The organism is Bacillus sp. FSL R5-0443 (assembly GCF_038608285.1).
Classification (GTDB): domain Bacteria; phylum Bacillota; class Bacilli; order Bacillales; family Bacillaceae; genus Bacillus; species Bacillus velezensis.
In genome coordinates, this window is record NZ_CP152013.1 from 3,116,393 (window position 1) to 3,207,500 (window position 91,108).

Sequence of the window (91,108 nt, forward strand, 5' to 3'; positions counted from 1 at the left end):
GCCTCAATCGTGACTTTGATTTCAGTCGGATGGTGGGCGTAGTCGTCGATCAGTACCTGGCTGCCGATCACTTTTTCATTGAATCTGCGTTTGACGCCGCCGAATGATTCAAGCCCGAGCTTAATCATGTTCACGTCTATCTCTTCATAGTGGCAGAGCGCAATGACCGCTAAGGAATTGAGGACATTGTGATGCCCGTATGCCGGGATGTAGAACGTATCGTAAAACGTATTGCGGACAAAGACGTCAAATGTCGTGCCTTCCGTATTTTTTACGATGTTTCTCGCTTGAAAATCATTTTCTTCTCCCGTGCCGTAATACACGACAGGCACATTGGCGTGAATTTTCGGCAGGTACTCGTCATCACCGCAGGCAATGATGCCTTTGTTGACTTGAAGCGCCATGTTTTGGAAAGCATCAAACACATCGTCAATGTTGGCGAAATAATCAGGGTGGTCAAAATCAATATTCGTCATAATCGCATAATCAGGCTGATAGCTTAAGAAATGACGGCGGTACTCGCAGGCTTCAAATACAAAGTATTCGCTGCTTTCATTTCCTCTGCCCGTTCCGTCCCCGATAAGAAACGAAGTCGGCTTCGCCTGCTGCATCACGTGTGCCAAGAGGCCCGTTGTGGACGTCTTGCCGTGTGCGCCCGTTACCGCGACACTTGTGTATTTTTTCATATATTCAGCTAAAAATTTATGATATCTGATGACAGGAATCCCTTCAGCGAGCGCCTTTGCGATTTCCGGATGAGAATCAGGGAATGCGTTTCCGGCGATTACCGTTAAACCGGGTTTGATGTTATCGGCGCTGAACGGATAGATCGGGATATTTCTTTTTTCAAGGGCAGCCTGAGTGAAAATCTGCTTCTCGATATCCGATCCCTGCACCTGATACCCTGTATCATGCAGGATTTGAGCAAGCGGGCTCATACCTGTCCCTTTTATTCCAACAAAATGATAAACAGTCATAATCGTACCTCCAACAAACGTCTATCTGTTCCCCAGTATATGACGCTCATTTCATTTTGCGACCGCCGCGGGCAAAAAGCCCGCACAGCGGCGCTTCCATTTATTTTTACGTTATCGTCAGTATCTGTAACTTTCTTTTTGATTAAACCTGCCGCATGATATTTCAGCGCGTGACAGTGATGCAGTTTTGATGGTCCATCCACTATCATACCATGTTTGTGAGAAAAATGAACGATATTCTTATTCTTGAGCAATGTCAGCGGCCGTAATCAGCACTTCACGGGGTTTGCTGCCCTTCGCTTCTGAGATCATGCCTTCGGCTTCCATCATGTCAATCAGCCTCGCGGCGCGGTTATAACCGATTCTGAACCTTCTTTGAAGGCTTGAGGTGCTGGCGCTGTTTTGCTCCACGACGAATTGGCACGCCTCAGGAAACAGTTCGTCTTCTTCCTTGAGGGCGGTTCCCTGCCTGATCAGTTCTTCCTGTTCAAACAAATAAGAAGGCGGCAGCTGCTTTCTGACATGAGAGACGACGCGGTCAATTTCTCTGTCGGATACAAAGTTGCCTTGCAGGCGCACCGGTTTTCCGGTACCGTTTTCCCAGTACAGCATGTCGCCTTTTCCGAGCAGCTTTTCCGCTCCCGCCATGTCGATGATTGTTCTGGAATCTACCTGGCTTGAGACGGAGAATGCAATCCTCGTCGGTATGTTTGCCTTGATCATTCCGGTAATGACATCGACAGACGGACGCTGTGTCGCGACAAGCAGATGAATGCCGCAGGCTCTCGCTTTCTGCGCGATTCTGGCAATGCTTTCTTCCACATCGTTCGGCGCGACCATCATTAAATCGGCAAGCTCATCAATGACCACTACGAGGTATGGAAGCTTTTCGCCTGTCTTATGATCGGCGGTTAATTCATTAAAGCGGCCGATATCTCTCACACCCGAATGGGCAAACAGTTCATATCGCCGTTCCATCTCTTCCACAACCCATTTTAACGCGGCGGTCGCGGCTTTGGCGTCCGTGATGACGGGGCTGACCAAATGCGGAATTTGGTTATAAGGCGCAAGCTCGACCATTTTCGGATCAATCAGAAGCATTTTGACATCACTCGGATCCGCCTTATAAAGCAGACTGACCAAAATGGTATTGATGCAGACGCTTTTTCCCGATCCTGTCGCACCCGCTATCAACCCGTGCGGCATCTTTTTCAAATCAATGACGACCGGGTTTCCGGAAATATCGACACCGAGCGCGGCTGTAAGCGGAGACGGATTCGTCCTGAAAGCGGCGCTTCTGATCATCTGCCTTAAATCAACGACTTTGCTTACGCGGTTCGGAACTTCAATGCCGATCGTGTTTTTACCGGGGATCGGCGCCTCAATCCGAATATCCTTGGCAGACAGGCTCAGTTTAATATCATCTGCTAAGTTTGTAATTTTGTTTACTTTCACCCCGGGCTCAGGATGCACTTCAAAACGTGTGACGGACGGGCCTTGTGTGACATGAACGACTTGGGCGCGCACATTAAAGTTTTTCAGTGTAACGTTTAAAAGCTCGCGCTGTTCTTCAATCCACGATTGGTCGTCATGTCTTTGCGCCGGCGGTACGTCCAGAAGCGACAGATTCGGAAAGACATAGCTCGCTCCGCCCTCTGGCGTCTTCGCCTGCTTGTGTTTATCGCTTTTAAGCATCATGACGTTAAACGGTACATTGCGCTCTTTCGGCCGCTCCGCTTTTTTCACAGTCTGAGGCTGTCCGTGATGCTCTGTTTTTTCTTCGGCAGGCCGGGACGGGGCATCGGCCGTCTCGATGCTTGCAGGTTCAGGCTCGGGGTCTGAATGCCGCGTGACTTCATTGTACTCAGGCTGAGAGTCTGCTTCCTGTTCCGCGTCGGTTTCAGCTGATTCGGGCTTGTCTTCAGACTGCGGCTGAACTTCCTCATCGTATCCGGGTTCTGTGTATGTATACGCCGTTTCTTCTGCGGTTTCATAAGGCGGTGCTTTTTCCGGCTCAGGCTCCTGATGTTCCTCCTGCGGCGCCGCTTGTTCCTCTGTGTTTTCAGCCGTTCGGGATACTTCATCCTCAGGCTCTTTAATAGGCTGCGGGCGGGTTTGTTCATGCTCTTGTTCTTCTGTAAAGCCGGCTGACTCCGCGCTTTCCGTGTGCTCCCGCTCTTCAGTCTGCTGCGGTTCTGCTGCTGCAAACACTTGCTCTTTTGCATTCTCAGCCTCGGTGTGAAGCTCCTCTTTTTTAACGGCCGGGATTTCTTCCGTTTCTTGTTTCGTAAACTGTTCTGGCCGGTCATTCGTCTGTTTTGTTATGCCGGATGTTGTGAAGACGGGCTCTTTTTCCGTTTCCTGACCGGCTTTTGGCGGAACAAATTCCTCCTCTGACAGCAATGTTACGTTCTCTTCACGCCGCTTTTCGGATATAGGCGCTTTTTTTATGCTGTGCTGAGATTGAAAGCCGTAAACCGGTGAAGGAATGGATGACGGTTTAAACGGCTTTTTCACCGTATCAGGCTCTTTATGTGTATGCTGTTTCCGCTCGGTTTGCTCCTTCCCGGCGGCATAATCCCGGGACGGCTGGCGGCGTTCGTGCCTTTCCCGCTGTCTTTGGTTTTGCTCCGTTCGCTTATAGCCGTCCGGAACGACAGGGAAGCGGAAATTCCCTTTCGGATATTCGTAATATATTTTAGGATCTTCCATGCGCGTGAATTTGCCTTCTGGCTGATCCGGTATCTGCTGTTTCGGGATTTGGGCATGCGTGTTTGGTTCACGTTCATGCTCTTCTTCTTTTTCACCTAAAAATAAGTCAAAAAATTTATTCAGCCAACTCATGTTTAATCACTCTCTAACTCCCTTTTTAGTAGTCTGGGACGATATTTAGTATACCATTGCCGGGCGGCTCAGAAAAGATTAAGCTCCCAACTGAAGAAAGCCGTTAAGCAGGCCTGCTTAACGGCTTTCTCTCACATCATTCGATTCTGTGCGCTTATTTATGGGAGTTAGAATTGAAATGCTTCGCCGGCCTCGCGGCTGTCTTCAAGAACAAGAATCCCTTTTTCCGCCGGCGCATCCGGCAAAGCGAGTTCTTTCGCGGAGCAGATCATGCCGCTTGACGGAACGCCTCTTAATTCAGCGTCTTTAATCACAAGTCCGCTCGGCATCACCGCGCCGACTTTAGCGACGACGACTTTTTGCCCTTTGTCCACGTTCGGCGCGCCGCAAACGATTTGGAGGGTTTCCTCTCCCACATTCACTTGGCAGATATTCAGTTTATCCGCATTCGGATGTTTTTCTTTCGATTCAACGTGACCGACAACAAATTTCGGAGAAAGGTCAACTGTCAGCGTTTCTGAAACGCCGTTTCTGTTCAGTATTTCATTCACATCCTGAACGAATGTCTCAGACAAAGCGACGGGGCCGTTGTCCTCAATCTGTAGATAAGAAGACACGTTAAAAATATTAAAGCCCGTCGTTTCTTTTGTTTCTTTGTTAAAGATTCTGACGACATCGCCTTCTCTTACATAGCCGATTTCTTCGCGTGCCGCATCTTTAAGAGAGATCAGAAGCGTATCTCCCACACCTTCTTTATTGTAAAAAGCGTTCATAAGAAAAATCCTTTCTAATCCTTTTTCGGCCGGCTTTTCGCCATGATAAACACAGGTTCCAGTCTGCCTTCATTATACAGAAATGAAAGGGCCGTAATCGGCACCGTGCCGCTTGCAAAGAAGCTCATGGACATTTGCCCTAAAATATCATAACCCGATTCATTTCGAATGTCAGCAAGTATTAATACATCCTGATGCGGGACGGAAATCGCCAATTCGCCTTCAGCGGCCTGCTTGTATTCATGAAGAATCGAGTCATTGAGAATCCGGCTGGCGTCATAGCCGTCATTCGCCCTGAAAAAATAAAAATAATTGTCCGCAACCGTATCCTGTTTCACAACTGAAGGAAGAGAGCGGAGATTGAATGACGCCGTCTCCCTGATCCGTTCTTTTGTCCAGTTTTCTTTCTCGAGCATACGGCTGTCAATTAAGCGGTACGTCTTGCCGAGGTCAAGCGCGTAGTAGATTCTCGTTTCGGCCGTATGGTCATCATACACGAGCGGAATGCCGTCGCTCGTTTGATCGGGAAATGATGTGGAGCGGATGACCGGATAGATTCCGGCTTCCTTTCCGGACATCTCCTGTCCGCTGCCTTCCATCGCCTCCATTGCTTCTGACACATAGTAGACGATTTCGTCGATCGCTTCTTCTTTTTTCGTCTCCCACTTCGCAATGATAGGCGGGAGCTCCAATGTGATGCCTTTTTTGGTCGTTTGATCCTCAACACGGAGGGTGTCTTTTTCTCTGTCAAAAAAGAAGGATCGGTTCTCGTGCTGCAGGCGCTGTTTTAATAAATCCGCCAGCTTCCTTGACGTCATTTTCAAAGCCCGTGGCCTCCTTTATGCTTTAGCAAGGGAATCGGTTAAAAATTGCTCAATTTCTTCTTTTGTTTTACGGTCTTTGCTGACGAAGCGGTTCACTTCTTTTCCTCCGTTAAACACAACAAAGCTCGGAATGCCGTAAATTTCCCATTCCGCGCATGTATCAATAAATTGATCGCGGTCTACGTAGTAATAAGTGAATTCAGGAAAGTCCGCTTCCAGCTCAGGGAGAAACGGCTCCACAAAGCGGCAGTCCGGGCACCAATCCGCTGAAAACATAAATACCGCCCAATCGTCTTGTACCGCTTTTTGCAATTCTTCCGTGCTTTCAATCTTTTTCATTGTCATTCCTCCATCTGGATTATGAGTTTTTTATATGCTGATGTTTGTCCAATTGGATCATACCAGACTGTTTACAGCAAGACCAACTATATGCAATATCATTATCATATTTCATTTGCATTATCAAGCAAGTTTCGTTTACCATTTTGCTTGTAGCCGTACGAAAATCTGAATATGTACATAAGGAGGGACAAAAGATGCAGTTTGTCGTGTATTTAGCGGGTGAAATCCACAGTAATTGGCGGGACGAGATCAAACAAAAAGCAACATCGCTGGACCTGCCGATTACGTTTGTCGGCCCGATGGAAAACCATGAACGCTCAGACAATATCGGAGAAGAGATTATGGGCGTGCAGCCCGATTCTGTTTTAAAAGACGCCAGAGCTTCTGATATCAACAATTTCCGTACAGAGGTGCTGATGGAAAAAGCCGATTTTGTGATCGCCCTGTTTGGCGAGAAATATAAGCAGTGGAATACCGCGATGGATGCTTCTTATGCCATCGCAAAAGGAAAGCCGCTCATTCTCATCCGTCCGAAAGAACTTCATCATCCGCTGAAAGAGCTTTCCGGAAAAGCGAATATCACGGTCGAAACCGTCAATCAAGCGATGAAAGCACTCTCTTATTTATTTGAAACAGAATAAGCAGGCCGCCTTTATGCGGTCCTGCTTATTTTTTTACACATTTTCTCTGATCGTTTCGACCGTCTGTTTGTCACTCGCCATGACCAGCTTAATGAGCATTTCTTTCGCCGCGGCATAATCATCGACATGGATGATAGCGGCATTTGTATGAATGTATCTTGAACAAATGCCGATGACGGCAGACGGAACCCCGCTGTTTGATATGTGGACCCGTCCGGCATCCGTTCCCCCGCCTGAAGCGAAATATTGATAAGGGATATTGTGCGTTTCCGCCATATCAAGGACGAACTCTCTCATCCCGCGGTGCATGACCGTCGTTCTGTCGAGAATGCGGAGCAGCACCCCCTCGCCGAGACGGCCGAACAGCTCCTTATCGCCGCTCATATCATTTGCCGGGCTGGCATCAAGCGCGAAAAAGAGATCAGGCTGAATCATGTTGGCCGCTGTCTGCGCCCCTCTCAAGCCGACTTCCTCCTGAACGGTGGCCCCGGCGTACAGATTGTTCGGCAGGTCTTTTCCGTGCAGCTCTTTTAATAGTTCAATGCTTAACCCGCAGCCGTAGCGGTTATCCCACGCTTTGGACAATATTTTCTTCTCGTTGGCCATCGGGGTGAACGGGCAGACAGGCACGACCTGCTGTCCCGGTCTGATCCCCATTTTGACCGCGTCCTCTCTGTCATCGGCACCAATATCAATCATCATATTTTTGATCTCCATCGGCTTTGCGCGCTGGGCATCCGTTAAAATGTGGGGAGGGATGCTTGAGATGACGCCGATAATCGGTCCGTTATCCGTCTGCACCTCGACGCGCTGGGCAAGCAGCACCTGACTCCACCAGCCACCGAGCGTCTGAAATCTCAGCATGCCGTTATCCGTAATCTGCGTTACCATAAACCCGACTTCGTCCATATGGCCGGCTACCATAACGGTCGGCGCATCTTCAGCGCCGCGCCTTACTCCGAAAACACTTCCGAGTCTGTCCTGCACGATGTCATCCGCATATTTCGCAAGCTCCCGTTTCATAAAGGAGCGGACCTGATGTTCATTTCCCGGTGCGCCGGGAAGCTGCGTCAGCGTCCGGAAAAGCGTTTTCGTTTCCTCATTCATATTTTCCCCTCATTTCTATGTAATGCTTTTATTTTATTAGAAAAACAACCGTTTTCCAAGCGCTCAGATTGAATGGGCTGGAAAACCGCCGCTTTACTTAACACCGTCTGGCATCTTCTGTATAATAAAAACTACGACATAATTGGAGGTGCTTCATATTGAAATTACGTCATTTTCTCTTAGGTGCAGGAGTCGGATTATGCGCTGCCATCGCAGTGAAAAAGTATGCGATGAAACCTTATATCTCTTCAGAAAAAGCGCTCCGTATCGTGAAAGCGGCTTTTAAACAGCGCGGGCCGATAGACGGATCATGGATTTACACAGAGCCCGAGCCCTACCAGGTAAACGGAGAAACCATCCAGGTATACAAAACCGGCGTGACACGTTCGGCATTCGGCGAACTGGAGCAATATGAAGTTATGGTCAATGCAAAAACAGGCCAGATTGTCGATGTCATTGATTCTGTCGCCTCATAATTCGGACAAGCAAAAAATAAAGCCCAAAACCATCAGCGTTTTGGGCTTTATTCGGTTACATCGGCCGAATTCGTTTATATACGGGGTGCCACATCGCATCCTGCACCGCTTGGATCAGATCCTCGGGTTCCGTTTCCGCTACACCGTCCTGAATGGCCGCTTTAGCTACAGCTACCGCCACAGTTGCCGATACCGTCCTGAGATCCTCCACTTTCGGAAGCATCGGCGCCCCCGGCTTGCCGACATCCACCATACCGGCGATGGCATTCGCGCAGGCAACGAACATATTGTCCGTAATGATCCTTGCTTTTGTCACAATCGTGCCGAGTCCGAGTCCCGGGAATACGAGCGCGTTGTTCGCCTGTCCGATATGGTAGGTAACGCCGTTATACGCAACAGGCGGAAACGGACTACCCGTAGTGACAAGCGCGCGGCCTTCCGTCCATTTAATCAAATCTTCAGGTTTTGCTTCTGATAATGTCGTCGGGTTTGACATCGGCAAAATAGCCGGCCGTTTGACATGCGAGGCCATTTCTTTGACGATTTCTTCCGTAAATGCGCCTGATACGGTGGATGTGCCGATCAGAATCGTCGGCTTGGCCTGACGCACAGTCTCCGCCAGATCAATTGATCCGCCTTCACCGCTGCGGCCGTACTCTTTCACTTCATCAGCAGGGCGCGCGTACGGAACCTGAAAATCACGCAAGTCCTTCATATCATCCGTTAACAATCCGTTTCTGTCGATACACCAAAAATGGCTGTAGGATTCTTCTTCGCTTAATCCGTCATGCACCATGGCTTCGCGCAGCTGCTCAGCAATTCCGATACCGGCCGTTCCCGCGCCGAAGACGACGACTTTATGCTCTTTTAAAGGCACTTTTGATGCTTTTGCACACGCTAAAACAGCTGCAAGCGATACCGCGCCCGTTCCTTGAATGTCATCGTTAAACGTACAGACTTTATCTTTATACCGTTTTAATATGCCGCGGGCGTTAGCCGTACCGAAATCCTCCCAATGAAGCAGCGCATTCGGGAATGTTTCCCGGGCAAGCGAGACATACTCATCAATAAAGCGGTCATATTTCTCGCCGCGCACTCTTGAATGCTGGTTTCCGACATACAGCGGGTCATTTAAGAGGCTTTCCTGATTTGTCCCCGCGTCCAATACGACCGCAAGCACTCGTGACGGATCAATTCCGGCCGCCGCCGTATACACCGCGAGTTTTCCGACAGAAATGGCGATGCCGCCGACGCCCCAGTCACCGATTCCCAGAATGCCCTCCGCATCTGTGGCAACGATTAAGTCAATGTTTTCATTTTTTCCGAACTGCTGAAATGCGGCGCGCATTCCCTCAGGATCATCTATTGACAAATACAGACCGCGGGGTTTTCTGTACTCATGGCTGTAACGCTGGATCGCGGTGCCGACGGTCGGCGTATATACGATCGGCAGCATTTCGCCTAAATGATCATTTAACAGCCTGTAAAATAACGTTTCATTCCGATCATGGAGAGCGGTCAAGTAGACATTTTTGCTCAGCTCATCAGGCTGCGAACTGAATTGTTCGTAGGCCCGCCTCGCCTGCTCTTCGATTGTCAATACTTTCGGCGGCAGAAACCCCTCGAGCCCGAGTTCCTTTCTTTCCTCCTGTGTAAAGGCCACCCCTTTATTTAAAAAAGGCGTAGAAAGCACTTCTAATCCGCGCAGAGTTGTTTTGATTTCTCCATCTTTCGTCACTTGAAATTGATTCACCTGTCTCTTCCTTTCAAAGCAATTTGTCTTAGGTTTGCTTTTATTCCCGAAATTCATACAGGCAAATCATCGATCCGCTTATTTTTTCTCCCGTTTGACAGACGCGGCCACTTCGCCATCTTCTCCCCATTTTACCGCTCTGTAAATCGCGTCGTGATAGAAAATCAGCCAGGCGTCTTTTTCTGCCGCGAACGTCTGCCATTTCTGCTTTTCTGGAATAGAGGTCATCGGATAATCATCATAGGCCAGCACCCATAACGGATTTTTATGCGCATTCGTCGGCATCAGGTCGGCAAAATGCACAGCCGCCTCCCCACCGTCTTCTAAGACGATGACGCTGTGGCCGTCGCTGTGGCCGCCGGTGTGGTGCATCGTAATGCCTTCTGTCAGCTGATACTCGTTTTCAAAGGTTTCGACCTGATCTTGTACCGCCTCCCAATTTTCTCTCCAATATGTATTTTTCGATCTGATATTAGGGTTTCTCATTTCGCGCCACTCTGTTGCAGAAGTGATAATGCGGGCATTCGGGAAAACAGAGACAAGCTCCTCTCCGCTGTACTCCGTCAGGCCGCATGCATGGTCAAAATGAAGATGGGTCATCGCGGCAATATGAATGTCCTCACAGGAAAGCCCGAGGTCACGAAGAGATTGTTTCAGATTGGATTCCTGTGTTACGCCGTAATTCCTTTTTTGTTTATCAGAGAACTTCCCTCGGCCGATACCCGCGTCAACCAATATATTCAGGCCGTTTTTTCTGATCAGAATCGGGTCTGTTCTTAATTCAATCTGGTTTTTGTCATTTACGGGGTATTTTCTCGACCATAAAGGTTTCGGAACAACGCCGAACATCGCTCCGCCGTCCATATGTGTTACACCGCCGTCCAGCCATGTTAATGAAATATTCCCAATATTCAATGTCTCCATCTTGATCCCTCCTGATGTAATGGTAGCAAATGGCGGCATAAAAAAACAGACTCCCGCATCAGAGTCTGTCTTTTGTTCTCCATTCAACTTCGGCCCGGTAAATCGGCTGGCCGAGCGCGGAGAATTTTTCTTCGTATTCTGTCATAATATTGCCCTTCGGATCGCTGTTGTGCAGATCAAGGCTGACTTCCGTCAGAAGCAGGCCGTATTCGGAAAAGCTTTTCAGAGAGTATTCGAATAAACCGCGGTTATCGGTTTTAAAATGAATCTCACCTGTTTCGCCCATCACTTCTTCGTATTTTTTCAAGAACGTTTTAAATGTTAAACGGCGCTTTTCGTGGCGGTTTTTCGGCCACGGGTCAGAAAAGTTTAGATATACGCGCTTGATTTCTCCCCGTTCAAATACGTCATTCAGTGTTTCCGCGTCTATATTTAACAAACGGACATTGTGAGCCCCGCTGTCCTTAACTTTTTGGACGGCAGTGACGATGACGCTTTTAAACAGCTCAATCCCGATATAGTTGATATCCGGATTCTGCTTGGCCATTCCTGAAATGAACTGCCCTTTTCCCGTACCGACTTCAATATGGATCGGGTTGTCATTGCCAAAGACCGTGTTCCACCGCCCTTTATACTGGGCCGGATCACTGATGGCGATGTCAGCGTTTTCTGCCAGAAAATCATTCGCCCAAGGTTTATGGCGCATTCTCATATGATTGACACCTCTATCTATAATTTCGAGTAACAACATACCATGAAACATAAAGAGCCGCAAGCGCCTTTTAAAGGCGCCGGCTGCATAAAAAAAGAGGCTCCCCGGTCCGGAACACTCATGTGATGCATAAAACCGCACCGCTTTGCACAATGTATGACACAGAAAGGATGTGTATATGAATCATGGGCTTAACAAGCGAACATCAGGTCCGGTTATTAAAGGACATACTGGCCGACCATCAATTGGATTGCTGCGGCACGGTTGCCGAGTATGAACAGCTGGAGCGCGTCATCAAATCACTGATGGCCAACACCGGGCTTGATTCAAATATAAAAAACGTGCTCGAGGATGTCTACCGCTACAGCCAGTCCGGCATCACGGCCGATTCCATCGACACGCATATTCAGGAGCACCAAAACCATTTGTCCCAATGGGTGGAGCAGATGGATTCGTACTCCTGACTACTTGACAATCCGCTTCATCAGGGCATGAAGCTCTTCCATGGCATCATGATACGCTTTGTCGTTTCCTTTTGATTTGTGCCAGGCGATGAAGGTGATGGTCTCCGATAACATGTACCACGCCATCCTCAGCCGAAGCCCTTCCGTGAGCTTCATGCCGTACATCCCAAGCCAGCTGTCCCACGCTGGCTCTTCGACGTAATGATACAATAAAGGGCCGAGATCCATGGCCGGATCAGCTATCATGGCGCCGTCCCAATCTATTAAATACAGCTGGTTGTCTTCAGACAGAAGCCAGTTATTATGATTCACATCACAATGGCAAACGACTTTTTCACCGAATTGCACCTGATCCACATGAGCTTCCAAATAAGCAAGGCCTTCCTGAATAAGCGGCGAAAATTGCCGCACGGCAAAGACGGCCTGCTTCAGCTGCGACAAAAGGGCGCCCGGATCAAGCGGTTCTTTTCCCAATCTTTTCAGCATGTCGAGCAAAGCTTTTGATGTGTGGATTTTGCGGAGCAGCTCAGCCACCGGGCGTCCGCTCATATCCTTTGCCTTCAGCTCCCTGCCCGCCATCCAATGCTGAGCCGTAATGACGTCTCCGTTTTCCATCCGTTTCGTCCAAACCAGCTTCGGAACAATGCCTTCGGCGGATAACACGGCTAAAAAGGGCGAGCTATTACGTTTTAAAAAAAGCTGTTGGCCGTTATGTTTCGCATAATATGCATCTCCTGTAGCTCCTCCGGCGGGGAAGATCTCCCAATCGCTACCTAGTAATTGTCCCAACCAGTTCATATCAATGTTCAACCCATCATTTCTTAAAATATTTTAGAATAGGCCTCCAGCCTTTCTCTATTGGCGGAGCGGCCTGTCATAAACAATTTCATGAGAATAAAAAAGACAGCTATTGAGAGTCTCATATGCTAATCAATAGCCGTCCTATAAATTTTAGCGCTACAGCACAAACTTCGTCAAGCAAAACTAGCAAGAACACCTGTGAATTCTGAAGATTTATGCCGCGAACCGCTCTTTGCCGTGAAACATTTGACGGGTTTCATTTGTTTATTATGTTTTTATTTTCAACGGCGCACCGCCCGGCATAAGCCGAAACGGCGTCGTTCCGATCAGCTCGCCGTCAGCGTGAAACGGAATTTTCCCATCTGTTTCAAAAACGAATTCCTTCCCCTTTATCATCGTCACTCCGTCCATTTTGATATGCCGGCCGAAGCTCATCGCCCATAAAAAACGATACAGCGAGAAAAAGGACAGGTTTTCTGCGATGACAATATCAAAATGGTTTTGACGGGGATTTGCTGAAGGCGCCGCTTTCATGCCGCCTCCGTAATAAGGGTGATTAGCCGCAATGACAAACCAGACATTGCGGAATTCACGCCTCTGGCCGTCTGCCGTGCAAACAAATCTGAACGGCTGAAACCTCGAGGCCTTATGTAAATGCGCGAGCGGGTAAATCACAAAGCCGAGACGCAAAAACCGAAGAACGCGCGATAACGGAAAATTCGCGGCTGCCTTCAAAACTGAGGCATCGAAGCCGACAGACAGGTGGTTAATAAAATAAAGTGATTGCGCTTTGTCATGAAAAAAGTTGATGTTTCCCGCAAAAAATTTCCGTGTGAGCGGGCGGTGCAGACTTTTGATTTCTTGGAGAAGCGCCGACTTCTTAATACCGAGCCCTTTGGAAAAGTCATTGTACGAACCGGCAGGCACAAAGGTCAGCTCAATCTGATCCGTTCCTTTCAGTCCGTTAATGACTTCATGCATCGTCCCGTCACCGCCGATGACGAACAGCCGCTTAAGCTTATGATCCTGCATCATTGAAATCTGCCTCGCCAGCACCTCCGCATGTCCGGGATGCCCGGTCAAAAAAGAGCGGTGGCTGACCCCGCGCCTGGTCAGCTCTTTTTGAACTGATTTCCAGACACGCCGGCCCCGCCCGCCTCCTGAGACCGGATTAATAATAAAAAACCATTGACTCATCGTTTGTTTTCACCTGCTTCATAGATGAAGAGACAGCCGGCAAACGTCCGTTTTAATCTAGCCATTCCTGTCTCCGGCTTGAATCGCTCAAGCCGTAAGACAAAAGAGCCTTCGCCGCCTTCAGCTGGTGGTGCTTGATCGGCGCCGTATTTTTCTGCTGCTTTTCCAGCCACTCTGCGGCAGTCCGTTTATCAGCTATTTCCAGCCCGTACGGCGGCTCCGGATAATCAATATAAGACGTTCTGCTGAGCAAAAGCTTCCGCACGGGAATGTCGGCCTGCTTTTCTTTTACGATTTGCGAAACGACCGAGCCCGTCCGGTGCAGGCTGAGAGACGGATTCAATACTTGGCGCGTGCTGCCGGAGCCTCTTTCTTCCCAAAAACGGTGTTTTGATCCGATATATACGCTGTCCTCTTCCGCTTCCATAAAAACAGCGCAGAAAATCTCCAGCGGCGAGATGATGATCATGCTCAGTTCGACGGACGCCTGCTGAATTTGCAGAACCGGATGATACATCACAAAATAGGAATCGGGCAGCTTTTGAGCCAGCATTTTTAACATCCCGTCCCTTTTGACCGCCTGTGAAAGCTCAGACTTTTGAGAAAGCGTGGAGCTCGCCCATTTTAATTGAAAGTCATACAGCTGATCTTTGAAAAAAGACGCGAGCTCAGACTTTCGAGACGGGAGATTCCCGAACAGCGCCTCTTCTCCCTCCGGCTCATCAAACCATTGGTGCCTCTTTTCATTTATATCGGCCATATTTTCTTCTTTTCTCTTTTTTAAGGAAAATTTTTTCCTGGCCGGCGCTTGATCGGTTTCCCCGCCGGCAGCCGTTTTCGTTTCTAGTTCTTCCGTCTTCCGGTCAAACGCTTCAAGAAGCGTCTCCCAGCGTTCTTTCTTCAGCCGGATAAACTGGTTCATATAATGATATGGATCAAGTTCATATCTGGATATGCAGTCGTGAATTTTGATGATCTGTGCCATGTGATTTCTCCACTCCGAATATTTGTTTATGTCAATTGAAACTGTGCGATTTCTTCGTATTTAGGCGACCGGTCAAGATGGGTCTGAAACAAGGAAAACCGGCTGATGGCACTTTGCACCCTGCCGCTTTCAAACGGCACATCGTCAGGAAACGGCCGGTCTCCCGCCCACTTCCGCGCCATCGTCATATGAGGGTGATACGGGCGTTTTTCCACTTGAAAACCGGCTTTCAAAACAGCCTGCTTTGTTTTTTCCCGCAAATCAAAGAGCTGTTCATTCCGTTCGGGCTCAAGGTGAAGCACTCTCGGCTGTCTGCGGTCGCCGAAAATATCCAGATGCTGAAACTGTACGGTAAACGGCTGCGCTGCCGACGCAGCATCTGCGAGCAGAGACGATAATTTCGCAAGCCGTTCTTCATCCGCGGCTCCGAGAAAAATGAGTGTAATATGATAGTCATGCGGGTGCACCCATTTTTTGAATGATAACGCCGGCTCCTTTTTGGCTGCTTCCCAAATCGGTTCAGCAATGTCAGCCGGAATCGGAATGCCGATAAAATAATGCGGCAATGAAGCTTTCATACGAGGATCTCCCCCTCTTTGGTTATGGTGTTATTATAAAACGGATAAGCGGAGAGGAGAACCCTGTCCGCTCATTATGATAGGATATTATGTACCGAACGTTTTATACAGAAAGGAATGAGCCGGCCTTGAAAATCGTAAACAGCACGGCGGAGCTGATCGGCGGCACACCGATCGTAAAGCTCAATCGTCTTCAGCCAGAACATGCAGCACAGGTCTATTTAAAATTAGAATCGTTTAACCCGAGCGGCAGTGTCAAAGACAGAGCGGCTTACAATATGATCATTGAAGCGGAAAACAGCGGGCATTTAAAACCCGGCTCTGTCATCATCGAACCGACAAGCGGCAACACAGGCATCGGCCTGGCGATGAACGCGGCGGCGCGCGGCTACAAGGCAATCCTCGTCATGCCTGACACGATGACGAAAGAACGCATCAACCTCCTGAAAGCGTACGGCGCGGAGGTTGTGTTAACACCGGGGGCGGAAAGAATGCCCGGCAGCATCAAAAAAGCGAAAGAACTCGCCGAACAGATTCCGGGAAGTTTTATCCCGATGCAATTCGATAACGGCGCAAATCCAGATGCCCACCGAAAAACGACCGCCATTGAAATCTATCAGGCCGTTCAGCAGCTCAACAGACCGCTCGGTGCTTTTGTGGCAACGGCGGGAACGGGCGGAACCATTACCGGAACCGGAGAAACGCTGAAGGAGCTTTTCCCGGATATGATTGTTCATGTCGCCGAGCCTGCGGGATCTCCCGTCCTGTCTGGCGGAAAACCCGGCGCTCATAAGCTTGTCGGGACAAGCCCCGGATTTATTCCCGGCATACTGAATCAGGACGTTTACGATGAAATCATGAAAATATCTGATGAAGATGCGTATACGACAACACGCCGTCTGGCCCGGGAAGAAGGTATACTCGTCGGCCCGTCTTCAGGCGCCGCCTGCTTCGCCGCCATTGAAACCGCAAAACGCCTCCCTTCCGAACAGATCGTCATCTGTATGACGGCCGATACGGGAGAACGTTATTTATCAACGGATTTATGGTCATTTGAATGATAAAAAGGGATGCCGCTTTCGGCGTCCCTTTTTATTATCACTTGGCAAGCTCATAAATGGCTTCGGCGTATAAAGCGGTTGACCGGAGAAGGTCATCGATTTCAATGTACTCATCCTTTTGATGCGCGCTGTCAGGCCGGCCGGGGAACAGCGGCCCGAATGCGACGCCCGCCGAAAGGGATCTCGCATACGTTCCTCCGCCGATTGAAATCAGATCCGCTTTCTTTCCCGTCTGTCCTTCGTAAACCTTTTGAAGCGTCTTTACGAGCGGATGATCGGCAGAAACGTGGTGCGGTTTGCTGTCTTTAAATTCTTCAAGCCGGAATTCTTCAGCAGACATAAAAGCATCACGGATGACATTGCTGTCTGAAGTGACGGGATAACGGATGTTGATGCCGAGTTCTCCTTCCTCACCCTTTCTGTATGTAAAGGTGCCGACATTCAATGTAAGCTCTCCGCTGATGTCATCCCTGCAATCAATTTTCAGCTTTTTGCCTCGTGTATCATTTAAAAAATAGTCACTGACGGTTTTGACAAAGTGCTTTCCGGCTCCATCCAGCTCCGTTCCGTTAAGGCATTCAGCAAGCTTTAAGCCGGCATTGACACCATTATCCGGTTCCATCGCGTGGCATGATTTTCCGTATACCCGAAGCGTCAGTTTTCCATTTTCCGAAATTGCTTCACCTTGTGTTTTTGACTGCTCAAGCCATTTGCTGAAATATGCGTGCACGGCATCAAGACCGTCCCCTTCAATAACCGCTTCAGCCGCATCCGGCACCATGTTCAAGCGCAGTCCTGAACGGAATGACAGAAGCCCGTTTTTTTCGTCTTTGTCAGAAGCGCTTTTTGCAATGCGCAGTGACGCATCTATAATTCCTTTTTCCGCGTTAATGATCGGAAAATCTGCGTCAGGAGCAAAGCCGATGTCAGGCATTTTTTCGTGTTTGAAGTAATGATCCACGCATCTCCAATCACTTTCTTCATCCGTTCCGATGATGATTCTCACGCGTTTGGATAAAGGGAGCTGCATGTCTTTGACGATTTTCAGCGCATAAAACGCCGCCATTGTCGGCCCTTTATCATCAATGGCGCCTCTGGCATATATCCGGCCGTCCCTGATATCGGCTGAAAACGGATCGCTCGTCCAGCCGTCTCCGGGCGGAACGACATCGACGTGGCACAGAACGCCGACGATTTCGTCACCCGTTCCCCATTCAATATGGCCCGCATAGCCATCAAGATTCTTTACGGTGAAGCCTTCTTTTTCACCGAATTCCAGCAGTGACGTCAGGCTGGCATTGACGCCTTCTCCAAACGGCCGGCCGGGACCGGCTGTTGATTCGTCCATTACGCTGTTGATCTGCAAAAACTTCTGCGTGTCACGGATCAGATCTTCTTTGTTTCTGATGACTTCAACTTCCCAGTTCATCACAAATCCCCTTTCTTGATAAAGACTTGCAAAATGTCGATAAAACGAATAATATAGATGATGTTTTGAAAAAATGTTCGTCATTGGAGGTACTTATGTTTCATCTCGACAAGCATCAAACGACAATAAAAAGAGAAATTACCGCGGGATTGACCACCTTTTTCACAATGGTGTATATCATTGTCGTCAATCCGGTGATCCTTTCCAATGCGGGAATTCCGTTTGACCAGGTGTTCACCGCGACGATTATCGCTTCCATTGTCGGAACTTTATGGATGGCTCTCGCTGCGAATTTTCCGATCGCCATTGCCCCCGGCATGGGCTTAAACGCGTATCTCGCCTTTCACGTTGTCGGCACAGGCAGCGGCATTACGTATCAGACGGCTTTCAGCGCCGTTTTTATCGCGGGAGTCATCTTTATTATTTTATCGTTAACGCCTTTAAGAAAACAACTTATAGAAGCGATTCCGGACAATTTAAAATACGGAATTACGACCGGCATCGGCTTATTTATCGCTTTTATCGGCTTACGCCAATCCGGAATCATCACGGCTGATAAATCTAATCTGGTCGCACTCGGCGATCTTCATTCGCCCGCCGTCATTTTAACGCTTATCGGGCTTATCATCAGTATTGTACTGATGGTGCTGAATGTTAACGGGGCTCTGTTCATCGGAATGGCGCTGACCGCTATCATTGCCTTTTTGACCGGTCAGATTCATTTCGCGAAAGGATTCATGTCCTTCCCGCACCTGCCGGAGGGGCTTTTAATCACAAATCCGTTCGGAGCCCTCGGGGATGTCGTGCATCACGGTCTGTACGCTGTTGTGTTTTCTTTTCTTCTCGTTACGATTTTTGACACGACCGGCACCATGATCGGTGTCGCCGAACAAGCGGGACTGATCAAAAACAATCAGCTGCCGAATGCCAGAAGAGCGCTTTTGGCTGATTCGACCGCTACAACGGTGGGAAGCATCTTCGGCACCAGCCCGACGACCGCGTTCGTTGAATCTTCAGCAGGTGTGGCGGCCGGCGGAAGAACGGGTCTGACGGCGCTGACGATTGCCGTTATGTTTGCCGTTTCCATGTTTTTCAGCCCGCTTGTCAGCGTCTTATCGGAAGTGTCCGCGATTACGTCACCGGCTCTGATTATTGTCGGCAGCCTGATGATGGGTGCGGTATCGAATATCCGCTGGAATGAGCTTGATGAAGCGTTCCCGGCCTTTCTCGTCATTTTGGCGATGCCTCTAACGTCCAGTATTTCAACCGGAATCGCACTCGGCTTCATTTCATATCCGCTTGTTAAAGCAGCTAAGAAAAAATGGCGCGAAATCCATCCTTTAGTCATCATCTTCGCCGTGCTGTTTTTTATTCAGCTTTTTATTTTGAACGGACATTAAGAAAAATCCCTTTCCTTTTTCGGAAAGGGATTTTCACATATAAAGAACGGAAAGAATCGCGGCAATGAGACACCAGGCGGAACAGATGATTTGAATGACGGTTAATGCGCTGTTTCGCGCCCTGAAATAGTCATCACTGTCTCTCTTGATACCGCTTAAAACCGGTTTATCCGTGATCCGGTCAAATAAAAGTGACGCGGCATAGCGGCTGACGATCGCAAACAAAATGAGGACTGCCGGCTTCACTAAGAGCGGAAGAACGAGAATAAGAGCCGTAAAAGCCGCGGTTAAAAGGTAAAGCTGCCGGAGATACCCGCCGTTTCGAATCAGCACTTTAAAGAACAATTCTTTCCACGCCGTATACGCCGACCGTTTTGTAAAGATGTGCTTTGAGCCGGGATATAAAAACGGCTTGCTCCGCCCTTTATGTTTACCATTCGGGAGCTGCACATCATGGCTGAGCATCAAAACAGAGGCCGCGAATGAAAGCTTGCGCCTGTTCTCCTCAAGCACTTCTTCCTCAAAGGCCGATAATGTCTCCGTCCCTTTCCAAGTCAAAAAAGCGGAACAGATGAACAATATACATCCCGCCGGCCAAAGCCAATACCATTCGGCGGCAAAGACGATCATAAAAAACGCACCCGCCATCAGAACCATCACTTTCAGCCAGCCCGCCGCCTGATTCCCGAATGTCCGCCTGCTGTTTTTTCTGTGCCGGTGCACCGCTAATATTGCGGTATGGAAGCCGAACAGACAGCAAAACATACCCGAATATGCCGGTAAGGTACAGTCACCGTATTGGTGCCATAAGGGAAATAACAATACGGCAAGCGCACCCCATTTGATAAGGGAAAGGAACATCGAATACAAAAGCGCGTACCGTTTCAGCTTTTGCATCAGATGTTTTGCATGCACCAAAAATACGTGATCCGCTTCCAGCAAAAAGGTATGAATAAAACCCGTGCACAACAGCAAGGCACTGAATACATACAGCCAGCCCCATCCTAATACTCCTGCCGCTCCATTAAGAAGCCCCCTGCCGTTCAGCCATTCAGCATATTGATAAACGGCAAATGCGGCAGCGGGAAGAACGATATACAGCGCGACCGTCCAATCAATGACCGTCTGAAACACCTTCCATTGATACCGCCAATAATGAAACAGCCTTTGAAAAAACAAAGCCCGCCCGGTCATCGCTGACTGCTCCGAACCGCTGAATAAAAGCAATCCAGCAGTGAACGGCTCCCCGTTTTTTCCTGAAGCTCCTCTAACGTGCCTTGAAGAAGCAGAGCGCCCTGATCCAGCAAATAAAACCGGTCGCAGATTTTTTCCGCCGTATCCAGAACATGAGTGCACATCAAAATCCCCGCGCCCCTTTCTTTCTCAGCAATCAGCATGTCGGTAAACAGCTTCGTTGAGATCGGATCAAGTCCGATAAAAGGCTCATCAATGATGTAAATATCCGGCTTCGCCAAAAATGCCTGTATGAGCATCAATTTTTGCTGCATCCCTTTTGAAAAACCGGAAGGCAAATCATGTTTTACAGACGTCAGCGAAAACTCTTCAAGCAGCCGCCCTGCCCGCTCACGGCACTCTTCCCCTTCCATGCCCCGCAATGACCCGGTCAGCTCGAGATGCTCCCAAAGCGTCAGTTCATCATAAAAACTCGGACGCTCCGGTATGTAAGCATAAGATGAATCATTCCACTCAATACCGCCTTCTATATCCCGGGAAAGCCCGAGAACCGCCTTTATCACTGTACTTTTCCCCGCGCCGTTCGCTCCGATTAAACCGGCAATTTCACCCGCATTGACTGACAGAGATACATCAGAAATCACCTTCGGCCTGTCAGCATAACCGGCGCAGACAATGTTTGCATTCAATAATTCTCCCAAACTTCTCACTCCCCCGTTTTCATACGGACATGTATAAAAAAAGTTTCAGTTTCCATAATAATAAAAGCGGACCGGGCATAGTAATGCACCAAGGCGGCACCCATTTGGAAAAAATTATCTGCGCTTATTCCTAGATTCATGTTGTCCATATCGTGTATAATGGAGGCAGTTAAAAGAGAAAAAACAGAATGTCATCCTTTGTTGCTTATTCGTACGAAGTTTTAGAGTCGAAAGTTGTGGTATATCAAGTCCATCCGATCTTATGATAGGGAGTGGTTTTTTGAAACCTTCAACAAATCGTATGCTGACTCGGATTAAATCAGTTTACATGTTCATCCAGGAAAAAGGCCTTGTGACAACACAGGAACTGGTTGATGAATTCGGCATTACACCTAGAACCATTCAGCGAGACTTAAATGTGTTAGCATACAATGATCTTGTTCATAGTCCTAGCCGAGGCAAGTGGGAGACAACACGAAAAAAAGTGAAAATTACATCTTAAGCGAACAATTACATAAGGCCATTTTCGGCCTGACATGCTGCAAGGCAAAGCAGCGTCTTTGCCTTGTTTTTTGTTCCTCTATATAAAAAGCCCAAAACAAATCTGTTTTGGGCTTTTCTGATATCGATTACACTTCAGCGCCTCTCAGCGTTTCGAGCTCTTCTTCAGTCAGCTCGCGGAATTCTCCCGGTTTAAGATCCGGGTCAAGAGAAACAGCCCCCATCGAAAGCCGCTTCAAATAAGCCACTTCATTTCCGACAGCCTTTGCCATCAGCTTCACCTGATGATATTTGCCTTCTGTAATGGTCAAATGAATCACCGTTTCATCCGGGCTTTCTGTAATGATTTCAACGGCTGCTGGCTTCGTTTTATAGCCTCCTTCAATGACGACGCCTCTTTCCAGATGAACGATGTCTTCCGGTGACAGAGGCGAGGTTAACCGGACTTCATATGTTTTAGGCACATGCTTTTTCGGAGAAAGCAGGCGATGAGCGAGCTGCCCGTCATTAGTCAGAAGCAAAAAGCCTTCCGTATCCTTATCAAGACGTCCTGCCGGAAACGGTTCAAATCGCTGTTCTTCAGGTGTCAGCAGATCAACCACCGTCTGCTGGCGGCTGTCTTCGGTAGCGGACAGCACTCCTTGCGGCTTATTCATCATGACATAAATAAATTCACGATAGTCTGCCGGCTCTCCGTATACCGTGATGTCCTGTTTTTCCGGATCGACATGGGTTTTCACATCTTTCGCCGGCTCTCCGTCAATCATGACAGCCCCAGCCTTGACGATTTTTTTCACATCTTTTCTTGAGCCGAATCCGCTGTTGGCAAGCAGCTTATCAAGTCTCATCCTGATCCTCTCCTTTAAAAAGAAAAGCCCGCGATAAGCGGACTATTCATTATTTCTCAATGGGCGGAATGCCTGCCTCTCCTCAAAACACGGGGCAGACGATTTCCAAACATTTTCTGTAAAAATCCGATTCGGTACGCGGCAAACATGTACACCGCACCGCCGACAGCGGCGCAGACAAAGACGACAATCGCCGCATGCACCTGGCCGCTTTGGTATGTTACAAAGAAACTGAGCAGCCATTGAGTCAGCTTGACCGCGACTCCCATCACGACGGACAGGACTGCGATTAAAATGACCCGTTTTATAAGTACCGTATACGAATAGCCCGCATGGCGCTTAATCATGATAAAACCGTACAGAAGAGAAGCGATATAACCGAGCGCCGTTGCCAAGATGGCCCCGTCTCCCTGAAACAGCTTGATCAGCGGCACGTTCAGCACCACTTTTATAATGACGCCGATGAAAAGGCTCACGACAGCAAATTTCTGCTTATTAATCCCTTGCAGGATCGCGGCGTTTACGGTAAACAGAGAAAACAGAATCGCGACAGGCGCGTACCAGAACAATATATCCTGTCCGATATCCGGGCGAAGACTTTCAGAGCCGTAGAAGAACGTATAGGCCGGACCCGATAACACGGACATCCCGACAACGGCGGGAATAACCAAAAACAGAATAATTTGCATCGTCTGGTTAATCTGCTGGTTCAAAAGCTTATAATTCCTGCTCGTAAACGATTCAGTAATCGTCGGAATCAGCGTCAGACCGAAAGCGGTCGCCAGAGAAACCGGGATCATAACAAGCTTCGGCACATAAAGGGTGACAATTGCAAGCATGTCCTGGCTGATATCCTTATGGCCCGCCGCAATCATCGCTTTATTAAACGTATTCGTATCGATATACGAATACAAAGGAATCGCCAGTCCGACAAATACGTAAGGAGCGGCATAACTGAAAAGCTCAATGAACATTTTTTTATAACTTAAGTTCGCAGACGGGACGAGATTCGGCTTCATCGCCAGAAGATCGCCCTTCCGCTTATTCCAGTAAATATAAAGGACGACAAGCCCTCCGAATGATCCGATCAGCGCCGCGAAAGTCGCGTATCCGACTGCGATGACAAGGCCGCCGTTGATCACTCTTAAAATCAAATACGTTGCGCCCAATAAAAAGATGATCCGGGCAAGCTGCTCCACAACCTGTGAAACGGCTGTCGGCCCCATCATCTGATGACCTTGGAAAAAACCGCGCACAAGACTCATAATCGGCACGACCAAAAGTGCCAGACTGACCATCCGGATGACATAAACGACGTGGTCAATCGTAAGTCCGTTGTTACTCGTGCCGCCGAGAGATGTTTCCGCAAAAAACGGCGCCGAAATATAAAGAATTGAAAAAGCGATCATCCCGGTTACGAGCATAACCGACATTCCCGCTCTCAGCATCCGCCTGCTCGTCTCATAGTCTCCTTTGGAGTTATATTTCGAGACAAATTTTGAAACCGCGGCGGGAAATCCCATCGTGGCAATGTTTAAAAACAGTGTATATTGATTATATCCGTATTGAAACAAAGCTCCGCCCGTCGCTCCGACCATCGCTCCGAACGGGATCAGATAAATCATCCCTAAAATCCGCGATATATAGGTGCCGAGCGTCAGCACGAACGTGCCCCTTAACAATTTGCTTGACATGTTTCCTCATCACCATTTTCTACGAAGATTCAACTTTTCTATTTTAACACAACTGGGCAATTAGACGGTAATAATTACAGCGGGAAACTTTTTGGGAAAACTCTTTAAAAAACAAAATACGTTTAAGGATTCCCTTTCTTTCGCTATAATAGCAGAAAGCGGACATTTCCGCCTATTATACGTGAAAAAGAAAGTTGTTGATGAAAGATGAAACATTATGACGTGATTGTGATCGGCGGCGGCCCGTCCGGTTTAATGGCTGCGATTGCGGCAGGCGAAGAAGGCGCGGACGTATTATTAATCGATAAAGGAAACAAGCTGGGACGGAAGCTGGCGATTTCCGGCGGCGGGCGCTGCAACGTGACCAACCGCCTCCCCGTTGAAGAAATCATCAAACACATCCCCGGCAACGGCCGCTTTTTATACAGCGCGTTTTCCGAATTTAATAATGAAGATATCATCGCCTTTTTTGAAAAACTCGGCATTCAGCTGAAAGAAGAAGACCACGGACGCATGTTCCCGGTGACGGACAAAGCGCAAAGCGTTGTCGATGCGCTTTTGAACCGATTAAAACAACTGAATGTCACCATCCGCACAAATGAAAAAATCAAAGAAGTGCGGTACGAGAACGGCAGGACAGCGGGCATTACGACAAACAATGACGAACACATTAACGCAGACGCCGTCATTATCGCGGTCGGCGGAAAATCAGTCCCGCATACCGGCAGCACCGGAGACGGCTATGCATGGGCGGAAGCGGCCGGTCATACCGTGACCGAACTCTTTCCGACGGAAGTTCCGGTTACGTCGTCAGAACCGTTTATTAAACAAAAAATACTTCAGGGGCTGTCTCTTAGAAACGCGGCCGTCAGCGTCCTGAATAAAAAAGGCAAACCAATCGTCACACACGTGATGGACATGCTGTTTACCCATTTCGGCTTGTCAGGCCCCGCCATTCTCCGCTGCAGCCAGTTTGTCGTCAAAGAACTGAAAAAGCAGCCAGAGGTCAAACTCCGCATCGATCTGTTTCCCGGCATCAACGAGGAAGAGTTATTTCAAAAGATGCACAAGGAACTGAAAGACGCACCGAAAAAAGCGCTCAAAAACGCGCTGAAGCCGTGGATGCAGGAACGGTACCTGCTTTTTCTTCTGGAACGGAACGGTCTTGATCCGCAGACAAGCTTTACGGAACTGCCGAAGGATCAATTCAGGGCTTTTGTCAAAGACTGCAAACAATTTACGGTTGCCGCTGACGGAACGCTTTCTTTGGACAAAGCGTTTGTCACAGGCGGAGGTGTTTCCGTAAAAGAGATTGAGCCGAAACAAATGGCGTCTAAAAAAATGGAAGGCTTATATTTTTGCGGAGAAATACTCGATATTCACGGCTATACCGGGGGCTACAATATCACTTCAGCCTTTGTCACGGGGCGTCTCGCCGGTTTGAATGCAGGACGTTTCTCACGCTCGCTCTAAATGGTTTAAAGCGCACTTACCTGAGCGTCCCCGTTGATAATTGACCAAAAACATGATAGAGTTTTCTGCGTTTTGTTTCACCTGATTGAGGGAATAGGAAGAAAGGATTGATCTGCAATCGTACGACCATACTAAAACAAAATGGCGTATTGAAAAAAATAGTCAGAGGGTGAGAACGTTTGAAGAAGAACATCTCCAGTGTTTTTTGGATTGTGATTGTCATCACAGCCGCTGCGGTTTTATGGGGGGCCATTTCTCCTGACAGCCTGCAGCAAGTCACTGATACGGCACAAAAATTTATTACGGATTCTTTCGGCTGGTATTATCTGCTGGTCGTTTCTATATTTGTCGGTTTCTGTCTCTTTCTCATTGTGAGTCCGATCGGCACAATAAAACTCGGAAAACCCGGGGAAAAACCGGAATTCGGCTTATTATCATGGTTTGCCATGCTTTTCAGCGCGGGCATGGGAATCGGTTTGGTATTTTACGGGGCTGCGGAACCGATCAGCCATTACGCCATCAGCTCTCCCTCAGGTGAAACAGAAACGCCCCAAGCATTTCGTGATGCGCTCCGGTACACATTTTTCCACTGGGGGCTGCACGCTTGGGCCATCTATGCGGTCGTCGCTTTATGTATCGCATATTTTCAATTCAGAAAAGACGCGCCCGGTTTGATCAGCAGCACACTGACACCGCTTTTGGGCGATAAAGTAAACGGGCCGATCGGCAAAGCGATTGACTGTATCGCCGTGTTTGCGACCGTTGTCGGTGTGGCGACAAGCTTAGGGCTCGGAGCGACTCAGATCAACGGCGGTCTGCATTATTTATTCGGCATTCCGAAAACATTTTCCATTCAGCTGATCCTGATCGCTGTCGTGACCGTGTTATTTTTGATTTCTGCGTGGAGCGGAATCGGCAAAGGGATTAAATACTTAAGCAATACCAACATGGCGCTCGCGGCTATTTTAATGATCTTTATGCTCATTGCAGGCCCGACGGTGCTGATTATGAACTCATTTACCGATTCTATCGGCCAATACATACAAAATATCGTGCAGATGAGCTTTCGCTTGTCTCCGAATGATCCCCAAAAGCGCGAATGGATTAACAGCTGGACCATTTTCTATTGGGCCTGGTGGATATCCTGGTCGCCGTTTGTCGGCATTTTTATCGCCCGTGTATCAAGGGGCCGGACGATCCGGGAATTTTTAATCGGGGTATTGGTGACACCTTGTATATTGGCTTTCTTATGGTTTGCGATCTTCGGTGTATCTGCGATGGATCTTCAGCAGAAAGGCGTATTCAATGTCGCGGGAATGTCAACGGATACGATGCTGTTCGGCGCACTCAGCCACTATCCGCTGACAATGGTGACATCCGTATTAACGCTTGTTCTGATCGCTGTATTCTTTATTACATCAGCGGATTCAGCGACATTTGTGCTTGGAATGCAAACGTCTTACGGCTCTTTAGACCCGTCAAACCGGGTGAAAATCATCTGGGGCATCATCCAGTCCGCCGTGGCAGCGGTATTATTATATTCCGGCGGTCTGGCCGCACTGCAAAACACGGCCATTCTCGCCGCGGTTCCGTTTTCAGTCGTGATCCTTCTGATGATCGTGTCTCTGTACAAGTCATTAGCGAGCGAGAGAAAAGGAATCAAACAAGCGGAGAAATACCAAAAACCAAGAAGTCCCCGCGTCAAAAAAGCATAATGAACAACGAAGCCCGGCATTTCGTCCGGGCTTCTTTATTTTCGGTATAAAATGAGAGCGGAAAAACAATAAAGCTGCTCACCTTCAGGATCACAGGCCGCCGCTACCGTATATTTAATATCAACGAGCTGTTCATCAGAAATCCCCTTTAAAAATGTATTGACTTCAGTCTGCAGATCCTTTTCATGCTCCTCATCAAAAACAGCTATCTTCAGCACATCACCCTCTCCTTTCTCTATCAATTTATTCCGGTTCAATTGAAATATGATAGAGAAAACAGATTTTCTTTTTTACTGATTTTTACTAAAAGTATCCAAAAATAGTTGTTGAAAACGCTTACTCTCGTATGATAATATCATTTTAACAATAACCAGGTCATTTATGTTTAGTAAATATTTAGTAAAAAGGAGATGCGAAATGGTCCGTCTCAAAGATATTGCCTTACAGGCATCTGTATCCAGCGCGACAGTATCGAGAATTTTGAATAAGGATGACTCTTTGGCTGTGACTGATGAAACAAGAGAAAAAGTTCTGAGGATCGCCGATGAGCTGGGCTATCAGCCGTCGGCAAAAAGACGGAAGAACCGCAGCCGCAGCGATTCAGCGCCCCTGATCGGCGTTGTCAGCTGCCTGTCACCGGAAGAAGAACGGCAGGATCCTTATTTTTCGGCGATCCGAAAAGGCATTGAGGAAGAATGCTTTCGGCAAAAAATTTTTATCACATCTTCTATCCATCTCGGTTCTTTTCAAGAGCATATGTTTCACGAACTGGACGGCGTCATCGTCATCGGCAGCCTGCAAGACGAGGCGCTTACGAATATCAGCGCCGCTTTCAGGCACGCGGTATTTGTTAACGGCACCCCCGATCCCGCCCGCTACGATTCCGTCAGCGTGGATTTTTATGCCGCAGCGCAAAAGGCGATAGAACATCTTCTGTCGCTCGGTTACCAGCGGCTCGGTTATATCGGCGGCCGGGAGCGGGAGCATACCGTCATAGACGGTGTAAACAGCAATAAAACGATTGAGGATAAGCGTCTGACCGCTTTCTTACAAATGGCCGGCGCCGAGCCGGAGCATGTACTGATCGGCGAATACAGCATGCACGAAGGGTTCCGGCTGATGAATGAAGCCATCAAAGGCCGAAGTCTCCCCGATGCCTTTTTTATCGCAAGTGATTCGATGGCTGTCGGCGCTTTAAAAGCCTTGCAGGAAGCCGGTCTTCAAGTCCCGCGCGATACGGCGGTTGTCAGCTTTAACGGAATTGATGAGGCAGAATACGCCAGCACGCCGTTATCAACGGTAAAAGTATACACGGAAGAGATGGGTCGGACGGGTGTCAAATTGCTTCTCGACCGTTTAAACGGCAGAACCGTCCCGCTGGCCGTGACGCTCCCCACTTCATTGATTGTCAGACAAAGCTGCGGCTCACAAGAAAGGAGGTGACGTGTCCCGCAGCGTTTATATCATATTTAAAGGAGGAAAAGATGAAACGCTTACTGGCTTTGTTTCTTTCTTTTACCTGCATGATACTTCCCGGCTGCTCAGCAGAACAGAGCGGCGCCGGAGAAAAGCAGAAAACATTGACAGTCTATTCCACCATATCCTCAGACAGCGAACGCGCCGTATTCAGAAAGTTGGCTGATTCATTCCAAAAAGAACATCCGGACATTCAAGTAAACGTTCATTTCCCAGGCAATGACTACGAAAATATGATGAGGGTCCGAATGGCAGCCGGTGACATGCCCGACCTTTTCGACACACACGGCTGGGCCAAAATCCGCTACGGAGAATATACCGCCGACCTCAGCGGCATGTCTTGGACGAAGCGGCTCGATCCGAATTTAAACAGCATGCTTAAAGACGCCAAAGGCAGAATATACGCCTTCCCTCTGAATCAGGCAAAGGACGGACTGGCCTACAACCGCACGTTGTTGGAAAAATACAGAATCAAACCGCCGGAAACAATGGATGATTTTATGAAGGCATTGAGACAGATTAAAGAAAAAAGCGGCGGAACAGTCACCCCCTTCTGGTTTGCCGGCTATGAGAAAAGCTCATTTGCCCAATATTACGATCAATTCGCCGCACCGCTTCTCATCACAGATCCCGCACACCGTTACAAAAAACAACTGTTAAACGGAACCTTCCGCTGGACACACTTCACCTATTTATCTGACAAACTGAAAGAGATGCAAAAGGAAAACCTGCTCAATATAGATGCCGTGACGGCAAAACGGTCCCAGCTCATTGAACTGATGGCGCAAAACAAAATCGCCTTTACGCTGCAGGGCGGCACCCTCGGCCAAGACGTCGCTCAAATCAATCCGAAGGTAAAAGTCGGCATCATACCGACCCCGGCCGTCCACAAGGGAGACGCGCCGGTTTGGATCGGAGGCGAACGTTACACGCTGGCGGCATTCAAGGATTCCCCGCGGCTTGAAGAAGCGAAACAGTTTATCGCATTTATGGCCCGACCCGAGCATGCAAAATCAATTGCCGAAGCGACCTCGCTTCCGGCCGGATTAGTGAATGTGCAAACGGACATTTTCTACGCAAATGACTATAAGCGCTATCAGCATATTAAGGTGCAGCCTTATTTTGACCGCCTTTATTTGCCGAACGGAATGTGGGATGTGATGGGAACAGCCGGGCAGGAGCTGATGGCCGATATCTTAACCCCCGCTGAAATTTCAGCGAAACTCGGCAGGGAATATAAGCGGCTTCGGCTTCAATCTGATTCACGGGGAGCTGAAAAAGAATGAGTGATCTTGCAAAAGAAACCCAAGGATTTCAACATCAAAAGCCGGTAAAATCCGCGTCACTGTGGTGGATGTACGTTCCCGCTCTTGCCACGGTTTTTATTTTCATGATTTTTCCGTTTGTCAAAGGCGCTTTTATCACATTTACAAACTGGAACGGCTTCTCACAGACGTATCAATGGGTGGGGGTTACTCAATATAAAAGGCTTTTTACAGATCCGGACACGTGGCTTGTTGTGAAAAACACTTTGCTTTACGGCATCGGAAGCACTTTTTTTCAGAATATGCTCGGACTTTTATATGCGCTGCTTTTGAATCAGAGCTTAAAAATGAAGGCGCTCACAAGAACGATCGTCTACTTGCCCGTCATTATCAGTCCGCTGATTATGGGATACATTTGGTATTTTATTTTCTCATATGACGGGGGTGCGCTGAATGATGTGCTTGGCGCACTGGGAATCGGTCCTGTCAACGCCTTGGCAAGCCCTGCGGCAAACCCGTGGATTATCGTCATGATTAACACGTATCAATACGCAGGCATTGCGATGATTGTATATTTGGCGGGGCTGCAAAGCATTCCGAAAGATTATTACGAAGCCGCAAAAATGGATGGCGCGGGAGGTCTTCAGCCGTTTTTCACCATCACCCTGCCTTTATTGATGCCGGCTGTCACCATCAACATGGTCATCAATATCATCGGCGGGCTGAAGCTGTTTGATGTCATTTTCGCGCTGACCGCAGGCGGGCCGGGCAATTCCTCTCAATCGATGTCAACGTTTATGTATGATTTATATTTTAAACGGCAGGATGCGGGATATGCAGCCGCCCAAGGCGTGTTTATGTCCGTCATTATTCTTGTCATCAGCTTTTCGGCTCTCGTGTATTTCAAGCGAAAGGAGACGGAAATGTCATGAAAACAGCCCGAATGCGGATTTTTACGCTGTTGGCAGCCGTTATCTCGTGCGTTCATATTGTCCCCTTTTATATTTTGGTGACCACGTCATTAAAAGCAAAAGGTGACTACAGTTCAAAATGGTCGCTGCCATCCGCCTTTTCATTTCAGAATTTTCGTGAAGCATGGGAACGTGCCTCTCTCGGGCAATCCTTTCTGAACACGATCATCATTACAGCCGTTTCCGCCGCTTTATTAATTTTCATGGGTTCGCTTGCCGCATACCCGCTCGCAAGAAGAAATACAAAGCTGAACAAAATCGTCTTCGGCCTTTTGATTTCAATCATGATCATCCCGCCTTTGACTTCCATGGTTCCTTTATACAAGATGGTCGCTGATGCGGGGCTGATCAATACGCATGCCGCAGCCATTCTCATTAATACGGCTGCATATATGCCGCTGACCGTTTTCTTATATTCAGGGTTTATCCGCTCTTCCATTCCGAAAGAGCTTGAGGAAGCCGCCAGGATGGACGGCGCGGGATTGATCAGGACTTTTTATACAATCGTGTTTCCTTTGTTGAAACCGATTACCGCAACGGTCTGCATTATTTCCTGTGTGTTTATCTGGAACGATTACCAATTTGCGATTTTCTTTTTACAAGATCAAAAGGTGCAGACATTGACCGTGGCCATGGCGGGATTTTTCGGCGAAAACGCGAACAATCTTCACTTAGTCGCCGCAGCCGCGATCATGGCGATGCTGCCGATGGTCGTATTGTTTTTGGCGCTTCAAAAATATTTTATCTCAGGGCTGTCCTCCGGGGCGGTCAAAGGCTGAGAAGAAAGGGAGGAATTTCTGTTGAAGAAAATTACATTTATCGGAGCGGGAAGCACGATTTTCGCAAAAAATGTATTGGGGGACTGCTTACTGACTGAAGCATTAAACGGATTTGAATTCGCACTTTATGATATTGACGCTGTACGGCTGAAAGAATCCCAGCTCATGCTGGAAAACATGAGAGACCGCTACAATACGAGTATATCCATCATCTCCTACGATGACCGAAAACAGGCGCTGAAACACGCCGGCTACGTGATAAACGCCATTCAGGTCGGCGGTTATAAACCCGCGACGGTCATTGACTTTGACATCCCGAAGCGGTACGGTCTCCGCCAGACGATTGCCGATACCGTCGGAATAGGCGGCATTTTCCGTTCCCTTCGCACCATCCCCGTTTTATTTGACATCGCAAAAGATATGGAAGAGGTCTGCCCGGATGCGTGGCTGTTAAACTATACAAATCCGATGGCCTCTCTGACCGGAGCGATGCTCAGACATACAAATGTCAAAACGGTCGGCCTGTGCCACAGCGTCCAGGTATGTACCAAAGATCTGTTTGACTCACTCGGCATGGATCACGAAGGGACGGAAGAACGCATTGCCGGCATTAACCATATGGCTTGGCTTTTGGAGATTAAAAAAGACGGAATTGATTTATATCCGGAAATTAAAAGACGGGCACGCGAAAAACAAAAGACGAAACATAAGGACATGGTGCGGTTTGAGCTGATGGATAAATTCGGCTGCTACGTAACGGAATCATCTGAGCATAATGCCGAATATCACCCGTATTTTATAAAAAGCCGGTATCCTGAGCTGATAGATGAACTCCAAATTCCGCTTGATGAATATCCGAGGAGATGCGCGGAACAAATCAACAATTGGGAAACGATGAGAGACGGCATCATCAACAACCAAAACCTGACGCATGAACGCTCAAAAGAATACGGTTCGAGAATTATTGAAGCGATGGAGACGGGCAAACCGTTCACATTCGGCGGCAATGTGCTGAATACCGGGCTGATACCGAATCTGCCGGCGAAAGCGGTCGTTGAAGTGCCTTGCACAGCCGTCAAAAACCACATTATGCCGTGCTATTCCGGCGAACTTCCGGAGCAGCTCGCGGCGCTCAACAGAACAAACATTAACACACAGCTTTTAACCATCGAAGCGGCCGTTACATTAAAAAAGGAAGCCGTATATCAGGCGGCCATGCTTGACCCGCATACGAGCGCCGAGCTCTCCATGAATGACATCATATCTTTGTGCGATGACTTATTTGAAGCGCACAAAGACCGGCTTCCGGCTTATCACTGATCATTCGCGTTCCGGTCCTGGGCGGGCCGGACGCTTTTATATGTTCAGTACCAGTTTGACCGTCTGTAAAGTGTGTCCTTTAAAATCTTCTTCAAATTCACATACCCATTGAAACCCTTTCGCTTGATAAAAGGATAAGGCAATGCGGTTCTCTTTTTCTGCATGGACATAAAGCTTTTTTACCCCGCCGGACTGCCTGATGCATTCTTTAAGGAGTGCCGTGCCTATCCCGTTTCCCTGGCAATCCGGGTCAATATAGATGGCGGTCAGCTCCGCATTTCCGTCTTTTTGAACCGGGGTGGCATTTGCAAAACCGAGCACTCGCCCCTCTTCTTCTGCCACAAAGAACAGAGAATGCAAGAGCCGGCGTTCCATCATCTCATCCTGATAGGCGGATTCGAGAAACTGATCCTGAATGTGTCTGGGAATAATCCCTTCATACGTATGATGCCAGCTTCGTTCTGCGACTTGCCGGACCTGTTTGATATCGTTTGTTTTCATCGCGCGGATCATCGGTTTCACCTGATTCGCCTCCCGTTTTTTTATAAAAAAAGAAGAAAAAGACGCACGTCCCTTTTCTTCTTTCACTTCAAAGCGTTATTTCTTCGGCTTTGTTTCACCTTCCCACTCCAGCATGCCGCCTTCAACATTAACCGTACGGAAGCCCTGCTCATGTAAATACATACAAACGTTCATGCTTCTTTTTCCGGAACGGCAGATAAATACATATTCCTTGTCCTTGTCTAACGCATCCATCTTCTCAGGGATGTCCCCCATGCGGATGTGAACGGCCTCCGGAATCATTCCTTCGGCAACTTCTTCGTCTTCTCTGACATCAATCAGATACAGCTCTTCTCCCGCTTTTAATTTTTCTTCCAGTGCGGCTGTGCTGATTTCATTTATTTTCAATGTGTGACACTCCCATTCATCTTTATGGTGTTAAGTATACCAAAGCCCGCGGTGCAATTTCTATGATAGAGGCCTGATAAAAAAGCCCCTCTCTGTAGGAGAGGGGCTTCGCCCGGTCAGTTTGCCACGATATTGACAAGCTTGCCCGGTACGGCAATGATTTTTCGGATCGTTTTTCCTTCAAGCTGCTCTTTTACCTTTTCGTCAGCTTGTGCGAGCTGTTCTAACGCTGCTTTATCAGCATCAGCCGGAACCATTAATTTCGCTTTTACTTTTCCGTTCAGCTGGACGACGATTTCCACTTCATCATCCACCAGTTTTGATTCGTCATATGCAGGCCAAGCCTCGTATGCAATCGAACCTTCGTGGCCAAGTTTTTCCCACAGTTCTTCAGCCAAATGCGGCGCAATAGGAGAAAGCAGCTTCACAAAACCTTCAATATATTCTTTCGGCAGTTCATTCGCTTTGTAAGCTTCATTAATGAAGACCATCAGCTGAGAAATGCCCGTGTTAAAACGAAGGGCTTCGAAGTTTTCTGTCACTTTCATGACCGTTTCATGATAGACGCGCTCAAGAGTTTCGCCTGCGCCTTCTGTCACTTTGCCCGTCAGCTCGCCGTTTTCCTCGATAAACAAACGCCATACGCGGTCAAGGAAGCGGCGCGCTCCGTCAAGGCCTGATTCAGACCAGGCGATAGATGCATCAAGCGGCCCCATAAACATTTCGTACAGGCGGAGCGTATCTGCTCCGTGAGACGCCACAATTTCATCCGGATTGACGACGTTTCCGCGGGATTTACTCATTTTTTCATTATTTTCCCCGAGAATCATTCCTTGGTTATACAGCTTTTGGAACGGTTCTTTCGTCGGCACGACACCGATATCATAGAGGAATTTATGCCAGAAACGCGCGTACAGAAGGTGAAGCACGGCATGCTCCGCTCCTCCGATGTAAATATCAACGGGCAGCCATTTATCCAGTTTCTCAGGTGAAGCGAGCTGATCCGGATTTTTCGGGTCGATAAAGCGGAGGAAATACCAGCAGCTTCCCGCCCATTGCGGCATCGTGTTCGTTTCTCTTCTGCCTTTTTTGCCCGTTTCAGGATCAGTGACTTCCACCCACTCTTTAATGTTGGCAAGCGGTGATTCACCTGTTCCGCTCGGTTTGATTTCATCGGTTTTCGGCAGAATCAGCGGCAGCTCTTCCGCCGGAACGGCTGTTGACGTGCCGTCTTCCCAATGAATAACCGGAATCGGCTCGCCCCAATAGCGCTGGCGGCTGAACAGCCAATCACGCAGACGATATGTCACTTTTTTCTCACCGTTTTTCGTTTCTTCAAGCCAGGCGATCATTTTTTCAATCGCTTCCGCTTTATTCAGTCCGTTCAGAAAGCCGGAATTGACATGCTCTCCGTCTCCCGTGTACGCTTCTTCTTCCGTGTTTCCGCCTTTTACGACTTCTTTGACAGGCAGGCTGAACACTTTTGCGAATTCAAAATCACGTTCATCATGCGCCGGCACGGCCATTACAGCGCCTGTTCCGTAAGAGGCGAGGACATAATCCGCTATCCAGATCGGCAGCTTTTCCCCATTTGCAGGGTTTACGGCATATGCGCCCGTGAAGACGCCCGTTTTTGTTTTCGCAAGATCCGTCCGTTCCAGGTCACTTTTCGCCTGAACTTCTTTAACATAAGCGTCTACCGCTTCTTTTTGTTCAGGCGTCGTGATGGCCTCCACAAGCTCATGCTCAGGAGCCAGTACGGCATAAGCCGCGCCGAACAGCGTGTCCGGTCTTGTCGTAAACACGGTAAACGTGTCATCAGTGCCGTCGATCGCGAAATGCACGTTTGCGCCTTCTGAGCGTCCGATCCAGTTGCGCTGCATGTCTTTAATGCTTTCCGGCCAGTCAAGGTCTTCTAAATCTTCAAGAAGCCTGTCCGCATAAGCGGTGATTTTCAGCATCCATTGTCTCATCGGGCGGCGTTCAACCGGATGGCCGCCCCGCTCGCTTTTGCCGTCAATGACTTCTTCGTTCGCAAGCACCGTTCCGAGCGCCGGGCACCAGTTGACCGGCACTTCGTCTACGTAAGCGAGCCCTTTTTCGTACAGCTTGGTGAAGATCCACTGCGTCCACTTGTAATAGTCCGGATCAGTCGTATTGATTTCACGATCCCAATCATATGAAAATCCGAGCGATTGAATCTGGCGGCGGAAATTATCTATATTTTGTTTTGTGAACTCAGCCGGATCATTCCCCGTGTCAAGCGCGTATTGCTCGGCAGGAAGCCCGAACGCGTCCCATCCCATCGGATGAAGCACATTGTATCCTTGCATGCGTCTCATGCGCGAAAGGATATCGGTTGCCGTATAGCCTTCCGGATGTCCGACATGAAGGCCGGCTCCTGAAGGATACGGGAACATGTCAAGCGCGTAAAACTTCGGCTTGTCATTCTCTTCACTGACGGCGAACGTTTTATGATCCAACCAGTAATTCTGCCATTTCTTTTCTATTTTTTCATGCTGAAAACTCAACGTAAAAACCTCCTTCTGATTGAATACGGCGTATGTAGTCCAAGTATTGACGGGATGAGAAAGATTATATTCAGATTATTCTAAAACTAAAAAAACTCCCTCATCCCAAAAAGGGACGAGAGATTTTTATTTCCCGCGGTACCACCCTCGTTAGCGCGGTTTTGAGCCGCACTCACTTGATACTTTTAACGCAGTTATGCGTCAGCGGTTTTGCCGCTGCAACTCTGAGGCGAGTTCGGAAACAGACTTGATTGACTTGCACCGGCCGTCAACTCTCTGATTGCAAAATCTGCTTCTTACTGCTCCTCTTCACTGTTCTTATCGCTACCGTAATCTTACCTGTATTTTATAGAATTCTGTTCATAAGTGCAAGCAGGTTTGTATACAATGGGAATGTACCCGGAACGGGTCATGAGCGGGGATATTATTTTGATGGAGGATTTTTTTGCTGGTGTGGTTTTGCTTCGGCCGAATCACTGTTTTGTTCTCTGACAAAATCAAAGCTCCTGAGAACAGCTTCTCCGCCGTAGCCTGCGATTATGGATAAGATGACGAGTTGAATTCCTGAATCGGGGTCAGCGGATAAGACAAGTAAGATGGAAGCAGCCATTCCGATAAAACCATCTTCCAAAAAACCGAGATAGATAAACCGCTTTGTCATTCTGGGTTTCTCCAGCCTGCCTCTCTTTTTCACATGACCGAGAACCCCCATGATTCCTCCAATTACACAAGCAATTATTACCTGATGCAGCATCTTCATCACCTTCCTAAAGCCCTTATTTAGTAAAGCGACTTCAGGCCATCCAGCCCCCTTACGAATACGATGATTTTCGATATCTACATACCGGCGATTGAGCAGGAAAGTAAAAAGCTTGTTTCTTCCATTATATGTGAACACATGATCGGTAAGCTTGATGCATTAGATTCATTTTTCACCCAGTGACAATGACCTAGTCACTTACTTAGCGATGATGTGCCTTCCCTTTATATATTCAGTGTATATGAGGACAAGCCCGAATGACAAATTGCAAACTTCGGCTGCTTGAATCAGAACATATGTTATGCTACGGTTACTGTAGATTCATTTAAAAAGGGGAGAAACACGGCTGAAAAAGCGCGCAGCTTTACGGCCAAAAGGGGGTTTTACATGGCTGACTCAAATGTATCCGGAAAACTGGAGCAGCTGGAGCTTATCAAAAAGGCGCTTGATCACGCACGCATCGGCGTGGTGATTACAGACCCCTCTCTTGAGGACAATCCCATCATATATACAAATCAGGGATTTATGGATATGACAGGCTACTCTTCCGAAGAAATATTAGGTAAGAACTGCAGATTTCTGCAAAGCAAAGAAACCGACCGTCAACAAGTCGCGAAAATCAGAAAGAGCTTAACCCAGAAAGAAAAGATCACGGTGCGGCTGAAAAACGTCAAAAAAGACGGCACCCCGTTTTGGAATGAACTCAACATTGATCCTCTTTATGTTGAAGACAAGCTCTATTTTGTCGGTTTTCAAAAAGACATTACAGAGCAGAAAGAATACGAAAAGCTCCTTGAGGATTCCCTCACAGAAATCACGACGCTGTCAACACCGATTGTTCCGATCCGAAACGGCATCTCCGCTTTGCCGTTAGTGGGAAACTTAACGGAAGAACGATTTGATTCAATTGTGACAACTTTGACAGACATATTAACCGCATCTAAAGATGATTACTTAATTATAGACTTATCAGGTCTGGCCGAGGTAAACGAACAGACCGCAGACCGGATTTTCAAATTGCACCACCTGCTTAAATTAATCGGCACAGAATTGATTATCACCGGTATCAAGCCTACCCTCGCCATGAGAATGAATCAGCTTGATGCCAGCTTTTCTTCATTAAAGACATATTTAAACGTTAAGGACGCCGTCAACGTGCTTCCGGTCGTATAAACAAAAAAATCCCGCCGAAACAGCGGGATTTTTTTTATGTCGTCATCTCACTTGGACGTTTTGTTTATTAACGGTTTTCAGGCGTTTGTCGTACAGCACCGTCGCTGCGATGCTGACAACAAGAAGCACCATCAGGATCAACAGCAGCACGCTCATTCCGTACTGATCAACCAGCACGCCGCCAAGGAGCGGCCCGATCATTCTGCCGCCCGTCGCCGCACTGTTGACGAATCCTTGGTAAAATCCTTCTTTCCCCTTAGGCGCAAGCTGATTGGCAATGGTAGGCACGGCAGGCCAGACAAGCATTTCTCCGACGGTTAAAATCACCATTGCGGTGAGGTACATCGGAAATTGCTTGGCGCTGAGAAGCACGCCAAACGAGACGATAAAAATACAAAAGCCGATGACCATCTGCGTTTTTAACGCACCGGACCATTTTTTCAGAACAGCTCCCATGAGAGGCTGTCCGGCGACAATTAATATTCCGTTTACGGTCCAGAGCACACTGTATAATGAAAGCGGCATACCGATGCTTTGAGTATGTGACGCAACGGTTGTGGACCACTGCGAATAGGCGATCCACCCGAGAACATACCCGCCGCTCAATATGAGAAGCGCCGTAAATTTCGTTCTGCTGCTGACAGGCTCGTAGTCCAGAACAGAAACCTGGCTCGCATTTTGGGTTTTGATATTTCGAAACCCGAAAAATACGATAAGGAAAAACAGCCCATACAGCATAGCATTGGCTAAAAACACGTACGTAAACGAGTACGCCGCAACCATCCCGCCGAGTGCCGAGCCCACGGCGACACCTGCGTTCTGAGCTACATAAATCGCATTAAAAGCTCTCCGCCCGCCTTCTTTCCATACCGCTCCCGCCATGGCGTAACTGGCCGGAAACACGATACCGGAACCGAAGCCGACAATGATGAGCAGCCAAATATAAACGGGCCATTGATGAAACAGAACAAGTCCGAGAAGACTTGCCAATGTGATCATAATGCCCAGCATAATGGATTTGAATCCGCCGATTTTATCAAACAAAAATCCGCCGCATAAATTCCCCGCCACACTGGCCCCGGAATTCAGCATCAGAACAACCCCCGCAACAGTCAGTGATTTCCCTAAATGATTATGAATATAGATGGTATTCAGCGGCCACAAAAAAGATGCGCCCGTCACATTGATAAACATTCCGATGATTAATATCTTCAAAACGCGCGGCATACCGATCCCCCTCTCTCTATAAAAAACCCCATGAAAAAACGGAAACCGCAAGCCGCGGCTCCGTATCGAACACGTTATCATAGCACATTCATTCTATCGCCGCGGACGTCTTTTTTCAACATCAGAATCTGAAAAAAATAATGCCGGAATGTTGAAAAAATTACAAATGATTGGATTCACAAAAACAGGCCGGCCTCATGCTCTTTTCCTCAGCAGCCAAAACGGAATATACAGAATGAAAAAGCTCAATATCACCGCCGCTTCCATTGATAGAAGATACCACGGCCAAGGTCCGAAAACATTCAGAAGCGAAGCGGTCTTCGGTTTTTTCATTAAATATAAGTAATTTGCATTCAGCACACGATCAATAAAAAAGACACACGCCCCGTACAGATTTACGATCAGCACAGACACCCACAGTCCGCGCGCCGACGGTCTGTACCTTTCTGAAGCGGCCATGAATAGGCAGGTAAGAAAAACACAGCCGTGGGAGACGAAAAACACGATGTACCGAAAATGAGGGAAAGAATACGCCCCTAAATCAGGTGTTGCCATCGCCTGTACGGCGCTGCCCAAACCGGCAAAATAGAGGAAGGCGAACAGTTTTTTGCTTTTTGTCATGACCATCAGCATTGCCAAATAGACGGAAAGGTCGCTCAGCTGCAGCGGCAGAGCTGTTTTCAGCGACCAGGCATGATGACAAAGCAGCCATATATGATAGCTGATCTGCGACACGGCAAGGAGAATGAACAGTACATAGCGGAAAACGCGATTCGACCGGCCGTAGTTGAGCTTTTTCCGGAATACGATCACGCCCGCCCCCAGCAATCCGATGATCAACAGCGTGAAAATGTGTTCCTTGGAAAAAAGATGAAAGGCTCCTGTTTCAGATTTCAATTGAAAATACTTCTGCATAAGGCTCCCCCGCGCGAGAAAATGACGTATGTCTATTCTTTTAAAAATCGCTTTCTTCTATTCATACAAAAAAAGCCTCCGCTTATGCGGAGGCTCCTCAACTTGTTTTACAATGCGGATTGAATGACCTTTTTATAGTATAGCACCGACAGCATGCCGAAGATGGAGTACAGCAGCGTATACAGCGCCATGACGATGATCATCGGCGTCCACACTTCCGTTCCGAATAAAAACCATCCTGACTGAACGGCAAAATAGCTGTGGAACAGCCCGAGAACGAGCGGAATCCCGAAATGATACGCCTGCTTCCGGCGGATGCCTTTCAGCAGATCCCCCGTTGTGAAGCCGAGCTTCCGCAATATCGTGTAATCAGCCTTCTCATCCTCACACTCGCCCATTTGTTTAAAATAAAGGATACAGCCTGAGGTGATCAGAAAGGTTAACCCCAAAAAGCCGACAATAAACATGATCAGCCCCATGTTTTTCTTTTGGGTGTCAGCCGTTTCAAATTGTGAAAGCGCGCCGTCAGAATAGTGCTGCGCCTGAAACAGACCATCAGCTTTTTGGATGTCCTCTTCACGTTTGAGTGTAATGCCGAAAAACCGATTTGATTTTCCCTGAATGGACGGGTCGATATCTTTCTCGATCCGGTCAAATACCTGCTGCGTGACGATAACGGTCGGCAGCCCTCCGCTTGTAAATGTATATGACAGGAGGAAGTCGTTCTTCAAGCCCTTATACGCCAGCGGTATTTTATCCGTTTTGCCGTTTATATCAATGGATCCTGACGTTTTCAGGTCGAGAAATCTTTTCATCATATCATTATATCCGGTAAACACGGCTTCTCCGTCAGAAAGCTCCGTCCCTTCTGCGTCTTTCTCGCTTATAATCGGCAGCGCCAAGCTGGACGGGTCTTGTTGAAAGCTTTTCATGTCGCCGTTTATGATGTTCTTCATATTGACACCGGCTTGAATGGTCTTGATTGTTTTCACTTTGTGTTCAATTCCGTTTTTCTTCAATAAAGCGGTAAATGAGTCAGTCTCCTTTTGGTTATCAAACGCAAAGTCTGCGGCTGTATTTTGCTCAGCCGATTTTTCCGCGGAATAGTACGAGATATAGCTTAAAGACAGCAAACCGATTGCCAGCGCCGAAAGAGTCGTAATAATCGTCAGCAGGACGGCGTTTGACTTCATCCGGAACATGATGGATGACAAAGACAGCACTTCACTGACATTCAGATACCCGCCTTTTGATTTCCGGATGAGATTTGCCAGAAAGCTGACCGAACCTTTATAAAACAGATAGGTTCCGATAATGACCGAGCCGAGAATAAACACCATGGCCGAAAACAGTTCATTCATGCTCGTAAAACTGCCTCCGAATAAATCCGCGGACACGGCATAGCCGGCGATAATGGCCGCAATACCGACAACGCCGATCGACATCTGCACCCAAGAAAGCCGTCTTATGCCGCTTTCTGACGATGACGCGGTTTTAAATAAAGACAAAATGCTTTGCCGTTTAATAAATAAGTAATTCATCATCATAATCAGCACGTAAATCGCCCCGAACACAATTAACGTCTGAACGAGCGCCTTGCTTGAAAAAAACAGTGAGACAGAGGCTTTCACACCGACTGTATGAAACAGCATCATCATACATAATTTCGAGAGAGAAAAGCCGGCAAAAATACCGATCCAAATCGATCCGAAATACAAAATGAAATTTTCTGTGCTGAGTATGCGGAAAATGTGCATTTTCGTCATGCCGATTAATCGGAATAAGCCGATTTCCCGGCCGCGCCGTTTAATAAAAATGGTGTTGGCGTATAAAAGAAATACCGACACGATCGCCACAAGCAGTACAGAGGCGGCCCGGATTGCCGCCGCTCCTTTTATGGAGCTTTTCATTTCATCAAGCGCCGGATCGTATTGCATCGTGACAAACGCGAAATAAAGGGCGGCGCTGAACACCAGCGCAAAAACGTAAAGGTAATAGTTTTTCATATTCTTTTTCAGGTTCTGGAAGATCAAATGATGAATACTCATGCCTGAATCCCGCCCAATACACTTTGCGTTTTCATAATATCCTGAAAAAAGTCCGGTCTGTCCTGGCCGCCTTTATTCAGCTGTGTATACACACGGCCGTCTTTAATGAAAACCACACGTCCGGAATAGCTGGCGGCAACCGGATCATGCGTCACCATCACAATGGTGGCGCGGCGTTTTTGATTCAGACGGCTGAGTTTATTCAGTAAATCCATGGCAGCCTTTGAATCGAGCGCTCCGGTCGGCTCATCAGCAAAAATAATGCCCGGCTCGTGAATAACAGCTCTTGCGGCAGACGTCCGCTGTTTTTGCCCGCCGGAAATTTCACTCGGATACTTATGTCGCAAATCATAGATCCCAAGCTCCTCTGCCGTCTCGGCAAATCGCAGGTCCGCCTCTTTCTTAGACATTTTCGTAATGGATAACGGCAGGAGTATGTTTTCCTTCACGGTCAGGGTGTCCAATAAATTATAATCCTGAAAAATAAAGCCGAGATGCCGTTTTCTGAATTCGGCAAGCTGCTTTTCTTTCATGGATGTAATCTCCGTCTCATTCAGTTTAATGGTGCCCGCGCTCACTTTATCAATGGAGGAAAGCACATTCAAAAGGGTCGTTTTCCCTGATCCCGACGGGCCCATAATGCTGACGAATTCCCCTTTGTGAATCTGAAGATCAATTCCTTTCAGCACCTCTTGTTTATTCAGCTTGTTTCCGTAGCTTTTTTGGATATTGCCTGCTTCTAAAATCATCACGTTCTGATTCTCCTTTTACATTGGTTATCTTTATTTTAAAAACAGAAGCCGTTTTTTTCGTTTGATTAAGCGAACAAAAGAGAAAAGCATGTGACACTTTTGTCACACGCTGAACATGCTGACGGCATCGTTCTGTTTCGGAAACACCAAGGTAAAAACCGTGCCGCTTTCCGGCTCAGAGCGCACGCTGATCTGGATGAGAAGCGGAGCCGCGGCTTTTTGAGCCAAATACAGGCCCATCCCCGTTGACGCGTGATCACGCCTCATTCGCGTCGAGGTAAATCCCTTATCAAAAATGCGCGGAAGATCTTTGGGCTCGATGCCGATGCCGCGGTCTTCGATATCCACATGCACCCGGCCGTTTTGTTCATAGCTTTTTACGGTAATGTCATCCGCTTCACTGTATTTGACGGCATTGCTTAACAGCTGCCTGATGATGAAGGAAAGCCATTTTCCGTCACTGTGAACGTCTGGTGAATCAAGCTGAATGTCAAACCCGATCCCTTTTTGTATACACCATGATTGCAGATTTTTAATTTCTTTGAAAACGAGCGGTCTGAGCTGAATGCGCTGGAATGATAAATCATTTTCAATAAAGGACAATCGTTTCTGATGAAGCTGCTGGTCCAGGAGATGGTGAATCCGCAGCCATTCATACAGCAAAGGGGCTTTCAGCGGCTGTTCATCAAGGCGCTCGATCATGAGATGCATCGCTGTCAGCGGTGTTTTGACCTCGTGAATCCATGACATCAGATCGTCCTTTTCATGCTCTGACGCCGCCTGAAGATGGAGGGAGCTTTTTCTTAACTGCTCTGTCTGCCCTTCAATGCTTTCTTCAACGATAGACTCAAACGGACTGTCAGGCGCTTTAAGGTAAGACATATCTAAATTGGCGTCCCACTCTCTTAAGCTTTTATAATAGGCGGTCTCTTTACGATAGCGGAACAAGAGAAATACAAGAAACACAAGAAGCGATAGGTAAACGAAATACAGCACCGAAAAAAACGGAATAGACGGATCAATATATGCCGCAAAAAGGAGCACAGCCTGCTGCAAAAGAAACATCGCGATCCAGCTCTTTCTTTCGAGCAGAAATGATTTAATCATAAAGACCGTCTTCTTCCTTTGCGATGTATCCCTGCCCCACCTTGGTTTCAATCATTTTCCCGATGCCTAATTGATCGAGTTTTTTCCGCAGCCGGTTGACATTCACCGTCAGCGTATTATCACTGACGAAACGCTCATCATTCCATAGGCTTCTGATGAGTTCTTCCCGGCTGACGATTTTATTTTTCTGCTCAGCCAGCAGTTTTAAGATCAGCATTTCGTTTTTGGTCAGCTCGACCGAACCGTTTTTACGGCTGACCGTGTTGGTTTCTGTGTCAATGACCGCTCCGCACCATCTTTTCATCAGCGCCGGTTCTGTGCCGTATTGATGCACACGGCGGAACACCGCCTGTATTTTCGCGATTAACACATCAAAGTGAAAAGGCTTCTGAATAAAATCATCTGCCCCGAGCTGCATCGACATGACCATATCCGCGGGATGATCGCGCGAGGACAAAAAGAGAATCGGCACGTTTGATTGGGAGCGTATCATTCTGCACCAATGAAAGCCGTCAAATTTCGGCAGCTGTACATCAATGATCACCAAATCAGGCTTGATTTCGGTAAACTCCCGGATGACCCGGCTGAAATCTTTTATTCCGTGCACCGCAAATGACCAGCCCGTTAATCTCTCTTTCATCTCGTGAAATAAAGTGTTATCATCTTCTATTAACAAAATGTGAAACATGGTATCCGCCCTTTTCTGATAGATAGAGGAAAAACCGGCTGATGTCCAGCCGGCTTTTTTCCTTTACAGTTCTCTTCTTAATGCAGTCAGAACGTTGGTTTTTGTCGCTTTGCGGGCCGGATTCATACCGGAAATCACCGCGACCCCCGCACAAATGACAACTGCGATCACAACGAGGCTGAGCGGGATATAGGAGAAGGTATAATGAAGATCTTCAGCTCCGGTATTTCCCCCTACCGCTTTCAAGATAACCGGCACAGCCAGATTGACGGCAAAACTCACTCCGTAAGAAATGATAATGCCGATGACAGAACCTAATATCCCGATATAGGCGCTTTCCATCAGGAACATTCTGCGGATGATGGACGGGCTTGCGCCGATCGCTTTCATAATCCCGATTTCCTGCGTTCGTTCCGTCACCGCCATCGTCATCGTATTGAAAATACCGATGGCAGAAATCACGACGGCGATAAAGCCGACAAAGATCAGGCCGATTTTAAAGACAAGGAAAAAGGTGTTGACGCCCTTCAGCTCGGTAGTGACAGATCTGACATAAAAGCCGTCATCCGTGAGGTCATGGGTAAGCTGATCGACATGATCGAATTTGTCCGCATACACATTAATGCTTTTTTCCGCATTTCCATTCTTCAGATCCAAGAATGTTGAGAAGTCTTTCTTGAATTGATCACTCACAAAAATATTTGTATCCTCCATCCAATCTTGGGACGGTTTTTTTGTAATTCCGACTACTTTAAAGTCGTACGTTTTCGTTTTCTCAACGTCTCCGTCTTTGTTTGTTTTGGAGATGCTCAGCTGTATCGTTTTATTAAGCAGGTCTTTCGTATAGCCTTTTGGTTTTTTCACCTCCGACATGTCGCCTTGGTGATCATTTAACTCTTTGTCGTAAGCGTCAGCCTCTTTTTTCGTCAATAGGTTCTTCGCAAAATCATAGCCGACCACGATTTCATTCTCTGTGCGTGCGACTCTTCCCTGATCAAGCTCCATATTGGCTTTGACTTCATCGTTCATGTTTGTCAGCACAATGGCTGAATCTTCATTTGTTCGGTTTCCCAATGACGCTTTGTTCGGTTCATACACTTGTGTTCTTTCAACGACAGACTTGACATTTTTATACTTTTCCAAGTCTGATTTCTTCACGGCTTTTCCGTTCTCTTGGCCGAGCACGTTGATTTCCGTAACAATCTGCTGGCTCATCGTAATGTCTGTAATCGTTTTTTGGATGCCGAATCCGACGGAAGCCAGCACCACTAAAAACGCGCACGCCATTGTCGTCGCCAGCACCGTCATGAAAACACGCAGCCGGTTTTTCTTCATATTTCTTCTGATAAAGTGAATCTGATCCTTAAATCTCAACAGTAACGCCCCCTTTTAATACACCGTCATGCAGCTGGAATTTTGAATGCGCGATCGAAGCGACTTCATCGTCATGCGTAATGATGACAAATGTAATCCCGCGCTCCCGGTTCAGCTGCTGAATTAATGCAAGCACCTCAAGTTCCGTTTCTGAATCAAGGCTTCCCGTCGGCTCATCAGCTAAAATAATTGACGGATTTAAAATCAGGGCTCTTGCGATACTGACACGCTGCTGCTGGCCGCCTGACAGCTCATTCGGATAATGATTCGCATGATTCTCAAGTCCGACCCGTTTCAGCATGTCCGCGACTTTCTGCTTGCGTTCAGACGGTTTGACGCCTTTTAAGGCAAGCGGCATTTCAACATTTTCATAGGTTGTCAGACTCGGAATGAGCTGAAAGCTTTGAAAAATAAAGCCGAAATGCCCGAGGCGGAACTGCGCCCACTCTTTTTCACTGAAGCCCGTCACATCAGTGCCGTTAATGACGATACGGCCCTTCGTCGGCGCTATGTATCCGGATATTAAATTCAGAAGCGTTGATTTTCCGGAACCGCTCCGACCGACGATACAGGCAATTTCCCCTTTTTCAACGGTCAAAGAGACATCCTTCAATACCGGAACCTCACTCTCTCTGCCTTTCCTGCCGATTTTAAATGAATGATCAATATGCTGTACTTCTATCACGTACACCACTCCCCCTTATATCTGTTTCGTTTTTTTATAGATGAAGTAATAACTGATGAAAAACCCGATAACCGCGCCGATAAGCATGCCGAATATGTAACCGGTATACGAACCGTTATAAGCATATCCGCATACCCCCGCACTTCCCAGCATACTGAGCACCATGACGAGCACTTGAATGGTGCGTTCAATGTGTTTGCTTAGGATAAAATGTCCGCTTCGTTCACTCGGCATTTTCAGGAAATTCACATAACCGAATAGATAGAAACAACATCCCATTAATGCGGAAATTAACAATGCGTGTTTCATGTAATACATCCATGATGTATGGATGTAAGCGGCAGGCATGAAATAGATCAGAAATCCGCTCCAAGGGAAATCAATATCCGGCACAGCCTGCCTGCCAAAAAGGAACTCAGCGTTTAACAGGTAAATCGTCATAACCACGATCGGAAAGACGGAAACCGTGAACGCTGTGATCAGCTGCGCCGCTAAATTGCCCGTTATCGTGCCGGCAGCTGTCACTAATGCATAAATCATCAAGCTGATGACCAGCATCCCTGCGCTGAACGATTGAAAATGATGGACAGCGTCAGGATTAAGCGCTAGAAACAATATGTCAGATACTCCGTAAGAAACAAACTGCGAGCCGGCTAACACGGCTGCTCCCAAGAAAAACTTCGTATGAAATATCCGGCTTCTCGAATACGGAAGACTCAGTGTAAACATCCTTTCAGCCCGGCCTCCTCTTATCAGAAAAAGCCCCATCATAACCGGAGGAATGAAATGCAGCCCGATCAAATTCCGATTGCTGTAATCAATACTGAACGTACAAACTGAACCTGAATATTGATGAAGCGCACTCAAACAATCCTTATAGTGAAAATACTCATTTATAATTGCCAAAGGGCCTAAAATAGCTAAGAACCCCGCTGTAAGAAGCAGCAGCATCTGCCGCTGCTTCCATTCTTTATAAAGCAAACCGCTAATCGGCACCTTGCCTTCCTCCAAACTGTTCATTCTCAAACAGATCTACATATGCTTTGACTTCCTGTAAACCGTAAAATAACTGATGAAAAACCCGATAACCGCGCCGAAGATAATGCCGGCTAAATAGCCGAACATCGTGTCTGTGACCCCATATCCGAAAACGCCGAAACCCATAACAGCAAAGGCAATCACCAAGATCTGCACCGGACGGTCCAACTTACTCCAAAGAAAGAATCTGCCGTTCCGTTCATTCGGGTGTTTCAGAAAGCTGACATAACCGATCAGATAAAAGACAAGGCTCATCACAATCGGAATGATTAAAACCAAATCCCTTTCTCTGATCCAGTCGTTAAACACATATCCAATAGGGGTTACAAATATAAAAAGACGGGATTCGATATAACTGCTGATAAAAGAAAATTGATCTCCCACACTAATATCGAAAACGACCTCCAAATTCGCAGCCGGCAGACCGATGAGTAAAAAGGGCAGAACCGTTACTGTAAACGCCGTTAACAGCTGGGCGAATATCTGTCCCGTTAATGCGCCGGATGCCATTAACAAGGCGTAAGCCATAAAACTGATGACAATCATTCCGATTGAAAAATGATCAAAATCGTACGTATGGCTCGGTTTCAGCAAAGATATCAGCAATGACGCCGCTCCATAGCCTATCGCCTGAGGAACAACAATGACTGCTGCGCCGAGCCAGAATTTCGTCTGAAAGATTTGGCCTCTGCTGTAAGGCATGCTTAACAAAGCATCCATCGTTCCCTTTGTCCGCTCCAAGCCTAATAAGAAGACGGCAATGATGACACTCACAATCCAGCTGAAGGAAAGAGGCGACCCATTCGTATAATTGACAACGAATTCACAATCTTGAAGAGCTTGGTTATTCAAACATTCTTGATATGTTGAGTAGTTGTTATAAACCAAAAAAGGGTTTGCCGCCATTAAAAGAATGCCGCTGCATAAAAACAACCACTGATTTTTCTTCCATTCTGTGTACAACAATCCCCGCGGTATCATTCCGGTCCTCCTCTCTTACACATGCTTCGTTTTTTTATATATGGCAAAATAACTGACCAAAAATCCGACCGCTCCTCCGACCAGCATCCCGGCCACATACCCTGTCATCGTCTGTCCCGTCGAGTACCCCGCCAGGCCAAAACCGAGAACGGCGATTATAATCACCACAATCTGAATGGGCCGGTCAAGCTGTCTCCAGAGAAAAAAACGGCCGTTCCGTTCCACCGGCTGCCTGACATAGCAAAAGTACCCAATGGCATAAAATAGAATGCTCATCACTGCCGGGATGAGTAATATATACTTGCTGGCAGATACCCAATCTGTATCAATGTACATGATCGGATTCAAGTATTGAAAAAGATTGTTTACTTTGAGATAAGCCTCGACTGACGGCATCAGCTCATACATGCTGACTCCGAAGATGACTTCTACATTGGACAGGGGCAGCGTAATAATCAGGTAAGGCGCTATCGACACGGCAAACGCCGTTAACAGCTGGGCGAACGTATTCCCCGTTAAGCAGCCTGCGCTCGCGACCAATGTAAAAGCCAAAACACTCACAATAATCTCTCCGACGCTGTAATGGTGGAAGAAATATACGCGCTCAGGCTTTAACAGAAGAATGAGCAGTTCAGCCAGCCCGTAGCCGATGATTTGGAATCCGGCAATGACCGCCGCCCCGAGCCAAAATTTAGTGTGAAACACCTGAGCGCGGGAATAAGGCAGACTGAAAAGCGTATCAATCGTACCTTTCGTACGCTCCAGTCCGAATAAGCAAACCGCCAAAATGACAGCGGGCGCCCAGTTCAAGTTCAGCATTCCGCTATCCAAAGAATTCACATAAAAGTTACAATATGCTTCCGGGGTGTCCAGACAGCCTTGATAAACCAGATAGGTATTTAACACTTCAAATGGATTGACCGCGGCTAAAAAAAGGCCGACCATCACAAGAACAGTTCGATTCTGCACCCATTCCCTGTACAGCAATCCCCTGTCTACCATCTTCGGTTCCCTCCAAACTTCGCGATGAAGACTTCTTCTAAGTTCACAGGAAGCTCGTTCCATACTTTCGGCTGCAGCTCTTGCAGAAAGTTCTTTTTCTTCTCATCGTTCTTTTGAATCAGCACCGTATAAAACACACCGGCATGGTCGAGAATCGGTATGTTTTGTTCTCTGATCTTCAAGGCGACGTTTTCTTCAAATGCCATTTGGATTTTCATGTACTCTTCCTTCATATCATCCAAGTCCATCACATTCGTCAGCTGATTTCCTTCCAAAAACCCGATCCGGTTGCACATTCGCTCAATATCTTCTAAACGGTGTGAGGTAATCAGAATGCTCGTTTCCCGTTCAGCCACTTCATCCACCATAAGCTGAAGCACATCATGACGCGTTACGGCGTCAATTCCGTCCGTCGGTTCATCCAAAAGAATAAGTGCCGGGCGTGAAGCAAAGGCAAGGACGAGCGCAAGCTGTTTTTTCAGGCCTGTCGATAATTCACGGTATTTCTTCGTTTCCGGAATGCCGTACCTGTTCATCAGCTCATTGGCGTAAGTCACATCAAAATTCGGATAGATTCTGCTTACAATCGCAACAAGCTGTTTATATGTATACTTGTCATAAAAAGGATTTTCAACAGGCATATAAATGATGTTCTGTTTTACTTTCGGATGCCGCTTTATTTCCACCTGATTAAATAAAACCGTCCCTTGATCCGGCAGCAGAATCTGTTGAATGAGCCGGAGCAGTGTTGTTTTCCCTGATCCGTTTCGCCCGAGCAGCCCGAAAATTTCCCCTTTTCCGATGGTGAGCGAAATATCCTTGAGCACTTCTTTACCGTCTATCGTTTTTGAGAGATTCCGCAATTCAATCATGATCCTTGCCTCCTTTCACATCAGCGCTGATTTCCTTTATCCATTCCTGCAGCTTCTCCAGCTCAACTCCCGCGTAATGGGCATCGATGATGAGCTGTTTCAATTGCTCTTTTATCATCGTCATCTTCCCTTCAACCAATGTCGTTTTTGCATTCTCCGATATATACGTTCCTCTTCCCCTCAGCGTTTCAATGACACCATCGCGTTCGAGCTCCTTGTACGCTTTGCTGACTGTGTTCGGATTGGCGATAATGATCGTTGCCAATTCCCTGACAGAAGGAAGTTTATCCCCCGGCTTCATGATCCCTTTTAAACAAAGCTCTTTCAGTTGCTGTATGATCTGCTCATAAATCGGAGTTGAGCTTCTCGGATCGATTTGAATCATTTACTTCCCTTCTTTCTTTTACGAGCTGCTCTCTTTCTTTAAATGTTCTGCCATTGAAAACCGATGACGACAAGAACGACAAACAGACTGCTTGCCAAAACCGAGGCGGCGATAATAAGAGGCACATCTTGTTTTACGGATCTTTTGTTTTTCATGAAAGTTCCCCTTCCCTATGCTTAACATTTATATGTCGATTTCATTTTTTGAGTGTTTTATGTGTATTACATCAAGTAGTACACGTAATACAATAAACACACTCCGCCCTATTGTCAATTCTTTTTTAAAAAAAATACAAAAAAACCCGCCGGGATTCCGGCAGGTTTGCTGAACCATTTGAAACGGCGCGGTCAGTAATCAAAATTACGCTGCAAAATCATATTGTTTTGCAAGGTCTGCAGCTGCAATCTCATTCGATAAAGCTGCTCTCTTTGCTGATCATTCGCAGATAATGACAGCTTGTTTAATTCATTCACCGCGTTTTCAAGCATCATTTGCGCTTCACTGTACTCATTATCATTATAATGCTCTTGTTTCGAAGCGGTCATAAATTGCTCATTCGCAAATTCATACGCCTGTTCGCTTCTTTGGAGATGTTCATCTACTGATTGTCTTGTTGCCATTAAACAGTCCTCCTATTGATAATGTCATATCAATAGTATTTCTTATTCCAAATAAATTCTCACAAGAAATATCAGGTAATTCATACACAAGACAGAGATGGTATAAAATACGATTAAATGTAAAACTTAATCAAGACAGAATTAACTCTTTATAAAAATCCTTCATTTTAGAACGATAACTTAATTCTTCTTTTATTAAAAACATTAAAATTTTCCCACATCACTCACAAGATCTTCGGTTCGCTTTAAATTGTTCACCATCAAATTATCTTTTTTGTGTAAAACACCCAGGATTCATCATATTTTTTGGGTATCCAATTCATTAGACGATCTGTTTTTATTAGCTTTAATTATCATCCCGAAACTAACACCAACTATAAGACCAAAACCTTTTTTACTCATCCCCATCTAAGCCTGGAACAGCTTTAAATTTTTTCAACAAACCGTTCAAAAGAGAATCGAATTTTGAAGAATTAAGATAATAGTATGTTTTATTTTGATTTCTCGTACTCTCAACTAAACCTTGCAATGTCAAAATTCTCATATGGTGTGAAATCGTTGCGTTGGTTAAATTTAGCTGTTCAGCAATCTCATTAGCATACATTTTTTTATGACTAAGTAAGATTAATATCTTGAACTTACTTTTATCCGATAAAAGCTTCAAAAAATCAATGATATGATTAATCTCAGCTTTCCCTAATGTATTTTCGAAAATTTTATCAACTTTATAACCAAGTCCAACATAAATGTTATCTTCACTTTTCGTAATAGTTGCAGTGTAAGGTAAAAGCGTTGGATATATATTAATATAATCACAAGATAAGTATTCCTTACCTTTTAACGTACTGATTATCTTTTTTGGAAAATCCATATTTATGTTTTTTACTTGATTCATCCACTCATCTCTAAATTTAATTAAATTATACATCGCCTCGTTAAGATAACCATTCACCGACATTAATTTGCTGCAAAATTGATCTACATAAGTTTTAGGAGATTTCATTACCTTAAATATGATCCACTTGTATTCGGGCTTTATATTTAAATTATTAAGTAGCTCAAATAAACTTTCCCTATCATTTAAATACTGTTGGGTAGATGTTTCAGTTTTAAGATCTCCTTGTAAATAAATTAGAGACTCTAAAATATTTTTTCTTATCTCTTTTTCTGTAACTACAGACAAATAATCAATAATTTCAAAAAAATCTTTCGTATAAATTTGTGGGATTTTAAAAAAGGTTGTGGCTAAACAAAAAATATTTGCATTCCTAACATCTTTGTAGTCGCAAAAGCTGCCAAAATAAAAATTTAAAAACTCACTATCTAACTCTTTTATTCTTTTAAGGTCATCTAGTAATACAAAATATTCATTATCTAAATTTAACCCCAATTTGGTTGTATAATCTTTGAAGAATTCCTCGTGTTTCAAGAATAGAATAGAGGATATCTTGTCAAAGAATTCTGAAACAATGTCATTAATTATTAACCGCACTTTTTCACACCCCATAAAGTCTTTTTCCACAAGGAAAACGTTGTACTATCTTCATGCCAGACATTTTACATTTTTAATATTATCAATCAAAAGGGAACTTTCAAAGAATATTCATTTCTAATTTTAAAGAATTTTCCTTTAAGCACATACCTGACTGAGCATTATCAAGAGCAGTCCTAGATTTACTAGACTTGCCTCACCTCTTGCTGAGTGTTCTCCTCATGTCACACTCTTCAGAAATCCTTAATCATCTCAGCTAGTTTACAGGTCAATTTTAGCTCTTATTGAGTTATTTCAAGTTACAAAATTGTTGAATTATAAAAATATGATTTCGAGAAAAGTGGATGAAAAAACAATTTATGAATAATATTGACGCCTCTTAAGATTACATTTATCATGTTTTTAGATATATATCGAATTTAAATTTAGATTAATATCTAATGGAGGTTGTAGGTTTGAATTTTCAAAAATTAATTATGCTATCTGCATTATTATTAGGTACATTCATTTCAGTAATGGACACCACTATAGTAAATATCGCCTTACCTAAGATGCTGGATTATTTTTCGAGTAACCTTTCTCTAGTAGCATGGGTGGCTACAGGTTATACTTTAGCTTTTGCGGTTTTATTAGTAGGTGCATCAAAGCTGGCAGACCATTTTGGAAGAAAAAAAGCTTTTATGTTTGGATTAGCACTTTTTATTTTGACATCAGTTATTGCATGTTTGAGCACTTCAATTGAAATGCTTGTCACAATTAGAGTGATTCAGGGATTATCTGCTGCTTTCATTGTACCTGTTACAATGCCTATAGCTTTAGCTATCGTACCTCAAAATAAAAAAGGAATGATCATTGGAATCTGGGGTGCTTTCTCAGGATTAGCAGCTACATTAGGACCTGTACTTGGAGGATTATTAACTGAAAATTTTAATTGGCAAGCTATCTTCTTCATAAATATTCCTTTAGGTCTGATTTCTCTTTTTTTAGCAGCATTTTTTATTACTGAGAGTTATGATGAAACAGTGAGTAAAAAAATTGATTACATGGGGATTCTTATTTTATCCGGAGCTCTCTTCTGTTTAACCTTTGGTTTTGCAAAAGTATCTGACTTAGGCTGGTCATCACCATTAATTATCTCTCTTTTTGTAATCTCTGTATTATTATTCTGTTTGTTTTTCTTTATTGAATCTAAAATTAAAAACCCGATGATTCCCTTATCCATGCTGCAGATACGTACGTTTAGTTTCAGTTCTTTCACCCTCTTTATGCAGGGCCTTGGATTAACAAGCGGTACCCTTATTATTACTTTACTCCTCACGAATTTAATGGGAAAAACTGAATTAGAAGCGGGGTTAATTGTTTCTACATTAGCTCTATCATCTATGTTTACCTCTGTACTTTCTGGAAAGCTATCTGATAAACTCGGGGGCATTTGGCTTTCGGGTCTAGGTATGCTCGGTTTAACAATCACAACATATTTATATGGATACATACGATACGACAGTTCTATAACGTCAGTAATTATTCTGTTATGTTTGACCGGCTTAGCTTTAGGGCTTGTAATAGGACCAGCAATGAGTTCAGGGATACGGCTTATTCCTCCTGAGAAAGTAGGAATTGCCTCAGGTATTCTTAATATGATGCGGACAGTTGGACAAGCGCTAGGCATTGCCATACTTACATCTGTGCTTACAATGAATATAAATGATCACACAGCTACTGCGAAAAAAGAAGCCATTAAAATTGTGGAAAGCAATCAGGTTTTTGATAAAAATGCAAAGAACGAGATAATAACTCACTTAAAGCATTCAGACAGTAAAGGTTTCGATCGAAGCAAAAGTATTGCTGAATTAAACAAAAAAGAGGAAGAAATTCTCTCTATAACCCCGGATCCGTATAAAGAAAAAGTACAAAAAAGCTTCAATATTCAAAAGAAGGAAGTTATGGCTATCCAGAAAAAAATTTCAAATTTATATAATGAAAAAATAAGTGACAGTTTTAATAATACATTCAAAGTAGGCAGTGTAATTCTTATTTTAGGAATTATTTTTGCATTGTTCAGTGATATTTCTCCAAAACGTTTAAAACAACAACAGAAAAACCAGGTAGATATTACGTCTTGACCGTTCCATAATTGTTTCATTGTTCCGCCCCATCATTCATGCTACAATTTTAGGATGCATCTGATGTGAGGGAGGCTTTTTGAACATTGAACGAGAATAACCCTTTTCCTTATTCAAATACGGAAAAACGGTACCATACATTAAATTATCATCTGCGGGAGCATTTCGGGCATAAAGTGTTTAAAGTCGCGCTTGACGGCGGTTTTGACTGCCCGAATCGGGACGGCACGGTTGCACACGGAGGCTGCACATTCTGCAGCGCGGCGGGCTCCGGCGATTTTGCCGGCAATCGGGCTGATGACTTACTCACGCAATTTCACGATATCAAAAACCGCATGCACGAAAAGTGGAAAGACGGCAAATATATCGCATATTTCCAAGCGTTCACGAATACGCATGCCCCGGTAGAGGAGCTGCGTGAAAAATTCGAATCCGTCCTCAAGCTTGACGGCGTTGTCGGCATGTCGATCGCGACCCGTCCGGACTGCCTTCCGGACGATGTCGTGGAATATTTGGCCGAACTGAATGAGCGGACGTATTTGTGGGTTGAACTCGGGCTGCAGACCGTGCATGAGCGGACCGCCCTTCTGATCAACCGCGCCCATGATTTTGACTGCTATGTTGAGGGCGTCAATAAACTGAGAAAACACGGCATCCGCGTTTGTTCCCATATCATTAACGGGCTTCCGCTTGAAAACAGGGACATGATGATGGAGACGGCCAAAGCCGTCGCTGATTTGGATGTGCAAGGCATTAAAATTCACCTGCTTCACTTATTAAAAGGCACACCGATGGTGAAGCAATATGAAAAAGGAAAGCTGGAGTTCCTTTCTCAAGAAGAATATGTAAGTCTTGTATGTGATCAGCTCGAAATCATTCCCCCGGAAATGATCGTTCACCGCATTACGGGAGACGGGCCGATCGAATTAATGGTCGGACCGATGTGGAGCGTCAATAAGTGGGAAGTACTGGGCGCCATTCAAAAAGAGCTGGAAACACGGGGAAGCTATCAAGGAAAGCTCTTCAGAAAGATCGGGGAGGAGACCGCCCTATGACCTTGATGCACATCCTCCCTTTCAGTAAAGAATTGCTGAAGTCCGCCGCACAGGAAGGTGATATCACGGTTGACGCGACGATGGGCAACGGACATGATACATATTTCCTGGCCGGCCTTGTCGGTGAGACAGGACATGTCCATGCCTTTGATATTCAAGCGGACGCACTCGCTAAAACGAAGGAGCGGCTCGGTGCCGACTTCAGTCCGCGCGTCACGCTTCACCATAAGAGCCATGATCAAATAAAGGCATCGCTGCCTGAGGATGCGCACGGTCGTGTGGCTTGCGCCGTGTTTAATCTCGGCTATCTGCCCGGCGGCGATAAAAGCATTACGACAAACGGCCACTCAACCATTTCCGCGATCGAACAGCTCCTTGAACTGCTGAAGGAGAACGGGCTGATCGTTCTCGTTGTGTACCACGGGCATCCTGAAGGCAAGACGGAAAAAAGTGCATTACTGGAGTACTGCAGCAATCTTGATCAGGAAAAAGCGCGCGTGCTGAGCTACGGCTTTCTCAACCAGCGAAACGACCCTCCGTTTATTATAGCGATTGAAAAGAAATCTGCCGGCAAATAAAGAATCGGCCTGTCATAAGCGGGCCGATTCTTTTTGTGTTTACTTTTCAAGAAAAATCAATTACTATGAAATAATGGAAAAAAGCACATCTTTTAAGTGTAACATCTGGGAGGAGCGGCAGTTTGAATATTCTTCGCATCATATTTTCAAGTGTTCCCTATGTGATGTTCGTCATCATTTTATCAAGACATTTAGGATTTGAGTTCGCAAAAACCTATTACTGGTGGTTTGCTGCATTTTTTGTCATCGGGCTGATCGGCAAATTCGCAATGCACCTTGCGGCAAAAAAGAAACCGTTAAAAAAAGAGACAGCGTAAAATGCGCATGTCTCTTTTTATTTACTGTTTTGCAGCACGCTGCGTGTATAAGCGGGATTGTTCGTAAAGACACCATCTGCTTTTTGTTTCAGCATAATAGGCGTCAGCGTATGCTCGTCTTCCTTATCAAAAAACACGTGCACTTTCATCTTATTGTGATGAATACGCTTCACGACTGCTTCATTTGCCAATTTGGCGTTGAGCCCGACTGTATCAGCATACGTTCTGATGGTTTGCAGCTGCTTATCATTTATCTCCTCAGCCTCGTTATCTTTTAATAATCGAACAAGAGGAACTTTTTTATCCATAGATCGAACTTTCTTTAAGCTCTTCCCGCTAAAAGACTCAATGACTGCTTTATGGCTGGAAATCAGCTTATGTTTTTGTAATATGTCAATCAGTTTCTTTTCCATCACCAGGCTGCCGTTGCTTTCTCTTGTCTCAATATAGTAATTGGCAGTTTGTCCGAATTTCTGTATGATTTCTTCTAATGTTAAAATCTTTTCTCCTTTTCCCGCATTCAGTTTCTTAATCTGAGCCAAAGACAGATCATCTGTCATCCCTTTACCATCTGTTGTCCGATCTACCGTTTTATCGTGAATTGTAATCAGATGGCCGTCCTTTGTCTCCCGTAAGTCTATCTCAATATAATCTGCTTTGTCTTTAATGGCACGCGCATAAGACAAAGCTGTATGTTCCGGCTCAATCGCAGAAGAGCCCCTGTGCGCTATCAAGACAGGATGATAGCCGGCGGAAGCGTGGATGACGGAGCAGCCTCCGGAAATGGAAAGTAATGCTATGGCCGCTAAATACTTTAATTTTTTCATAAAATTAAAGTATCATATTCTGCAGGCGCAAACAATGTTTCATTTCATACTTCACGTCATAAATAAAACTGCGCCGTCATGATTTACACGAGAGGCGCAGTTCACCCATTACGAACTTTTCGTCCAAGCCATCTTCTGAAATTTGCGGTAGGCTCTTCCGTTGATATAAAAGAAAAATGACGTTTTCCCGCTTGCCCTGATCAGCTTTCGCGCGAGGCGGCCCATTTCTTTTTGGCCGGCGACTTTGTCATCGGATAAATAGACGCCGAGCAGCCCCCTGTTGATCAGCCGGTGAAAATTTTCATGCGGAATGCCTTGCAAATGTTCATCCGCTTTTTCAATAAAATGCTGCAGTCTCTGCATCATTTCTTCATGAGACTGATAATACGTACAGAAATTCAGATCGCCTTCAAGCAGATCCTCTTCCTGGTCAATTAAATAATCGAGCAGTATGTGCAGCCCTTGTATGTACGGAAAATAACTGCTGCGGATTTTCTCAGCGGTATGTTCGTTAAAATCAGGCTGGAATGAGTAAGCAACGAGACAGAAAATACCTAACGTCGATCCGGCGCAGGCCGAGAACTCAAACCACTCCATTTCCGGAAGCTGTGACCGGTACTGCTCAAACCAGCCTTTAAGCCTCGGAACGCGTTCATGCTCAACGACATGCTTATGAACCTGAAGATCGCAATAATAATCACACAGCTCAAGCAAATAAGGTTTAATGATACCGTAATGTTCTATTGAGCCGAGCACCCGCTGGCATGTTCTGACCAGCTCATGAAGATAACCGCCGTCATCCCGCTCGTCTCTGTACTGATAGTACGGCCGCACCTCGGCACCGACCGTCAGCGCGTCACGCATGGAGAGATGAAGCATGCGGAAGTCCTCGGGATCAAGCGAGGTGCTGCGGTCGCACAGATTGTCCAGATAATCACTGATTGTCTGATACGCGATGATAAATTGCACGCATTTCTGTTTCTGCTCTCCCGAAAGCAGGGCTAAAATGCCGCCGCCTTCACAATGAAACGACTTATCGCGGATACTTGCGGCCGCCTGCTGCCGCAGTTCGGTATTTTTAATGGAATCTGATTTTTCCCGCCACATGTTCAATTCCTGATGAACGAGCGGAAAAATTTCCCGATACACTTTTGCCATAAGGTTAAAAGGATGTTCCGGTACTGTCAACATATGCACCCCCAGCGAATTCAAATATACTGATCTGTAAAGGCTTTTGCCGCCTTAAACACAGTTTCTCTTTCCGGTTCATTAAAAATTTCATGATAAAGCCCTTCCCATTCCCGGTACGATTTATTATGGGAAGCCACACCGGAAAACCATTTGCGGACCTTCATTTTATCGACGATTTTGTCATCTCCGCCCTGCATAAGCAAAAGCGGCACCTTTAAAAACGCATCAGTCGGCACCATAGCGGCATCAATGGTTTTTAAAAGCTCTCTGTACCATCTTACGGATACCTTCGTGACATATAAAGAATCGTTTTGATCCGCTTCAATCATATCCGCATTCCTCGTTGCCATATCAGGTGATAAGCCGGAATCCACTCTGAGGGACGGAGCGAGGACGTTCAGTCCTTTAGACGCAAAATCAAGGACTTTATTGACTTTTATTTGCAGACCCAGACAAGGTGATGATAAAATGAGTGCCGTAATGCGGGGATTTCTCTGCTGCTTAAACCATTCTATCGAAATCAGTCCGCCCATGCTGTGGCCCAAAAGGAAAACGGGCGCTTCAAGCGTTCTCGCTTTATCAATCCATATATCTACTTCATCAATGTATTCTTGGAAAGAGCGAATATGCCCTCTGGCGCGGGTCGACGTTCCCTGACCGGGCAAATCGCCCATCACCACGTTATATCCGGAAGATCTCCACATTTCAACGAGCCATTTATAACGTCCGTGGTATTCGCTTGCCCCGTGGATAATGACAATGGTACCGACGGGCCTGTCTGCTTTCCAAGTCCACATGCAGTTCACCTCTTACATAAATTTAGAGAAAGAAGGATGAGACATGATAATCTACCCTTATAAACAATTTACGCCTGACATACATCCTGAAGCGTTCATTGCGGATAACGCCGTCATTACGGGCGACGTCGTGATCGGAGAACAATCAAGCATTTGGTTCTCAGCCGTCATCCGGGGGGATGTTGCGCCGACAAGGATCGGAAAAAGAGTCAGCATACAAGACTTGAGCTGTCTGCATCAAAGTCCGAACCGCCCGCTTCTTATTGAAGATGACGTCACGATCGGCCATCAGGTTACACTGCACAGCGCAATCATCAAAAAGAATGCTTTAATCGGTATGGGCTCCGTCATTCTTGACGGGGCGGAAATCGGAGAAGGCGCGTTTATCGGCGCCGGAAGTCTCGTTCCTCCGGGCAAAACCATTCCTCCCGGCTGTCTTGCGTTCGGCCGGCCCGCAAAGGTTATCCGCCGGCTGACAGAAGAAGACATACGGGACATGGAAAGAATCAGAACGGAATATGTTGAAAAAGGCCGATACTATAAAACACTGCAAGAGAAATAAAAATAGATCAGCTTTGTTTTACTACTGTACCATTTTTCAAAATATTATTTAAGTAAAAACCATTTGCATTCTCCCGATTGTCAGGAAACAGAAGCAAAATGTTCAGGAATTTGTTTTATTCTTCCCCCGCCGGCCCGATCCTATGAAAAAAAGAGCCCATGTCCCGGGCTCTTTTTTTACGCTTTTTCGGCGAATGTCTGTCCGTTTTCCAGACCTATGTCTTTTCTTTTATGGAAACCTTTCCCGTAATAGGCGGCTAATAATATGCCGAACCAGACAGGCCCGATGATGACGGCCACCCGGGTCTCTGCATTAAAAGCCATCAGCACAACGACAAAAGCGAGAAATGCCAGCGAGATATATGAGGAAAAGGGGTATAAAGGCATTTTATATTTGAGTTTTTTCCGTTGTTCCGGCTGTAAGCTTTTACGGTATTTCATTTGGGAAAGCAAAATAATCGACCATGTCCAAATCGCCCCGAACGTCGCAATGCTCGTCACCCACGTAAACACTTTTGCCGGCACCACGTAGTTCAGCAAAACGCCGATGCATAACGCGCCCGCTGAAACCAATACCGCTTTTCCCGGCACACCGCCTTTTGTGACCGTACCGTATGCTTTAGGCGCTTCATTTTGTTCCGCCAGATTGAACAGCATGCGCCCCGTGCTGAAGATCCCGCTGTTGCAGGAAGAAAGGGCCGCCGTCAATACGACAAAATTAATGATTCCGGCTGCAGCCGGTATTCCGATTTTTTCAAATGTCAAAACAAACGGGCTTCCGCCTGAACCGATTTCCTGCCACGGATAAATTGACATAATGACAAACAAAGCTCCGACGTAAAAAATGAGAATGCGCCAAAAAACAGTATCTATGGCCCGCGCCAGTGATTTTTCCGGATTTTTGACCTCACCGGCTGTGACACCGATCAGCTCAATCCCGAGATAGGCAAACATGACCATTTGAAGCGACAGCAGCACCCCTTTAATCCCATTCGGGAAAAAGCCGCCGTGGCTCCATAAATTGCTGATTCCGAGCGCAACGCCTCCGTTTCCGAGACCGAATACGATCATCACCAGACCGATCGCGATCATTGACAGAATCGCCAAGACTTTAATGAGCGCAAACCAGAATTCAAGCTCACCGTACGCTTTGACCGCCAGAAAGTTGACAGCCGTCATAATGATGAGTGCACAAAGCGCCCATATCCATGACGGCACGTCAGGGAACCAGTAGCCCATATAAATGCCGACCGCGGTGATTTCCGCCATGCAGGTAACAACCCATAAAAACCAATAATTCCAGCCTGTTAAAAACCCTGCAAGCGGACCGAGATAATCTCTGGCATACCGGCTGAATGAGCCGGCTACAGGCTTTTGAATCGCCATTTCCCCTAATGCCCGCATAATAAAAAACATAATCAGCCCGCTGCAGGCGTAAGCGGCTAAAATCCCCGGCCCGGCAAGCTTTATGGCAGAAGCCGACCCGAGAAACAGCCCGACTCCTATCGCGGCGCCCAACGACATAAGCGAGATATGCCGCTCTTCCAAGCCGCGGTGAAGCGTTTTTTCTTTGTTTTGCATAACTCTCCCTCCCCCTGATTTTGACAAAGAAACACAAACCGAGACGAAATAGCCAGAAAACACTTTCCGGAATCTACCCGATTAGTCCTATTATAACCTTTTTCTGAATATTGCGTAATACTTTGTCGAAAACAGAGCGGAATAGACGGTTTACAAAAAAAACAATAGAAAAAAGGCTTTCGATAACATCGAAAGCCTTTTGGATTAAACGAAAATGACTTCTTTCGGCTGATGATTCAGCTCTTCCGGCACCAGTCTTTTTTCAACATTGATGCTGTGCCAGATCATGAAGATCAGCACGGTCCAGATTTTGCGGCTGTTGTCCGCTCTGTCGGCACAATGATCTTCCAGAAGCTGAAGGACATAATCCTTTTCAATATAAGCATCTGTTTCACTTTCACGAATGATGTTGCGAACCCATTCGTTCATCTCATTTTTCAGCCAGTGGCGGATCGGCACAGGGAAGCCGAGTTTTTTGCGGTTAAGCACATGATCAGGCACTACCCCTTCAGCAGCTTTGCGCAGAAGGTATTTCGTCGTGCCGTTTTTCGTTTTCAGTTCATCCGGAATTTTAGAAGCCACGTCAAACACGACTTTATCAAGGAACGGCACGCGCAGTTCCAATGAGTTGGCCATCGTCATTTTGTCAGCCTTTAACAGGATGTCGCCGCGCATCCACGTATGGATGTCAACATACTGCATTTTATTAATGTCGCTGTATGAACGGCTTTCCGTAAAGTACGGCCTCGTGACATCACGGTATGAAAGCTCTGGATTGTAATGTTTGAGCAGCTGTTTTTTCACGGGCTCTTCAAAAATCTTCGCATTACCGATATAGCGCTCCTCAAGCGGTGTGCAGCCGCGGACTAAGAGGCTTTTCCCTCTCATTCCTTCAGGCATGACGGACGCCACATGAAGAAGCATTTTTTTCAGACCGGACGGAATGCGTTCAAACGGTTTAAGCGAAAGCGGTTCGCGGTAAATATTGTACCCGCCGAACAGCTCGTCCGCGCCTTCCCCGGATAACGCGACCGTTACATGTTTTTTCGCTTCTTTCGCGACAAAGTACAAAGGAATCGCCGCCGGATCTGCAAGCGGGTCATCAAAGTGCCAGACGATTTTCGGAAGCTCGTTCATATACTCCTCAGGAGAAATGACTTTGCTGATGTTTTCAATCCCGAGCGCGGCAGCCGTTTCCTTCGCTACGTCAACCTCACTGAAGCCCTGCTGCTCAAAACCGACGGAAAATGTTTTGAGGCTCGGGTGAAATTCTTTCGCAACTGAGACGATAAAAGAAGAGTCGATACCGCCGGATAGAAACGAACCGACAGGAACGTCACTTCTCATGTGAACTTTGACAGAGTCAAAGATTGCGTCTCTGACTTCTTTCACCAATTTATCTTCATCAGACTGAACAGGCTTAAAGTTCGCTTTGAAATATGTTTTAAACGCGATGTCGCCTTCCGGGCGGATCGTAAACTGGCTGCCCGGCTCAACTTTTTTCACTTCAGCGTCAAGCGTGCTCGGTTCAGGAACGAATTGGAAAGACATATATTGCTGTAAAGAAGCTGTATCAAGATCAATGCCGTTTTGAGCGGCCATTAAACTTTTTCTTTCAGATGCAAAATATACTTTGTCCCCGATGGTTGTGTAATACAGCGGTTTAATTCCGAACGGGTCTCTCGCGCCGTACATGACGCGGTCAGCTTTGTTCCAGATTAAAAACGCAAACATTCCGCGAAGCTTTGAAGCAGCTTCTTCTTTATAATGACGGTATGTCGCAAGGAGCACTTCGGTATCGGAATCTGTATTGAAAGTGTAGCCTTTCGCTTCAAGCTCTTCTCTCAATTCAATGTAGTTATAGATTTCGCCGTTAAAAATGATCCAATATTTTTCGTCTTCATATGATAAAGGCTGTCCGCCGTTTTCTACGTCAATAATACTGAGCCGTCTGAAGCCGAATCCGACGTGCTCGTCATGATAATACCCATCGCTGTCAGGACCGCGGTGAACGATCATTTGGTTCATTTGTTTGATTAGCTCTTCTTGATCTGCGGTTTGAGTTAATGGATGCTTATTAAAAACACCGACAAATCCACACATAGTATAGCCTCCATAAGTGTAATTTTCTAATTGGACCCCCTTTTTATAGACGCTTTGTTACGCCATTGGTTTCACGCTATGTAAAAAATAAGCATGGCAGCATCTACAAAAAGGGAAAGCCGCTTAAGTAAGCGGCTATAAAATTATTCTCCTAGTGCTTCTTTGCGAAGCGCATCCGCCTTGTCAGTACGCTCCCAAGGAAGATCCACATCATGACGTCCGAAGTGGCCGTAAGCAGCTGTCTGCTTATAGATCGGGCGGCGCAGATCAAGCATTTTAATAATGCCGGCAGGTCTCAGGTCGAAGTTATTCCGTACGACTTCGATCAGTTTTTCTTCAGAAGCTTTTCCTGTATCAAATGTATTGATGGAAATAGAAACAGGCTGTGCCACGCCGATTGCGTATGCAAGCTGCACTTCACAAGAATCAGCAAGACCTGCTGCCACGATGTTTTTCGCTACGTATCTCGCAGCGTATGCCGCAGAACGGTCTACCTTCGTCGCATCCTTACCGGAGAATGCGCCGCCGCCGTGGCGTGCATATCCGCCGTATGTGTCAACGATGATTTTACGGCCGGTCAGACCCGCATCACCTTGAGGTCCGCCGATTACGAAACGTCCCGTAGGATTGATGAAGTATTTTGTCTCTTCATCGATCAGTTCCTCAGGCACGACAGGGTTAATGACATGCTCTTTCAGATTGCGCTGAATCTGCTCAAGCGTAATTTCCGGGTGGTGCTGAGTTGAAATGACGATCGCGTCGATGCGGACCGGCTTGTTGTTTTCATCATATTCAACGGTAACTTGCGTTTTGCCGTCAGGGCGAAGGTACGGAAGAATGTCTTCTTTGCGGACTTCGCTCAAACGGCGGGCTAATTTATGCGCTAAAGAGATCGGAAGCGGCATAAGCTCTTTCGTTTCGTTACACGCATAACCGAACATCAGGCCTTGGTCTCCCGCTCCGATTGCTTCGATTTCAGCATCGCTCATTGTGCCTTCACGCGCTTCAAGAGCCTGATCGACACCCATGGCGATATCCGCAGACTGTTCATCAATTGATGTTAAAACAGCGCAAGTCTCCGCATCAAATCCATATTTGGCGCGTGTGTAGCCGATTTCTTTAATCGTTTCACGGACTGTTTTCGGAATGTCAACGTATGTTGATGTAGTAATCTCTCCGCTTACCAGCACAAGTCCTGTCGTTACAGATGTTTCGCAGGCCACGCGCGCGTTCGGGTCATTTTTTAAAATCTCATCTAAGATACTGTCAGAAATTTGGTCACAGATTTTGTCCGGATGACCCTCAGTAACAGATTCAGATGTAAATAGTCGACGGTTTTTACTCATTCACTTTTCCTCCTGAAAAAAGATCTTTTCAAGACCTTTTCATATGATACGGAACTCGCTCCCTCTTAATACAATGTCATACTATATCAGAGAATGTTAATTGGCATATTTTATGAAATAAAAAAACCTTTTCCACTCGAGGAAAGGGTTTGGTCTGTGTGCCTTTCACTCTTATCGCTCAAGGAAAATATTAAACCTTGCATCAGGTTAGCACCTTGGTTTCCCACAGTGTTTTCACCTGCTTTTTTACAGAGAAACCGGTTGCTGGGCTTCATCGGGCCTGTCCCTCCGCCAGCTCGGGATAAGAGTATCCGCTCAATGAAATATCTTATCGTAAAAGGGCGGAAAGTGTCAATATGAATTAAAGCGATTACGCGCCTTTATTTCGGGAAGCAATGGAAAAACACAAACAAAAAACCGCAAATAGTATAGACTATTTTCAGATATATGTTATACTAATTCCACATTCAGCGAAATACAAATAAACCGGCAAAGGAAGGTTTTTATGAAATTAGTTGATTTAACCGCAGATCTTCAAGCATTACTTGCAAGTCCGAATGTGCATCATAATTTATCGGCTCCAAAACTTACCGAAAAAGTGATCAGCCGAAATGAAGGAACGCTGACATCAACGGGCGCCGTACGCGCCACCACCGGCGCATATACAGGCCGGTCACCTAAAGATAAATTTATCGTCCGTGAACAAAGCACAGAAAATCAAATTGATTGGGGCGCGGTGAATCAGCCCATTTCTGAAGAGGCATTTGAAAAGCTGTACGCCAAAGTCGTCAGCTACTTAAAACAGCGGGATGAACTGTTTGTGTTTGAAGGATTCGCGGGAGCGGATGAAAAATACAGACTCCCGATTACGGTCGTAAATGAATTTGCGTGGCACAATTTATTCGCGCGCCAGCTGTTTATCAGACCGGAGACGGATGAAAGAGACACGCAAGCGCAGCCTTTCACCATTCTCTCAGCTCCGCATTTTAAAGCAGATCCGGAGACGGACGGCACGCATTCGGAAACATTTATCATTGTCTCTTTCGAAAAGCGCGTCATTTTAATCGGCGGCACCGAATACGCCGGAGAAATGAAAAAATCAATATTCTCCATTATGAACTTCCTGCTTCCGCAGCAGGATATACTGCCGATGCACTGCTCAGCCAATGTCGGTGAAAAAGGCGATGTCGCCCTGTTTTTCGGCCTTTCCGGCACAGGGAAAACGACGCTTTCAGCCGATGCGGACCGCAAACTGATCGGCGATGACGAGCACGGCTGGTCAGATTCCGGCGTTTTCAACATTGAAGGCGGATGTTACGCTAAATGTATCAATCTGAGCGAGGAAAAAGAACCGCAGATTTTTCGCGCGATCCGCTTCGGGTCTGTTCTTGAGAATGTCGTGCTTGATGAAAAAACGGGTGAAGCGGATTACGACAATTCCTTCTACACGGAAAACACAAGAGCCGCATATCCGATTGAGATGATCGGCAATATCGTGCAGCCGAGCATTGCCGGCCATCCGCAGGCGATCGTCTTTTTAACGGCGGACGCATTCGGTGTGCTTCCTCCGATCAGCAAACTGACGAAGGAACAGGCGATGTATCACTTCTTAAGCGGGTACACCAGTAAACTCGCGGGAACCGAGCGCGGCGTGACATCTCCGCAAACGACTTTCTCGACGTGCTTCGGTTCACCGTTCCTTCCGCTTCCGGCGCATGTATATGCCGAAATGCTCGGGCATAAAATCGACGAACACGGCGTTCAAGTCTTCCTGGTCAACACAGGCTGGACCGGCGGAGGGTACGGAGTCGGAGAACGGATGAAACTTTCGTATACAAGAGCGATGGTCAAGGCCGCTATTGAAGGCAGACTGAACCAGACTGACATGACGGCAGACAGCATTTTCGGCCTGCGCAGTCCCGTTCATGTTCCGGGCGTGCCGGATGAAGTTCTTCAGCCTGAAAACACGTGGAGCGATAAACAGGCATACAACGAAAAAGCGCTGTTTTTAGCCAATGAGTTTAAAGAAAACTTTAAAAAGTTTTCCCATGCGGACTCGATTGCCAAAGCCGGCGGACCTCTCGTGTAATCAAAAAAGCCAAGGGCGTTTATGCCCTCGGCTTTTGTTTTTTCAGTTTGTCGAATGGAGCGACGTGAGTCTGTATGTAATGCTTGTCCGGCCGTTCGCCCATTCGAGCTTTTGGACCTCGCCGGTGCCGGATTTCTCGCCGGTTTTCGTTTTGCGCACGTCCATCGGAATATCAAGAGGATAGACGCGGTAGCCTTCTTTCTCCAATAAAAAGATATTTTCCTCTATCCGTTTTTCATTGCCTTTTGTCACAATCATGGTATTAAATTCAACAGGCATTCCCAAAATGAAAATCCCCTTTCATTCTCTTATTCTTTATTATCATATCATAAATCAGGCATCTTACCGTGTCTTCATCCATTCCGCCAGCCGCCGGACAATGCGTCTGTTTTCCTGCGGCGGAAAATAATGCGTAAAACCGCTGTAATACCAAGTTTCCACCGGTTTCCCCGCCTCTTTCAGCTTGTCCTCGATCATTCGGGCGTGTTCGATCGAAACATTCTCATCATTCTCTCCATGGATGAGCAGCACAGGGGCCTGAATGCGGTCTGCTTTTTCAAACGGCGAACGCCATCTGTATTCATCCGGCACCTTTTTCGGCGTGCCGCCGATCACCCGCTTCATCATCCGCCGCATATCCTTCCGCTCTTCATAAGTAAGCACCATATCGCTCACACCGCCCCATGATACGAGCGAAGCCGCTTGATGCCCCATTTCAATCGCGGTCAAAAGCCCCATGATTCCGCCCCGGGAAAAACCGAAAATATGCACCCGCCCTTCCCTGACGTTCGGATGCTCCCGAAGCAGGCGGAAAGCGGAAAACGCGTCCTCTCTGTCCTCTCCCGCAAAATCTTCATTTCCCTCGCCGCCCTGGTTGCCTCTGTAATAGGGCGCAAACACGACAAAGCCTTGGGAAGCGAATTGAACGATTCTTCCGGGGCGTACCATGCCGACATTTTTTATGCCGCCGCGCAAATATAAAAAACCGTCATATGTTCCCGGTGCCGCAGGCTCGGCAAGGAGCCCCTTTACCTTCAGCCCTTCTGACTTATAGCATACCTCAAAGAGGTGGATATGCGGACTCGGAGACGGGAACCTTTTCTTTTCTACCAGCAAAACAATGGCCTCCTTATATCATCAGTTTTTTTATTCTTTCCCAACGTGAATATGGGCACTCACACATTTTTTATACCCATCATACGATATGTAAAGCAGAAAAGGTTATTTAACGCTTAAAACAAGGGGGTTACACCGTGAACAAATGGCTCAAAACGGGCTGCGTTTTTGTCATATGCGCCTTTTTCCTGCTCATTCTTCCGGCCTGCAGACAGGAAGAAAGTCTGACAAAGGTAAAGGTGGCGGAAGTCACACACTCCATCTTCTATACGCCTCTGTATGTCGCTGAAGCAAAAGGTTTCTTTAAAAAAGAAGGGCTCCAAGTGTCACTTCAAACAACATGGGGCGGAGACAAAACAATGACATCGCTTTTGTCAAACGGGTCAGACATCGCGCTGATCGGTTCTGAAACATCCATTTACGTGGAGGCGCAGGGAGCAAAAGATCCGGTCATCAACTTCGCACAGCTGACACAGACGGACGGCACATTTCTCGTGTCACGGAAGGATGAGAAATCATTCAAATGGAGCGATTTAAAAGGAAAAACATTTCTCGGCCAGCGAAAAGGCGGCATGCCCCAAATGGCCGGTGAGTACGTCCTGAAAAAGAATCACATAGAGCCGAAAAAAGACATTAACCTCGTTCAAAACATTGATTTCGCCAATATTTCCAACGCATTCGCATCCGGAACGGGTGATTATGTGCAGCTGTTTGAACCGACGGCATCCCAATTTGAAAAAGAAGGCATCGGCCATATCGTCGCATCCTTCGGAGAAGCTTCCGGCCAAATGCCATACACAACCTTTATGGCAAAAGAAAGTTATTTGAAAAGCAATGAAAAGACGGCGGAAAAATTCACCCGCGCCATCTATCGCGCCCAGCAATGGGTGGAAAGCCATCCGGCCAAAGACATCGCAAAAACGATTCAGAAGGAATTTGCCGATACCGATCCGGCCATTATCGAAACATCAATAGAGCGCTATAAAAAACAAAAGTCATTCTCTGCAGACCCAGTTCTGCAAAAGGATGAATGGGAACAGCTTCAATCTATTATGGATGAAGCCGGAGAGCTCCCGAAACACATTCCGTACAGCAAACTCGTCAACACAAAAATCGCCAAAAAAGTCACCTCAGAACAATAGGAGGAACATGAATGTCTTTTTTACATGTCGATCATGTAACACATACTTATTTCTCGCTGAAAGAAAAGACAACCGCCGTGAAAGATATACATTTTCAGATTGAAAAAGGGGATTTCATCTCCTTTCTCGGACCGAGCGGATGCGGAAAGACAACACTCCTGTCCATTCTGGCCGGTCTTATCACCCCTGCGCAAGGCCGGGTGCTGATTGAAGGAAGCGTGCCGAACCATAAAGAACACCAAATCGGTTATATGCTTCAGCAGGATTATTTATTTCCTTGGAAATCAATTGAGGAAAACGTGCTGCTCGGTTTACACATTTCAAAAACATTAACAGAAGAAAAAAGAGCTGAAGTTCTCAGCCTTCTGCCTAAGCTCGGATTAATCGGCGTCGAAAAGAAATACCCGAAAGAGCTCTCAGGCGGGATGCGGCAGCGGGCGGCACTTGCCAGAACTCTTGCGCCGGACCCGGGACTGCTGCTCCTTGATGAACCGTTTTCCGCGCTGGACTTTCAAACGAAGCTTTCTTTGGAAAATCTTGTCTTCAGAACATTAAAGGATTTTCAAAAAACCGCCGTGCTCGTCACCCACGATATCGGTGAAGCCATCGCCATGAGCGATACGATCTATTTATTTTCGAATCAGCCGGGCACAATCCACCAAATATTCACCGTGCCTAAGGAGCTCGCGGCTTTAGATCCGTTTGACGCGCGTCAGGATCCGGCCTTTCAGCCGCTGTTTCAAACCATATGGAAGGAGCTGAATTCCCTTGAAAAACAGCAGCGGCACGATTGAACAGCTTCATCAGCAGTTTAAGAAAAGACACCAAAAAGAAAAGCTCCGGATCCGTGCGTATCAGGCCGCCATTTTCATCGTATTTTTTGCCGGATGGGAAATATCGAGCAGGGCGGGCTGGATCGATCCGTTAATCTTCAGCTCACCCTCCGCCGTTTGCAGGCTTTTAGTTGAAAAGATTGCGGACGGATCCCTTGCGGCGCACATAGGCGTTACCTTAGGAGAAACCGTTCTCGGCTTTTTGCTCGGCACGCTCCTCGGCACATGCCTTGCCGCTCTGTTATGGTGGTCAAACAGGCTCGCCCGGGTTTTAGACCCGTACCTCGTCATTTTAAACGCGATGCCGAAGGTCGCACTCGGACCGATTCTCATCGTAGCACTCGGACCGAATTTCACAAGCATTGTCGCCATGGGAGCAGTCATCAGTGTCATTATCACGACAATCGTCGTCTTTACGGCTTTTCAGGAAGTGGATGAAAACTATATTAAAGTGATGAAAACCTTCGGAGCGAAAAGAAGCATCATGTTTAAAGAAGTCATTCTGCCGGCATGCGCTCCCGCGATTATTTCCGCGCTTAAAGTGAACGTCGGTTTATCCTGGGTCGGTGTCATCGTCGGCGAGTTTCTCGTTTCCGAAAAAGGTCTGGGCTACATGATCATTTACGGATTCCAGGTCTTCAATTTCACTCTTGTGTTCTTAAGCCTTCTGATCATCGCAATTTTTGCGACATTGATGTATCAGGGAGTCGAACTGTTAGAAAGAAAATGGACGAAAGGAAAAATTTAAAAAAGACCCGTGCGTAAACGCCGGGTCTCCGTTTTTTATGATTGAAATACGCCGTCCTCTTTCAGCTTTTTCAGACTGATCGGAAGCACCGAATCTTTCATAATGAAACTGAATTTTTTATTTCGCGGGAGATTCTCCGGCAGTTCGCTGAACAGCACCGGCCCCTTTGTTTCAAAATAGTCAGCCTGTTTTTCAAGCTTTTCAATATCGGCAAAATAAATATTCTTCACGATTACCTTTTCCCTGCCGAGAACTTTATACTGTCCGACGTACTTCAGATGTCTTACCGCGGCACCGGTTTCTTCTTTCACCTCGCGCAGGGCCGCTTCCTCCGCACATTCCATCGGCTCCACTTTTCCGCCCGGAAATTCAAACCCCCGGTCTTCGTGCTCAGTCAAAAGCCACTTATCTCCATATCGGCATATGACCCACACGTGCTTCGGGCTGTCTGAAAAAGGCTGGTGTTCAAAGGAGAGCTGAACAGTGTTCTGATAATAGTCTTTAAACTCGTACATGTTTATCCCTCTAATCCGTTCCTTCATATCTTCCATACATCATACCACAGTTGCGTTTGTTCGGAAGCCCTTTATCAAAAATTCAGAGGAAAACCATCATACCCGCTAGTATAGCCTCCTTTGAAGCAAATGTTACGGTTTGCGCTTGAATTTATTTTTCAAAGTATCCAATAGGTCGACAAGCACCTGCGGAACCGGTATGCCCAGCGAGCTTGCCGTAATCACGATCTGAACCGATTCGTATAAGATATAAAACATGATAGCCAAATTACGGATGGCGCCTTCGGTATGAAGCAGCTGGTCAAAAAAATGGCAAACTGAGACTAATGCCAGGGTCACGATTTTTTTGACCAGCCGCGCAAAAAGCTTTCTTGCGCTCAGCTGCTGCAAAAGAGATTCTTTTAAGCTTGTACTGATAAACTCAATCGCCATGACCGATAGCAAAATCAGAAACGAATACTGAAAACCTCCGAAGAAAAACCCCGCTGCCGACACGATCACTGCAAAAAACGAAAAGATGCCAAAGTCTTTGCCCACTTGATCCAACATCCTTTCACAGAAACGGCCTTACATTATTCTATGAAAAGTGAATGGAACGGACTGGATTTTTCAGAAAAATGGACAACACCTCTCTTCGGCAGCCAAATAAAAGACCGAGTGCTTTATAGCCCCGGTCTTCCCTTGTTGATTATCCCAAATACGCTTTCAGCATCCAGTTATGTTTTTCGATATTCTGGTGAATGGCAAGCAGCATATCACCGGTCGTTTCGTCTCCTACCTCATCTGCGAGATCCATGCCGCTTTTCAGCTCTTCCGCAATGACAGTGAAATCATCATAAATGTTCTGTACCATTTGTTCTGCGCTCTCATTGCCTTCCGCTTCTTTTACAGACGCTGTCTTCAATGATTCCGTCATTGTGCCGATCGGCTTGCCGTTTAATGCCAGCAGACGTTCTGCCAGATCATCAATATATGTAGCCGTTTCGTTATACAGCTCCTCGAACTTTTCATGCAATGTGAAAAAGTCCTTCCCTTTGACGTACCAATGATAGTTATGTAATTTCACATACATGACCGTCCAGTTTGCAACTTGCTTATTGACTGCGTCCAATAGTTTTTCTGACATGCCTATCTTCCTCCTTTGGTTTACTATTGATATACCCTATATATCGTGTGTTAAAACATAAATTTTTAGCCCTTGATTTTACGGATGGAAAATATGTTATGATTTGTTAAAAAGGAGGGATTTCATGCTGCTTCTTCTGAGCTTCGGCTTTCTTATCGTGCTCGCCGTGCTGCTTTTATCCATCTGGTCGACTGTAAGAGCTTATAATGTAAAACATACGATTGACCCGCCGGAGGACGCATCAAAAGGCTTGACGGATAAAAAAAATCCTTAATGATGATGCGTCTGTTCCTCATGGCCGGAGGAATCATCGGCAGCTTCAGCACCCCCGACACGCACTTTTACAGTCGGCATATTATGCTGCTGTTTTGCCGTTACGTGGGATTGAACGGTATACACACCCTCTTCATCAAATTCAGTCCGCAGGTGATACGCCCCTTTTTCCTCCTTGGCCTTGCTTGTTTTGCTGCTGCCTTTTTTTCCTTCTTTCCATACTTCAAACATGACTTCATCCGCATCCGTGACACGCTTGCCGCCGTAAAAAACTTCCGCCTTGTATTCCGCTTTTTCATGCGGTGCTGCCGTTTCCGGTCCTGTAAGCTTGACCTCAAGCGCTTTAGGCTCTTCATCCGCGGAGGTTTTGTCCGAATTGCCCCCGCAGGAAGATAATAGAAATAGCATACCGCACATACCTGCCAATACAGCCCGTTTCATCCCATCACTCCTTCATGTTTGCTTCTATTTTAGCAAACGCTTACACATAAGGTGTGACATTTTTTAGAAATATGTAAAAAAGCCTTTTTGCATGTCAGCAAAAAGGCCTGTTTTTTATCCGAACACTTTCAGCAAATCTTCTTTATCCTGTGACAGCCAGAAACGCATCAGACGTTTCGCGCCTTCTAAATCATGAAGTTTCGCCTGGCCGCACTGTTTTTCGTTGGCCGCCGGAATCTCCGTAATATCGATGGCCTCTTTCAGCGTAGCGTCAAGCAGGTCTACAATTTCTTCCGCTGTCGGCTCGCCGCTGACAACAAGATAATAGCCTGTCTGGCAGCCCATCGGTGAGATATCTATGATGTCGAAGTGATCGTATTTCTCAGAATGTGTGCGAATCGTAAACGCAAGCAAGTGCTCAAGCGTATGAATCGTATCCGGCTTCATCGCCTGTTTGTTCGGCTGGCAGAAGCGAATGTCAAACTTATTCACGACGCCGTCTGTTCCGACTTTATGCACTCCGCAATGTCTTACATACGGAGCCACAACCGCATTATGGTCAAGCTCAAAACTTTCTACTGAAGGCATAATGGCACTCCCTTTTTTTCAGAATATGCATCCATTATAACACAGTTTTCCGATAAGAATTGTGGCGGAAGCTTTTCAATCTGAAATTTTTTTTCTATACTAGCATCAGAAAGGTGGTTTTTTTGATGAAAACCATAATGATTGCTTTAATCCGCGGATACCAGAAGTTCATCTCTCCGCTGACGCCGCCGTCATGCCGCTTTTATCCGACGTGTTCGCAGTACGGAATCGAAGCCGTCAAGACTCACGGCGCATTAAAAGGCGGATGGCTGACACTGAAGCGGATTTTAAAGTGCCACCCTTTTCATCCGGGCGGTGTTGATCCCGTACCGGACAAAAAACAAAAACATTAGTCCATATGCTGGTAGCCGTCGATTACCAGATCAAGTTTACCGGTTTCAGGATCAATCACCAGACCGTGCACCGGCACATTGTCGGGGAATAGCGGATGGTGTTTAATGACGTTAACGCTGTCTGTAACACTCGCTTCTACTGAATCAAAGCTTTTCAGCCATTGATCAAGATCAACTCCTGAGTGCTTCAGCATGTCAATCCGCTCTTTCGGAATACCGCGGTCGATAATTTTATCGAGCATATCCTCGCTGTTGATTTTGCTCATGCCGCAATCATGGTGGCCGATAACGCAGACTTCATCGGCGTTTAATTCGTATACGGCCACTAAAAGGCTGCGCATGATACTTCCGAACGGGTGGGCGACAAGCGCGCCGGCACTTTTAATAATTTTCACATCGCCGTTTCGCATGTTCATCGCATGCGGAAGCAATTCTACAAGACGTGTGTCCATACAGGACAAAATCGCCATTTTTTTATCCGGGAATTTAGATGTTTGGTATTTTTCATAATCTTTGTTTTTAGTGAACTGCTCATTAAATTGCATGATATCGTTTAGAAGACTCATCTTGGTGTTTCCTTTCTGCTTTTTTATTCACAATATAACATAAGACGGGTCATTTCGTCACTCCCCGCACGAGATGACAAATTGCTCAATAAATAAGACAAGCCCAATGGGGCTTGTCTTATTTTCCCATATTGTATTTTTTGTTGAACTGTTCGACTCTCCCGCCTTTTTCGTTGAATTTTTGGCGGCCTGTATAAAACGGATGCGTATCTGAGCTGACTTCCACTTTAATCAGCGGGTATGTTTTTCCGTCTTCCCACTCTGCCGTTTCCGCTGACGTTTTCGTAGAATGGCTTAAAAAGCGATAGCCGCTGTTCACATCTTGAAAAATCACTTGATGGTTATCCGGATGAATATCTTTTTTCATGGTGATCTCCCTTTCCTAAATCGTAATAATTACGTTTTATTTTAAACCTTAAATATCCGCTTGTCAATCATATATGCCCTGATCCCCTGATTTCTAAACCCTGCACATATATGGAATCGGAAGAATAATCTAATCGCTTCAGCAAATAATATAACCACATTACATAAAACGGTAATTTAGAAAGGCGGTTTATGATCGTGGATGATTTAGTGTTAGCCAGAAGCCTGTTCGGGACAACCATGGGCTTTCATATTATTTTTGCGACGCTTGGTGTCGGCTTGCCTCTGATGATTTTAATGGCTGAATTGATTTACCAAAAAACAAAAGATCCGCATTATGCCATTATGGCAAAACGGTGGACGAAGGCGCAGGCTGTTCTGCTCGGCGTGGCGATACCGACCGGAACGATCGCGGGTACACAGCTTGCCCTTTTGTGGCCCGGATTCATGGAAGTCATCGGCAGGGTGATGTCACTCCCGTTTCAGATTGAAATTTATGCATTCTTTATCGAAGCGCTGTTTATGTCCATTTATGTCTACGCCGCTGACCGGCTGACTCCTGCGATGCGCATCATTGCCGTAATTTTCGTTTTGATCGGCGCCGCGGCATCCGCCGTCTTAATCACAAATGTTCACGCATTTGAAGGAACGCCGGCCGGCTTTAAAATTTTAAACGGCAAAATCACTGACGTCGAACCGTGGGCAGCGTTTTTTAATCCAAGCTTTTTCACCACCGCGGGCCATGTCGTTCTGACGGCTTTCATGACCGGGGCATTTATCGTTGCGTCAGTTGCGGCTTATAAAATGCTGAGAACGAGAAAACAGGAGCAGGTATACCGCTTTCACCGAAAAGCGCTGCTGCTCGCCTTAACGATCGGCGGGATATTCTCCATTATTGCCTCTTTAAACGGTCACGAGTCAGCCCAGCTTCTTTACGAATACCAGCCTGAGAAGCTTGCGGGCGCAGAAGGGCTGTTTGAAACTAGATCACACGCTCCGCTTGCGATCGGGGGTTTTACTGATGCAAAAGAAGAAAAAGTAAAATGGGCGATAGAAGTGCCGTGGGCTTTAAGCTTTTTGGCTGCAAACAGCTTTGATACCGTCGTCAAAGGATTGAACGCGTTTCCGAAAGACGAGTGGCCGCCTTTATTCATCCATACACTGTTTAACGGAATGGTCGGCATCGGGATGCTGCTCATTTTGTACTCAATCATCGGCATCGTGTGGAGAAAAATTTTAAAGAAAGACAGCTTTCCGACTTGGCTTTTGATTTTATTTTTAACTGCAGGGCCGCTCAGTCTGATCGGAATTGAATTCGGGTGGATATTCGCTTGTACGGGGCGGCAGCCATGGGTGATTTACCATCTCTTGAAAACGTCTGATGTCGTCACGACAACCGGTTCAATCGGTTTGCTGTTCATCCTGTTTACAGTGGTTTACGCCATTTTGGCAGCTGCAGTCATTTATGTGCTGCTTTATTATTTCCGCAAACATCCCGTTGAGGAGGATGTAAAAGCGGCGGAATCCTAACAATAGAAAGGGCTGAAATTAAAATGGACATTACCATGGATGCTCTCATTGCGATATCAATCGTATGGGGCTTCGTGTTTATCTACGCGGTCATGGCAACGATGGACTTCGGAGCCGGCTTTTGGTCGATGATTTATTTAAATAGAGAACAAACAAAGGCGACAAACATCGCCAACCGTTATTTGTCCCCGACATGGGAAGTGACCAACGTCTTTATCGTCGCAATCGTTGTCGCCCTATTCAGCTTCTTTCCAGGGGCAACCTTCGTGCTGGGAACCGTTTTATTGATCCCAGGGAGTATTATTTTGCTGCTTTTAGCCATCCGCAGCGGCTTTCTCGTCTTCTCCAATACGGCGAAGGAAAGAAAAATCATGAGATATATCTCCGGAATTTCGGGCTTCGTTATTCCCGCTGTGCTGATTTTGGTCCTTCCGGTCACACACGGAGGATTTATTGATAAGACGGGCGGCGTGTATCACCTGAATTTGGCAAATGTCTTTACAAGCCTTAATGCGTATGCGTTTATCGGCTTTGCCATTTTAAGCACTTTATTTTTATCTTCACTGCTTCTGGCCGATTTTTCAAATGTTGCGGAAGAGGACCATGCGTACCGCATCTACAGACGGAGCTCTTTACTAACAGGGCCGCTGTCGCTTCTTTTTGCCTTCTTCATTATGCTGACATTACGCTCTGAAGCCGGCTGGCTGTATACGGGGATGATGAAAGACAAGACATGGCTCATTCTGTCTGTCATTACATTTATCATTGCTGGCGTGGCTCTGTTTTTGCCGAATAAGCGCTTCGGCCGCAACCTCGGCAAACCGAGAATCGCCATGATCGCCATTGCGCTTCAATACTTTCTGGCAAGCTATGCATACGGACGGGCGCATCTTCCTTATATGATTTATCCGGATATTACGGTCATGTCAGGATTTACGGAGCCGGCCACCTTCAGGGCGCTGTTTATGACGTATATCGTCGCTTTCATTATTTTGTTTCCCGGGTTTTATTTCTTCTGGAAGCTCTTTATGAAAGACAGACGTTATATCCGCCAGGAGGAATAACAAAAATCAGGGCGGCTCATACTAATGGCGTACCTTTTATCTTGGAGGGGAGCCAGCATGGACCAAAAAATTCTGTGTGAAGTCAATAACTGTTCATATTGGGGCAGAGGAAACAAATGCACGGCCGACGCGATTTATGTGGTCAGCCATACAGGCGAAACCGCTGAAAAAAGTGAAGAAACGGATTGCAAAACCTTTAAACCGCATGATTTATAAAAGAAAAGAGCTGTTTTATACAGCTCTTTTTCATTTCCGCGCCGCAAGCCTTTTTGAAATCAGCCACTGAGCCGGAGAAAATCGCGCGGATGAGAAGCATGGCAGAAAGGCGGTTCGTCGGCAAATATAGGCGGCAGACGGTACGATCAGTATCGCATTCATGACAAGCACAGAATTTTTTATCAAGATGTACATGTTTGCCCAGCCAGAAAGCAACACCTGCATGTAAAGCCGACACTGTTTGAAGAATAAAAAATCATCGCATCCGCCTATTAAAAAAACCGGCTGATACAGCCGGTTCAAACTGGGGAAGGGGTGATGATGAACAGTTTCAATATAACAGCAGCATACAGGCAGCTCAACTCGCTGAAATGTCTTTTTATCAGTTGTTTGTCGTAAAAACGTCCATTTGGGTGACGTATTTTCTCATTATTTCCTGATTGACTTCAACACCCAGTCCGGGACCGTCCGGAACAGAGATGAATCCCTCTTCGATACGTATGTCGGGAGTGACAATATCCTCCTCCCAGTATCGGTCTGATGAGGAAATATCACCCGGTATCGTAAATTGCGGCAGCGAAGCAAGCGCGACTGTCTGCGCTCTCGAAATGCCGGTTTCAAACATTCCGCCGCACCAAACCGGCATGTGATGCTCTCTGCATAAGTCATGTATTTTTAAAGCCTCTGTCAGGCCTCCTACACGCGCCGGTTTTATGTTAATGATTTTACAGCTCCCAAGCTCAATCGCCCGCCTTGCGTCATCACATGAGCATATGCTTTCATCAAGGCATACCGCGGTTCTCAAGTGTTTCTGCAGGTGGCGGTGATCGACAATATCATCTGCTTGAAGCGGCTGTTCTATCATCAAGAGCTGGAATTCATCCAACTCTTTCAGCCTGCTGATGTCTTTCAGTTCATATGCCGAGTTGGCATCCGCCATCAGCGGTACGTTCGGAAAACGGCTGCGGATGGCTCTGACCAGATCAACGTCATGGCCGGGCTGAATTTTTATTTTTATACGTTGATAACCTTCTTTTACGTATTGCTCAATTTCCCGAAGCATCTCATCAGCCGAAGCCAGACCCACCGCCACGCCGGCGGGCACTTTATCTCTTTTGCCCCCTAAGGCTTCTGCGAGAGATATCCCCTTTTTCTTGGCATATAGATCCCACACGGCTGATTCCAGCCCCGCTTTTGCCATGCGGTTTCCTTTGAAACGCGCGAGACTGTCAGGCACTTCTGACGGATGGAAAAACTCGCGGCCTACGACATTTGGGATGAAAAAATCTCTCAGCATATGCGCGCATGTCTGAATCGTTTCTTCTGTATACCACGGAGAAGAAAACGCCGATACCTCCCCCCAGCCGGTTCTCCCGGTTTCATCGATCGCTTCCACGATCAAAAATTTACGATCCTGCAGCGTTTCAATACTTGTTTTAAACGGTTTTTTCAGCCTCATACTTACATGATAAAGGGTGATTTTTTCAATCTTAATCATGATAATTCTCCTTTACGAAGCTCATTCAGCCGATGCCTCATCAGTTTATTGGACGCGTTCCGCGGGAGCCCGTCAACCTCGAAAAAAGCAGCCGGTATTTTATATTTTGCAAGCCGCTCACGGCAAAAGGCGGTCAGCTCCTCAGAACTGACAGAAGAAGTCAGCACGAGAAAAGCATGCGGCACTTTCCCCCACTTCGGATCTTCGGCTCCCGAAACACCGGCCTCTGCTACAGCCGGATGGGCAAGCAGCGCCGCTTCCACTTCTGCCGGGTAGATGTTTTCTCCGCCTGAAATAATGAGGTCCGACCGCCTGTCCAGCACGTATAAAAACCCTTCATCATCCAAATAGCCAAGATCGCCCGTTTTAAACCATCCATTATGAAAAGCGGCCTGGTTTGCGTCGTCACGATGGTAATACCCTTTCATTACATTCGGGCCTTTCACCGTAATTTCACCGTGTTCAAACGGCGCACAAGGGTTTCCGTCTTTTTCAATTCTAATTTCGCATGAAAACAGCGGTTTACCGGCCGAGCCGAGCTTGTCCATGCTGAATTCCGGAGAAAGCGTGACAATCTGTGAGCAGGTTTCAGTCAAGCCATAAGATTGGAATACCGGAAATTGTTTCCTGCGGCATTCTTCAAGGAGCGGCAGCGGTGCCGGACCCCCGCCAAGCAGAATGCAGCGCAGTGATTCAGGACATTGTTCAGTTTCCGCAAGCAGGCCCGAAAGCATGGTCTGCACCGCTGAAATGATCGTGACCTGATGGGAGCTGATGCTGTCCAGCACATCAGTGACAGAAAATTTTTGATGAAGCACGACAGGCATGCCGTAAATGACCGACTTAAACAGCGCAGACAGACCGCTGATATGAAACAGCGGCAGCGCAATAAGCCAGCGGTCCCGCTCCGTGACCCCCAGATTCAGCGCAGACGATACAGCGCTGGAATAATGATTACCGAAAGTCTGCTGCACCCCCTTCGGCCTTCCCGTTGTTCCTGACGTATACATAAGAGTCGCCGTATCATCAAGCGTTACATAAGCTTCAGGTTCAATGTCTCCCGCCTCTTCAGCCTGCAGCTCGTCCACATCTGCAGCGGCGACCGCAGATTCATATTCTTCGCGGCAAAAACCGTCCTCCGTCAATAAAAGCTTTGCCTGTGAATCTTCGAGCTGAAACAACCGTTCCTGTTTTGAGAGCTTCGTATTCAACAGCACAGCTTCCGCCCCTAATAAGAAGCAGGCGTGAACGGCATAAACCATTTCCGGTCTGTTAGAAAGCAAAATCGCAGCGCGGTCTCCTTTTTTAAGCGAGCAGTATTTATACAGCCGCGCGGCCATTTGTTTAGAAGCATGATATAATTCTCTGAATGTCATCTGTTTGTTTTCAAATATGAGAGCAATTCTCTCTGGTGTCAGCTGAGCCCTTTGAATGAGCCAATTCGGCTGTTCTGTCAGCATGTTATCATCTCCGAGGTAAAAGTACTGTTTTTGAAAAGAAAACAGCTTGGACCAGAGCGGCTCAAGCTGTTTCGTAGTGTCATCTGATCACGGAAAACGAGGGAACTGACCGAAATCGGGACTGCGTTTCTCTTTAAAGGAATCGCGGCCTTCTTTCGCTTCGTCAGTCGTGTAATAAAGAAGCGTTGCATCTCCTGCAAATTGCTGAATTCCGGCGAGGCCGTCTGTATCTGCATTAAATGCCGCTTTAAGGAAACGAAGGGCTGTAGGGCTTTTCTCAAGCATTTCTTCACACCATTTAATTGTTTCCTCTTCAAGTTTCTCTAATGGGACAACTGTATTGACAAGCCCCATGTCGAGCGCTTCCTGCGCGTTGTATTGACGGCACAGGTACCAGATTTCACGGGCTTTCTTATGTCCGACGATACGCGCCAGGTAACCTGAGCCGTAACCGGCATCAAAGCTTCCCACTTTCGGTCCGGTTTGGCCGAAAATCGCGTTATCGGCCGCAATCGTTAAATCACAGACGATATGAAGCACATGGCCTCCGCCGATGGCATAGCCTGATACCATCGCTACGACCGGTTTAGGAATCACGCGGATCAAACGCTGAAGATCAAGCACATTCAGACGCGGGATCTGATCGTCTCCGACATATCCGCCGTGACCGCGGACTTTTTGGTCTCCGCCTGAACAGAATGCTTTATCTCCCGCTCCCGCAAGAACGATGACACCAATATTGGAGTCATCACGCGCACGGGCAAACGCGTCAATCATTTCTGATACCGTCTTAGGAGTAAATGCGTTATGTACCTCCGGGCGGTTAATTGTTATTTTTGCAATACCGTTATACGTCTCGTACAGGATTTCATCGTACTGACGTTCACTTTTCCATTCTGCAGCCATTGATATGACCTCCTTCATTTTTGCCTGAGTCCGGCCGAAAAGCTATTTTCTTTATGCTTTACAAGCCGTATAAAAACTCACTTACTATCTTACCAAAAATTCGCGGCTGTTCCACATGTACCGTGTGCCCCGCCTGTTTGACAACCTCTATTTTACTTGATGGGAGCAGGTTATGCACCTTTTGATTAATAGCGCAAAACTTTTCATCCCATTCACCGCATATGAGCAGGACGGGCGCTTTGATGCGGTGTAATGCCTCCCACCAGGAAGGCTGTGAGCCCGTCCCCATTCCGAGCAGGCTGCCTGCAAGTCCGGACGGATTATTTTTCAGCCTGCCGGCACGGATGGACGCCTTTACGCTGTCCGGCAGAGAAAGCTGCGTGGCAAACAACGGAATGCCCTCCCAATAATCGACAAACGATGTTATACCTTCCCGCAATATAAAGTCAGCAAGCTTCCGGTCTGACTGAATCCGCTTTTTGCGTTCCTGAAGCGTGCTGAGGCCCGGGGTTGTACTTTCCAAAACAAGCGCTGACACCCGATGCGGAAATGCCTGTGCAAAGGAATACGCAAGTCTTCCCCCCATAGAATAACCAATAAGTTTCACTTTGTGAAGTTTTAATTGATCAAAAACGGCGGCAAGGTCCGCAACCTGCCGGCTCGCACTGTACCTTGCCGCTTGCACAGGCGCGTCTGTCTCCCCGTGACCCAGGCAGTCAATCATCACCATTCGTTCGCCGGGAAACATGCCGCGTAAAAACATCCATGATTCTTTGCTGCCCGTAAATCCATGCAGACAAACAATAGCTTCAGATGATTCGTGTCCGCTATCAGCAGCACGATAGCATACGCCGTCGGCCGTTTTAACTGTTACAGTTTCCATTCTTTTTTCACTTCCCGCACTGCGGCCTGCAGCAGATCGCGATGGAATTGAACTCTTGATGTCCGATCTGTTTTCAGCTCGATTATATGAAGTCCGGGCTTGTCCGCCTGCGGCTGATACGCATCCTTAAATGCCTCCCATGTCTCAGGGCAAGTATACGTCCCGCCGTACAGTGCGGCGGCATGCCGGAAATCAAGACCCGTCGGCGTACCGAACAGTTCTTCAAAATGAGTCTTATCAGATGCCTGCGGCAAAAACGAGAAAATCCCGCCGCCATCATTGTTTATTAAAATAACCGTAAGCGGAATTCCAAGTTTTTTAGCCGCTAACAGCCCGTTTAAATCATGGTAAAACGATAAATCTCCAATGACAAGCGTGACAGGAGCTTTTGTACCCTCACACAGTCCCATAGCCGAGGAGACAACTCCGTCAATTCCGTTAGCGCCGCGGTTGGCATAGACACGGAAGGAGCGATCTTGTTTTTCAAAGAACGTATCCACGTCGCGAATCGGCATGCTGTTGCCGACAAAAATCGAACTGCCTTCAGGGACAAGGTGCTGAAGCTGACGATATACATTTCCTTCAAATGATAAATCATCCATGCTCGCGGCCTGTAAATGACTCCGGAACCGCTCATTGACAAACTGCCATTTCTCAAGCCATCCGGACGGCCGTTTTCCGGTTTCAGCTGAACGGACCGCTTCCAAAAACACAGACGGATGGCAATGAATCATATGCGCGCCGGCCTGGGTGGGATCTCTCCATCCTCCGTCTTCATCGACGATAAACTGCTCAATGGCAGGATCATCTCTGAGCCATAAAAAGAGCGGTTTGGAAACCGGCATCGGGCCGAAGCGGATCACAGCATCAGGGCGCAGCGCCTCTTTTATTTCTTCATCTTTTAAAAACGAGTCATAAGCATCAATAATCAGCGTCTTATCATGCTTCCCGTTTCGGAGGTTTGAAAGCGGATCAGCCAAAATCGGGAACTGAAGCATCTCGGCAAGCGCGATGACTTGCTGCTTTTCTGCTTCACCGTGAATTTCGCCGCAGACGATCATACCTCTTTCGGTCCCCGCAAGACGCTCTGTAATATGACAGAGAGAATCTTGATCAGCTGACTGAATCCCTGTTGTGACTGAGACGTGCCGCCCCTTTCTCATTCTTTCAAAAGGTGCGGCTGATAAATCCGGCATCAAAGGCTCTCTGAGCGGCACATTGATATGGACTGGCCCCATCGGGCGCTTCCCGGCTTCACTTACGGCTCTGCCGGCCAATGTTCTGATATAGCTCAGCATTTGAGGATTTTCCTCAGGCAGAGCCGAGTCTGTGAAAAACTTAACAAAGTTACCGAACAGAAAATGCTGGTTAATCGCCTGAGGCGCCCCCACTTCCCTCAATTCATGAGGCCGGTCAGCAGTCAGGACAATCAGAGGCACTCTTGAATAATGAGCTTCAATCACGGCCGGATAGAAGTTAGCCGCCGCCGTTCCTGACGTACAAATCAGCATGACCGGACGCTGGCGGGCTTTTGCAAGACCGAGTGCGAAAAAACCTGCGGATCGTTCATCAATCTGTATATGGACTTGAATATCCGGGTGGGCCGCCGCCAAAACCGCCAAGGGAGTTGACCTCGACCCCGGGCAAACAACTGCGTCGGTGACACCTGATAGAGCGAATTCATCAATAAAGCTTCCGATATAATGTGTAATCGGGTTTGTCAAAGCCTTTCACCTCCTAAAGCAGAGATCATCGGCTTTAGTTTAATTTGTGTTTCTTCATATTCTGATTGCGGATCTGAATCTTCAACAATGCCGCAGCCTGCGAAAAGCCGCGCACTTTTGCCTTCAATCAGCCCTGATCGGATAGCCACGACAAATTCTCCGTTTTCCCTGCCGTCCATCCAGCCGATCGGGGCCGCATACCATCCGCGTGTCATCGGTTCAATATCAGCGATAATCTCAACAGCTTTCTGCTGGGGAGCTCCGCCCAATGCCGGTGTGGGATGCAGCTTTTCAATTAAATCAAACAGCGAAGCGGACGTTTTAAGATGGCCTGTGATCGGCGTATATAGATGCTGAACACTTTTTGTTTTATATAATTGCGGACCTGCAGGCTTTTTCACATCGCTGCAGCTCGACAAAAAAGAATCGTGTATCATCTTAACCACAAAATCATGTTCCGCGAGATTTTTTTCGTCATGCAGCAGCTCTTTGCCGAGACGCTCATCTTCTTGTTGATTTTCTCCGCGCTTAATTGAACCTGCCAGACAGGTGGACATGACGTCTTTGCCGGATTTTTTGATCAGCCGTTCCGGTGAAGCGCCGACAAAGCATTTATCTCCCTGCTCAATCGCAAAAACATAGCTTGTCGTTTGGTCCGTCAAAAGCTTGCGGACAACGCTCTCCGCCGGAATAGGCCCATCATATGACAAAACGACTTCCCTTGCCAGCACGACTTTATCATATTGATTTGCTTTCATATCATTTGTTGCTGTTTTAATGGCTTCAAGCCAGTTTTCCACATCAAGTTCTTCCGCTTTTGTTAAAACAGGATATTCTTCATACTCGATTGAAGAAACTGAAAAAGCTTCCGAAAAAGATTTCAGACGTTTCAGCGTATCTTCTGCCTGATTACCGTCTGCCGCCCATTGATTGACGGTTAAATAATCACCATCTGCCGTCTTTGTCAGCATGAGTGAGGGGATAAAGAACAGTCCTTCTTCGAACCCGTTCCATTCGTCTCCTCTCTCTTCAGCGGGATTAAATGAAAAACCGCCGAATAAGACAGGACCGACCGCGGTATGCGCCGTCTCTTCTTCTTCATGAATATGAAAAGCCGTCTTTTTAAAGCGCTCCCATTGTTCAAAAACGTCGTGATAACGCTTTCCATTTTTTTCATTCGATTGGAACAGCGCTTCTGTGCCAAGACCGACTATTGTTAATTCACTACCGGGTTCTGACCAAAAAAATCGTTTGCCTTTATATTTTTTTGCTCCGTCTTTGAAAAATGATAGAGGGTCTAAAGACGCAATACGTCTTGAATAGCTCAATAAGACAGCATGGTTGACTTGTTTGGCTTTATGTAATGCATGATCTGCTTCCTCTCGGAACGTATGCTGCACCGTTGTCACCATGAGACATTCCTCCATAATCCGTTAAATGCTTTTAATACAATACACCTGTGATGACTTTGTGTCAAACACACAGATGTGAGCACGACAAAATGCCTGCATTTCTTATTATAAACCTTTTTGCGCAAATGAATAAAGAAACAAACTTGAATTTTCTTTCCCCACTCTCGGCAATCACTGTATCCTTTTACTTCCTCATGGGAAAATGACTATTTTTATCCACCATTTTTCTGCGCAAAAGCGTTCATACTAACAGTAAGCATCACATAGAAACGAGGGATTGATGTGCTTACAAACGAACAGATCACACACTTAAAAAAAGAATTGGAAGAAGCCAGACATGATATTTTGAGCCGCTTTAAAGAAAATGATCAATTTCAGTTAGCTGATGAATTCCCGTATCAGTCATCCGGCGAATTGTCTTCCTATGACAATCATCCCGGCGATCAGGCGACCGAATTATATGAGCGGGAAAAAGACCTGGCTCTGCTCGACCATGAACGGGAGCACCTTCGCGATATTGATTACTCTCTGAAACAAATTGAAAACGGCACATACGGCACATGTGAAGTCAGCGGCAAGGACATTCCTTATGACAGACTCGAAGCTCTGCCGACGGCTACGACATTGGCGGAATATTCCTCGCAGGATGCCGTTTCCAAAGACAGGCCGATTGAAGAGGAAACACCGTTCGGACAGTTTGAATTTGATGATGATGAATCAATCCGGGCGACTTACGATAGTGAAGATGCTTATCAGGATGTTGAGGAATACGGAAACTCAGAAACGCCTCAGGATTTAGAGGATCCTCCGCTCAGCTATGGGGATATGACAATGAACTCAGAAGAAAACATCGGCTATGCTGAGGATTATGAAAACTTTATCGCGACAGATATTACCGGAAAAAACATTTCCGTGTATCCAAGCAAAGCACACGAAAAATATGAACAGGAACTGGACGAAGAAGGAATTATGACGACCTTTGGCGATCTTCATGCTGATTAAAACCCCGGCCTGCCGGGGTTTTTGAATACAAATAAATGGTTTGCTGCATTTTTACACTGAAAACTCATACACTTAATGATGCATGAACCTTTTAAAAGGGTTTAATATTTCCAAAAAAGGGAACTAACGTATTGACATTGAATGACGGAGGGAACAAATGAAAAAGAAGTATATCGGTGCGATTATTGTATTTATCATTACATATGTCTTGTTTTCTTTAGCGGGGGTTCTCTTTCCCATCGACCGTGAATGGTATGACGCACTGCAAAAACCTGACTGGACGCCGAGCGGATCAGTGATCGGCATCATATGGGCGGTTTTGTTTGCGCTTATTTCGCTCTCAGCAGCCTTGATATACGCAAAGTTTTCATGTAAAGAATCCAAAACTTTTTGGGTGATGCTTCTCATCAATTATATCGTGAATCAAGGATTCAGCTATTTTCAATTCACACAGAAAAATTTGCTTGCTGCATCTATCGATTGCCTGCTTGTGGCGGTGACAACACTCATTCTGTTGCTCATTGCCGGTAAATACAGTAAAGCTTCAGCCTGGCTTCTGGTCCCTTATTTATTATGGAGCGCTTTTGCCACATACCTGTCTTTTACCATTTACACTATGAACGCATAATAAAAAACCTTGCATATTATGCAAGGTTTTTTAATGACCCGTACGGGATTCGAACCCGTGTTACCGCCGTGAAAGGGCGGTGTCTTAACCGCTTGACCAACGGGCCTTATGGCGGAGAAGGAGGGATTTGAACCCTCGCGCCGCTTACACGACCTACACCCTTAGCAGGGGCGCCTCTTCAGCCACTTGAGTACTTCTCCGTATGGCTCCACAGGCAGGATTCGAACCTGCGACCGATCGGTTAACAGCCGATAGCTCTACCACTGAGCTACTGTGGAAAAATCATCATGGTGGGCCTGAGTGGACTCGAACCACCGACCTCACGCTTATCAGGCGTGCGCTCTAACCAGCTGAGCTACAGGCCCATGACAATATAAAAATGGAGCGGGTGATGGGAATCGAACCCACGACATCAGCTTGGAAGGCTGAGGTTTTACCACTAAACTACACCCGCATGTTGTTTGGGGCGATTGATGGGAATCGAACCCACGAGTGCCAGAGCCACAATCTGGTGCGTTAACCACTTCGCCACAACCGCCAAAACAATATTAAATTAAATGGTGGCTCGGGACGGAATCGAACCGCCGACACACGGATTTTCAGTCCGTTGCTCTACCAACTGAGCTACCGAGCCTTTTTATAAATGGCGGTCCGGACGGGACTCGAACCCGCGACCTCCTGCGTGACAGGCAGGCATTCTAACCAACTGAACTACCGGACCATTTTTTTGGTTGCGGGGGCAGGATTTGAACCTGCGACCTTCGGGTTATGAGCCCGACGAGCTACCGAACTGCTCCACCCCGCGATGATAATTAAATTAGATATGGCGGAGGAAGAGGGATTCGAACCCCCGCGGGCTTTGACACCCCTGTCGGTTTTCAAGACCGATCCCTTCAGCCAGACTTGGGTATTCCTCCGTATAAGTGGTGGACCTTGTAGGACTCGAACCTACGACCGGACGGTTATGAGCCGTCTGCTCTAACCAACTGAGCTAAAGGTCCAATGGTAGCGGCGGAGGGGATCGAACCCCCGACCTCACGGGTATGAACCGTACGCTCTAGCCAGCTGAGCTACACCGCCAAAAAACAATTAAAATCAAGTGGAGCCTAGCGGGATCGAACCGCTGACCTCCTGCGTGCAAAGCAGGCGCTCTCCCAGCTGAGCTAAGGCCCCAAAATGGTCGGGAAGACAGGATTCGAACCTGCGACCCCATGGTCCCAAACCATGTGCTCTACCAAGCTGAGCTACTTCCCGTTTTTCAAAAGTATGTATGGCGCGCCCGAGAGGAGTCGAACCCCTAACCTTTTGATCCGTAGTCAAACGCTCTATCCAATTGAGCTACGGGCGCAACAATAAGTGCCGAGGGCCGGACTTGAACCGGCACGGTAGTCACCTACCGCAGGATTTTAAGTCCTGTGTGTCTGCCAATTCCACCACCCCGGCATGGATGGTATAGTATAGTTGGAGCGGAAGACGGGATTCGAACCCGCGACCCCCACCTTGGCAAGGTGATGTTCTACCACTGAACTACTTCCGCGTTTGGCAATGCGGATGAAGGGACTTGAACCCCCACGTCTGTAAAGACACTAGAGCCTGATTCTAGCGCGTCTGCCAATTCCGCCACATCCGCAAGAAAAACATGGTGAGCCATGAAGGACTCGAACCTTCGACCCTCTGATTAAAAGTCAGATGCTCTACCAACTGAGCTAATGGCTCTTATTACAAGAGACTTATATAGTATAACATATAAAGGTGGTGCCGGCAAGAGGACTTGAACCCCCAACCTACTGATTACAAGTCAGTTGCTCTACCAATTGAGCTACACCGGCTTAATACGCCAACTTATGTATGATAGGAATGGTGGAGGATGACGGGCTCGAACCGCCGACCCTCTGCTTGTAAGGCAGATGCTCTCCCAGCTGAGCTAATCCTCCATATATTACACTTGCGTGTAATGGCTTGGCGGCGTCCTACTCTCACAGGGGGAAACCCCCGACTACCATCGGCGCTGAAGAGCTTAACTTCCGTGTTCGGCATGGGAACGGGTGTGACCTCTTCGCTATCGCCACCAAACCATTGAGAGTGTTCTCTCAAAACTAGATAACAGTAAGCATACATTCAAATTGGTTAAGTCCTCGATCGATTAGTATCTGTCAGCTCCATGTGTCGCCACACTTCCACCTCAGACCTATCAACCTGATCATCTTTCAGGGATCTTACTTCCTTGCGGAATGGGAAATCTCATCTTGAGGGGGGCTTCATGCTTAGATGCTTTCAGCACTTATCCCGTCCGCACATAGCTACCCAGCGATGCCCTTGGCAGAACAACTGGTACACCAGCGGTGCGTCCATCCCGGTCCTCTCGT

The 91,108-nt window shown here is 46.7% G+C and carries 90 protein-coding genes, 21 tRNA genes, 2 rRNA genes, 1 riboswitch and 1 other annotated feature (2 of these 115 cut by a window edge); of the genes, 30 read left to right on the forward strand and 83 right to left on the reverse strand.

Going from position 1 to position 91,108, the window contains the following annotated elements:
* The 5 genes from murC to NYE28_RS15630 form a co-directional block, all read right to left on the reverse strand.
* A protein-coding gene (gene murC / locus NYE28_RS15610; RefSeq protein WP_032873626.1) for a UDP-N-acetylmuramate--L-alanine ligase crosses the window boundary here: on the reverse strand, nucleotides 1–977 show its 5' portion. 322 nt of this gene lie to the left of the window's left edge; the window shows 977 of its 1,299 coding nt (coding positions 1–977); the start codon lies at nucleotides 975–977; its stop codon lies off the left edge, out of view.
* A gap of 240 nt (nucleotides 978–1,217) precedes the next feature.
* Entirely contained in the window at nucleotides 1,218–3,821 is a 2,604-nt protein-coding gene (locus NYE28_RS15615) for a DNA translocase FtsK (RefSeq protein ID WP_160242218.1), read from the reverse strand.
* Between the two features lie 167 nt (nucleotides 3,822–3,988).
* On the reverse strand, nucleotides 3,989–4,594 hold the full coding sequence (ytpR, locus tag NYE28_RS15620; protein WP_094031890.1) for a YtpR family tRNA-binding protein: 606 nt from the start codon (nucleotides 4,592–4,594) through the stop codon (nucleotides 3,989–3,991).
* A gap of 14 nt (nucleotides 4,595–4,608) precedes the next feature.
* Nucleotides 4,609–5,418: a DUF1444 domain-containing protein gene (locus NYE28_RS15625; protein WP_012118213.1), complete on the reverse strand. Its 810-nt coding sequence runs from the start codon at nucleotides 5,416–5,418 to the stop codon at nucleotides 4,609–4,611.
* A 15-nt stretch (nucleotides 5,419–5,433) separates the two neighbouring features.
* Nucleotides 5,434–5,757, reverse strand: a complete 324-nt coding sequence (locus tag NYE28_RS15630) for a thioredoxin family protein (protein ID WP_003152373.1) — start codon at nucleotides 5,755–5,757, stop codon at nucleotides 5,434–5,436.
* A gap of 197 nt (nucleotides 5,758–5,954) precedes the next feature.
* Here NYE28_RS15630 and NYE28_RS15635 point away from each other — a divergent pair, with 197 nt between their 5' ends.
* Entirely contained in the window at nucleotides 5,955–6,401 is a 447-nt protein-coding gene (locus tag NYE28_RS15635; protein ID WP_012118214.1) for a YtoQ family protein, read from the forward strand.
* Between the two features lie 33 nt (nucleotides 6,402–6,434).
* Here the strand turns inward: NYE28_RS15635 and NYE28_RS15640 are convergent, their stop codons facing one another.
* Entirely contained in the window at nucleotides 6,435–7,508 is a 1,074-nt protein-coding gene (locus NYE28_RS15640; RefSeq protein WP_003152370.1) for a M42 family metallopeptidase, read from the reverse strand.
* Nucleotides 7,509–7,666: 158 nt separating this feature from the next.
* Here NYE28_RS15640 and NYE28_RS15645 point away from each other — a divergent pair, with 158 nt between their 5' ends.
* A complete protein-coding gene (locus tag NYE28_RS15645; protein ID WP_003152366.1) occupies nucleotides 7,667–7,984 on the forward strand; it encodes a PepSY domain-containing protein in 318 nt (105 codons plus the stop codon).
* A gap of 55 nt (nucleotides 7,985–8,039) precedes the next feature.
* Here the strand turns inward: NYE28_RS15645 and NYE28_RS15650 are convergent, their stop codons facing one another.
* The 3 genes from NYE28_RS15650 to trmB all read right to left on the reverse strand — a co-directional run bounded on the left by NYE28_RS15650 (nucleotide 8,040) and on the right by trmB (nucleotide 11,373).
* The gene (locus NYE28_RS15650) at nucleotides 8,040–9,737 is read right to left on the reverse strand and encodes an NAD-dependent malic enzyme (protein WP_031379297.1); all 1,698 of its coding nucleotides are present in this window, start codon (nucleotides 9,735–9,737) and stop codon (nucleotides 8,040–8,042) included.
* A gap of 78 nt (nucleotides 9,738–9,815) precedes the next feature.
* Complete coding sequence (locus NYE28_RS15655) at nucleotides 9,816–10,661, reverse strand: MBL fold metallo-hydrolase (RefSeq protein ID WP_012118216.1); 846 nt, start codon at nucleotides 10,659–10,661, stop codon at nucleotides 9,816–9,818.
* 58 nt (nucleotides 10,662–10,719) lie between these two features.
* The gene (gene trmB / locus NYE28_RS15660; RefSeq protein ID WP_003152359.1) at nucleotides 10,720–11,373 is read right to left on the reverse strand and encodes a tRNA (guanosine(46)-N7)-methyltransferase TrmB; all 654 of its coding nucleotides are present in this window, start codon (nucleotides 11,371–11,373) and stop codon (nucleotides 10,720–10,722) included.
* A gap of 185 nt (nucleotides 11,374–11,558) precedes the next feature.
* Between trmB and NYE28_RS15665 the strand changes: the two genes are divergently transcribed.
* Nucleotides 11,559–11,837 carry a YtzH-like family protein gene (locus NYE28_RS15665; protein WP_003152357.1) on the forward strand — a complete coding sequence of 93 codons (279 nt, stop codon included), beginning with the start codon at nucleotides 11,559–11,561 and terminating at the stop codon, nucleotides 11,835–11,837.
* Here NYE28_RS15665 and NYE28_RS15670 read toward each other — a convergent pair whose 3' ends face one another.
* From NYE28_RS15670 to thpR, 4 genes are all read right to left on the reverse strand, one after another.
* Complete coding sequence (locus NYE28_RS15670; RefSeq protein ID WP_003152355.1) at nucleotides 11,838–12,635, reverse strand: phosphotransferase family protein; 798 nt, start codon at nucleotides 12,633–12,635, stop codon at nucleotides 11,838–11,840. It abuts the gene before it with no gap.
* A 270-nt stretch (nucleotides 12,636–12,905) separates the two neighbouring features.
* Nucleotides 12,906–13,835, reverse strand: a complete 930-nt coding sequence (locus NYE28_RS15675; RefSeq protein ID WP_099320062.1) for a YegS/Rv2252/BmrU family lipid kinase — start codon at nucleotides 13,833–13,835, stop codon at nucleotides 12,906–12,908.
* A gap of 52 nt (nucleotides 13,836–13,887) precedes the next feature.
* The gene (locus NYE28_RS15680; RefSeq protein WP_094031892.1) at nucleotides 13,888–14,820 is read right to left on the reverse strand and encodes a hypothetical protein; all 933 of its coding nucleotides are present in this window, start codon (nucleotides 14,818–14,820) and stop codon (nucleotides 13,888–13,890) included.
* A 26-nt stretch (nucleotides 14,821–14,846) separates the two neighbouring features.
* A complete protein-coding gene (gene thpR, locus NYE28_RS15685) occupies nucleotides 14,847–15,398 on the reverse strand; it encodes an RNA 2',3'-cyclic phosphodiesterase (RefSeq protein ID WP_342490165.1) in 552 nt (183 codons plus the stop codon).
* Between the two features lie 89 nt (nucleotides 15,399–15,487).
* On the opposite strand from thpR, the gene cysK reads away from it, so the two are divergent.
* A complete protein-coding gene (gene cysK / locus NYE28_RS15690) occupies nucleotides 15,488–16,459 on the forward strand; it encodes a cysteine synthase A (RefSeq protein WP_020954278.1) in 972 nt (323 codons plus the stop codon).
* Between the two features lie 37 nt (nucleotides 16,460–16,496).
* Here the strand turns inward: cysK and pepV are convergent, their stop codons facing one another.
* The gene (pepV, locus tag NYE28_RS15695; protein ID WP_038459543.1) at nucleotides 16,497–17,888 is read right to left on the reverse strand and encodes a dipeptidase PepV; all 1,392 of its coding nucleotides are present in this window, start codon (nucleotides 17,886–17,888) and stop codon (nucleotides 16,497–16,499) included.
* A gap of 95 nt (nucleotides 17,889–17,983) precedes the next feature.
* On the opposite strand from pepV, the gene NYE28_RS15700 reads away from it, so the two are divergent.
* Nucleotides 17,984–19,288: an NCS2 family permease gene (locus tag NYE28_RS15700; protein WP_014418668.1), complete on the forward strand. Its 1,305-nt coding sequence runs from the start codon at nucleotides 17,984–17,986 to the stop codon at nucleotides 19,286–19,288.
* Between the two features lie 33 nt (nucleotides 19,289–19,321).
* Here the strand turns inward: NYE28_RS15700 and NYE28_RS15705 are convergent, their stop codons facing one another.
* Together NYE28_RS15705 and NYE28_RS15710 are read right to left on the reverse strand one after the other, a co-directional pair.
* Nucleotides 19,322–20,482, reverse strand: a complete 1,161-nt coding sequence (locus tag NYE28_RS15705; RefSeq protein WP_038459546.1) for an ABC transporter permease — start codon at nucleotides 20,480–20,482, stop codon at nucleotides 19,322–19,324.
* Entirely contained in the window at nucleotides 20,479–21,183 is a 705-nt protein-coding gene (locus NYE28_RS15710; protein WP_007408794.1) for an ABC transporter ATP-binding protein, read from the reverse strand. The genes NYE28_RS15705 and NYE28_RS15710 overlap by 4 nt, the downstream gene beginning before the upstream one ends.
* Before the next feature lie 280 nt (nucleotides 21,184–21,463).
* Here NYE28_RS15710 and NYE28_RS15715 point away from each other — a divergent pair, with 280 nt between their 5' ends.
* Complete coding sequence (locus NYE28_RS15715; protein WP_003152337.1) at nucleotides 21,464–21,685, forward strand: DeoR family transcriptional regulator; 222 nt, start codon at nucleotides 21,464–21,466, stop codon at nucleotides 21,683–21,685.
* Nucleotides 21,686–21,812: 127 nt separating this feature from the next.
* Here the strand turns inward: NYE28_RS15715 and NYE28_RS15720 are convergent, their stop codons facing one another.
* Together NYE28_RS15720 and NYE28_RS15725 are read right to left on the reverse strand one after the other, a co-directional pair.
* Nucleotides 21,813–22,532 carry a pseudouridine synthase gene (locus NYE28_RS15720; RefSeq protein ID WP_007408795.1) on the reverse strand — a complete coding sequence of 240 codons (720 nt, stop codon included), beginning with the start codon at nucleotides 22,530–22,532 and terminating at the stop codon, nucleotides 21,813–21,815.
* A gap of 56 nt (nucleotides 22,533–22,588) precedes the next feature.
* The gene (locus tag NYE28_RS15725) at nucleotides 22,589–24,226 is read right to left on the reverse strand and encodes a polysaccharide biosynthesis protein (protein ID WP_003152313.1); all 1,638 of its coding nucleotides are present in this window, start codon (nucleotides 24,224–24,226) and stop codon (nucleotides 22,589–22,591) included.
* Nucleotides 24,227–24,433: 207 nt separating this feature from the next.
* Between NYE28_RS15725 and NYE28_RS15730 the strand changes: the two genes are divergently transcribed.
* Nucleotides 24,434–25,699, forward strand: coding sequence for an NAD(P)/FAD-dependent oxidoreductase (locus NYE28_RS15730; protein ID WP_098081672.1), 1,266 nt, complete (start codon nucleotides 24,434–24,436; stop codon nucleotides 25,697–25,699).
* A gap of 179 nt (nucleotides 25,700–25,878) precedes the next feature.
* A complete protein-coding gene (locus NYE28_RS15735; RefSeq protein WP_007613202.1) occupies nucleotides 25,879–27,414 on the forward strand; it encodes a BCCT family transporter in 1,536 nt (511 codons plus the stop codon).
* Nucleotides 27,415–27,449: 35 nt separating this feature from the next.
* On the opposite strand, the gene NYE28_RS15740 is transcribed toward NYE28_RS15735, so the two are convergent.
* A complete protein-coding gene (locus NYE28_RS15740) occupies nucleotides 27,450–27,632 on the reverse strand; it encodes a sporulation protein Cse60 (protein ID WP_003152309.1) in 183 nt (60 codons plus the stop codon).
* A 199-nt stretch (nucleotides 27,633–27,831) separates the two neighbouring features.
* Between NYE28_RS15740 and NYE28_RS15745 the strand changes: the two genes are divergently transcribed.
* Genes NYE28_RS15745 through melA form a run of 5 tightly spaced genes read left to right on the forward strand, consistent with a single transcriptional unit; the run spans nucleotide 27,832 to nucleotide 33,225 of the window.
* The gene (locus NYE28_RS15745; RefSeq protein ID WP_342490166.1) at nucleotides 27,832–28,857 is read left to right on the forward strand and encodes a LacI family DNA-binding transcriptional regulator; all 1,026 of its coding nucleotides are present in this window, start codon (nucleotides 27,832–27,834) and stop codon (nucleotides 28,855–28,857) included.
* Nucleotides 28,858–28,898: 41 nt separating this feature from the next.
* Nucleotides 28,899–30,176, forward strand: coding sequence for an ABC transporter substrate-binding protein (locus NYE28_RS15750; protein WP_132105526.1), 1,278 nt, complete (start codon nucleotides 28,899–28,901; stop codon nucleotides 30,174–30,176).
* Nucleotides 30,173–31,087 (forward strand): sugar ABC transporter permease, encoded by a 915-nt coding sequence (locus tag NYE28_RS15755; protein WP_032868340.1) that lies wholly within the window; start codon nucleotides 30,173–30,175, stop codon nucleotides 31,085–31,087. The genes NYE28_RS15750 and NYE28_RS15755 overlap by 4 nt, the downstream gene beginning before the upstream one ends.
* Nucleotides 31,084–31,905: a carbohydrate ABC transporter permease gene (locus NYE28_RS15760; RefSeq protein ID WP_342490167.1), complete on the forward strand. Its 822-nt coding sequence runs from the start codon at nucleotides 31,084–31,086 to the stop codon at nucleotides 31,903–31,905. The genes NYE28_RS15755 and NYE28_RS15760 overlap by 4 nt, the downstream gene beginning before the upstream one ends.
* Nucleotides 31,906–31,926: 21 nt before the next feature.
* Complete coding sequence (gene melA / locus NYE28_RS15765) at nucleotides 31,927–33,225, forward strand: alpha-galactosidase MelA (protein ID WP_007408804.1); 1,299 nt, start codon at nucleotides 31,927–31,929, stop codon at nucleotides 33,223–33,225.
* A 36-nt stretch (nucleotides 33,226–33,261) separates the two neighbouring features.
* On the opposite strand, the gene NYE28_RS15770 is transcribed toward melA, so the two are convergent.
* The 4 genes from NYE28_RS15770 to NYE28_RS15785 all read right to left on the reverse strand — a co-directional run bounded on the left by NYE28_RS15770 (nucleotide 33,262) and on the right by NYE28_RS15785 (nucleotide 37,425).
* On the reverse strand, nucleotides 33,262–33,738 hold the full coding sequence (locus NYE28_RS15770; protein ID WP_079891821.1) for a GNAT family N-acetyltransferase: 477 nt from the start codon (nucleotides 33,736–33,738) through the stop codon (nucleotides 33,262–33,264).
* A gap of 84 nt (nucleotides 33,739–33,822) precedes the next feature.
* Nucleotides 33,823–34,134 carry a rhodanese-like domain-containing protein gene (locus NYE28_RS15775; RefSeq protein ID WP_003152299.1) on the reverse strand — a complete coding sequence of 104 codons (312 nt, stop codon included), beginning with the start codon at nucleotides 34,132–34,134 and terminating at the stop codon, nucleotides 33,823–33,825.
* A gap of 116 nt (nucleotides 34,135–34,250) precedes the next feature.
* Complete coding sequence (gene leuS, locus NYE28_RS15780) at nucleotides 34,251–36,665, reverse strand: leucine--tRNA ligase (RefSeq protein WP_038459560.1); 2,415 nt, start codon at nucleotides 36,663–36,665, stop codon at nucleotides 34,251–34,253.
* 108 nt (nucleotides 36,666–36,773) lie between these two features.
* Nucleotides 36,774–36,987, reverse strand: a binding site (T-box leader).
* Between the two features lie 102 nt (nucleotides 36,988–37,089).
* Nucleotides 37,090–37,425 carry a DUF4257 domain-containing protein gene (locus tag NYE28_RS15785; RefSeq protein ID WP_015418038.1) on the reverse strand — a complete coding sequence of 112 codons (336 nt, stop codon included), beginning with the start codon at nucleotides 37,423–37,425 and terminating at the stop codon, nucleotides 37,090–37,092.
* Between the two features lie 387 nt (nucleotides 37,426–37,812).
* Here NYE28_RS15785 and NYE28_RS15790 point away from each other — a divergent pair, with 387 nt between their 5' ends.
* Nucleotides 37,813–38,598 carry an STAS domain-containing protein gene (locus NYE28_RS15790; protein WP_025285140.1) on the forward strand — a complete coding sequence of 262 codons (786 nt, stop codon included), beginning with the start codon at nucleotides 37,813–37,815 and terminating at the stop codon, nucleotides 38,596–38,598.
* Nucleotides 38,599–38,640: 42 nt separating this feature from the next.
* On the opposite strand, the gene NYE28_RS15795 is transcribed toward NYE28_RS15790, so the two are convergent.
* The 16 genes from NYE28_RS15795 to NYE28_RS15870 all read right to left on the reverse strand — a co-directional run bounded on the left by NYE28_RS15795 (nucleotide 38,641) and on the right by NYE28_RS15870 (nucleotide 53,799).
* A complete protein-coding gene (locus NYE28_RS15795; protein WP_342490168.1) occupies nucleotides 38,641–39,825 on the reverse strand; it encodes an MFS transporter in 1,185 nt (394 codons plus the stop codon).
* A 195-nt stretch (nucleotides 39,826–40,020) separates the two neighbouring features.
* A complete protein-coding gene (locus tag NYE28_RS15800; RefSeq protein WP_032868343.1) occupies nucleotides 40,021–40,740 on the reverse strand; it encodes a TIGR02206 family membrane protein in 720 nt (239 codons plus the stop codon).
* A 107-nt stretch (nucleotides 40,741–40,847) separates the two neighbouring features.
* Nucleotides 40,848–42,788 carry an ABC transporter permease gene (locus NYE28_RS15805; protein ID WP_032868344.1) on the reverse strand — a complete coding sequence of 647 codons (1,941 nt, stop codon included), beginning with the start codon at nucleotides 42,786–42,788 and terminating at the stop codon, nucleotides 40,848–40,850.
* On the reverse strand, nucleotides 42,785–43,540 hold the full coding sequence (locus NYE28_RS15810) for an ABC transporter ATP-binding protein (protein ID WP_015240420.1): 756 nt from the start codon (nucleotides 43,538–43,540) through the stop codon (nucleotides 42,785–42,787). The genes NYE28_RS15805 and NYE28_RS15810 overlap by 4 nt, the downstream gene beginning before the upstream one ends.
* A gap of 102 nt (nucleotides 43,541–43,642) precedes the next feature.
* On the reverse strand, nucleotides 43,643–44,647 hold the full coding sequence (locus NYE28_RS15815; protein WP_052827747.1) for a sensor histidine kinase: 1,005 nt from the start codon (nucleotides 44,645–44,647) through the stop codon (nucleotides 43,643–43,645).
* Nucleotides 44,640–45,335 carry a response regulator transcription factor gene (locus NYE28_RS15820; RefSeq protein ID WP_014305616.1) on the reverse strand — a complete coding sequence of 232 codons (696 nt, stop codon included), beginning with the start codon at nucleotides 45,333–45,335 and terminating at the stop codon, nucleotides 44,640–44,642. Before NYE28_RS15820 ends, NYE28_RS15815 begins: the two co-directional genes overlap by 8 nt.
* A 63-nt stretch (nucleotides 45,336–45,398) precedes the next feature.
* Nucleotides 45,399–46,709, reverse strand: a complete 1,311-nt coding sequence (locus NYE28_RS15825; RefSeq protein ID WP_015240422.1) for an FtsX-like permease family protein — start codon at nucleotides 46,707–46,709, stop codon at nucleotides 45,399–45,401.
* Nucleotides 46,699–47,394 (reverse strand): ABC transporter ATP-binding protein, encoded by a 696-nt coding sequence (locus NYE28_RS15830; protein WP_007408816.1) that lies wholly within the window; start codon nucleotides 47,392–47,394, stop codon nucleotides 46,699–46,701. Before NYE28_RS15830 ends, NYE28_RS15825 begins: the two co-directional genes overlap by 11 nt.
* Before the next feature lie 15 nt (nucleotides 47,395–47,409).
* Complete coding sequence (locus tag NYE28_RS15835; RefSeq protein ID WP_218791332.1) at nucleotides 47,410–48,390, reverse strand: ABC transporter permease; 981 nt, start codon at nucleotides 48,388–48,390, stop codon at nucleotides 47,410–47,412.
* A gap of 36 nt (nucleotides 48,391–48,426) precedes the next feature.
* Nucleotides 48,427–49,413, reverse strand: a complete 987-nt coding sequence (locus NYE28_RS15840) for an ABC transporter permease (protein ID WP_038459573.1) — start codon at nucleotides 49,411–49,413, stop codon at nucleotides 48,427–48,429.
* A 15-nt stretch (nucleotides 49,414–49,428) separates the two neighbouring features.
* Nucleotides 49,429–50,415, reverse strand: coding sequence for an ABC transporter permease subunit (locus tag NYE28_RS15845; protein ID WP_025285148.1), 987 nt, complete (start codon nucleotides 50,413–50,415; stop codon nucleotides 49,429–49,431).
* The gene (locus NYE28_RS15850) at nucleotides 50,409–51,287 is read right to left on the reverse strand and encodes an ABC transporter ATP-binding protein (RefSeq protein WP_007613240.1); all 879 of its coding nucleotides are present in this window, start codon (nucleotides 51,285–51,287) and stop codon (nucleotides 50,409–50,411) included. Before NYE28_RS15850 ends, NYE28_RS15845 begins: the two co-directional genes overlap by 7 nt.
* Nucleotides 51,280–51,672, reverse strand: coding sequence for a GntR family transcriptional regulator YtrA (gene ytrA, locus NYE28_RS15855; protein WP_003152275.1), 393 nt, complete (start codon nucleotides 51,670–51,672; stop codon nucleotides 51,280–51,282). Before ytrA ends, NYE28_RS15850 begins: the two co-directional genes overlap by 8 nt.
* A gap of 38 nt (nucleotides 51,673–51,710) precedes the next feature.
* Nucleotides 51,711–51,827, reverse strand: coding sequence for a hypothetical protein (locus NYE28_RS15860; RefSeq protein ID WP_003152273.1), 117 nt, complete (start codon nucleotides 51,825–51,827; stop codon nucleotides 51,711–51,713).
* Between the two features lie 192 nt (nucleotides 51,828–52,019).
* Nucleotides 52,020–52,292, reverse strand: a complete 273-nt coding sequence (locus tag NYE28_RS15865; RefSeq protein WP_003152272.1) for a YtzC family protein — start codon at nucleotides 52,290–52,292, stop codon at nucleotides 52,020–52,022.
* Between the two features lie 394 nt (nucleotides 52,293–52,686).
* Nucleotides 52,687–53,799 carry a metalloregulator ArsR/SmtB family transcription factor gene (locus tag NYE28_RS15870; RefSeq protein WP_342490169.1) on the reverse strand — a complete coding sequence of 371 codons (1,113 nt, stop codon included), beginning with the start codon at nucleotides 53,797–53,799 and terminating at the stop codon, nucleotides 52,687–52,689.
* 440 nt (nucleotides 53,800–54,239) lie between these two features.
* On the opposite strand from NYE28_RS15870, the gene NYE28_RS15875 reads away from it, so the two are divergent.
* The 4 genes from NYE28_RS15875 to NYE28_RS15890 all read left to right on the forward strand — a co-directional run bounded on the left by NYE28_RS15875 (nucleotide 54,240) and on the right by NYE28_RS15890 (nucleotide 57,857).
* Nucleotides 54,240–55,907 (forward strand): DHA2 family efflux MFS transporter permease subunit, encoded by a 1,668-nt coding sequence (locus tag NYE28_RS15875; RefSeq protein ID WP_337681431.1) that lies wholly within the window; start codon nucleotides 54,240–54,242, stop codon nucleotides 55,905–55,907.
* Nucleotides 55,908–55,993: 86 nt separating this feature from the next.
* Nucleotides 55,994–56,962 (forward strand): TIGR01212 family radical SAM protein, encoded by a 969-nt coding sequence (locus NYE28_RS15880; protein ID WP_007408822.1) that lies wholly within the window; start codon nucleotides 55,994–55,996, stop codon nucleotides 56,960–56,962.
* Nucleotides 56,959–57,540 (forward strand): class I SAM-dependent methyltransferase, encoded by a 582-nt coding sequence (locus NYE28_RS15885; protein ID WP_003152267.1) that lies wholly within the window; start codon nucleotides 56,959–56,961, stop codon nucleotides 57,538–57,540. The genes NYE28_RS15880 and NYE28_RS15885 overlap by 4 nt, the downstream gene beginning before the upstream one ends.
* A 122-nt stretch (nucleotides 57,541–57,662) precedes the next feature.
* The gene (locus NYE28_RS15890) at nucleotides 57,663–57,857 is read left to right on the forward strand and encodes a hypothetical protein (RefSeq protein WP_003152265.1); all 195 of its coding nucleotides are present in this window, start codon (nucleotides 57,663–57,665) and stop codon (nucleotides 57,855–57,857) included.
* 17 nt (nucleotides 57,858–57,874) lie between these two features.
* Here NYE28_RS15890 and NYE28_RS15895 read toward each other — a convergent pair whose 3' ends face one another.
* The 3 genes from NYE28_RS15895 to NYE28_RS15905 all read right to left on the reverse strand — a co-directional run bounded on the left by NYE28_RS15895 (nucleotide 57,875) and on the right by NYE28_RS15905 (nucleotide 60,672).
* Complete coding sequence (locus NYE28_RS15895) at nucleotides 57,875–58,684, reverse strand: glycerophosphodiester phosphodiesterase family protein (RefSeq protein ID WP_337681430.1); 810 nt, start codon at nucleotides 58,682–58,684, stop codon at nucleotides 57,875–57,877.
* Nucleotides 58,685–58,792: 108 nt separating this feature from the next.
* Nucleotides 58,793–59,872: a tetraprenyl-beta-curcumene synthase family protein gene (locus NYE28_RS15900; RefSeq protein WP_025285155.1), complete on the reverse strand. Its 1,080-nt coding sequence runs from the start codon at nucleotides 59,870–59,872 to the stop codon at nucleotides 58,793–58,795.
* A 20-nt stretch (nucleotides 59,873–59,892) separates the two neighbouring features.
* Nucleotides 59,893–60,672: an alpha/beta hydrolase gene (locus NYE28_RS15905; RefSeq protein WP_052827754.1), complete on the reverse strand. Its 780-nt coding sequence runs from the start codon at nucleotides 60,670–60,672 to the stop codon at nucleotides 59,893–59,895.
* 46 nt (nucleotides 60,673–60,718) lie between these two features.
* Here NYE28_RS15905 and NYE28_RS15910 point away from each other — a divergent pair, with 46 nt between their 5' ends.
* Nucleotides 60,719–61,234 carry a gamma carbonic anhydrase family protein gene (locus NYE28_RS15910; protein ID WP_025285156.1) on the forward strand — a complete coding sequence of 172 codons (516 nt, stop codon included), beginning with the start codon at nucleotides 60,719–60,721 and terminating at the stop codon, nucleotides 61,232–61,234.
* A gap of 176 nt (nucleotides 61,235–61,410) precedes the next feature.
* Here NYE28_RS15910 and alaP read toward each other — a convergent pair whose 3' ends face one another.
* From alaP to metK, 3 genes are all read right to left on the reverse strand, one after another.
* The gene (alaP, locus tag NYE28_RS15915) at nucleotides 61,411–62,814 is read right to left on the reverse strand and encodes an alanine permease AlaP (RefSeq protein WP_015240428.1); all 1,404 of its coding nucleotides are present in this window, start codon (nucleotides 62,812–62,814) and stop codon (nucleotides 61,411–61,413) included.
* A gap of 204 nt (nucleotides 62,815–63,018) precedes the next feature.
* Nucleotides 63,019–64,917, reverse strand: a complete 1,899-nt coding sequence (gene asnB / locus NYE28_RS15920; RefSeq protein ID WP_342490170.1) for an asparagine synthase (glutamine-hydrolyzing) — start codon at nucleotides 64,915–64,917, stop codon at nucleotides 63,019–63,021.
* 143 nt (nucleotides 64,918–65,060) lie between these two features.
* Nucleotides 65,061–66,263 carry a methionine adenosyltransferase gene (gene metK / locus NYE28_RS15925; protein WP_003152253.1) on the reverse strand — a complete coding sequence of 401 codons (1,203 nt, stop codon included), beginning with the start codon at nucleotides 66,261–66,263 and terminating at the stop codon, nucleotides 65,061–65,063.
* Between the two features lie 168 nt (nucleotides 66,264–66,431).
* Nucleotides 66,432–66,571: riboswitch (SAM riboswitch) on the reverse strand.
* A gap of 197 nt (nucleotides 66,572–66,768) precedes the next feature.
* On the opposite strand from metK, the gene pckA reads away from it, so the two are divergent.
* Nucleotides 66,769–68,352, forward strand: a complete 1,584-nt coding sequence (pckA, locus tag NYE28_RS15930; RefSeq protein WP_007408828.1) for a phosphoenolpyruvate carboxykinase (ATP) — start codon at nucleotides 66,769–66,771, stop codon at nucleotides 68,350–68,352.
* 42 nt (nucleotides 68,353–68,394) lie between these two features.
* Here the strand turns inward: pckA and NYE28_RS15935 are convergent, their stop codons facing one another.
* Together NYE28_RS15935 and NYE28_RS15940 are read right to left on the reverse strand one after the other, a co-directional pair.
* Nucleotides 68,395–68,637 (reverse strand): DUF2584 domain-containing protein, encoded by a 243-nt coding sequence (locus NYE28_RS15935; RefSeq protein WP_003152249.1) that lies wholly within the window; start codon nucleotides 68,635–68,637, stop codon nucleotides 68,395–68,397.
* Nucleotides 68,638–68,694: 57 nt separating this feature from the next.
* On the reverse strand, nucleotides 68,695–69,468 hold the full coding sequence (locus NYE28_RS15940; protein WP_337681427.1) for a prolyl oligopeptidase family serine peptidase: 774 nt from the start codon (nucleotides 69,466–69,468) through the stop codon (nucleotides 68,695–68,697).
* A gap of 137 nt (nucleotides 69,469–69,605) precedes the next feature.
* Here NYE28_RS15940 and NYE28_RS15945 point away from each other — a divergent pair, with 137 nt between their 5' ends.
* The 3 genes from NYE28_RS15945 to NYE28_RS15955 are packed head-to-tail and all read left to right on the forward strand — an operon-like array spanning nucleotide 69,606 to nucleotide 72,191.
* A complete protein-coding gene (locus NYE28_RS15945) occupies nucleotides 69,606–70,610 on the forward strand; it encodes an ABC transporter substrate-binding protein (protein ID WP_174738600.1) in 1,005 nt (334 codons plus the stop codon).
* Between the two features lie 11 nt (nucleotides 70,611–70,621).
* A complete protein-coding gene (locus NYE28_RS15950) occupies nucleotides 70,622–71,404 on the forward strand; it encodes an ABC transporter ATP-binding protein (RefSeq protein ID WP_003152246.1) in 783 nt (260 codons plus the stop codon).
* Nucleotides 71,379–72,191, forward strand: a complete 813-nt coding sequence (locus NYE28_RS15955; RefSeq protein ID WP_014418698.1) for an ABC transporter permease — start codon at nucleotides 71,379–71,381, stop codon at nucleotides 72,189–72,191. Before NYE28_RS15950 ends, NYE28_RS15955 begins: the two co-directional genes overlap by 26 nt.
* A gap of 35 nt (nucleotides 72,192–72,226) precedes the next feature.
* On the opposite strand, the gene ytkD is transcribed toward NYE28_RS15955, so the two are convergent.
* The 3 genes from ytkD to NYE28_RS15970 all read right to left on the reverse strand — a co-directional run bounded on the left by ytkD (nucleotide 72,227) and on the right by NYE28_RS15970 (nucleotide 73,832).
* On the reverse strand, nucleotides 72,227–72,706 hold the full coding sequence (ytkD, locus tag NYE28_RS15960; RefSeq protein ID WP_003152244.1) for an RNA deprotection pyrophosphohydrolase: 480 nt from the start codon (nucleotides 72,704–72,706) through the stop codon (nucleotides 72,227–72,229).
* Nucleotides 72,707–72,838: 132 nt separating this feature from the next.
* The gene (locus NYE28_RS15965) at nucleotides 72,839–73,243 is read right to left on the reverse strand and encodes a holin family protein (protein WP_007408834.1); all 405 of its coding nucleotides are present in this window, start codon (nucleotides 73,241–73,243) and stop codon (nucleotides 72,839–72,841) included.
* 151 nt (nucleotides 73,244–73,394) lie between these two features.
* Nucleotides 73,395–73,832: a Dps family protein gene (locus NYE28_RS15970; RefSeq protein WP_007408835.1), complete on the reverse strand. Its 438-nt coding sequence runs from the start codon at nucleotides 73,830–73,832 to the stop codon at nucleotides 73,395–73,397.
* Nucleotides 73,833–73,956: 124 nt separating this feature from the next.
* Between NYE28_RS15970 and ytzI the strand changes: the two genes are divergently transcribed.
* Complete coding sequence (gene ytzI / locus NYE28_RS15975) at nucleotides 73,957–74,106, forward strand: YtzI protein (RefSeq protein WP_007408836.1); 150 nt, start codon at nucleotides 73,957–73,959, stop codon at nucleotides 74,104–74,106.
* Here the strand turns inward: ytzI and NYE28_RS15980 are convergent.
* Both NYE28_RS15980 and NYE28_RS15985 read right to left on the reverse strand, forming a co-directional pair.
* On the reverse strand, nucleotides 74,103–74,546 hold the full coding sequence (locus NYE28_RS15980) for a FixH family protein (RefSeq protein ID WP_100001563.1): 444 nt from the start codon (nucleotides 74,544–74,546) through the stop codon (nucleotides 74,103–74,105). The genes ytzI and NYE28_RS15980 overlap by 4 nt on opposite strands.
* A 114-nt stretch (nucleotides 74,547–74,660) precedes the next feature.
* Nucleotides 74,661–75,134, reverse strand: a complete 474-nt coding sequence (locus NYE28_RS15985) for an S-ribosylhomocysteine lyase (RefSeq protein WP_003152237.1) — start codon at nucleotides 75,132–75,134, stop codon at nucleotides 74,661–74,663.
* Between the two features lie 125 nt (nucleotides 75,135–75,259).
* Between NYE28_RS15985 and yidD the strand changes: the two genes are divergently transcribed.
* The gene (yidD, locus tag NYE28_RS15990; protein WP_003152235.1) at nucleotides 75,260–75,487 is read left to right on the forward strand and encodes a membrane protein insertion efficiency factor YidD; all 228 of its coding nucleotides are present in this window, start codon (nucleotides 75,260–75,262) and stop codon (nucleotides 75,485–75,487) included.
* Here yidD and NYE28_RS15995 read toward each other — a convergent pair.
* The gene (locus NYE28_RS15995; RefSeq protein WP_003152233.1) at nucleotides 75,484–76,053 is read right to left on the reverse strand and encodes a carbonic anhydrase; all 570 of its coding nucleotides are present in this window, start codon (nucleotides 76,051–76,053) and stop codon (nucleotides 75,484–75,486) included. The two genes, yidD and NYE28_RS15995, sit on opposite strands and share 4 nt — an antisense overlap.
* A gap of 118 nt (nucleotides 76,054–76,171) precedes the next feature.
* The gene (locus NYE28_RS16000) at nucleotides 76,172–76,420 is read right to left on the reverse strand and encodes a type B 50S ribosomal protein L31 (protein ID WP_007408839.1); all 249 of its coding nucleotides are present in this window, start codon (nucleotides 76,418–76,420) and stop codon (nucleotides 76,172–76,174) included.
* Between the two features lie 197 nt (nucleotides 76,421–76,617).
* On the opposite strand from NYE28_RS16000, the gene NYE28_RS16005 reads away from it, so the two are divergent.
* The 3 genes from NYE28_RS16005 to NYE28_RS16015 are packed head-to-tail and all read left to right on the forward strand — an operon-like array spanning nucleotide 76,618 to nucleotide 79,229.
* Nucleotides 76,618–77,949, forward strand: coding sequence for a cytochrome ubiquinol oxidase subunit I (locus NYE28_RS16005; RefSeq protein ID WP_003152226.1), 1,332 nt, complete (start codon nucleotides 76,618–76,620; stop codon nucleotides 77,947–77,949).
* Between the two features lie 23 nt (nucleotides 77,950–77,972).
* Entirely contained in the window at nucleotides 77,973–79,013 is a 1,041-nt protein-coding gene (locus NYE28_RS16010) for a cytochrome d ubiquinol oxidase subunit II (RefSeq protein ID WP_038459591.1), read from the forward strand.
* A gap of 57 nt (nucleotides 79,014–79,070) precedes the next feature.
* Nucleotides 79,071–79,229, forward strand: coding sequence for a DUF1540 domain-containing protein (locus NYE28_RS16015; RefSeq protein WP_007408842.1), 159 nt, complete (start codon nucleotides 79,071–79,073; stop codon nucleotides 79,227–79,229).
* A 382-nt stretch (nucleotides 79,230–79,611) separates the two neighbouring features.
* Here NYE28_RS16015 and menC read toward each other — a convergent pair whose 3' ends face one another.
* The 6 genes from menC to NYE28_RS16045 all read right to left on the reverse strand — a co-directional run bounded on the left by menC (nucleotide 79,612) and on the right by NYE28_RS16045 (nucleotide 87,112).
* On the reverse strand, nucleotides 79,612–80,727 hold the full coding sequence (gene menC, locus NYE28_RS16020) for an o-succinylbenzoate synthase (RefSeq protein WP_038459593.1): 1,116 nt from the start codon (nucleotides 80,725–80,727) through the stop codon (nucleotides 79,612–79,614).
* Nucleotides 80,724–82,187 carry an o-succinylbenzoate--CoA ligase gene (locus NYE28_RS16025; protein WP_015240439.1) on the reverse strand — a complete coding sequence of 488 codons (1,464 nt, stop codon included), beginning with the start codon at nucleotides 82,185–82,187 and terminating at the stop codon, nucleotides 80,724–80,726. Before NYE28_RS16025 ends, menC begins: the two co-directional genes overlap by 4 nt.
* 87 nt (nucleotides 82,188–82,274) lie before the next feature.
* Entirely contained in the window at nucleotides 82,275–83,093 is an 819-nt protein-coding gene (gene menB, locus NYE28_RS16030; protein WP_007408846.1) for a 1,4-dihydroxy-2-naphthoyl-CoA synthase, read from the reverse strand.
* A gap of 58 nt (nucleotides 83,094–83,151) precedes the next feature.
* Nucleotides 83,152–83,976, reverse strand: a complete 825-nt coding sequence (menH, locus tag NYE28_RS16035; RefSeq protein WP_012118267.1) for a 2-succinyl-6-hydroxy-2,4-cyclohexadiene-1-carboxylate synthase — start codon at nucleotides 83,974–83,976, stop codon at nucleotides 83,152–83,154.
* Nucleotides 83,964–85,700, reverse strand: coding sequence for a 2-succinyl-5-enolpyruvyl-6-hydroxy-3-cyclohexene-1-carboxylic-acid synthase (gene menD, locus NYE28_RS16040; RefSeq protein WP_038459596.1), 1,737 nt, complete (start codon nucleotides 85,698–85,700; stop codon nucleotides 83,964–83,966). The genes menH and menD overlap by 13 nt, the downstream gene beginning before the upstream one ends.
* Nucleotides 85,697–87,112, reverse strand: coding sequence for an isochorismate synthase MenF (locus NYE28_RS16045; protein ID WP_337681426.1), 1,416 nt, complete (start codon nucleotides 87,110–87,112; stop codon nucleotides 85,697–85,699). The genes menD and NYE28_RS16045 overlap by 4 nt, the downstream gene beginning before the upstream one ends.
* A gap of 282 nt (nucleotides 87,113–87,394) precedes the next feature.
* Between NYE28_RS16045 and NYE28_RS16050 the strand changes: the two genes are divergently transcribed.
* Together NYE28_RS16050 and NYE28_RS16055 are read left to right on the forward strand one after the other, a co-directional pair.
* Nucleotides 87,395–88,114: a TraR/DksA C4-type zinc finger protein gene (locus NYE28_RS16050; protein ID WP_007408850.1), complete on the forward strand. Its 720-nt coding sequence runs from the start codon at nucleotides 87,395–87,397 to the stop codon at nucleotides 88,112–88,114.
* Nucleotides 88,115–88,271: 157 nt separating this feature from the next.
* A complete protein-coding gene (locus NYE28_RS16055; RefSeq protein WP_076425165.1) occupies nucleotides 88,272–88,742 on the forward strand; it encodes a tryptophan-rich sensory protein in 471 nt (156 codons plus the stop codon).
* 34 nt (nucleotides 88,743–88,776) lie between these two features.
* Here NYE28_RS16055 and NYE28_RS16060 read toward each other — a convergent pair.
* The 23 genes from NYE28_RS16060 to NYE28_RS16170 form a co-directional block, all read right to left on the reverse strand.
* Nucleotides 88,777–88,848: transfer RNA gene (locus tag NYE28_RS16060), tRNA-Glu, on the reverse strand.
* 3 nt (nucleotides 88,849–88,851) lie between these two features.
* Nucleotides 88,852–88,942: transfer RNA gene (locus tag NYE28_RS16065), tRNA-Ser, on the reverse strand.
* Between the two features lie 3 nt (nucleotides 88,943–88,945).
* A tRNA-Asn gene (locus NYE28_RS16070) sits at nucleotides 88,946–89,020 on the reverse strand.
* A gap of 10 nt (nucleotides 89,021–89,030) precedes the next feature.
* Nucleotides 89,031–89,107 (reverse strand) — tRNA-Ile (locus tag NYE28_RS16075).
* A 15-nt stretch (nucleotides 89,108–89,122) separates the two neighbouring features.
* Nucleotides 89,123–89,196 (reverse strand) — tRNA-Gly (locus tag NYE28_RS16080).
* An 8-nt stretch (nucleotides 89,197–89,204) separates the two neighbouring features.
* Nucleotides 89,205–89,280 (reverse strand) — tRNA-His (locus tag NYE28_RS16085).
* Nucleotides 89,281–89,300: 20 nt separating this feature from the next.
* Nucleotides 89,301–89,376, reverse strand: a tRNA-Phe gene (locus tag NYE28_RS16090).
* Nucleotides 89,377–89,386: 10 nt separating this feature from the next.
* A tRNA-Asp gene (locus tag NYE28_RS16095) sits at nucleotides 89,387–89,463 on the reverse strand.
* A 7-nt stretch (nucleotides 89,464–89,470) separates the two neighbouring features.
* Nucleotides 89,471–89,547: transfer RNA gene (locus NYE28_RS16100), tRNA-Met, on the reverse strand.
* A 19-nt stretch (nucleotides 89,548–89,566) separates the two neighbouring features.
* Nucleotides 89,567–89,659 (reverse strand) — tRNA-Ser (locus NYE28_RS16105).
* A 7-nt stretch (nucleotides 89,660–89,666) separates the two neighbouring features.
* Nucleotides 89,667–89,743 (reverse strand) — tRNA-Ile (locus NYE28_RS16110).
* 2 nt (nucleotides 89,744–89,745) lie between these two features.
* Nucleotides 89,746–89,822, reverse strand: a tRNA-Met gene (locus NYE28_RS16115).
* 20 nt (nucleotides 89,823–89,842) lie between these two features.
* Nucleotides 89,843–89,915, reverse strand: a tRNA-Ala gene (locus tag NYE28_RS16120).
* A 4-nt stretch (nucleotides 89,916–89,919) separates the two neighbouring features.
* Nucleotides 89,920–89,996, reverse strand: a tRNA-Pro gene (locus NYE28_RS16125).
* 17 nt (nucleotides 89,997–90,013) lie between these two features.
* A tRNA-Arg gene (locus tag NYE28_RS16130) sits at nucleotides 90,014–90,090 on the reverse strand.
* Nucleotides 90,091–90,099: 9 nt separating this feature from the next.
* A tRNA-Leu gene (locus NYE28_RS16135) sits at nucleotides 90,100–90,185 on the reverse strand.
* 19 nt (nucleotides 90,186–90,204) lie between these two features.
* A tRNA-Gly gene (locus NYE28_RS16140) sits at nucleotides 90,205–90,279 on the reverse strand.
* A gap of 9 nt (nucleotides 90,280–90,288) precedes the next feature.
* Nucleotides 90,289–90,372 (reverse strand) — tRNA-Leu (locus tag NYE28_RS16145).
* Between the two features lie 10 nt (nucleotides 90,373–90,382).
* A tRNA-Lys gene (locus NYE28_RS16150) sits at nucleotides 90,383–90,458 on the reverse strand.
* A gap of 37 nt (nucleotides 90,459–90,495) precedes the next feature.
* Nucleotides 90,496–90,571, reverse strand: a tRNA-Thr gene (locus NYE28_RS16155).
* Nucleotides 90,572–90,600: 29 nt separating this feature from the next.
* Nucleotides 90,601–90,676, reverse strand: a tRNA-Val gene (locus NYE28_RS16160).
* 23 nt (nucleotides 90,677–90,699) lie between these two features.
* Nucleotides 90,700–90,815: ribosomal RNA gene (rrf, locus tag NYE28_RS16165) — 5S ribosomal RNA — on the reverse strand.
* Nucleotides 90,816–90,865: 50 nt separating this feature from the next.
* Nucleotides 90,866–91,108 (reverse strand): 23S ribosomal RNA (locus NYE28_RS16170); it runs 2,687 nt beyond the window's last position.

What these genes read in the sequence shown, in the direction of transcription:
- NYE28_RS15630 (WP_003152373.1), bottom strand. Translation starts at nt 5,757, where the DNA reads ATGAAAAAGATTGAAAGCACGGAAGAATTGCAAAAAGCGGTACAAGAC.
- NYE28_RS15720 (WP_007408795.1), bottom strand. Translation starts at nt 22,532, where the DNA reads ATGAGACTTGATAAGCTGCTTGCCAACAGCGGATTCGGCTCAAGAAAA.
- NYE28_RS15675 (WP_099320062.1), bottom strand. Translation starts at nt 13,835, where the DNA reads ATGAGTCAATGGTTTTTTATTATTAATCCGGTCTCAGGAGGCGGGCGG.
- NYE28_RS15725 (WP_003152313.1), bottom strand. Translation starts at nt 24,226, where the DNA reads ATGTCAAGCAAATTGTTAAGGGGCACGTTCGTGCTGACGCTCGGCACC.
- NYE28_RS15615 (WP_160242218.1), bottom strand. Translation starts at nt 3,821, where the DNA reads ATGAGTTGGCTGAATAAATTTTTTGACTTATTTTTAGGTGAAAAAGAA.
- NYE28_RS15905 (WP_052827754.1), bottom strand. Translation starts at nt 60,672, where the DNA reads ATGTGGACTTGGAAAGCAGACAGGCCCGTCGGTACCATTGTCATTATC.
- NYE28_RS15635 (WP_012118214.1), top strand. Translation starts at nt 5,955, where the DNA reads ATGCAGTTTGTCGTGTATTTAGCGGGTGAAATCCACAGTAATTGGCGG.
- NYE28_RS16025 (WP_015240439.1), bottom strand. Translation starts at nt 82,187, where the DNA reads ATGCTGACAGAACAGCCGAATTGGCTCATTCAAAGGGCTCAGCTGACA.
- NYE28_RS15760 (WP_342490167.1), top strand. Translation starts at nt 31,084, where the DNA reads ATGAAAACAGCCCGAATGCGGATTTTTACGCTGTTGGCAGCCGTTATC.
- NYE28_RS15800 (WP_032868343.1), bottom strand. Translation starts at nt 40,740, where the DNA reads ATGCAGAAGTATTTTCAATTGAAATCTGAAACAGGAGCCTTTCATCTT.
- NYE28_RS15885 (WP_003152267.1), top strand. Translation starts at nt 56,959, where the DNA reads ATGACCTTGATGCACATCCTCCCTTTCAGTAAAGAATTGCTGAAGTCC.
- ytzI (WP_007408836.1), top strand. Translation starts at nt 73,957, where the DNA reads ATGCTGCTTCTTCTGAGCTTCGGCTTTCTTATCGTGCTCGCCGTGCTG.
- ytkD (WP_003152244.1), bottom strand. Translation starts at nt 72,706, where the DNA reads ATGTACGAGTTTAAAGACTATTATCAGAACACTGTTCAGCTCTCCTTT.
- trmB (WP_003152359.1), bottom strand. Translation starts at nt 11,373, where the DNA reads ATGAGAATGCGCCATAAACCTTGGGCGAATGATTTTCTGGCAGAAAAC.
- NYE28_RS15785 (WP_015418038.1), bottom strand. Translation starts at nt 37,425, where the DNA reads ATGAAGATGCTGCATCAGGTAATAATTGCTTGTGTAATTGGAGGAATC.
- menH (WP_012118267.1), bottom strand. Translation starts at nt 83,976, where the DNA reads ATGGAAACTGTAACAGTTAAAACGGCCGACGGCGTATGCTATCGTGCT.
- NYE28_RS15730 (WP_098081672.1), top strand. Translation starts at nt 24,434, where the DNA reads ATGAAACATTATGACGTGATTGTGATCGGCGGCGGCCCGTCCGGTTTA.
- NYE28_RS15970 (WP_007408835.1), bottom strand. Translation starts at nt 73,832, where the DNA reads ATGTCAGAAAAACTATTGGACGCAGTCAATAAGCAAGTTGCAAACTGG.
- NYE28_RS15750 (WP_132105526.1), top strand. Translation starts at nt 28,899, where the DNA reads ATGAAACGCTTACTGGCTTTGTTTCTTTCTTTTACCTGCATGATACTT.
- NYE28_RS15820 (WP_014305616.1), bottom strand. Translation starts at nt 45,335, where the DNA reads ATGTTTCACATTTTGTTAATAGAAGATGATAACACTTTATTTCACGAG.
- NYE28_RS16000 (WP_007408839.1), bottom strand. Translation starts at nt 76,420, where the DNA reads ATGAAAAAAGATATTCATCCGGATAACCATCAAGTGATTTTTCAAGAT.
- metK (WP_003152253.1), bottom strand. Translation starts at nt 66,263, where the DNA reads ATGAGTAAAAACCGTCGACTATTTACATCTGAATCTGTTACTGAGGGT.
- NYE28_RS15700 (WP_014418668.1), top strand. Translation starts at nt 17,984, where the DNA reads ATGTTTCATCTCGACAAGCATCAAACGACAATAAAAAGAGAAATTACC.
- cysK (WP_020954278.1), top strand. Translation starts at nt 15,488, where the DNA reads ATGTACCGAACGTTTTATACAGAAAGGAATGAGCCGGCCTTGAAAATC.
- menB (WP_007408846.1), bottom strand. Translation starts at nt 83,093, where the DNA reads ATGGCTGCAGAATGGAAAAGTGAACGTCAGTACGATGAAATCCTGTAC.
- NYE28_RS16045 (WP_337681426.1), bottom strand. Translation starts at nt 87,112, where the DNA reads ATGGTGACAACGGTGCAGCATACGTTCCGAGAGGAAGCAGATCATGCA.
- ytpR (WP_094031890.1), bottom strand. Translation starts at nt 4,594, where the DNA reads ATGAACGCTTTTTACAATAAAGAAGGTGTGGGAGATACGCTTCTGATC.
- alaP (WP_015240428.1), bottom strand. Translation starts at nt 62,814, where the DNA reads ATGCAAAACAAAGAAAAAACGCTTCACCGCGGCTTGGAAGAGCGGCAT.
- NYE28_RS15865 (WP_003152272.1), bottom strand. Translation starts at nt 52,292, where the DNA reads ATGGCAACAAGACAATCAGTAGATGAACATCTCCAAAGAAGCGAACAG.
- NYE28_RS15950 (WP_003152246.1), top strand. Translation starts at nt 70,622, where the DNA reads ATGTCTTTTTTACATGTCGATCATGTAACACATACTTATTTCTCGCTG.
- ytrA (WP_003152275.1), bottom strand. Translation starts at nt 51,672, where the DNA reads ATGATTCAAATCGATCCGAGAAGCTCAACTCCGATTTATGAGCAGATC.
- NYE28_RS15665 (WP_003152357.1), top strand. Translation starts at nt 11,559, where the DNA reads ATGGGCTTAACAAGCGAACATCAGGTCCGGTTATTAAAGGACATACTG.
- NYE28_RS15670 (WP_003152355.1), bottom strand. Translation starts at nt 12,635, where the DNA reads ATGAACTGGTTGGGACAATTACTAGGTAGCGATTGGGAGATCTTCCCC.
- NYE28_RS15840 (WP_038459573.1), bottom strand. Translation starts at nt 49,413, where the DNA reads ATGATACCGCGGGGATTGTTGTACACAGAATGGAAGAAAAATCAGTGG.
- yidD (WP_003152235.1), top strand. Translation starts at nt 75,260, where the DNA reads ATGAAAACCATAATGATTGCTTTAATCCGCGGATACCAGAAGTTCATC.
- NYE28_RS15980 (WP_100001563.1), bottom strand. Translation starts at nt 74,546, where the DNA reads ATGAAACGGGCTGTATTGGCAGGTATGTGCGGTATGCTATTTCTATTA.
- NYE28_RS15755 (WP_032868340.1), top strand. Translation starts at nt 30,173, where the DNA reads ATGAGTGATCTTGCAAAAGAAACCCAAGGATTTCAACATCAAAAGCCG.
- NYE28_RS15985 (WP_003152237.1), bottom strand. Translation starts at nt 75,134, where the DNA reads ATGCCTTCAGTAGAAAGTTTTGAGCTTGACCATAATGCGGTTGTGGCT.
- menC (WP_038459593.1), bottom strand. Translation starts at nt 80,727, where the DNA reads ATGATTAAGATTGAAAAAATCACCCTTTATCATGTAAGTATGAGGCTG.
- NYE28_RS15870 (WP_342490169.1), bottom strand. Translation starts at nt 53,799, where the DNA reads ATGGGGTGTGAAAAAGTGCGGTTAATAATTAATGACATTGTTTCAGAA.
- asnB (WP_342490170.1), bottom strand. Translation starts at nt 64,917, where the DNA reads ATGTGTGGATTTGTCGGTGTTTTTAATAAGCATCCATTAACTCAAACC.
- NYE28_RS16010 (WP_038459591.1), top strand. Translation starts at nt 77,973, where the DNA reads ATGGACATTACCATGGATGCTCTCATTGCGATATCAATCGTATGGGGC.
- NYE28_RS15795 (WP_342490168.1), bottom strand. Translation starts at nt 39,825, where the DNA reads ATGCCGCGCGTTTTGAAGATATTAATCATCGGAATGTTTATCAATGTG.
- NYE28_RS15860 (WP_003152273.1), bottom strand. Translation starts at nt 51,827, where the DNA reads ATGAAAAACAAAAGATCCGTAAAACAAGATGTGCCTCTTATTATCGCC.
- NYE28_RS16055 (WP_076425165.1), top strand. Translation starts at nt 88,272, where the DNA reads ATGAAAAAGAAGTATATCGGTGCGATTATTGTATTTATCATTACATAT.
- NYE28_RS15770 (WP_079891821.1), bottom strand. Translation starts at nt 33,738, where the DNA reads ATGATCCGCGCGATGAAAACAAACGATATCAAACAGGTCCGGCAAGTC.
- NYE28_RS15995 (WP_003152233.1), bottom strand. Translation starts at nt 76,053, where the DNA reads ATGAGTCTTCTAAACGATATCATGCAATTTAATGAGCAGTTCACTAAA.
- NYE28_RS15705 (WP_038459546.1), bottom strand. Translation starts at nt 20,482, where the DNA reads ATGACCGGGCGGGCTTTGTTTTTTCAAAGGCTGTTTCATTATTGGCGG.
- NYE28_RS15680 (WP_094031892.1), bottom strand. Translation starts at nt 14,820, where the DNA reads ATGGCACAGATCATCAAAATTCACGACTGCATATCCAGATATGAACTT.
- NYE28_RS15745 (WP_342490166.1), top strand. Translation starts at nt 27,832, where the DNA reads ATGGTCCGTCTCAAAGATATTGCCTTACAGGCATCTGTATCCAGCGCG.
- NYE28_RS15845 (WP_025285148.1), bottom strand. Translation starts at nt 50,415, where the DNA reads ATGGTAGACAGGGGATTGCTGTACAGGGAATGGGTGCAGAATCGAACT.
- NYE28_RS15640 (WP_003152370.1), bottom strand. Translation starts at nt 7,508, where the DNA reads ATGAATGAGGAAACGAAAACGCTTTTCCGGACGCTGACGCAGCTTCCC.
- pepV (WP_038459543.1), bottom strand. Translation starts at nt 17,888, where the DNA reads ATGAACTGGGAAGTTGAAGTCATCAGAAACAAAGAAGATCTGATCCGT.
- NYE28_RS15895 (WP_337681430.1), bottom strand. Translation starts at nt 58,684, where the DNA reads ATGAAAAAATTAAAGTATTTAGCGGCCATAGCATTACTTTCCATTTCC.
- NYE28_RS15850 (WP_007613240.1), bottom strand. Translation starts at nt 51,287, where the DNA reads ATGATTGAATTGCGGAATCTCTCAAAAACGATAGACGGTAAAGAAGTG.
- NYE28_RS15815 (WP_052827747.1), bottom strand. Translation starts at nt 44,647, where the DNA reads ATGATTAAATCATTTCTGCTCGAAAGAAAGAGCTGGATCGCGATGTTT.
- NYE28_RS15790 (WP_025285140.1), top strand. Translation starts at nt 37,813, where the DNA reads ATGGCTGACTCAAATGTATCCGGAAAACTGGAGCAGCTGGAGCTTATC.
- thpR (WP_342490165.1), bottom strand. Translation starts at nt 15,398, where the DNA reads ATGAAAGCTTCATTGCCGCATTATTTTATCGGCATTCCGATTCCGGCT.
- NYE28_RS15805 (WP_032868344.1), bottom strand. Translation starts at nt 42,788, where the DNA reads ATGAGTATTCATCATTTGATCTTCCAGAACCTGAAAAAGAATATGAAA.
- NYE28_RS16015 (WP_007408842.1), top strand. Translation starts at nt 79,071, where the DNA reads ATGGACCAAAAAATTCTGTGTGAAGTCAATAACTGTTCATATTGGGGC.
- NYE28_RS15655 (WP_012118216.1), bottom strand. Translation starts at nt 10,661, where the DNA reads ATGGAGACATTGAATATTGGGAATATTTCATTAACATGGCTGGACGGC.
- pckA (WP_007408828.1), top strand. Translation starts at nt 66,769, where the DNA reads ATGAAATTAGTTGATTTAACCGCAGATCTTCAAGCATTACTTGCAAGT.